General features: G+C 69.9%; 105 protein-coding genes and 13 pseudogenes. 56 read left to right on the plus strand and 62 right to left on the minus strand.

Annotated features, from left to right (window positions below):
* Window positions 1-80: 80 nt before the first annotated feature.
* Together ACIBBH_RS16640 and ACIBBH_RS16645 are read right to left on the minus strand one after the other, a co-directional pair.
* The gene (locus ACIBBH_RS16640) at window positions 81-890 is read right to left on the minus strand and encodes a hypothetical protein (RefSeq protein WP_399405136.1); all 810 of its coding nucleotides are present in this window, start codon (window positions 888-890) and stop codon (window positions 81-83) included.
* 429 nt (window positions 891-1,319) lie between these two features.
* The gene (locus ACIBBH_RS16645; RefSeq protein ID WP_399405138.1) at window positions 1,320-1,823 is read right to left on the minus strand and encodes a lamin tail domain-containing protein; all 504 of its coding nucleotides are present in this window, start codon (window positions 1,821-1,823) and stop codon (window positions 1,320-1,322) included.
* 398 nt (window positions 1,824-2,221) lie between these two features.
* Here ACIBBH_RS16645 and ACIBBH_RS16650 point away from each other — a divergent pair.
* Together ACIBBH_RS16650 and ACIBBH_RS16655 are read left to right on the plus strand one after the other, a co-directional pair.
* Window positions 2,222-2,506, plus strand: a pseudogene (locus ACIBBH_RS16650) (deaminase); the annotation flags it as partial.
* Between the two features lie 11 nt (window positions 2,507-2,517).
* Window positions 2,518-2,702: pseudogene (locus tag ACIBBH_RS16655) on the plus strand (IS701 family transposase); the annotation flags it as partial.
* Between the two features lie 291 nt (window positions 2,703-2,993).
* Here ACIBBH_RS16655 and ACIBBH_RS16660 read toward each other — a convergent pair.
* Entirely contained in the window at window positions 2,994-3,389 is a 396-nt protein-coding gene (locus tag ACIBBH_RS16660) for a cupin domain-containing protein (RefSeq protein ID WP_399405140.1), read from the minus strand.
* Window positions 3,386-4,834 carry an MFS transporter gene (locus tag ACIBBH_RS16665; protein WP_399405142.1) on the minus strand — a complete coding sequence of 483 codons (1,449 nt, stop codon included), beginning with the start codon at window positions 4,832-4,834 and terminating at the stop codon, window positions 3,386-3,388. The genes ACIBBH_RS16660 and ACIBBH_RS16665 overlap by 4 nt, the downstream gene beginning before the upstream one ends.
* Window positions 4,835-4,892: 58 nt before the next feature.
* Between ACIBBH_RS16665 and ACIBBH_RS16670 the strand changes: the two genes are divergently transcribed.
* A complete protein-coding gene (locus ACIBBH_RS16670; protein ID WP_399405144.1) occupies window positions 4,893-5,585 on the plus strand; it encodes a TetR/AcrR family transcriptional regulator in 693 nt (230 codons plus the stop codon).
* A 729-nt stretch (window positions 5,586-6,314) separates the two neighbouring features.
* Complete coding sequence (locus ACIBBH_RS16675; protein ID WP_399405146.1) at window positions 6,315-6,542, plus strand: DUF5133 domain-containing protein; 228 nt, start codon at window positions 6,315-6,317, stop codon at window positions 6,540-6,542.
* 279 nt (window positions 6,543-6,821) lie between these two features.
* On the opposite strand, the pseudogene ACIBBH_RS16680 reads toward ACIBBH_RS16675, so the two are convergent.
* The 7 genes and pseudogenes from ACIBBH_RS16680 to ACIBBH_RS16710 form a co-directional block, all read right to left on the minus strand.
* Window positions 6,822-6,949, minus strand: a pseudogene (locus ACIBBH_RS16680) (IS5/IS1182 family transposase); the annotation flags it as partial.
* Window positions 6,950-6,961: 12 nt separating this feature from the next.
* Window positions 6,962-7,079, minus strand: a pseudogene (locus ACIBBH_RS16685) (transposase); the annotation flags it as partial.
* 265 nt (window positions 7,080-7,344) lie between these two features.
* The gene (wrbA, locus tag ACIBBH_RS16690) at window positions 7,345-7,950 is read right to left on the minus strand and encodes an NAD(P)H:quinone oxidoreductase (RefSeq protein WP_399405148.1); all 606 of its coding nucleotides are present in this window, start codon (window positions 7,948-7,950) and stop codon (window positions 7,345-7,347) included.
* 156 nt (window positions 7,951-8,106) lie between these two features.
* On the minus strand, window positions 8,107-8,574 hold the full coding sequence (locus ACIBBH_RS16695) for an ATP-binding protein (RefSeq protein ID WP_399405150.1): 468 nt from the start codon (window positions 8,572-8,574) through the stop codon (window positions 8,107-8,109).
* A complete protein-coding gene (locus tag ACIBBH_RS16700; protein WP_399405152.1) occupies window positions 8,543-8,770 on the minus strand; it encodes a hypothetical protein in 228 nt (75 codons plus the stop codon). Before ACIBBH_RS16700 ends, ACIBBH_RS16695 begins: the two co-directional genes overlap by 32 nt.
* Before the next feature lie 144 nt (window positions 8,771-8,914).
* A complete protein-coding gene (locus ACIBBH_RS16705) occupies window positions 8,915-9,235 on the minus strand; it encodes a hypothetical protein (protein ID WP_399405538.1) in 321 nt (106 codons plus the stop codon).
* A 742-nt stretch (window positions 9,236-9,977) separates the two neighbouring features.
* Window positions 9,978-11,111 carry an FAD-dependent oxidoreductase gene (locus tag ACIBBH_RS16710; protein ID WP_399405154.1) on the minus strand — a complete coding sequence of 378 codons (1,134 nt, stop codon included), beginning with the start codon at window positions 11,109-11,111 and terminating at the stop codon, window positions 9,978-9,980.
* Window positions 11,112-11,251: 140 nt separating this feature from the next.
* On the opposite strand from ACIBBH_RS16710, the gene ACIBBH_RS16715 reads away from it, so the two are divergent.
* Entirely contained in the window at window positions 11,252-11,935 is a 684-nt protein-coding gene (locus ACIBBH_RS16715; protein ID WP_399405156.1) for a TetR/AcrR family transcriptional regulator, read from the plus strand.
* A 137-nt stretch (window positions 11,936-12,072) separates the two neighbouring features.
* Here the strand turns inward: ACIBBH_RS16715 and ACIBBH_RS16720 are convergent, their stop codons facing one another.
* Window positions 12,073-12,315: a hypothetical protein gene (locus ACIBBH_RS16720; RefSeq protein WP_399405158.1), complete on the minus strand. Its 243-nt coding sequence runs from the start codon at window positions 12,313-12,315 to the stop codon at window positions 12,073-12,075.
* Between the two features lie 67 nt (window positions 12,316-12,382).
* Window positions 12,383-12,790: pseudogene (locus ACIBBH_RS16725) on the minus strand (GNAT family N-acetyltransferase); the annotation flags it as partial.
* A 348-nt stretch (window positions 12,791-13,138) separates the two neighbouring features.
* Here ACIBBH_RS16725 and ACIBBH_RS16730 point away from each other — a divergent pair.
* Window positions 13,139-14,320, plus strand: a complete 1,182-nt coding sequence (locus ACIBBH_RS16730; RefSeq protein ID WP_399405160.1) for a serine hydrolase domain-containing protein — start codon at window positions 13,139-13,141, stop codon at window positions 14,318-14,320.
* A gap of 312 nt (window positions 14,321-14,632) precedes the next feature.
* Here the strand turns inward: ACIBBH_RS16730 and ACIBBH_RS16735 are convergent, their stop codons facing one another.
* On the minus strand, window positions 14,633-15,226 hold the full coding sequence (locus tag ACIBBH_RS16735; protein WP_399405162.1) for a TetR/AcrR family transcriptional regulator: 594 nt from the start codon (window positions 15,224-15,226) through the stop codon (window positions 14,633-14,635).
* A 58-nt stretch (window positions 15,227-15,284) separates the two neighbouring features.
* On the opposite strand from ACIBBH_RS16735, the gene ACIBBH_RS16740 reads away from it, so the two are divergent.
* The 4 genes from ACIBBH_RS16740 to ACIBBH_RS16755 are packed head-to-tail and all read left to right on the plus strand — an operon-like array spanning window position 15,285 to window position 18,929.
* On the plus strand, window positions 15,285-16,235 hold the full coding sequence (locus ACIBBH_RS16740; protein ID WP_399405163.1) for a patatin-like phospholipase family protein: 951 nt from the start codon (window positions 15,285-15,287) through the stop codon (window positions 16,233-16,235).
* Window positions 16,232-17,713: a flavin-containing monooxygenase gene (locus ACIBBH_RS16745; RefSeq protein ID WP_399405165.1), complete on the plus strand. Its 1,482-nt coding sequence runs from the start codon at window positions 16,232-16,234 to the stop codon at window positions 17,711-17,713. The genes ACIBBH_RS16740 and ACIBBH_RS16745 overlap by 4 nt, the downstream gene beginning before the upstream one ends.
* A complete protein-coding gene (locus ACIBBH_RS16750) occupies window positions 17,710-18,051 on the plus strand; it encodes a hypothetical protein (RefSeq protein ID WP_399405167.1) in 342 nt (113 codons plus the stop codon). Before ACIBBH_RS16745 ends, ACIBBH_RS16750 begins: the two co-directional genes overlap by 4 nt.
* Before the next feature lie 32 nt (window positions 18,052-18,083).
* Complete coding sequence (locus tag ACIBBH_RS16755) at window positions 18,084-18,929, plus strand: hypothetical protein (protein ID WP_399405168.1); 846 nt, start codon at window positions 18,084-18,086, stop codon at window positions 18,927-18,929.
* 441 nt (window positions 18,930-19,370) lie between these two features.
* Here ACIBBH_RS16755 and ACIBBH_RS16760 read toward each other — a convergent pair whose 3' ends face one another.
* Complete coding sequence (locus ACIBBH_RS16760) at window positions 19,371-20,654, minus strand: phosphatase PAP2 family protein (protein WP_399405540.1); 1,284 nt, start codon at window positions 20,652-20,654, stop codon at window positions 19,371-19,373.
* Window positions 20,655-21,003: 349 nt separating this feature from the next.
* Between ACIBBH_RS16760 and ACIBBH_RS16765 the strand changes: the two are divergent.
* A pseudogene (locus tag ACIBBH_RS16765) lies at window positions 21,004-21,120 on the plus strand (transposase); the annotation flags it as partial.
* A 62-nt stretch (window positions 21,121-21,182) separates the two neighbouring features.
* On the opposite strand, the gene ACIBBH_RS16770 reads toward ACIBBH_RS16765, so the two are convergent.
* From ACIBBH_RS16770 to ACIBBH_RS16780, 3 genes are all read right to left on the minus strand, one after another.
* The gene (locus ACIBBH_RS16770) at window positions 21,183-21,575 is read right to left on the minus strand and encodes a hypothetical protein (RefSeq protein ID WP_399405170.1); all 393 of its coding nucleotides are present in this window, start codon (window positions 21,573-21,575) and stop codon (window positions 21,183-21,185) included.
* Complete coding sequence (locus tag ACIBBH_RS16775; RefSeq protein ID WP_399405172.1) at window positions 21,575-24,070, minus strand: DUF4132 domain-containing protein; 2,496 nt, start codon at window positions 24,068-24,070, stop codon at window positions 21,575-21,577. The genes ACIBBH_RS16770 and ACIBBH_RS16775 overlap by 1 nt, the downstream gene beginning before the upstream one ends.
* Window positions 24,071-24,892: 822 nt before the next feature.
* Window positions 24,893-25,783: a glycoside hydrolase family 19 protein gene (locus ACIBBH_RS16780; RefSeq protein WP_399405174.1), complete on the minus strand. Its 891-nt coding sequence runs from the start codon at window positions 25,781-25,783 to the stop codon at window positions 24,893-24,895.
* 317 nt (window positions 25,784-26,100) lie between these two features.
* On the opposite strand from ACIBBH_RS16780, the pseudogene ACIBBH_RS16785 reads away from it, so the two are divergent.
* From ACIBBH_RS16785 to ACIBBH_RS16820, 8 genes and pseudogenes are all read left to right on the plus strand, one after another.
* Window positions 26,101-27,099 (plus strand): annotated as a pseudogene (locus tag ACIBBH_RS16785) (transposase); the annotation flags it as partial.
* A gap of 16 nt (window positions 27,100-27,115) precedes the next feature.
* A complete protein-coding gene (locus ACIBBH_RS16790) occupies window positions 27,116-27,913 on the plus strand; it encodes a hypothetical protein (protein WP_399405176.1) in 798 nt (265 codons plus the stop codon).
* 207 nt (window positions 27,914-28,120) lie between these two features.
* Window positions 28,121-28,855, plus strand: a complete 735-nt coding sequence (locus ACIBBH_RS16795; RefSeq protein WP_399405178.1) for a hypothetical protein — start codon at window positions 28,121-28,123, stop codon at window positions 28,853-28,855.
* Between the two features lie 53 nt (window positions 28,856-28,908).
* Entirely contained in the window at window positions 28,909-29,232 is a 324-nt protein-coding gene (locus ACIBBH_RS16800) for a GntR family transcriptional regulator (protein WP_399405180.1), read from the plus strand.
* Between the two features lie 951 nt (window positions 29,233-30,183).
* Window positions 30,184-31,056, plus strand: coding sequence for a calcium-binding protein (locus ACIBBH_RS16805; RefSeq protein WP_399405182.1), 873 nt, complete (start codon window positions 30,184-30,186; stop codon window positions 31,054-31,056).
* Between the two features lie 65 nt (window positions 31,057-31,121).
* On the plus strand, window positions 31,122-31,901 hold the full coding sequence (locus tag ACIBBH_RS16810) for a calcium-binding protein (protein WP_399405184.1): 780 nt from the start codon (window positions 31,122-31,124) through the stop codon (window positions 31,899-31,901).
* A 2,489-nt stretch (window positions 31,902-34,390) separates the two neighbouring features.
* On the plus strand, window positions 34,391-35,503 hold the full coding sequence (locus ACIBBH_RS16815) for a catalase family protein (RefSeq protein ID WP_399405186.1): 1,113 nt from the start codon (window positions 34,391-34,393) through the stop codon (window positions 35,501-35,503).
* 428 nt (window positions 35,504-35,931) lie between these two features.
* A pseudogene (locus ACIBBH_RS16820) lies at window positions 35,932-36,260 on the plus strand (IS630 family transposase); the annotation flags it as partial.
* Here the strand turns inward: ACIBBH_RS16820 and ACIBBH_RS16825 are convergent.
* Window positions 36,261-36,584, minus strand: a complete 324-nt coding sequence (locus ACIBBH_RS16825; protein ID WP_399405188.1) for a hypothetical protein — start codon at window positions 36,582-36,584, stop codon at window positions 36,261-36,263. It abuts the pseudogene before it with no gap.
* A gap of 201 nt (window positions 36,585-36,785) precedes the next feature.
* Between ACIBBH_RS16825 and ACIBBH_RS16830 the strand changes: the two genes are divergently transcribed.
* Entirely contained in the window at window positions 36,786-36,941 is a 156-nt protein-coding gene (locus tag ACIBBH_RS16830; protein ID WP_399405189.1) for a hypothetical protein, read from the plus strand.
* A 444-nt stretch (window positions 36,942-37,385) separates the two neighbouring features.
* Window positions 37,386-37,838, plus strand: coding sequence for a hypothetical protein (locus ACIBBH_RS16835; protein WP_399405191.1), 453 nt, complete (start codon window positions 37,386-37,388; stop codon window positions 37,836-37,838).
* 350 nt (window positions 37,839-38,188) lie between these two features.
* Here the strand turns inward: ACIBBH_RS16835 and ACIBBH_RS16840 are convergent, their stop codons facing one another.
* Window positions 38,189-39,010 carry a hypothetical protein gene (locus ACIBBH_RS16840; protein WP_399405192.1) on the minus strand — a complete coding sequence of 274 codons (822 nt, stop codon included), beginning with the start codon at window positions 39,008-39,010 and terminating at the stop codon, window positions 38,189-38,191.
* A 47-nt stretch (window positions 39,011-39,057) separates the two neighbouring features.
* The gene (locus ACIBBH_RS16845) at window positions 39,058-39,897 is read right to left on the minus strand and encodes an alpha/beta fold hydrolase (RefSeq protein WP_399405194.1); all 840 of its coding nucleotides are present in this window, start codon (window positions 39,895-39,897) and stop codon (window positions 39,058-39,060) included.
* Window positions 39,898-40,407: 510 nt separating this feature from the next.
* On the opposite strand from ACIBBH_RS16845, the gene ACIBBH_RS16850 reads away from it, so the two are divergent.
* The 5 genes from ACIBBH_RS16850 to ACIBBH_RS16870 all read left to right on the plus strand — a co-directional run bounded on the left by ACIBBH_RS16850 (window position 40,408) and on the right by ACIBBH_RS16870 (window position 45,457).
* Entirely contained in the window at window positions 40,408-41,607 is a 1,200-nt protein-coding gene (locus ACIBBH_RS16850) for an acetyl-CoA C-acyltransferase (protein ID WP_399405196.1), read from the plus strand.
* Window positions 41,608-41,844: 237 nt separating this feature from the next.
* On the plus strand, window positions 41,845-42,525 hold the full coding sequence (locus ACIBBH_RS16855) for an HAD family hydrolase (protein ID WP_399405198.1): 681 nt from the start codon (window positions 41,845-41,847) through the stop codon (window positions 42,523-42,525).
* A gap of 237 nt (window positions 42,526-42,762) precedes the next feature.
* The gene (locus tag ACIBBH_RS16860; protein ID WP_399405200.1) at window positions 42,763-44,289 is read left to right on the plus strand and encodes a class I adenylate-forming enzyme family protein; all 1,527 of its coding nucleotides are present in this window, start codon (window positions 42,763-42,765) and stop codon (window positions 44,287-44,289) included.
* Between the two features lie 48 nt (window positions 44,290-44,337).
* Complete coding sequence (locus tag ACIBBH_RS16865; protein WP_399405541.1) at window positions 44,338-45,264, plus strand: TetR/AcrR family transcriptional regulator; 927 nt, start codon at window positions 44,338-44,340, stop codon at window positions 45,262-45,264.
* A gap of 46 nt (window positions 45,265-45,310) precedes the next feature.
* Entirely contained in the window at window positions 45,311-45,457 is a 147-nt protein-coding gene (locus tag ACIBBH_RS16870) for a hypothetical protein (RefSeq protein ID WP_399405202.1), read from the plus strand.
* Between the two features lie 164 nt (window positions 45,458-45,621).
* Here ACIBBH_RS16870 and ACIBBH_RS16875 read toward each other — a convergent pair whose 3' ends face one another.
* The gene (locus tag ACIBBH_RS16875; RefSeq protein ID WP_399405204.1) at window positions 45,622-46,257 is read right to left on the minus strand and encodes a helix-turn-helix transcriptional regulator; all 636 of its coding nucleotides are present in this window, start codon (window positions 46,255-46,257) and stop codon (window positions 45,622-45,624) included.
* 208 nt (window positions 46,258-46,465) lie between these two features.
* Between ACIBBH_RS16875 and ACIBBH_RS16880 the strand changes: the two genes are divergently transcribed.
* The 7 genes from ACIBBH_RS16880 (at window position 46,466) to ACIBBH_RS16910 (ending at window position 51,391) form a co-directional block, all read left to right on the plus strand.
* Window positions 46,466-47,011, plus strand: coding sequence for a DUF2231 domain-containing protein (locus tag ACIBBH_RS16880; protein WP_399405206.1), 546 nt, complete (start codon window positions 46,466-46,468; stop codon window positions 47,009-47,011).
* Between the two features lie 79 nt (window positions 47,012-47,090).
* Window positions 47,091-47,522, plus strand: coding sequence for a hypothetical protein (locus ACIBBH_RS16885; RefSeq protein WP_399405208.1), 432 nt, complete (start codon window positions 47,091-47,093; stop codon window positions 47,520-47,522).
* A gap of 1 nt (window position 47,523) precedes the next feature.
* On the plus strand, window positions 47,524-48,174 hold the full coding sequence (folE, locus tag ACIBBH_RS16890; protein ID WP_399405210.1) for a GTP cyclohydrolase I FolE: 651 nt from the start codon (window positions 47,524-47,526) through the stop codon (window positions 48,172-48,174).
* A 66-nt stretch (window positions 48,175-48,240) separates the two neighbouring features.
* Complete coding sequence (locus ACIBBH_RS16895) at window positions 48,241-48,597, plus strand: ArsC/Spx/MgsR family protein (RefSeq protein WP_399405212.1); 357 nt, start codon at window positions 48,241-48,243, stop codon at window positions 48,595-48,597.
* 508 nt (window positions 48,598-49,105) lie between these two features.
* On the plus strand, window positions 49,106-49,390 hold the full coding sequence (locus ACIBBH_RS16900; protein ID WP_399405214.1) for a hypothetical protein: 285 nt from the start codon (window positions 49,106-49,108) through the stop codon (window positions 49,388-49,390).
* A gap of 22 nt (window positions 49,391-49,412) precedes the next feature.
* Window positions 49,413-49,661, plus strand: coding sequence for a choice-of-anchor Q domain-containing protein (locus ACIBBH_RS16905; protein WP_399405216.1), 249 nt, complete (start codon window positions 49,413-49,415; stop codon window positions 49,659-49,661).
* 89 nt (window positions 49,662-49,750) lie between these two features.
* On the plus strand, window positions 49,751-51,391 hold the full coding sequence (locus tag ACIBBH_RS16910) for a carboxylesterase/lipase family protein (protein WP_399405218.1): 1,641 nt from the start codon (window positions 49,751-49,753) through the stop codon (window positions 51,389-51,391).
* Window positions 51,392-51,455: 64 nt separating this feature from the next.
* Here ACIBBH_RS16910 and ACIBBH_RS16915 read toward each other — a convergent pair whose 3' ends face one another.
* The 3 genes and pseudogenes from ACIBBH_RS16915 to ACIBBH_RS16925 all read right to left on the minus strand — a co-directional run.
* Window positions 51,456-52,109, minus strand: a complete 654-nt coding sequence (locus tag ACIBBH_RS16915) for a TetR/AcrR family transcriptional regulator (RefSeq protein WP_399405220.1) — start codon at window positions 52,107-52,109, stop codon at window positions 51,456-51,458.
* Window positions 52,110-52,206: 97 nt separating this feature from the next.
* Window positions 52,207-52,479: a hypothetical protein gene (locus tag ACIBBH_RS16920; protein WP_399405559.1), complete on the minus strand. Its 273-nt coding sequence runs from the start codon at window positions 52,477-52,479 to the stop codon at window positions 52,207-52,209.
* 173 nt (window positions 52,480-52,652) lie between these two features.
* Window positions 52,653-52,820 (minus strand): annotated as a pseudogene (locus ACIBBH_RS16925) (WHG domain-containing protein); the annotation flags it as partial.
* A gap of 303 nt (window positions 52,821-53,123) precedes the next feature.
* On the opposite strand from ACIBBH_RS16925, the gene ACIBBH_RS16930 reads away from it, so the two are divergent.
* The 4 genes from ACIBBH_RS16930 (at window position 53,124) to ACIBBH_RS16945 (ending at window position 57,744) form a co-directional block, all read left to right on the plus strand.
* Complete coding sequence (locus ACIBBH_RS16930) at window positions 53,124-53,777, plus strand: TetR/AcrR family transcriptional regulator (RefSeq protein WP_399405222.1); 654 nt, start codon at window positions 53,124-53,126, stop codon at window positions 53,775-53,777.
* A gap of 359 nt (window positions 53,778-54,136) precedes the next feature.
* The gene (locus tag ACIBBH_RS16935; protein WP_399405224.1) at window positions 54,137-54,547 is read left to right on the plus strand and encodes a DUF485 domain-containing protein; all 411 of its coding nucleotides are present in this window, start codon (window positions 54,137-54,139) and stop codon (window positions 54,545-54,547) included.
* On the plus strand, window positions 54,544-56,136 hold the full coding sequence (locus ACIBBH_RS16940) for a cation acetate symporter (protein WP_399405226.1): 1,593 nt from the start codon (window positions 54,544-54,546) through the stop codon (window positions 56,134-56,136). The genes ACIBBH_RS16935 and ACIBBH_RS16940 overlap by 4 nt, the downstream gene beginning before the upstream one ends.
* Window positions 56,137-56,874: 738 nt before the next feature.
* Window positions 56,875-57,744: a class II glutamine amidotransferase gene (locus ACIBBH_RS16945; protein WP_399405228.1), complete on the plus strand. Its 870-nt coding sequence runs from the start codon at window positions 56,875-56,877 to the stop codon at window positions 57,742-57,744.
* A gap of 168 nt (window positions 57,745-57,912) precedes the next feature.
* Here ACIBBH_RS16945 and ACIBBH_RS16950 read toward each other — a convergent pair.
* The 5 genes and pseudogenes from ACIBBH_RS16950 to ACIBBH_RS16970 all read right to left on the minus strand — a co-directional run.
* Window positions 57,913-58,055: pseudogene (locus ACIBBH_RS16950) on the minus strand (DDE endonuclease); the annotation flags it as partial.
* Between the two features lie 324 nt (window positions 58,056-58,379).
* Window positions 58,380-60,542 carry an FG-GAP repeat domain-containing protein gene (locus tag ACIBBH_RS16955; protein WP_399405230.1) on the minus strand — a complete coding sequence of 721 codons (2,163 nt, stop codon included), beginning with the start codon at window positions 60,540-60,542 and terminating at the stop codon, window positions 58,380-58,382.
* Between the two features lie 120 nt (window positions 60,543-60,662).
* Window positions 60,663-60,797: a hypothetical protein gene (locus tag ACIBBH_RS16960; RefSeq protein ID WP_399405232.1), complete on the minus strand. Its 135-nt coding sequence runs from the start codon at window positions 60,795-60,797 to the stop codon at window positions 60,663-60,665.
* Window positions 60,798-61,258: 461 nt separating this feature from the next.
* Window positions 61,259-63,592: a CHAT domain-containing protein gene (locus tag ACIBBH_RS16965; RefSeq protein ID WP_399405234.1), complete on the minus strand. Its 2,334-nt coding sequence runs from the start codon at window positions 63,590-63,592 to the stop codon at window positions 61,259-61,261.
* An 11-nt stretch (window positions 63,593-63,603) separates the two neighbouring features.
* Window positions 63,604-63,972, minus strand: a complete 369-nt coding sequence (locus tag ACIBBH_RS16970) for a hypothetical protein (protein ID WP_399405236.1) — start codon at window positions 63,970-63,972, stop codon at window positions 63,604-63,606.
* 109 nt (window positions 63,973-64,081) lie between these two features.
* Here ACIBBH_RS16970 and ACIBBH_RS16975 point away from each other — a divergent pair, with 109 nt between their 5' ends.
* Window positions 64,082-65,101: a WD40 repeat domain-containing protein gene (locus ACIBBH_RS16975; RefSeq protein ID WP_399405238.1), complete on the plus strand. Its 1,020-nt coding sequence runs from the start codon at window positions 64,082-64,084 to the stop codon at window positions 65,099-65,101.
* Between the two features lie 491 nt (window positions 65,102-65,592).
* Here the strand turns inward: ACIBBH_RS16975 and ACIBBH_RS16980 are convergent, their stop codons facing one another.
* Entirely contained in the window at window positions 65,593-66,777 is a 1,185-nt protein-coding gene (locus ACIBBH_RS16980) for an MFS transporter (protein ID WP_399405240.1), read from the minus strand.
* 100 nt (window positions 66,778-66,877) lie between these two features.
* Here ACIBBH_RS16980 and ACIBBH_RS16985 point away from each other — a divergent pair, with 100 nt between their 5' ends.
* Entirely contained in the window at window positions 66,878-67,963 is a 1,086-nt protein-coding gene (locus tag ACIBBH_RS16985) for a DUF5937 family protein (protein ID WP_399405242.1), read from the plus strand.
* Between the two features lie 420 nt (window positions 67,964-68,383).
* Here ACIBBH_RS16985 and ACIBBH_RS16990 read toward each other — a convergent pair whose 3' ends face one another.
* Complete coding sequence (locus tag ACIBBH_RS16990; protein ID WP_399405244.1) at window positions 68,384-68,815, minus strand: type II toxin-antitoxin system Phd/YefM family antitoxin; 432 nt, start codon at window positions 68,813-68,815, stop codon at window positions 68,384-68,386.
* Between the two features lie 168 nt (window positions 68,816-68,983).
* On the opposite strand from ACIBBH_RS16990, the gene ACIBBH_RS16995 reads away from it, so the two are divergent.
* The 3 genes from ACIBBH_RS16995 to ACIBBH_RS17005 are packed head-to-tail and all read left to right on the plus strand — an operon-like array spanning window position 68,984 to window position 70,074.
* Entirely contained in the window at window positions 68,984-69,448 is a 465-nt protein-coding gene (locus ACIBBH_RS16995; protein WP_399405246.1) for a hypothetical protein, read from the plus strand.
* Between the two features lie 35 nt (window positions 69,449-69,483).
* Complete coding sequence (locus ACIBBH_RS17000; RefSeq protein WP_399405248.1) at window positions 69,484-69,684, plus strand: hypothetical protein; 201 nt, start codon at window positions 69,484-69,486, stop codon at window positions 69,682-69,684.
* Between the two features lie 12 nt (window positions 69,685-69,696).
* On the plus strand, window positions 69,697-70,074 hold the full coding sequence (locus ACIBBH_RS17005) for a hypothetical protein (RefSeq protein WP_399405250.1): 378 nt from the start codon (window positions 69,697-69,699) through the stop codon (window positions 70,072-70,074).
* Between the two features lie 45 nt (window positions 70,075-70,119).
* Here ACIBBH_RS17005 and fabV read toward each other — a convergent pair whose 3' ends face one another.
* Complete coding sequence (gene fabV, locus ACIBBH_RS17010; protein WP_399405252.1) at window positions 70,120-71,334, minus strand: enoyl-[acyl-carrier-protein] reductase FabV; 1,215 nt, start codon at window positions 71,332-71,334, stop codon at window positions 70,120-70,122.
* 424 nt (window positions 71,335-71,758) lie between these two features.
* Here fabV and ACIBBH_RS17015 point away from each other — a divergent pair, with 424 nt between their 5' ends.
* Window positions 71,759-72,562 (plus strand): SMI1/KNR4 family protein, encoded by an 804-nt coding sequence (locus ACIBBH_RS17015; RefSeq protein ID WP_399405254.1) that lies wholly within the window; start codon window positions 71,759-71,761, stop codon window positions 72,560-72,562.
* A 321-nt stretch (window positions 72,563-72,883) separates the two neighbouring features.
* Here ACIBBH_RS17015 and ACIBBH_RS17020 read toward each other — a convergent pair whose 3' ends face one another.
* Window positions 72,884-73,120, minus strand: coding sequence for a hypothetical protein (locus ACIBBH_RS17020; protein WP_399405256.1), 237 nt, complete (start codon window positions 73,118-73,120; stop codon window positions 72,884-72,886).
* A gap of 238 nt (window positions 73,121-73,358) precedes the next feature.
* On the opposite strand from ACIBBH_RS17020, the gene ACIBBH_RS17025 reads away from it, so the two are divergent.
* Complete coding sequence (locus ACIBBH_RS17025; protein ID WP_399405258.1) at window positions 73,359-73,907, plus strand: GNAT family N-acetyltransferase; 549 nt, start codon at window positions 73,359-73,361, stop codon at window positions 73,905-73,907.
* A 456-nt stretch (window positions 73,908-74,363) separates the two neighbouring features.
* Here the strand turns inward: ACIBBH_RS17025 and ACIBBH_RS17030 are convergent, their stop codons facing one another.
* Genes ACIBBH_RS17030 through ACIBBH_RS17055 form a run of 6 tightly spaced genes read right to left on the minus strand, consistent with a single transcriptional unit; the run spans window position 74,364 to window position 80,445 of the window.
* Window positions 74,364-75,275 (minus strand): NAD-dependent epimerase/dehydratase family protein, encoded by a 912-nt coding sequence (locus ACIBBH_RS17030; protein WP_399405260.1) that lies wholly within the window; start codon window positions 75,273-75,275, stop codon window positions 74,364-74,366.
* Window positions 75,272-76,435, minus strand: a complete 1,164-nt coding sequence (locus ACIBBH_RS17035; RefSeq protein WP_399405262.1) for a cytochrome P450 — start codon at window positions 76,433-76,435, stop codon at window positions 75,272-75,274. Before ACIBBH_RS17035 ends, ACIBBH_RS17030 begins: the two co-directional genes overlap by 4 nt.
* Complete coding sequence (locus ACIBBH_RS17040) at window positions 76,432-77,205, minus strand: glycosyltransferase (RefSeq protein ID WP_399405264.1); 774 nt, start codon at window positions 77,203-77,205, stop codon at window positions 76,432-76,434. The genes ACIBBH_RS17035 and ACIBBH_RS17040 overlap by 4 nt, the downstream gene beginning before the upstream one ends.
* Window positions 77,202-78,680 (minus strand): AMP-binding protein, encoded by a 1,479-nt coding sequence (locus ACIBBH_RS17045; RefSeq protein WP_399405266.1) that lies wholly within the window; start codon window positions 78,678-78,680, stop codon window positions 77,202-77,204. The genes ACIBBH_RS17040 and ACIBBH_RS17045 overlap by 4 nt, the downstream gene beginning before the upstream one ends.
* Window positions 78,680-79,420: a glycosyltransferase family 2 protein gene (locus ACIBBH_RS17050; protein WP_399405268.1), complete on the minus strand. Its 741-nt coding sequence runs from the start codon at window positions 79,418-79,420 to the stop codon at window positions 78,680-78,682. Before ACIBBH_RS17050 ends, ACIBBH_RS17045 begins: the two co-directional genes overlap by 1 nt.
* Window positions 79,417-80,445: a 3-oxoacyl-ACP synthase III family protein gene (locus tag ACIBBH_RS17055; protein ID WP_399405270.1), complete on the minus strand. Its 1,029-nt coding sequence runs from the start codon at window positions 80,443-80,445 to the stop codon at window positions 79,417-79,419. Before ACIBBH_RS17055 ends, ACIBBH_RS17050 begins: the two co-directional genes overlap by 4 nt.
* A gap of 345 nt (window positions 80,446-80,790) precedes the next feature.
* Between ACIBBH_RS17055 and ACIBBH_RS17060 the strand changes: the two genes are divergently transcribed.
* Window positions 80,791-81,660: an SMI1/KNR4 family protein gene (locus tag ACIBBH_RS17060; RefSeq protein ID WP_399405272.1), complete on the plus strand. Its 870-nt coding sequence runs from the start codon at window positions 80,791-80,793 to the stop codon at window positions 81,658-81,660.
* Between the two features lie 119 nt (window positions 81,661-81,779).
* Here the strand turns inward: ACIBBH_RS17060 and ACIBBH_RS17065 are convergent, their stop codons facing one another.
* Entirely contained in the window at window positions 81,780-82,088 is a 309-nt protein-coding gene (locus ACIBBH_RS17065; protein WP_399405274.1) for a CbrC family protein, read from the minus strand.
* Window positions 82,089-82,445: 357 nt separating this feature from the next.
* Between ACIBBH_RS17065 and ACIBBH_RS17070 the strand changes: the two genes are divergently transcribed.
* From ACIBBH_RS17070 to ACIBBH_RS17080, 3 genes are all read left to right on the plus strand, one after another.
* Window positions 82,446-83,120 (plus strand): SMI1/KNR4 family protein, encoded by a 675-nt coding sequence (locus tag ACIBBH_RS17070; RefSeq protein ID WP_399405276.1) that lies wholly within the window; start codon window positions 82,446-82,448, stop codon window positions 83,118-83,120.
* Between the two features lie 681 nt (window positions 83,121-83,801).
* Window positions 83,802-84,425 carry an iron transporter gene (locus tag ACIBBH_RS17075; RefSeq protein ID WP_399405278.1) on the plus strand — a complete coding sequence of 208 codons (624 nt, stop codon included), beginning with the start codon at window positions 83,802-83,804 and terminating at the stop codon, window positions 84,423-84,425.
* 26 nt (window positions 84,426-84,451) lie between these two features.
* Window positions 84,452-85,054, plus strand: coding sequence for a hypothetical protein (locus tag ACIBBH_RS17080; RefSeq protein WP_399405280.1), 603 nt, complete (start codon window positions 84,452-84,454; stop codon window positions 85,052-85,054).
* A gap of 328 nt (window positions 85,055-85,382) precedes the next feature.
* On the opposite strand, the gene ACIBBH_RS17085 is transcribed toward ACIBBH_RS17080, so the two are convergent.
* The 7 genes from ACIBBH_RS17085 to ACIBBH_RS17115 form a co-directional block, all read right to left on the minus strand.
* Complete coding sequence (locus tag ACIBBH_RS17085; protein WP_399405282.1) at window positions 85,383-86,027, minus strand: hypothetical protein; 645 nt, start codon at window positions 86,025-86,027, stop codon at window positions 85,383-85,385.
* Window positions 86,027-86,827, minus strand: a complete 801-nt coding sequence (locus ACIBBH_RS17090; RefSeq protein ID WP_399405284.1) for a hypothetical protein — start codon at window positions 86,825-86,827, stop codon at window positions 86,027-86,029. Before ACIBBH_RS17090 ends, ACIBBH_RS17085 begins: the two co-directional genes overlap by 1 nt.
* A gap of 1 nt (window position 86,828) precedes the next feature.
* Window positions 86,829-89,831, minus strand: a complete 3,003-nt coding sequence (locus ACIBBH_RS17095) for a CHAT domain-containing protein (RefSeq protein ID WP_399405286.1) — start codon at window positions 89,829-89,831, stop codon at window positions 86,829-86,831.
* Between the two features lie 170 nt (window positions 89,832-90,001).
* Window positions 90,002-90,556, minus strand: a complete 555-nt coding sequence (locus ACIBBH_RS17100) for a hypothetical protein (RefSeq protein WP_399405288.1) — start codon at window positions 90,554-90,556, stop codon at window positions 90,002-90,004.
* Window positions 90,553-90,816, minus strand: coding sequence for a hypothetical protein (locus ACIBBH_RS17105; protein WP_399405290.1), 264 nt, complete (start codon window positions 90,814-90,816; stop codon window positions 90,553-90,555). The genes ACIBBH_RS17100 and ACIBBH_RS17105 overlap by 4 nt, the downstream gene beginning before the upstream one ends.
* A 61-nt stretch (window positions 90,817-90,877) precedes the next feature.
* Window positions 90,878-91,417, minus strand: coding sequence for a hypothetical protein (locus tag ACIBBH_RS17110; RefSeq protein WP_399405291.1), 540 nt, complete (start codon window positions 91,415-91,417; stop codon window positions 90,878-90,880).
* Between the two features lie 725 nt (window positions 91,418-92,142).
* Entirely contained in the window at window positions 92,143-93,078 is a 936-nt protein-coding gene (locus ACIBBH_RS17115) for a LysR family transcriptional regulator (RefSeq protein WP_399405293.1), read from the minus strand.
* A 134-nt stretch (window positions 93,079-93,212) separates the two neighbouring features.
* Here ACIBBH_RS17115 and ACIBBH_RS17120 point away from each other — a divergent pair, with 134 nt between their 5' ends.
* Window positions 93,213-94,481 carry an MFS transporter gene (locus tag ACIBBH_RS17120; RefSeq protein WP_399405295.1) on the plus strand — a complete coding sequence of 423 codons (1,269 nt, stop codon included), beginning with the start codon at window positions 93,213-93,215 and terminating at the stop codon, window positions 94,479-94,481.
* Window positions 94,482-94,780: 299 nt separating this feature from the next.
* On the opposite strand, the gene ACIBBH_RS17125 is transcribed toward ACIBBH_RS17120, so the two are convergent.
* Window positions 94,781-95,179 (minus strand): VOC family protein, encoded by a 399-nt coding sequence (locus ACIBBH_RS17125; RefSeq protein WP_399405297.1) that lies wholly within the window; start codon window positions 95,177-95,179, stop codon window positions 94,781-94,783.
* 50 nt (window positions 95,180-95,229) lie between these two features.
* Complete coding sequence (locus ACIBBH_RS17130) at window positions 95,230-95,358, minus strand: hypothetical protein (RefSeq protein ID WP_399405299.1); 129 nt, start codon at window positions 95,356-95,358, stop codon at window positions 95,230-95,232.
* A 695-nt stretch (window positions 95,359-96,053) separates the two neighbouring features.
* Between ACIBBH_RS17130 and ACIBBH_RS17135 the strand changes: the two are divergent.
* The 4 genes and pseudogenes from ACIBBH_RS17135 to ACIBBH_RS17150 form a co-directional block, all read left to right on the plus strand.
* Window positions 96,054-96,286 (plus strand): annotated as a pseudogene (locus ACIBBH_RS17135) (IS5/IS1182 family transposase); the annotation flags it as partial.
* Between the two features lie 1,281 nt (window positions 96,287-97,567).
* Window positions 97,568-97,831, plus strand: coding sequence for a hypothetical protein (locus tag ACIBBH_RS17140; protein ID WP_399405301.1), 264 nt, complete (start codon window positions 97,568-97,570; stop codon window positions 97,829-97,831).
* A gap of 297 nt (window positions 97,832-98,128) precedes the next feature.
* A complete protein-coding gene (locus ACIBBH_RS17145) occupies window positions 98,129-98,323 on the plus strand; it encodes an antitoxin (RefSeq protein ID WP_399405303.1) in 195 nt (64 codons plus the stop codon).
* Window positions 98,324-99,109: 786 nt separating this feature from the next.
* A complete protein-coding gene (locus ACIBBH_RS17150; protein WP_399405305.1) occupies window positions 99,110-99,625 on the plus strand; it encodes a hypothetical protein in 516 nt (171 codons plus the stop codon).
* Between the two features lie 687 nt (window positions 99,626-100,312).
* Here ACIBBH_RS17150 and ACIBBH_RS17155 read toward each other — a convergent pair.
* Window positions 100,313-100,483: a hydrophobic protein gene (locus tag ACIBBH_RS17155; protein WP_399405307.1), complete on the minus strand. Its 171-nt coding sequence runs from the start codon at window positions 100,481-100,483 to the stop codon at window positions 100,313-100,315.
* Between the two features lie 659 nt (window positions 100,484-101,142).
* Between ACIBBH_RS17155 and ACIBBH_RS17160 the strand changes: the two genes are divergently transcribed.
* Window positions 101,143-101,505 carry a hypothetical protein gene (locus tag ACIBBH_RS17160; RefSeq protein ID WP_399405309.1) on the plus strand — a complete coding sequence of 121 codons (363 nt, stop codon included), beginning with the start codon at window positions 101,143-101,145 and terminating at the stop codon, window positions 101,503-101,505.
* 68 nt (window positions 101,506-101,573) lie between these two features.
* On the opposite strand, the gene ACIBBH_RS17165 is transcribed toward ACIBBH_RS17160, so the two are convergent.
* The 6 genes and pseudogenes from ACIBBH_RS17165 to ACIBBH_RS17190 form a co-directional block, all read right to left on the minus strand.
* Window positions 101,574-101,717, minus strand: a complete 144-nt coding sequence (locus ACIBBH_RS17165) for an ATP-dependent DNA ligase (protein WP_399405311.1) — start codon at window positions 101,715-101,717, stop codon at window positions 101,574-101,576.
* Between the two features lie 135 nt (window positions 101,718-101,852).
* Window positions 101,853-102,215, minus strand: a pseudogene (locus tag ACIBBH_RS17170) (ArsR/SmtB family transcription factor).
* A gap of 63 nt (window positions 102,216-102,278) precedes the next feature.
* Window positions 102,279-103,253 (minus strand): NAD(P)-dependent alcohol dehydrogenase, encoded by a 975-nt coding sequence (locus tag ACIBBH_RS17175; RefSeq protein WP_399405313.1) that lies wholly within the window; start codon window positions 103,251-103,253, stop codon window positions 102,279-102,281.
* Window positions 103,250-103,510 carry a helix-turn-helix transcriptional regulator gene (locus ACIBBH_RS17180; RefSeq protein WP_399405315.1) on the minus strand — a complete coding sequence of 87 codons (261 nt, stop codon included), beginning with the start codon at window positions 103,508-103,510 and terminating at the stop codon, window positions 103,250-103,252. Before ACIBBH_RS17180 ends, ACIBBH_RS17175 begins: the two co-directional genes overlap by 4 nt.
* Window positions 103,504-103,932: a hypothetical protein gene (locus ACIBBH_RS17185; protein WP_399405317.1), complete on the minus strand. Its 429-nt coding sequence runs from the start codon at window positions 103,930-103,932 to the stop codon at window positions 103,504-103,506. Before ACIBBH_RS17185 ends, ACIBBH_RS17180 begins: the two co-directional genes overlap by 7 nt.
* 465 nt (window positions 103,933-104,397) lie before the next feature.
* Window positions 104,398-105,216 carry a dienelactone hydrolase family protein gene (locus tag ACIBBH_RS17190; RefSeq protein ID WP_399405319.1) on the minus strand — a complete coding sequence of 273 codons (819 nt, stop codon included), beginning with the start codon at window positions 105,214-105,216 and terminating at the stop codon, window positions 104,398-104,400.
* Window positions 105,217-105,311: 95 nt separating this feature from the next.
* Between ACIBBH_RS17190 and ACIBBH_RS17195 the strand changes: the two genes are divergently transcribed.
* Window positions 105,312-106,394 carry a GlxA family transcriptional regulator gene (locus ACIBBH_RS17195; protein WP_399405321.1) on the plus strand — a complete coding sequence of 361 codons (1,083 nt, stop codon included), beginning with the start codon at window positions 105,312-105,314 and terminating at the stop codon, window positions 106,392-106,394.
* 74 nt (window positions 106,395-106,468) lie between these two features.
* Here the strand turns inward: ACIBBH_RS17195 and ACIBBH_RS17200 are convergent, their stop codons facing one another.
* Complete coding sequence (locus ACIBBH_RS17200; protein ID WP_399405323.1) at window positions 106,469-107,860, minus strand: amidohydrolase family protein; 1,392 nt, start codon at window positions 107,858-107,860, stop codon at window positions 106,469-106,471.
* Between the two features lie 168 nt (window positions 107,861-108,028).
* Window positions 108,029-108,544 (minus strand): Atu4866 domain-containing protein, encoded by a 516-nt coding sequence (locus ACIBBH_RS17205; protein ID WP_399405325.1) that lies wholly within the window; start codon window positions 108,542-108,544, stop codon window positions 108,029-108,031.
* A gap of 98 nt (window positions 108,545-108,642) precedes the next feature.
* Here ACIBBH_RS17205 and ACIBBH_RS17210 point away from each other — a divergent pair, with 98 nt between their 5' ends.
* Window positions 108,643-108,927, plus strand: coding sequence for an Atu4866 domain-containing protein (locus ACIBBH_RS17210; protein ID WP_399405326.1), 285 nt, complete (start codon window positions 108,643-108,645; stop codon window positions 108,925-108,927).
* A gap of 231 nt (window positions 108,928-109,158) precedes the next feature.
* Here ACIBBH_RS17210 and ACIBBH_RS17215 read toward each other — a convergent pair whose 3' ends face one another.
* The 3 genes and pseudogenes from ACIBBH_RS17215 to ACIBBH_RS17225 form a co-directional block, all read right to left on the minus strand.
* A complete protein-coding gene (locus ACIBBH_RS17215) occupies window positions 109,159-110,034 on the minus strand; it encodes a helix-turn-helix transcriptional regulator (protein WP_399405328.1) in 876 nt (291 codons plus the stop codon).
* A gap of 239 nt (window positions 110,035-110,273) precedes the next feature.
* Complete coding sequence (locus tag ACIBBH_RS17220; protein ID WP_399405330.1) at window positions 110,274-111,149, minus strand: helix-turn-helix transcriptional regulator; 876 nt, start codon at window positions 111,147-111,149, stop codon at window positions 110,274-110,276.
* A 99-nt stretch (window positions 111,150-111,248) separates the two neighbouring features.
* Window positions 111,249-111,799: pseudogene (locus tag ACIBBH_RS17225) on the minus strand (alcohol dehydrogenase catalytic domain-containing protein); the annotation flags it as partial.
* Window positions 111,800-111,977 lie beyond the last annotated feature (178 nt).

A 111,977-nucleotide genomic window follows, 5' to 3' on the forward strand; every position in this document is an offset into this window, starting at 1 on the left:
CCGAAACAGCGTCCACAACTCGTCCGGCACCAACCGCTCCACCAGATCCGTCATGCACGGCTCAACGAGCGATCACACCATCAGAAACGACGTCTTAGCCGTTGGGCCTCTTTGGGCTCCCGTTCGATGCGAGTGTCGGAAGGGTCGGCCGTTGCCAGTGCGGTCCGAAGCACTTCCACCGCTACGTCTTCGGGGAGCACGCCGAGATGCAGTAACTGGGCACCGAGTTGGGACAGAGTGTCACGGGACGTCACCAGCACTCGGTGGAGGGGATGTCCCGGCAGCAGGGGCCGTACCTGCGAGGCATGGGAGGCGTTGTCCGCGACGATCAACAAGGCTCCCTGCTCGTCGCCCAGTTCGGCCAGTACGGAGCGGTAAAGGCCTGCCCGTGCGTCAGCACTTGTGGGAACGTGGTCGGGTGCGACTCCCAGAGCCGTGAGCAACTGCTCCAGCGCCTGTTCTGATGCGACCGGGACATCGTCATATCCGTGGAGATCGAGAAAGATCACTCCGGCTGGAAACAGACCGGCCTGCCGCGCCGCGTGAGCAGCTCGCAGGGCGAGAGCCGTCTTCCCGACTCCGCCGAGCCCCGCAACGGCCGATATGAGCACGGGGCCCTGGAACGAGGCAGCCGGGTCGAGTACGTCAAGCAGGGTGCGTAACTCGCCGTGACGACCGACGAAACCCCGCACCTGGGCGGGGAGGGACTGCAACGCGCGGGACGCGGCCGGAGCGTGATAGTGGTGCTCAATCTTCTTGCCCACCACCTCTCCGCGAAAGTGACCTGAACGAAAGTCGAGCAGATCCGTCCCGATGGTGGTGACGCCTTCACGTTTTACGCGGTCGCCGGCCTCGTCGCCGTCCGAAGTCGCATTCCCACTGTCCCGCATGATTCCATCATGGAGCCGAAAGCTTCCCCGGCCCACACTCTGCGCCGAAGTAAGCGCCCCCATGGAGTTCTGGCCCGGAGTTGGGGTCTGTACGGTCAACGGTGGTCTTCGAGCGGGAAGTAACACCTGATGACAGACGTGACCGTCCCGGCCGAGGCGGTGGAGGAAGTACACCCCGCGGAGCTGGAGCCGGATGCCCCGGGCGCCCGGTTGACCGGTCAGCTGGTGGATCGGGCCCTGGCCGACAGTGGCCACCGGGATCGGCCCGGTGGCCATCGACGTCCCTCACGACCGTGAGGGCGGCGTCGAGTCGCAGACCGTCAAGAAGCGGCAGCGCCGGCGGCTTGGCGTGGACGAGAGGGTACAGACACCAGGCGCACGGGAGCAGCTGTCATTGGTGTGGCCCGGGGCGCTCGCGGCGGCTGGTGGTCAGCCGTGGTAGGTGATGTAGCCGTTGCCGTCCGCGTCGTCGTGGGACGCGGTGTAGGAGTGCGTGTCGGCGTGGGCTCCGGAGGGCTTGTACAGGTAGATGGTGTCCTTGTCGTTGTTCCAGATGAAGTTGCAGTTCTGGCGGTAGACGACGTTGTTGGCGTCGGAGTCGGTGCCGCGGCCGCCGCGCAGCTTCACGTAGTCCCCGGGCTGCAGGTAGTGGTTGGCGGGGAAGGTGAAGCGGTTGCCGACGGCGTCCTTGACGACGTAGCCCTTGAGGTTGACGGTCGTGCTGCGCGAGTAGTTCTTGATCGTCAGGTACTCGTCCTTGGTGTTGCCGCCCGTGCACCGGTTGGAGTCCGTGCCAGGGGCGTTGTACTGCACGCCCTTGATCTTCAGGGCGGAGGTGTACTCGGTGGCGTGCGCCGGCGCGGCGGCGAGCACGGCGGTTATGGCGGCGGTGGCGGCGGTGGCGGCGGCTGCCAGGGTGGAGCGCGTGCGCATGAGGAATTCCCCCCTCGGTGGTGCGGATAGAGCGCTTGGAGCCTACACAGACAGCGGCCGTAAGGTGACGGCAGTGTGCGGGAAAGGTGAAGATTGGAGGTAGTGGGTCCCGATGGCACTCGGACCCGTAAGCAGCGTCAGTTGGTTTTCGCGGATATGTCCTGAATTGCCGGCAGGGTGTGGTCGGTGCTCGAGTGCGGCGCGGTGGGCGACCGGAGGCCTCGCGCGCGGTACGACGCCCCCGGCCCGGAAGACCGCTCCCTGCGCTCCCTGAACTGGAATGGACGGCGATCACCAACAACACCGCCACGACGTCGGTCCGGCCGGTCACGGACGCAGCGATGAGTTTCCCGGGTCGGAGAGTCTCACCACCGTTGTCGACAACCCAGGAGGAACCCGTGGCTCAGCTCCTCAGAGTCCAGACTTTCAACGTCTCGAGTGACGGAATCGGCGCCGGTGAGGACCAAAGCCTCGAGAGTCCGTTCGGCCACGCCCATCCCGAGAGGCTGTTCGCCTGGGCCGGTGCCACGGCAAGCTGGCCCATGCGCACCGACCCCGGGGGGAGCCGGGGCCTCGACGACTACTTCACGCGGGACCACGCACGCAACATCGGCGCCGAGATCACGGGCCGCAACAAGTTCGGGTCCCAGCGCGGGCCCTGGCACGACCATGAGTGGCGGGGCTGATGGGGCCACGAGCCCCCGGTTCCGCACCCCGTGCCGAACCGGGGGCCTGGCAGAAGCTCTCCGCCGGTGCCGGAGCCAAGGGGCACCGCCTCTACGACTGGGCCCCGGCCGATATCACCGACGACCAGCCGGCCACCGCCACCTGCTCGTCCGCCGCAACCGGCGCACCGGTGAAGTCGCCTTCCACCGCTGCTCCTACTCGTGATGCCGCAGGAGCGCCCCGGCCTGTACGGCCCCGGATCCCAGCCCGGACACCAGGCATCAGGGAGCAAGTAACCGGTCAATAGGTTCCGGGATTCGCTGCTCTGCCGTTTCCCGGCGCCGAGGCGCCCTTTGGGTTGTCCGGGTGAATGCCCTGAGAGGCGACGAGGGGCGGGTGTGCGACAGGAGCGGTCGCCGGAGAAGCTCTTGGTGAACTGGACGCTGGTGGAAGGCGACTGGAAGCTCGTGGCCCACAAGACCGGGGCGACGAGCCACATTCCGGTCAGCGAGTGCCGGTGCGCTTTTCGAGGCGGGTGCCGTGGCGAAAGGTGATCGACATCAGGTCGCTGGGAGCGTCCAGCTCCAGTCGGTGCCAGCGACCGCGGGGGACGATCACGGCGGTGCCCGCCTGCAACCGCACCATGTCCTCTCCGCCGCCGGGCCTGGTGGGACGGAAGTAGAGGCGGACGCCGCCGGTCAGACAGCACACCGCCTCCTCGGCCTCCGGGTGCATCTCCCAGTGGTCGGCGTGAACGTCGGCGTCGTTCTCCACGTGGAACGTCGCGATCTGCCAGGCACCGGAGTCGCTGCTCGTCATCCGCCGTTCGGCGACTCGGACGTCGCCGTCCGGGTGGATGTGCAGCGCCGAGGCGAACAGGTCGATGGGGGTCGTCGTCATGTTGGCGTTCCTTCCAGTCGGTTCTCTGCGGGGGCGGCGGGTCGCGGGTCAGGTGTTTCCGCCCGTGGGCGGGGCAGCACGCCGATCGCCACGGCCGCCGCGAGCACGAAGAGAGCGGCGGCGACGGCCAGGCCCAGGGCGTAGCCGTCGTTGAGCGCTGCGGGGTCGGTGGCCGTGCCGGTGCGGTGTGCGGCCATGGTGGCCAGGACGGACAGGCCGATGCAGCCGCCGAGTTGGCGGGAGCTGTTCATGAGGCCGGAGGCCATGCCGGCCTCGCGGGGGGCGACGCCGGTGGTCGCGGCGGCGACGATCGGGGCTATGACCAGTCCGACGCCGACACCGGTGATGATGCAGGGGCCGAGTACGTCGGTGAGGAAGCCGCCGTGGGGACTGATGAAGGCGAACCAGGCCAGGCCCGCGGCGGCCAGCAGGGCGCCGGGCACGAGGGACGCACGGGGGGTGCGTGCCGCAGTGACACGCGTCGCGACGAGGGCGCCCACGACCAGGCTCGCGGAGAAGGGCAGGAACGCGGCGCCGGTCGCTGCGGCCCCCATGCCCAGAACCTGCTGCATGTACAGGGACACGAAGTAGAACGCCGCGAACTGCCCGGCCGTGGAAAAGAACACCAGCACGTTGGCGCCGGCGACCCAGCGGCTGCGCAGCAGGCCGAGGCGCAACAGCGGTGCGGGAGCCCTGGATTCGGCGAAGACGAAGGCGGCCAGGAGTGTGGCCGCGGAGACGAGCATCGCCAACGGGGCCGGTGATCCCCACCCTTGGGCGTCGGTGCGGACGACACCGAGCACCAGCAACCCGACTCCACCGGTCGCCAGGACGGCACCGAGCACGTCCAGCCTCTCGCGCCGGGCGGGGTGCGCCTCGGCAGGCACGCCTGCGACAACCAGCGCGAGAGCCACCGCCACGATGGGCAGATTGATCAGCATCACCCAGCGCCAACCCGCGTACTCGGTCAGCAGCCCGCCCGCCAGCACGCCCAGCGCTCCACCCGTGGCGTTCACCCCGCTCCACACCCCGAGCGCGCGCACGCGCTGCGGCCCCTCGGTGAACGTGGTGGTGAGCATCGCCAGCGCGGCCGGCGCGGCCGCGGCGGCCCCCAGGCCCTGACCGGCGCGGGCGGCGATCAGTTGCCAGGGCGCCTGGGCCAGCCCGCCCGCCAGCGAGCACAGCCCGAATACGGCCAGGCCCAGCACGAACAGCCGACGCCGGCCGTACAGGTCGCATGCGCGGCCTCCCAGCAGCAGCAATCCGCCGAGCGTGAGCGCGTATGCGTGCACGACCCACGACAGTCCGAGCGGCGTGAACCCCAGCGCGGTTCGGATCGCGGGCAGTGCGACGTTGACCACCGACAAGTCCAGGGCGACGGCGAACTGTGCGACGGCCACCGCCCCCAGCACCACTCCGGGGCGCCTTCGTAAGTTTCTATACATGTAAGAAAAGTAGCCGCAGAGGATCGCCGTTGTCGAGGCCTGGGGGATGATGGGGGGCATGCCGCAACCGTCTCCACCGCGTAAAAATCTCGGCCGACCTCCCCGTATCTCCCGTGAGCAGGTCATCGGGACGGCCCGCCGGATCGTGACCGCGGAAGGCGTGGACCGGCTGACCATGCGGAGGCTGGCCACAGAGATCGGCAGTACGCCGATGGCGCTCTACCACCACGTCCGCAACAAGGAAGAACTGCTCGTCCTGCTGCTGGACGACTACGCCGCGCGGACGCTGCACCGACCGGAACTGCCCGTCCAGCCTCGGGAGCGGATCGTCGTCGCCGCCGCCGCGATCCACGAGGCGCTCGCCGCCTGCCCCTGGATCGTGGAGGTGCTGACCGCCGACGACCTGATGTCCGCATCAGCCCTGTGGTTCGTCGAGCAGATCGTCGATGGCCTGGTGGAATGCGGCCTGCCTCCCGAGCGGGCCGTACACGGGTACCGCGCGATCTGGTACTACACCGCCGGAGAGATCGTGGTGCGGACGACAGCGGCCCGGCGGCGCGCAGACGATGACCGTGCGACCTACCGGGAGCGAGTCTTCGCCGATCTCGACGCGAGCGAGCTACCCCGCTTGGCACAGGTCGCGGACCACTGGGCGCCGCTGACCGCCGAGGACACCTACCTGGATGGGCTCCGAGCCCTGGTGGACGGCCTCGTCAGTGTCGGCAACCCGCCTCGAACATCAACGTCGTAGAGCGGTACTTCCGTTTGGCTGTTGGTATGTGCCGACCTGGGTTTTCTCCCGCACCACCCCGCGCCCCCTGCCCGCCGGCACTGCGGGCGGGGGTACGTCGGCGAGGGCGAGTGTCTGGTCGGGATGACCAGGCCGCTGCCCAGGCCGGCGAGCAGGAGGGGGGCCGAGGACGTACAGCCGGACGTCGCCGCCCGGGAGGTGGCTGACCACGGCGGCGGCGGCCCCGAGTCCGAGCGCCACGGCGACGATCCCGGCAACCACCATGGGCCGGCCGAAGCGGGGCAGGGCCCGCCCGCCCAGGGTGGAGGTGAGCGCGGAGCCGAGAGCGAACGGCAGGCCGGTAGCGCCGCCCTCCAGGGCCGAGTAACCCGTGGCCCTGCTGCAGACAGAGCGTCAGGACCAGCAGCGGACCGGTGTAGCCGGCGAAGTACACGGATCCGACGGCGCTTCCGGTGCCGAAGGAGCGGGCGCGCAGCAGGGCGAGGCCGACCAGCGGATCGCGTCCCGCGCGCGCAGGTGGGGTATTTCCACGTGATGGCCTCCCACGCTCAAAGAGACACGCGCTGGGCGTGCCGGCTCCGGAGGTGACGGGCGCTACGGCCGTAGTGACTGAACCCGTCGCTGACACTTCGCCCCGGCTGCCTGCCCGAACGCACAGGTATGGCGGCCCGGACGCCGGGTAATGGGGCCGATGTACAACCCCCGTGACTGGAAAGCGGGAAGACCTAGATGCTCATGGCACACCCCGCCGTCCTGCGGAACCTGATTGAGCAGTACGACGCACTGCGCATCCTGCACGCCGAAGACGGCAGCCCGGAGGTCCGTCAGCGCATGGACGACATCGCATACACGCTGTGTGTGGCTACCGGCACCCGCGACATCGACGCCGCCCTCATCGCCGCCCGACACCAACTGCCCGGCGCCCGCCCGCACGACGACTCCCTCATCCCAACCTGAGCCCGAGGCGGCGGTCCTGTCGTAACGAGTGGCGACGCCACGGAAGCCCGGGAGCACTGAGCCGAAGGTGAAGGTCACGAAGGGACGGGCGGGATGGACGGTGCGGAGGGGCCGGGGACCGGGGCCCGCTCGCTTCGTTCTGCGCGTCGCCCGGGGTCGCCGCGCCACGCCGCAGTCAGCGCGGCGACGACAGGCGGGGAATGTCGGCGGGGGAGAGGCCAGGCCGGACGCGGTGCCGGCGTGCGGGACGGCGCCACCGGCCGGAGGCGCCGCGGGCGACGTCGACGCCGGACCTGTCAGTCTCCCCCTTTGGGGGCGCGCATGTTCACCGCGTCGATCGCGCACGGCGACCAGTCCGGTTCCCCGCGCGAGCCGAGCTCGTCCAGGACCGGGCGGTGCGGTTGAGCCGGCCGAAGACGGGGGAGTTGCTGCCAGTTGCAGCCGTCGTGGCCACGAAGATGATCGCCGACAGGACTTCCCGGTCACCGTGCGGCGCCGCCCGGCACCTTGAGGCCGCGACGGCGCCTCCGGTACCACCGACTGGAAGAGCGTCTGGAGGAAGAGACCGGCTGCGACCGCTCAGGGACCACAGAACAGAAGGAAGCGCCCGGCACTCGCCAGATGCACACCGGCGAAGCGGAGCGGCCGGCCGCCTGGCCGGTCAGCTGCTCAAAGACTGGCCGGTCAGCTGCTCAAAGAAAGGGTGGCCGCTTCCAGTCGTCAACGCGCTGTCGTGCGATCACCGAGTCGATCTTCATCGGCATGCTGGAGCACCTCACCAGGGGGAGTCTGTCCGTGCTGGTCAGGCATCGCGGCCGGCCTTGAGGAAGGCCGCGGTGTCGACGACGCGGCGGGCCTGAAAGCGGGCTGCCTGCAGGGCCACCTCACCGGGCGGGCCGTCGGCGGCCACGTAGGAGGTGCCGTAGGGGTTGCCCGACTGGAACTGGACGGGGTCGGTGTAGCCGGGGGGCACGATGATGCCGCCCCAGTGGTAGAACGTGTTCGCCAGCGCCAGCAGGGTGGATTCCTGCCCGCCGTGGGCGGTGTTGGAGGCGGTGAAGGCCGAGTACACCTTGTCCGCGAGCTTGCCCTGGAACCACAGGGGGCCGGTGGTGTCGATGAATGCCCTGAGCTGGCTGGCGGGGTTGCCGAAACGGGTGGGGGTGCCGAAGAGCACCGCGTCGGCCCACTCCAGGTCGTCGTGGCCGGCCTCGGCGATGCCGGCGGTGTCCTGCAGGTGCCGGGCCCACTCCGGCCTGGCGCTGACCGCCTCCGGCGGGGCCGTTTCGGCGACCTTGCGCAGTCGGACGTCGGCGCCGGCCTTCTCGGCTCCCTCGACGGCGGCTTGCGCCAGGGCATGTATGGTCCCGGTGGAGCTGTAGTAGATGATCGCGACGTTCACGGACATGATCGGTTCCTTCCTGTGCGGGTCTGATCAGTACGACGAGAGAGCGCCGCGAGATGTGAGGCGAGGTGCCGTCCTCACAGTTCGATGCGCCGGCTCGTCGCAAGTCGTAAGGGGGTGACGCAGAGCGTCCTGGGGAGCGCTCGCAGCCCTGCGAACTCAGCCGGCTCGCGGGCCGATGACCGACGCGTTCGCGCAGGTGGTTGACGCGTGGCTGCGGACGGACTCGTCGGCGACGCGCTGGTCTACATGCCCTGTGCCGCCTCGAAGCTGGCCTGCACGGTGCGGCCGCCGCGCACCCGGGCGTGCGCGGTGAGCCTGGTGCCGTGGGCGGTGGCGGCCTCGCATGATGGAAAGACCCAGTACCTGGTGACCGTCGTCGGCCGTGCGGTGCAGGTGCTGGAAAGGTTCGAAGAGTTCGTCGACCTTTTCCGGCGGGACGACCGGGCCCGTGTTGGCGATGCGCGGCAGGACCGTGCCGTGGCTGCGCCCGGTGCTGATCTCCACGTTGCCCCGGGGCACGTTGTAGTGCAAGGCGTTGTCGCACAGGTTGGCCACCAGCCGGTCGACCGACGCCGGGTCGATTTCCACATCCTCACGGCCGCGAACCTCCAGCGTTCGCGCCACACCGACGCCAGTCGAACGGCTCGCCGCGGTCGCGTACGTGGGCGCGGCCGGCCAGGGTCAGCAGCGACTCCGGCAGCCGGGTGCGCTGGTCGTTGATGGCCAGCAGCCGTTCGAAGTTGGCGCGGAACCACGTCACGTCCGCAGCCGGGTCGATGAGTAGCTCCTCGAGCAGCGCGTGCTCGACCTGGTCGAACATTGCTCGTCAACGGACACGGCCCACGCTGTGGCCCGCGGCCACCGCACGATCTTCAGGAGTCCACACCACCCGGTGATCACGCGATGGCCGTACCCATGCCAGCCCTGCTCCCGCGTCGCTTCGGGTGCGACGCGACGCTGTTCCCTATGCGGTGCCGGGACCGTCGAGGAAGCGAAGCAGCACGGCGGCCTCCGCGCGGAGCTGCGCGGCCCGGTCAGCGTGCGCGGGCGCGGTCAACTGCGCTGCAACCTCCAGTCGCTCGGCGGCCTCGGCGCGCACGACATCCACCACACTGCGCTCGCTCAGCTCACGCCGCGCTGCTTCGGTGGCGCCGACACCAACGGGCGACTGCTCAAGGGCCAAGCCGCGGAGCTCAGCTTCGTCCACGGGCACCGCCTCGGCGTTGTCCAGCGCAGCAAGTGTTGCGCGCAGGGCGCTCACCGCGGCCCTGTCACGGGCGCGCATCGCTTCCCGCAGTGCTTGACGCATACGAAGACGTAAAGACATGCCGGTGACCTTATGGCGGCGTCCCTGAACCGACAACGCGATATACGTGCAGCACTGATGGCGATTCCTGAAAATGGCTCTGCCCGAAGGTGATGCTGGGACCAGCGGGTCGAGCGTGTAGAAGACGGCGTTGAACGGCGGTGCCTTTCCCGCTTTATGGCACTCTCGGCTTATCGCAGATCCAGGCTGCCTGTGATGCGGGCACCGGTGAGGCGGAGTGCCGGGCGGTCACCCTGGGCGGGCTGGGCGCCGGCGCCCGGCAACAGCGCCTCGATGACGTCCGCCCGTACCGCGTATCCAGCCGATGACGTGCCGTCGCGGACATCGACGGCAGTGCCCCCGCGAGAAGGAGTTCCACAACTGACGCTCAGCGGCACGGAGTTCATCGCCGGCGACCGGCTCGCGCGGGGCGGCGTCCTCAATGGCGGCGAGGTCCTCGGTGGACAGTGCGACGTCGGGAGCCGGGTGTGGCCGCTGCCAGGGTGGGTTTTCCTGGGCAGCGACCGTCATCCTGGCGTCGGGCCCCGGGACGGTGTCGAGTCACCCGCTCTCGCAGGCACGCGGGACGGCGGTGATGGCGTCGGCGTGCGGGTGTCCGGCCCGGTCGAACCGGCCCGGTCGAACCGGTCCGAGTGGCAGGGGCAAGGGCAGGGACGCCGGCGGCTTCCGGTTGACGGGCCGGTGCCCGAGCGGCTGTGGTTCACCCGGCCTGCTCGTGGTCGGTGAAGAAGTCCACGAGGCTGTGCGGTGCGTTGTCGCCGAGGCAGAGCTCGTGGACGCGGACGGCTTCGGTGGCGGCCGCGGCGCTGCGGGGGAACAGCGCCTGCTCGTATTCGGTGAGCGCGGCCTCGACGTCATCGGGGTGCGCGGCGATGGCCTTGCCGAGTTCGGCGCCGTCGTACATGGCCAGGTTGGCGCCTTCGCCGGACGGGATCATGAGGTGGGCGGCGTCGCCGAGCAGGGTCACTCCCGGCACCCGATCCCACCGGTGCCCGATCGGCAGCGCGTTGAGGGTGCGCAGGACCGGTGCGGTCTCACCGTCGGTGATCAGCGCGGTGAGCTCCGGTGCCCAGCCGTCGAACTCCTGCACGATCCGCGCGGTGGCCGCGGCTGCATCGGTGAAATCGATACCGGCGAACCAGTCCTGCGGCTTGGAGAGCGTCACGTAGGTGTGGAGGGTGCCGCCGCTCTCCCGGTGAGCCTGGATCCCCTTCCCCGGCGCGAGCGCGAACAGCGCCCCGCCGCCGACCGCTTTCGCGCTGGCCGGGTGCCGGGTGTCGCTGTCGAAGAGATAGGTCTCGATCAACGATGTGCCGACGTACTCGGGTATGGCGTCGGAAAGCAGCGGCCGGACCCGTGACCACGCGCCGTCCGCGCCGATCAGCAGGCTCGTGACGACGGTGGTGCCGTCGGCGAAGGTCACCTCGTGGCGGCTGTCACCGAGGGCGCGGACACGGCTGACCTTGTGGCCCCACCGGACGGTGCCGACGGGTAGTGAGTCGAGCAGGATCTGTCGCAACTCACCGCGCTGCACCTCTGGGCGTCCACCCGTGCCGTCGTCGGGTTCGTCAAGCAGGACGGTCCCGTCCCGGTCGAGGACCCGCGTCGCCTCGCGGCCCTCCAGGATGAGGCCGCGGAACTCGTCGATCAGGCCTGCCGCCTGGAGAGCCGGTTGGCCGTTGTGGTCGTGGATGTCGAGCATCCCGCCCTGCGTGCGCGCCGTCGGTGAGGGCTCCGCCTCGTAGATGGTCGCCGGGATGCCGTGGACGTGCAGGACCCGGGCCAGTGTGAGTCCGCCGAGGCCGGCGCCGATGATCGTGACGTCAGTGGTCATGGTGATTCCTTGCGTGTCGCCCGCCCACCGGATGGACACCCGGCAGGTCCCTCTGGAACGTTGTTCCAACGACAGCCTGGAACGGCGTTCCAGAGATGTCAAGCCGGAACGGGGTTCCAGGCGTGTGCCAGGATGTACGCATGGCCACCAGGACGCGTCGTCCAGAGAGACGAGGGGAACCGCTCTCCCGGGAGCGCATCGTCGAGGCCGCGATCGACCTTCTCGACACGGCGGGCGAAGGCGGACTCACATTCCGCGCACTGGCCGAGCGCCTCGCCACCGGGCCCGGTGCGATCTACTGGCATGTCACGGGCAAGGACGAACTCCTCAATGCCGCCACCGACGCCGTCGTCGCCGGCACCATGACCGCCGACACCGCCGGTACAACGCCGCAGGAGGCGATCCGTGCCCTCGCGCTCGGCGTGTTCGACGCGATCGACGCCCACCCGTGGATCGGCGCGCAACTCGCCCGCGCCCCGGCGCAGAAACCGCTGCTGCGGGTCTTCGAACACATCGGACGCCAGGTCCAAGCGCTCGGAGTACCCCACACCGCCCAGTTCACCGCCGCATCCGCGCTGCTGAACTACATCCTCGGAGTGGGCGGACAGAACGCAGCCAACGCCCGCGGACACCAGCCGGCGACAAGCCGGACCGAGTTCCTCAACACCGTTTCCGCCGCATGGGCAAACCTCGATCCGGACGAGTACGCGTTCACCCGAAACGTCGCAGACCAACTACGCGACCACGACGACCGAGCAGAGTTCCTCGCCGGCATCGACCTCATCCTCACCGGCATCACCGCTCACCAGTGGCCGACCGGCTGACCCCGACCGTCACAGCCGGTCCCCTGGCTGTCGCTGAGGTATGCGAACACGGCCACGCGGTCAGTGGTCAGCCTGACCCGGACCGATCGCCACCGAGTTGGGGTCCGGTCGGCTCAGAGCCCGATGGAGCCGTCGGCTCAGTCCGGCAGTCCCCACGGCTTCGCATCGCCGACGGCCGGCACGTCACGCGGATCCCGGTCCGGGCCGGTGCCGCGCGGGAGAACGACGGCCGATTCCACCCGGCCGAGCGGGATCCGAAGACGACCGCGCGCTGATTCCCGGTATCGCAGCCGCCGTCCACGCTCGTCCCGTACGTCGATGGCGCCGTCGATGCCGTGCTGCAGCACGAGCGGGGCGCCGGCCTGGCTGTGGACGCGCACCCATCGGGTCCGGCCGCCTGACCGGTTCGCGTCGAACCTTGGCTCCCATGCGTAGCCCGCCGGGCCCTCATTCCGGCGGCGGTGTGGTGATCCGCTTCTCGAACCAGTGGTGGGCGTACGGCTCGTCGTTGAAGGCGGGGATCTCCTGGAAGCCAGAGGAGTGGTACAGGCCGATCGCGGGGGTGAGCACCTTATTGGTGTCCAGGCGCAGTACATCGCGGCCATGCTGGGCGGCCCGCGTCTCCAACTCCGCCAGGAAACGGCGGCCGAGGCCGAGCCTGCGAGCGTGTGGCGCGACCCACATGCGTTTGATCTCCGCCGGGGCGCCGGGCGGCAGCTTCAGACCGGCGCAGCCGACGGGCTCGCCCTGCAGCCGCGCGACCATGAACAGGCCATGCGGCGGCCGGAGTTCGCCGGCGTCGGGCAGCAGGCTCCGCGCGGGGTCGAAGCCGGCCGCGAAACGCTCGTGCAGTTCAGGATGGCAGCTCGTCCACGAGGCCAGCCGGGCGCTGGACAGGCCGGCAGAAGGGGCTTCGTCCGGCTGGAGCCCTTCCGTTCCTGGGCAGCGGCCTCTATGGCCGGCGGGCCCCTCGACCAAAGCCGGAGCTCGGCGGAGTAGTCGGCCCGGACGTCACCCAGGCAGTCGGGCTCGGCGACAGTGCCGTCCAGCTCGCCCCGGCGGTGCCGGCTGGGCCGAGAACCGTCACACCGCGCCCGGCAGGTCGACGCCAGACGGGTGACCGCCCGCGCTGGGGGATATCCCCATTCCGATCCTGGGGTACGCCGGATCGCGCCCCGTTGGGGGCGAAACTAGCGTTCAGCCATGACTTCGACCCTGCGAAAGCACCTCGCCATGGCACTCGGTGCCGCTACGCTGCTCGCCGCCGAGGTGGCCACCGCCGTCGCCCAGCCCGCCGGTCCCTCCCCTGTGGAGCAGTTGCGCCAGGACACCGAGGCGATCCACGCCCTCGGTATCAGCGGTGTGCAGGCCCGCGTGATCGCGCCTGACGGTCGGCAGTCGGTCGCCACCAGCGGCACCGCAGACCTGAACACCGGCCGCCCGGTCCCTCCCGACGGCTACTTCCGCATGGCCAGCACGTCCAAGACGCTGGTCGCCACCGTGGTCCTCCAACTGGAGGCCGAGGGCAGGCTGTCCCTGGACGACACGGTCGACCACTGGCTGCCAGGAGCGGTGCAGGGCAAAGGCAACGACGGCAGCCGGATCACCGTCCGCCAACTGCTCGAACACACCAGTGGTATCCACGACGACCTGCCCGGATACACCACGCCGGAGGAGTACTACCAGCAGCGCCACGACGTCTACGGCCCCGAGCAGCTCGTTGCCCGCGCCATGGTCCACGCGCCGGACTTCCCGCCAGGCGAGGGCTGGGAGTACTCCAACACCGGCTACGTCCTGCTCGGCATGATCATCCAGACGGCCACCGGTCACCCCGCCCACCAGGAGATCGAAGACCGTATCCTGCGCCCGCTCGGCCTCGACCACACCCGGTGGGCCGGCACCTCGCCCACCCTGCCCCGGCCGCACGCCGAGGCCTACCAGCTCTTCGGCCCGGGTTCCGTGGTGGACGTCACCGACCAGATACCGGTGGACTACGAGAACCTTTCGTTCGTCACGACCACGCGGGACGAGAACGGCTTCCTCCGCGCGCTGCTCGCGGGCCGCCTGCTACCGAAGCGGCGGCTGGCCGAGATGAAGCAGACCGTCCCCGTGAGCGCGGAGGTCCAACAGCTGTGGCCCGGCGGCCGATACGGGCTCGGCCTGGTCGAACGCCCCCTGACCTGCGGAGGAACCTACTGGAGCCACGAGGGCGGGGACGGCGGCTACATCACCCTCAACGGCGTCACCGACGACGGCAGGCGAAGTGCCGTGGTCTCCATGTCCGAGGCACGCGGCGACACCCCGGAGCACATACTGGACCAGGAGAACGCGGCCAGCGCCCTGATCGACCACGCACTGTGCGCCGGCGGCCCCAGCACCCCCTGAGCGGAGGCGCCGTCGCGGTGGCCGGAGGGCGGTTGAGTGACCGTCACGAGCAATCAGTCGGCGACGGGCATCGACGACCAGTCCTACTTCGTCAAGACGCGCTCCACCCCGGCCCACTGGCTGTACAGCGAGCCCCACTGTGCGGCGCGCCAAAGGCCGTCCGCAGGGGGTCCGGGTCGGCGACGGCTCCGTGAGCGGTGCAACGCCCCAGCGCTCCCTCGGCAACACGGCTTTCGCGCCGATCGCCCCGCTCGCCTACGAGCCGACCCTTGCAGCCGGGTGCCCGCACCGTCAGCGCAAGCATGGGCACCCTCAGGGGCGCCCGCTTATGACGCTGCGCAGCAGGTCGACGATGGGCTGCACCGGGACGGTCGGGTCGAAGGCGCGCTGGACGCCGAGCCCGATGCCGAGGCTGAGCAGGGTCAGGGCGGCGGTGTCGGCGGGCAGGGTAAGGGTGATGCCGAGTTCGTCCGCCTGTGCCCGGATCAGGTCCGCGAGCGTGTCGGTGACGGTGCGCCGACGCTGGGCGAGCAGCTCGCACACCTGCTTGTCGCGGCGGTTGGCGGTGGCGAACTCGACTTCCAGCGAGGTCCACGAGCTGTCGCCGATGGTCTCGTCGGCCCAGCGGGCGAATCCCGCGATCCGGTCCTCGAAGCGGGGGGCTCCGCCCATCGCGGCGGCCAGCTGTGTCACCTGTTCCGCGGTGATGCGGTCGAGCACGGCCAGGCACAGCTCGTTCTTGGTGGCGAAGTTGGAGTACACCGCCCCCTTCGAGTAGCCCGCCGCCTCGGCGACACGCTCCATTGACGTCGCCGTGAAGCCGTCGCCCAGGAAGAGCGCGTACGCGGTGTCGAGGACGTGTTCGCGGGTGCGGGCCTGGCTCTCGGCCCGGGTCAGTCTTGCCACCCCGCGAGGATACCGCTAGCTTTCGGATTCCCTTGGAATTCAAATACTGGGAGAATCCATGGCCGGGTGTCAACGACGTGGGCTGGTCGTCGGGTGCGGCGGCACCCTCGGCTTCGCATGGGCGGTTGCGGCGCTGGCCGCGGTCGAGGAGCAGCTCGAATGGGATGCCCGCACGGCAGAGGTGCTGGTGGGGACGTCGGCCGGGGCGGAGGTCGTGTCCGCGCTCGGGTCCGGCCGGTCGGTCTCCGACCTGCTCGCGGCACTGCAGGGCCGGTCCGACGCGGACCCGCTGCTTCTGCGGCACGTCGGAGCGCACCCGGGCGCCCTGCCACCGGTCCCGTGGCCAGGACTGCCGGGCGCCGGGCTGACGGCGGCGGCAGCCCGGGGCCGTGTCCCGCTCGGGTCGGGGCTGCTCGGCCTCCTGCCGCGCGGCCGTGGGGATGCGGGGTGGCTGCGGGCCTTCGGCACCGCACTGGCGGACGGCCACACGTGGCTCGCCTCGTCACGTACGTGGTTGGCGGCGACCGAGACGCGCTCCGGCAGACGGGTCGCGTTCGGTTCGCCCGACGCCCCGGTCGCCGACATCGGCAGCGCGATAGCCGCGTCGTGGGCGATCCCGGGCTGGTTCCCTCCCGTACGGATCGACGGGCGCGCCTACCTCGACGGCGGGGTGCTGTCGCCGACGTCGGCCGACCTCGTTGCCCCGCTCGGCCTGGACGAGGTGGTGATCGTCGCCCCGATGGCGACGTCCGGGGGCGTGCCCGCCACCGGGCTGAGCCGCCTCGAACGCGTCGCCAGGCGCTGGATGACCCGGACCCTCGACGCGGAGGAACACCTGCTTCGGGCAGCGGGGACCCGCGTCGTCCGGATCGAGCCCGGCGCCGAGGAACTGGCCGTCATGGGCTTCAACTTCATGGACGTCGCCCGCCGCCCGGCCACCCTCGACGTCTCCCTGCGTACCGCGCCCGACCGTGTCAAGCGAGCCATCGACAGGAGCACCACGGCATGAGCGCCCATTTCGAGGTCGTCGTCATCGGTGCGGGCATCTCCGGGGTCGGCGCGGGGGTCCGGTTGCGCGAAGCCGGGATCCGGGACTTCCTGATCATCGAGGCCGCCGACGACTTCGGCGGCACGTGGCGGGCCAACACCTATCCGGGCTGCCAGTGCGATGTGCCGTCCCGGCTCTACAGCTATTCGTTCGCGCCGAACCCGGACTGGACGAGGGTGTACGCGCATCAGCCGGAGATCCTCGCCTACGTGAAAGGGGTCGCCGACCGGCACCGGCTGCGCGAGCACACCCGGTTCGGCGTGCGCATGACCGAGGCGCGCTGGCAGCCCGACGCGGCACGGTGGCGGATCAGCACCAATGCCGGCGAGTTCACCGCCCGGTTCCTGATCGCCGGTGCCGGGCCGTGGAACGAGCCTCTCATCCCCGATATCCCGGGCCTTGCGGAGTTTCCCGGCGAGGTGTTCCACTCCGCGCGCTGGGACCACGACTACGACCTGCGCGGCAAGCGGGTCGCGGTACTCGGCACCGGGGCATCGGCCGTGCAGTTCGTCCCGGCCATCGCCCCGCAGGTCGACCGTCTCCACGTGTTCCAGCGCACTGCCCAGTGGGTGCTGCCCAAGCCGGACCATCGCATACCGAAGGCCGAGCGGTGGGTGATGCGGCACGTGCCCGGCGCCCGGGCCGCGGTGGCCGCGGTGGAGTACCGGGCCATGGAGATGCTGGGCCGCGGATTCCGCCGGCCCCAACTGCTGCGCGGCGTACAGGCCGTGGCATGCGCACACCTGCGCGCCACCGTCCGGAACCGTGAACTGCGCCGCAAGCTGACCCCCGACTACACCATCGGCTGCAAGCGCATCCTGTTCTCCAACCACTACTACCCGGCCCTGACCCGCCCGAATGTGGACGTGCACGCCTGCGCCGTCCGCACGGTCGACGGCACCACCGTGCTCGGCGCCGACGGCAGCAGCGCCGAAGTGGACGCGATCATCCTGGGCACGGGCTTTCACATCCTCGACATGCCCCTGTCGAACCTCATCCACGACGGCGCCGGACGTTCCCTCGCCGACCACTGGCAGGGCTCCCCCGAGGCGTACCTCGGCACCGTCACCGCCCGGTTCCCCAACGCGTTTCTGCTTCTCGGTCCCGGGCTGGGCACCGGACACAGCTCCGCGTTCACCATCCTCGAAGCCCAGCTCGATCTCGCCTTCGGCGCGATCCGCTCAGCACGCGCCGAGGGGTGGGCGTCGGTCGAGGTACGCCGAGACGTGCAGACCGCCTACAACACCGAACTGCAGGCCGCCCTCGCGGGCACCGTCTACAACACCGGCGGATGCCGGAGCTACTACCTCGACGCCAATGGCCGCAACAGCTTCAGCTGGCCCTGGTCCACCAGTCGGCTCCGCACACAGGTGGCACGCTTCGACGCCCGCGACTTCACCGTCGTCCACCCCACCGACCGGCAGGAGCTCATCCCATGAGATTCCCCGCCATCGACATGCGGGGCGCCGACATCGCCGTCACCGGCGCCGCACGCGGCTCGGACTCGCGCCACCGCGAAGGCGTACGTCCCCCAGGGGCCCACGTCACGCTCGGAGACCTCGACGGCGACCTGGCCCGGCAGGCCGCCTACAGCAGAGACGATCTCGTGATCTCGACCCCGCCGGACCAAGAACGCGAACCCTCCAACTGGGGACGAAGCGTGTGGTGCGGTGCGCATCCCAGCCGGCCGGTCACGTTGAGCGGCTTTCAGGGCACGATACCCTCTCGCATGCGGCGCGCTGTCGCAGCAGGACGCACCGACCGCATAGGGATGTGAGACAGGGTTGCGACCAGAAAGGTTCTGGCCCCATGGCTGAGCGTGCTGTCGCGCGCCGGATCGGCGCTGCCGTCATGTCCCTGGCCGCGCTCGGAACGGCGGCGGGGCCGGTGTGGGCACAGCCCCGGGCGGCGTCGGAGGATCGGACCGTCATCCGTGCCGAGGTTGCCACGGCGCCCGTCAAGGGCAGCGCCCGGAGGGAGACCGGCGGACCGCTGCTCACCGGTCACCGGAGCCGGCCGTCGCGACCGCCCGGGACCACCACCCGCGTGTTGCCCACCACCGCGGTCCACGGCGTCGACCTGGCGCACCCTGGCACGGCACTTCCTGTCGGTGTGTCCCAGTCGTCGCCGTCGGCCGACTACGCCCCCGTCACCGAAACGGTCAAGGGCAGGGTGGGGGACACCGTCGTGGTCCGGCTCGGTGTGACGCACCTGGGCCCCGGTTCCCCCGACGGCGGGGCCCCCGGATCCTTCGCGGTGGTGCCGCCACCCGGGACCACGGTCACGTCCATTCCCTGGGAAGGGGACGACGACGATCGGAGATACTCCTGCCAGCCGCCGCAGGACAAGGACAACTACTTCTTCCTGTGCGACCTTTCGGAGCTGGGTGCTCCATGGCCCGGGTCCCCGATCACCATCGGTTTCCACGTCCGCATCGACAAGCGGATCCCCGGCGCCAAGGGCTCCATCACCGTGTACAGTCCGAACGACCCTGTGCCCGGCAACGACCGTGACGCGATCCCTGTCGAGGCCGCACCCGCGCCGCTCTGGCGGTGGCAGCTCTGGCACTGGCACCATTGGGCGCTGGCGGCGGGGGCGTTGGCCCTTTTGGCCGCGGCGGGCGGATGGTTCGTCAGGAGGCGGAGGGCTCCGTGAGCGCGGCGGTGTCCGGGCGCGAGCGCGAGGTCGACCAGCGTCCGCACCGGTCCTTCCGGGCACAGCAGCGCGTCGCACAACTCCAGCAGCGCGTCGCCCCGCACAGCCAGGCACCCGTACAGCTCCGTTCGCGAGCGTGGTACTTCCGCGAACGCATCCCCCTGGGAACCTTGACGCACCACACCCACGACTACGACCTTCGCGCTGTTCCCATGTCTCTGTGGCGGAGCACAGGACCAGACGAAGGCCGCCGCCCTCACGTCAGCTGAACTGCGAAAACATACCGGGTGGGTGCAGGAAGAGCTCACCAGCACGATGACGGACGCAGCGGGTGCCCGAGCGACCGTGACCGCCGCCTACGAAGAGGCAGCCCTCAGTGTGGAGGTCTGCGACACGGGCGGCACTCCGAGCGCAGGCGCGGGCAGAGGCTGCGGACTTGACTCAGATGAGTGCGGGTTGTGGTCCGGGCTGCTGCGCTGGCGCGGCCTTCGGATCCCACAGCTTGGTGGTCCGCACGTAGTAGTGGACCACTGAGGCCGGCGCCAGAATGAGAAGTGGTCCAAACACCCACGGATGCGTGGCCATCTCCATCGGCAGATAGCGATATGACACCAGGAGCGCGGCGAAGACCGCTGTCCCGTAGGTGACCAGCTGGAATCCTGACCGGTCCCAGCCACGTTGGAGCGAGCGCAGCGCTGCCTCGACGGTGAGCGCGAAGATCACGCCGGCAACCAGATCCACGCCGTAGTGGTAGCCGAATCCCAGTGTTGCGCCGAGCGTAGCAACCAGCCAGAACGCGCCTGCGAATCGCAGAAGCCGCGGCCCTCTGCGGGAGTGAATGAAAATCGCGGTGGCCCACGCTGTGTGCAGGCTGGGCATGCAGTTGCGTGGGGTGATCTCGTCGAATGCCATCGGGTGCGGGGTATTGATCGGCGGCGGCGAGTCCGGCCACATGTTGGCCACGGCCCAGTGCCCGCCGTCGGCGCCGTAGGCGAAGATCGGTCCGACCACCGGGAAGATCATGTAGATGCCCGGCCCGAGGAGGCCGATGACGAGAAAGGTGCGCACCAGATGATGGCCTGGGAAGCGGCGCTCGACGGCCACGTTACGCAGCTGGTACAGCGCGACGACGACCGCGGCCACCGCAAGCTGAATGTAGACGTAGTCGAGAACATGGGCGCCGATCGGGCCGGTGGCCGTGACAAACCGGCCTACCAGCCATGACGGGTTGCCCAGCGCATGATCGGCGGTTGCCACGTACTGGTCCAGCACCGCGGGGCGGGTTCTCGATGTGATGAGTAGCCAGGTATCGCCGGCCTTGCGGCCGGCCACCAGCAGCAGGCCCAGCCCGACGCCTTTCAGTAGCAGGACGCGTTCCGCACCTGTGCGGCGCGTGACAGCGATGACCGCAAAGCCCAAAATCACCCACAACGCGCCGTTGCCGAAGGGGTGGCCTTCGGTGATCTCGGCGTCGACCGCCCACCGCACCAGCAAGAAGGCGACGTCGATGCCGATCGCGGCACCAGCCGCGATGAACCGTTGGCGCCAGGTGAGAACCACCATCATCAACGCCATACTGGCGTACAGCAGGAAACCCGATTTTGGAGGGAACACAACCTCTCGCGCCTGGTTGGTGATCGGCCCTGGCAGGCCGTAGCGCCGCGCTGCGATCTCCAGCGTGATGAGGAATCCGAGGGCCGCCGCACCCGCCGCGGCCCACAGCATCGTCTGCGGTTGGCGCCACGCGGCGGACTTAATTATGCAGTTTTTTTGCGGAAACGCACGCGATGCTCTAGGTATCAATTGTTTGGCCGATTTGTTAGATGTTAGTAAATGGGTAACTCTTCGTACCGGATAGCATGGTTTTCCGGTGAGGATGGCGATCAGGGCACTCGTCGTGAGTTCGATCATGCTATCGGAGCGGTGCGGGTTGGGCGGGTCCCGGTGGTGCGAAGGTCAGTCAATCCTGCGCTCGATGGTCCAGCGTCTCGGGAATGACCACGAAACTCCCGACGTGGCGGTGGCTCGTTGTGCCGGTCTTGGGGCGGGGAGAGCCGGCGTCCGGGGCCGTCTACGCATTGCCCGCGAAGGCATCGAGTCCAGCGGACCATTGGGCCGCCGTCGCTGGGTCATCGAACGCTCCATCTCCTGGCTCACCGACTACCGCCGACGCAGCCACCGCTACGAACGGAATCCCCGCAAAGGCGCTGCAGCACCCACGCCTGGCCTCGTCGGCCGAGACGTGCCGGTCTCTCAGCCGCCGACGAGGGCGACCAGCTTGATGAAGACCAGGTCGGAATCGGCGGTGAGCTCCACGACTTCGTCGAGGTCCTCGACCTGGCGATCGCCGGCCAGTACGAAGAACCCGTTGGCCAGGAAGGCGCGCTCGGCGATCTCGGCCTGGCGCTCCCAGTCGATGCGGCGGGGCTCGCGGAGTCGATAGCCGTTCAGTTCGGTCTCGGCGTCGTCGGGGCGGATGAGGCCGTTGAAGCGGTTGCTCGGGCGGGCGTTGTGCCGGGCGACCTCCTCGCGGACCCGGAGCCTGATCAGCTCCCGTACGGTCATCCGGTCGGGCAGCCCGGTGACCTCCCACTCGGTGACCGGCTTGCCCGTCGCGGTCTCGTCCCGGAATGTCACGGTGGCCATCAGGCACCTCGCTTGATCTGTGTGAGGATGGACTCGTCGGTGATCTTGGTGTCGGCTGCGAGCAGGAATGCCTTGCTGAGGATCAGGGAGAGCCGGTCGTCCTCGAACGGCAGGAACGCCGTGCCGTCGCCCTTGCCGCGCGACGGGACGATGCACAGGTAGGCGTCGTCGGGCTCCATCAGGATGTTGGCCGAGCCCAGATGGATCTTGTACGTGCCCAGGTCCCCGCGGACCAGCAGGAAGCGGCCGTCGAGCGTGCACCGGCCGGCGATCTTCAGGCGCGGCAGGATCCGCTCCAGTGCCTCGCGGCGGACCTCGGCGCTCGCCGTCAGCGCACCGAACGTTGCCGTCCGCCAGTACCCGGCATAGCGGTCCTCGCCCCGGTCGGTCCAGTCGGGATCGGCGGCGATCGACGTCACGCCCACGAACAGATCGACGTCCCGCATCGCCTCGCTGAACACCAGCGGGGGCACCTCCGCCAGCGGAACCTCCCGCCACCGCCGGCCGTCCCGCCGCTCGAAGCGGACCTGGTCCGTCGCGGCGTGCTCGGGCGCGTAGCCGCCGTCGTCGTCCGCGGCGGGCTCGTGGTGGAAGCAGGCCCGCCACTCGCCGTCGCCGAACTCGGCTCGCGCCTTCCCGTCGTAGCCGCCGTCGTACCGGCCGAGGAAGTTGGCCTGCCAGCCGCGTTCCTTGAACAGCGCGTAGAGCTGCCGGTAATGGACGATGTGGGCGGCGAACCGGTTGGAGTAGACGGCGGTCTCCTCCTCCGCCGGGGTGAGCACGTAGATCTCCCGGAAGGCCTGTTTGAACGGCTGCCGCAGCCGCTCGGCGACGAGCCGCTCCCGCCACGTGCTGATGTCGTCCGTCGACGCCCGGATCGGATGCCACAACCGGACGCGCTCGGCCCGGCCGGGCGGCTCGGCCATCGGCGCCACCGCACGCCACTCGCCGTCCGCTTCCTGGAACTCCCAGATCAGGCCGCGGACGAGAACCCCGGTGACCGGATGGTCGCGGTAGTAGCGGCACCACTCGTCGTACGGCCACTCACGCCCGGCCGACATCAGCGCCTCGATGCGGGCCCGCTCACCCGACAGTGTCCCCCGCACCTTCTTGGCCAGGGTCTTCAGCTCCTGGAGCTCGTCCGGGAAGCCGTCCTTCACTGCCGCCGGAGCCGTGCGGGACGTCCCCCCGTCGGGGCGTGTGAAGGTGAGCCGCACGGTCGCCGCTCCCTCGATCGCCACCCGTACCCGGTATCCGCCCAACTCCCGTTCCAGCCTGCCGTCGGGCGCCAGTCCGTGGTCCGGCACGCTGCGCTCGATGAGCTGCCCCGCCGTGATGCCCTGCTTCCCGGCTGCCGTCACCAGCGCGGTGCCGAGCTGCTTGCGCAGAGCCCGGTGCTTGACCTGGGTTTGCAACCGCCACAGGGCTTCCAGAGAGGCCGGATCGCCGGTCTCGGCCAGCGCGTTGATCGCTGCGCCCGCGAGCTTGAGGTCCGCGATCACGCCGGTTCCGAGGCCGCCGGAGCGCAGGGCGAGCGCGGCGAGGTGCTGCACCACGGTCGGGTCGCCGGTCAACGCGGCCGCCCAGACGATGCCGCGCGCCAGGTCACCGTCGTTCTGGTGGACGACGTAGTGGTAGTGGTAACCGTCGTGGAGCCAGCCGGTGTGCGCACCGCTTCCCCTGCTGCACAGCGGATCGCCCCCGGCCAGTGCCCGCAGGACGTCGGCCACGAGGTCCCGCGCCGACGCCGCGTCCGCGAGTTCGAGGCACCTCCGTCGCCACCTCTGCGAGGGACGCGGCCCCGACAGGCTCACCAAGTGCCGCACAAAGCCGGCCAGTTCCGGTGTCGGGGAGGTCTTCGCGCGGTCGCACAGCGGGGCGGCCCAGGGAGCGTCGGCGGGGATCAGTCCCTCGGGGATGTACGCCTCGTCCGCGCTCGCGAGCAGCGCGCGGAGGCGCTGGGCGAGCGAGGCGCGCAGGCGCGCCTCGACAGTGATGGCCATGAGGTTGGCGTGTGCGTGCCGCAGCCAGGGCATGACCGCACGGCGGCCGTCGGCGCCGAGCTGTTCGGCGGCGTTCAGCACCAGCCCCAGTGAACGGGCGAACCAGGAGCCCATGTCGTACTCGGTGGCCCGGCGCAGCATCACCGCCACCTCGTCCGGCGTCCAGCCGCGCACCCGCGAGATCAGGGGCCCGATCTCGGTGTGGTACTGCCACAAGCGCGTATCGTCGAAGCAGGCTGCCAGCATGAGGCACAGGACCGCGGCCCTGCCCTCCTCGTCCACGCAGGCCGCGAGCCGCCCGTCGATCTCGGCCCGGGTCGCCGCGCCCTCCGCCCTGAATCGCCGGTGCACGTTCCCCATGGACCGACGGAGCTCGGTCCGCTGACGTTCCAGGAGGTCGACGAGCCAGCGGACGCGGTGGAGCGCGGCGGACCTCACGTCGTCGAGCGAGTCGTTCCTACGGGATTCGGCCACCAAGGCGTCGTACAACATGGCGGGATGATGACAGAGGGGACTGACAACACGATCAACGCAAAGGAGCCCCGCGCCTGTTCATGTGATCACCGGGTCCAACTACCGGCGGCCCGCAGGTGGCCCACGCACGGCGTCCGGGGCGCGAGCCGCGTCCCGTCCCGGGGTGCCCAACGCCCACACCCCGGACCGGTTCATCGGACACCCGCGCAGCTTCGATACGGCAACCAACAGCATCAACACCGACCGGGGCTCCCCGTCCGGCACCCGGCAGCAGCTGGACCTGCCACGCGGATCCTTAGCGGTGAGCCATTTCAGGATGGCAACTGATCGCAGGTGACGGTGACCGGGTACCCAACGCGCGAGGCTCCTGCGCCGTTACGGGAGGTGTTCGAAGTCTCAACCCGTTGGCGCAGGAGCCTCCTTGGTTTCCTGTCCTGCCGCACTCATGTGACGACCGGACGGTGTGCCCGCCGACGCCTACGACCGCAGCGCTTCCATCCGTGCCAGCACCAGGCCCATACCGAGGCGGTGGCCATCTCCTGGCCGTCAGCGGTCGTTGACCGAGCCAACCCCGATCGGCGAGGGCCTGCAGGATGCGCTGGTGGTCCATCGACAGCACCGGCCATGCCAGCCCCGCTCCTGCTTCGAGTGTGAACCACCGGGCGGTGCTGCTTCATGAGGCGGCCCTGCCGGGCGAGGGTCCTCGTGTCGCTGTTTGAGGAGCTGTTGTTGCCGGTGCAGTTGTCTGCGTCCGTGATGTGCTTCAGGCCGGAACAGTGACCGAGGTCTGGCCCACGCCTGGTGAGCCGCGCACTCACCTTATGGACTCGTGCACGGCGATCAGCAGTAGAGATTGCCGCCGGGTGACGTCCCCAGGATCTGCGCGAACCGCTGGTAGGCGTCCACGCGGCTCTGTACCTGCGCTGGGTTCTTGCCGTCGCACTCGAGGGAGCCGTTGATGCTGCGGATCGTCTGGCCGAAGCCGGCGCCGTTGACCATGGCGTTGTGCGGCGTCATGGTGCCGGGCCCGGTCTGGGTGTTCCAGTACCAGAGGGCTGTCTTCCAGGCCACGGCGGCGTCGTTCTGCACCAGCCACGGGTTGTTGAGGAGGTCGATGCCGAGCGCGTCGCCCGCGGCCTTGTAGTTGAAGTTCCAACTGAGCTGGATGGGGCCGCGCCCGTAGTAGGCCGCCTGGCCGGCCGGGCAGCCGTACGGCTGGCTCCAGTCGCAGTAGTGCGGGTAGTTGGCGGTGTTCTGCTCGACCACGTACACGAGACCGCCGGTCTCGTGGCTGACGTTGGCGAGGAAGGCCGCGGCCTCCTGCTTCCTGACCGTGTCGCTGCCGGTGTTCGCGAAGGCGGGGTAGGCGCTGAGAGCGGCGGTGAGGCCGCTGTAGGTGTAGAAGGAATTCCGGCTCGGGAACATCTGGTTGAACTGGGCCTCGCTCACCACGAAGGTGCCGACGGAGGTGCCGGAGCCGCTGTCGCAGGCGTAGGGCTCCCAGTACCAGGTGCTGATGGTCGGGTCGTAGCCGGGGTTGTCGTGTTCGGCGATGTAGGCCTTGCCATCGGTGTAACGCACGATGTCGCCGGTTGTGTACGGCCTTCCGGCGACCCAGCTCGGGTAGGTCGAACAGGCGGCTGCGGACGCGTCCGCAGCCGGCAGCAGGACAGGCACGGTGCTTCCGAGGAGGAGTGCGGTGACCACGGCGGAGATGCGGCGTCTCGACACAGGATCAACTCCTTTGCGCAGCACGGCCGCACCCGGGCAAGGGCAGCGCGAAGCCGGGCCTTGTGCGCACGTGCCGGTCGGACCGGCCACGGCGTGGGCGCGGCCGTGGTGGGGGGTGTGGAGGCACACTCAACCGCGTTGGTCTGTACCAGTCAAGGGTGTAGACCAGTCAACTCGCTCCGCCCGGGAGAGCTGTGCATGTCCAGGCAGGTCTGCGGTGTTTGCGCTGCTGCCCGTCAATGCCCTGCCCGTGGGCTAACCTGCGCGTTTCACTTGCCACGGTGTCCGGATCTTGAGCGGGAACGCGAAAGCGCCTTCTGAGCCGGGACGATGAGGCTTGTCTAAGGTCTGCGTCGTTCCAGCAGGAAGGCACTTTCTGCTTGCACACTACCGGGGCGCGCCCCAAGCTCGTCGTCTCGTCCGACGGACGCGGGGTGGTCAGCCATGCGGGTCCCGTCTGCTGGCCGATCTCGCCGATGCCACCAAGCCTGACCGTCGCGTTCACCAACGCGCTGCGCCGACTGCGGACACGCGGGACGGGACACAGTCCGGGCAGGATCGCGGTGGAGCTGGCGGTGATGCTCGCAGACGGCGGCGAGGCCATCGCGGACCTGGCTCTCCTGCGCGATCAGGCCGAGGTGTTCGGTCCGGTGGCTTCCACTCCGACCGCCTGGCGGCTGCTGGCCGGCATCGATCCTGCCGCCCTCGCGGCACTGCGGGCGGCTCGTGCCACCGCCCGCGAAGTCGCCTGCATGCAAGCCGCCGACACCGGCCCTGGGATACCCGCGGCCCACGCGGGCGGACGCGATCTTGCGGGCCTGGTCCTGAAACATCGACGCCACCCCGATCACCTGCCACCCCGAGAAGGAGCATGCGGCTGCCACCTGTAAACGCGGCTTCGGCCACCACCCGCTGCTGTGCATCCTGGACAACACCGGAGAAGCCCTGGCCGGAGTACTGCGGCCGGGCACGCCGGGGCCAACACCGCCGTTGATCACATCGCCGTCCTCGAGCAGGCCCTGGTCCAGATCCCCGACGCCCACCGCCACGGCACCCCCACCCCCATCCTCATCCGCACCGACAGCGCCGGAGGCGCCAAGGCATTCCTGCACCACATACGCGCCCTGCGCTCCCGCGGCATCCACACCTTCTTCTCGGTCGGCTATCCCGTCACCGAACCGGTCCGCCGCGCGATCCGCGCCCTGCCCGAGCACGTCTGGCATCCCGCGCTGGAGCAGGACGGCTCCCTGCGCACCGGCGCGGAGGTCGCCGAGCTGACGGGCCTGGTGGACCTGGACGGCTACCCCGACGGCACGTCCCGGCGAGGTCATCATGGACGCCGAGGAGGCCGCGCCCCGCCTGCTCGTCCAGGCGAGGACCCACCTGGCTGGCGGCAACGCAGGCATCGAGCTGCTCGCTCACATCCACGGCCGTCCGATCTACGCCATGGTCGACCAGGCCGGGACCCCAGACGCATCGCTCATGCTTGGGCTCACTGCCGCGAACGAAGAGGGGAACGCCCGAGCTGTCACCATCCGGGAAGAGGACCTCGCGAGGGTCGCCCCGGAAACATTGCTGACAGCGGTCACCGCATGGGCGAACGCGACCGACTCCGGAGGGCGCCCCGTCTTGGACTACGCCCCCACAGCAAAGTCTCGGGAGCCGCTGCCCAGGTCGTCAGCAACAGGGCGTCGACCCCCGGCCGAGGAGGCGCAGGCTCCCCAGGCCGGTGCGGCCGCTCCCGCCCCGGCGATCGCAGCCCCCACCCGCGATCGCGAGATGGGTCAAGCGACTGCTGCTCAGAACAACCAGGCAGCCGAGGGGCTGTCGGGAAAGCCCGGTGCTGCGGTGGAGGCGGCAGGCGAGGCCGTCCCGGAGGCGCCGGCAGCGGCCCAGGGACCGTCGACGACCTCTTCGCCTTCGGCGTCCACCATCGTCGGCCTGTTCGCCATCGGTCACGGTGTCCCCGCCGACGTCGCCCTGCCGGCGATGCTGCTCGCTCCGGTCCTCGCCGAGCATCTGCCCGGCCGACTCGACGCCCGGGCCCGCTTACATGTCCGCAGCGTCGAAGGCGACGGTGCCGTCCGCTGCATGCAGCGCCTCGCCGCCGCGCTTGTATCAAATAGTTGACACATCGACCGCCGGAGTGACAGATTGCGCCATGCCATTGGTACAACTGCTGGAGGTCTGGTGCTCCTACTCTTTTTCGTGGTGGCCCCGTTCGCCGTCGGGCTGCTGGCGCTCCTGCTTCCCGGGCGCCGTAGAGACAGAGAGAGCCAACTCACCGGCGCACTCCGGCGCCACCAGCAATGCGTCGGGAGATGGCAGCAGAGGGGCGTGGTGCTGGGGCTGGCTGCCGCTGCCGGGCTCCATTTCCCCTTCAACCCCGATCGATGGAGCTATTGGCTGGCGGGCCCGGTCTTCGGCGCGTGCATCCTTGCCAGCGTCCTGGTCGGTGAACTTCGCGTCCCACGCCCGGACGGGGCGATGCGCACAGCGCTGCTGATGCCTCGCCGTGTGGGGGACTACCTACCGCGCCGATACGGGCCCCTGCTCGGCGCGCTCGTCCTGGCCCTGACAGCGCTGCTCACCGTCGCCGCCATCGTGACCTCCTCCCACACGACCAAGACGGGCGGATCTCTCCGCTTCTGCTCGAACATCCTCCTCTCCATGCCCATGTGGCCGAACCTGCCCACAGCCGTGGTCATGTTCGTCTCCGTCGTAGGCGGAGCGGGCGCATGCCTGCTCGTCGTCCGGGAGATCGCAACCCGGCCCGTGCTTTCCGCCGAACCGGCTCAAGACGCGGTGGACAACGCCCTGCGCACGGCCTCGGCCGAGGCAGTGACCTTGGCATGGGGTTGCCTGGTGGCGTCATCACTGCTCAGTTCCGCCGTAGTCACCGCCTACCTCCTCGACAATCTCTCCGCCTTGACAATGTCCTCGTGCACCAGCCCGTGGCTGATGCCCTCCAAGGTTGCCGCGTATACGCTGGTCGCCGGCTCGTCGACCGTGCTCGCCTATCTCTTCGTCAGGCTCAGGCGTCTGCCCCTACCGCGGAGGGCTGTCGCGTGAAACCGCTGACCGTCCGTGTGGACACAGCCAGCGCTGTCCCCCCTTATGAGCAGGTGCGTGTCCAACTGGCCGACCTCATCCTCGGCGGCTACCTGACCGAGAATGACCGGCTGCCGACCGTACGGCAGCTCGCAGCGGATCTCGGGCTGGCCATCGGCACGGTCGCCCGCGCGTACCGGGAACTGGAGACCGCCAACCTGGTCCGCACTCGGCGTGGGGCAGGCACCCGCGTCACCTCAGACCATGCCAATGCCCCAGATTCACAACTCGCCCAGGCCGCCCACACATACGTCACCACCAGCCGCCGTCTAGGGGCAAGCGACGACCAACTACTCGCCGCCGTCCGCATCGCGCTCACCGGCACCCCACCGGGGTGATCACAGGGATTGCTGGCAGCCGGGATGGCGGGGTGGGCCGCGAACTGGTAGGAGGAACCGCGGGGCCACCACTGGGCGAACCGGGTACGACGTGTGGTCCATGTCGCGTCACACCCGACAGGGTGTTCGGGATACCCGCCAGGTGGGAAGGCGCGGCCCGTCCTGCTGTCCCCGCTGCCCGCCTGAGGCGGGGTTACGGCGGAGATTCGCATCCAGGTGGCCTGCGGTGTGCGGTATCCGCGCTGTCATCCCGGAACGGGCTGACAGCATGGTTCGTCTCCGTGGCGCGGCTCGGCTCGATGGACGGCCACCGGCCTTCAACGCACGTCAGTGCAGCCCCAATGCCTCATCCAGCGCTGCTTGGAGAAGAATCGAGTAGCCTCCGAAGATCACCATCCGCTTCGACGAGACGGCCGCCTGATGTCCCGCAGGGCTCCGCCAGGCCCCCCGGCTCAACAGGCGTTCCACATCAACTGCGCTGGGTTCACCCGGGCCAGGCAGTAATTCAATGTGGTACGGATGAACCGTGAATTACACGCTCTCAACTGACAAAGCCCCGCTGCTTGTCATGCTCGAGGTGATCGATCCAGCCCGATGAGGACGGCGATCCACGCGCGGAGAAAAGAATTCGGCATTGGCGGTAATTCGTCTTCAGTGCGGCTTCCCGTCCCGGCATGCTCGGGGTGCCCAGACCGCCCAGTGACACCGGCCGAGGTGAGGCGGAGATGGGGGTTGAGGGGAGGGCCATGGTCGAGGACCGGTGAAGGCCGGCAAGGGCATTCAGATGCCGGGCCCGGAGGGACTATCCCGCACGTTCATCGCTTTCGCCCATGGCATGACCGCTCCCACCCCGTGGCGACCGACCCTTCGAGCCCGACTCGGTCCTCCGACCATGCGATGCGGTCGGCAAGAACTGCTGCTCGCGGTCGGTCCGGTGATGGAAGGAAGAGGGTGCCGGCCCCTGGCCGCACACAGGCCGTCACCCCGGAGAGCAATACGCCCGGTCGTGAGATCCAATCCATTGGTTCCCATTTGAGGGGGCAGGTCATGAGAAGAAGTGTCCATCGCACCGTCGCGCTTCTGGCCACGGTGTGTGGTTTCGTTCTGTACTTCACGGACGCATCCGCCGCGGCTCCCGCCGCTCGGCCGGCAGGGATTCTCGCCACGACGCTGGTGAACAAGACCGGCACCACCATCACCGTCACTGCCGGGGTGGGGCGGGGCAACAGCATCACCGTGGGGCAGACCGGCAACAGCATCACGGTCAGGGACACCGGAGACACCGTCGCAGCGTCCGGCGGCTGCACCGCAATCAGTACGACGGAAGTCGCCTGCACGGCCGCCGACACCACTGAACTCGTGGTCAACGCCGGTGACCAGAACGACAACGTCACCTCCTCGCTGGGGAACCTCGGTGTCACGCTGATCGGTGGCGCGGGCGACGACAATCTCTACGGCGGGTCCGCCAACGACACCCTCGAAGGCGACGAGGGTTCCGACTTCCTCTCCGGCGGCGCAGGCAACGACACCCTGACCGGGGGAGCCGACGCGGACAGGATCTTCGGCGGCGCCGGCAATGACTCCATCGAAGGACGCAGCGGCTCGGACGTCATCAACGGCAGTTCGGGCAACGACGTGATCGACGGTGGCACCGGCAACGAGCAGATCGTTGCCGGTGCCGGCAACGACTACGCCGACGGCGGCAGTGGTCGGGACACGATCGACGCCGTGGACAACGTCAGCGGCAACGACTACGTCGAAGGCGGTGCCGATGTGGACGACTGCCGCGCCGACCTCGGCGACGCCGTCAGCGGGTGCCCCTGATGAGCGTGCATGAGCGACACCCCGGGAGCAGCTACACGACGAGACGACAGCAAGGGCGGGGACCGATGGCAGCACGGCGTATCAGCACCATGGTGGTGGCGGTCGGCGCACTCCTCTGCGCCCCGGTGGTCGGTGCCTCCCCTGCGGTCGGTATGGTGCCCGCCGCCGGAACACTCGCCGACACGACGGTCGTCGAGCAGGTGGGCAGCACCCTTGTCGTCACGGCCGAAGATGGTGTGGCGAACGACATCACCATCCGACGGCAGGGCAACGTTGTCGTGGTCACCGACGCGGGGGACACCGTATCCGCTGCCGCTCCTTGTCAGCTGACCTCGACGCACACGGCGGAGTGCCCGCTGCCCGTCGCGGTGATCCAGGTCAATGCCAAGGACGCCGACGACGACGTCACCATCTCTCCGAACCTGGATGCTGCCGGGACGGTGGTCGGCGGTGCGGGTGACGACCACCTCAACGGCGGCCCCCGGGCAGACCGGCTCATCGGTGACGACCCCGCATCCAGCGCCCTGCGTGCCACCCCGGGCAACGACACCATCAACGGCGGGCCCGGCAACGACACCATTTCCGGACTGGCCGGCAACGACACCATCAACGGCAATGCCGGCAACGACACCCTCAATGGCGACGACGGCAACGACACACTCAACGGAGACCAGGGCAACGACACCCTCACCGGAGGCAGCGGGAACGACACGCACAACGGTGGCGAAGGCAACGACACCCTCAACGCCGTGGACAACGTGGTCTTCAACGACAACCTCGACGGCGGCCTCAGCTTCGACACCTGCAACCGCGACACGGGGGACACGGCAGTCAACTGCCCCTGAGGAACAGCACTTCCCCCGTCACCGATGGAGGGCCGGAAGGTGCCGGGCCGTGCGGCCGCGCCGTCCGACCCCCCTGGCCCGGATGCCCACGCCTGGGGGCGCGCTGCGTGACCAGGGCGGTGGACGGGCTGGCCGGACTGAGGTCGGCGTGGACGACCCGTGGGGGCAAGGCCGGCCCGGCCACCCACCGCGGCACGCCACCCCGTGAGACCGAACACCAGGATCACCAGTGCGGCCGTCACCAGGCCGGTATCCGGCAGGTCCCGCCACGCAAACCGGCGCGCACGGGCAACTCGTGGCGGCTGCGGCGCGGTTGCTGCTGCCCGTGGGACTCTGCTCCGCCTGACCACCCTGCGCCAAGACATCGCAGGAGTGAAGAGAATCACTTCGCGCAGGGATGTGGAGCCGCGGGAAGTGAGCAGCACGCGGCTTGGACCGAGCCGCGACCGTCGGCTCGTACGTCGAGGCTGCCGCGCCCTCCGGTCATCAACGACCCTTCCAGCAGAGTTACATACCCCACATTTCAGCCAGCGGTCGAGCGCTCATTCGATCCGCCCCGTTGACCCCAGTAACCGGTGACCCACCTGCAGATCGGTAAGTGAGGTTCGCACATGTTAAAGATCGGTCCGAGACAGACCAAGCGGCGTCTCCTCACCGCTGACTGCTGCCCGGCTTGGGTGCACCTTCCCTCCCATCAATTCAAGGACTGAGAACGGTCGCTTCATGGACTACTGCATCCCGTGCAGCCGCACGCTCAACGGCGCCGTAACCTGCCCGGAGTGTGGGGCGTACGACCCCGGTATGGCACAGCTGAGTGATCGGAGAGACGGTGCTCCGGCCGTCGACACGGCGATGCCGAAGATCCGTTTCAGCGAGGCACCGAGCTCCTCCGGGTCCCCTCTCCCCGAGTCACCAACTCCCTCGCAAGACCTGCCGGCAGACCGGTACGACCGTCCGTCGCGGCTGAAGAAGTATGCCGTCCAGTCCCTTGCCGCAGCCGCCTTCACCATCTTCGGAGGCCTGGCCACCGCCTCGGTGCTTCCCGAGTCGACAGCCCCACGAGCGGACTCCATCCCGGAGCAGTCATCCCCCGAGGAGCCCGGGGTCCGCGTCACCGATTCGTCGGCTTCACCGGAGCGTGTGACCACGCACCCAGCCCGAAAGGGCGTCCGGGACCGAAACAGTGACGGGATACGGCGTCCTCCGCCGGCGGCGACTCGCAGCAAGTCACCGGTCTCTCGGCCTCCCGTCACCACCAGTGCGCCGCCACCGGTGAAGGCGAAGCCGACCCCTCGCACCTCCAGCAGCCGCCGCCCCAGCTCGCCCTCGCAGACGGCAACGTCTTCCGCGAGGCCCACCGCCAGTCCTTCCGCCAGCATCAGCGCCTCTCCTACCAGTAGTGGCTCACCGAGCGGCAAAGGGGAAGCCGGTGACTGAGACACTGGCCGGGCTCCCCAGCTCAGAAACCGAGCCGGCCTGCGGAACGGGGCAGTGGACGGGGCGCTGGCCGCGCGGGCGCGCTCGGTGACCGCAGTGGATGCGTCGCCGTAGGTGCCGGGCATCGGCGACCGCCGCGCCGCTTCGTCACCGTGTTCTTCGCCTTCTGGCTCTTCCATGTTCCGAGGTCCCGGCTGCTTCCGTGATCCGGCGGAACTGACCGGCAAACTCGTGGCGTTGGGGTGGACGGCCGACATCCAACCGGGGGAGGAGTTCATCCTCGGCATCGCAGAGCCACTTCCCGTTCCCGTCAACGACCAGGAACTCGGCGAAGCTCCCGGTTGCAGCACCAGGTCGTGTCTCAGGGGCGGCCCAGGGTTCCGATTCAGAGTTTGGATGGGCAACGGCAGCTGATGGCCAGCAGAGTTGACCTTGCCACCAAGACCCATCAACGCTGCTCTGCAGGAACCTCGATGCGTATCCGCATCGCCGTCAGTGCCCTCGTTCTGGCCACCGCGGGCACCGCCGGCGCGGCGGTGCCCGCGACCGCCGCCGTTGCTGCTTCCAGCGCCTCAGCTCCTCTTCTCGCTCCTCTGCGCGGTCAGTCGTCGAGGATCATGCCGGTGACGTGGCCAGGACTCGTGGCCTGCAGCTCAGCGTGCGGCCGCGTTCCGGGCAGTGCGCCGGCGCTCCTCGTCACCGCCGCAAACCCTGACCAAGGCCGGCCTCAGGCCGCCGGCGTGGGCAGGGAAGGCCCGACGGCCGGCGGCATCTTCTTCGGACCCGGGCGACGCATACCCACCCAAGGACGAACCTCCGACTCAGGACGCCAGGTTCCCTGTGAGGTGGGTCAGACAGCGACTGGACTGCTTGTGGGAGCCGTCGGTTTCCGCCCCGTCGTCCCCCTGGCCCGCGTCCCGCCCCCCGGCACCAACGAGTAGCCGGCACCGATGATCGGCGCCGGGAACGTGCTATTGCCCACAGTTAAGTTGTGCACAATCAAGTTGGGTACTAGCGTCTGTGGGTAGCACCCACGAGAAGGAGGCGGCATCATGAATCCTGTCCGCTACGAGGACTACCGTCCCACCGAACGCCCGTCCTATCAGGAGGAGTTGGAAGCAGTCGTTGCCCAGGTGGCGCGTCGTACTCGCGCCTCGGTCGAGCGCGAGACCGTCGGCCGCGCTGTCCGCACTGCTCACGGAAAGACCTACGGCCTCCTCAGGGCCACCGTCACGGTTGGTGACAACCCCGGCTTCTACGGGCAGGGAATCTTCGCCCGGCCGACCGCGTACGACGCCGTCGTCCGCTACTCGAACGGCTTGGGCCACCTCCGCCCCGACCACCAGCTGGGCGCGGCGTGCGGAATGGGCATCAAGCTGTTCGGAGTCGCCGGCCCCACGCTGCTGGACGATGAACGTGACAGCGGCACCTTCGACCTCAACCTGATCAACAACGATGTCTTCTTCGCGAACACGGCCTACGACTACATGGTGATCGAGGACTTGTTCGCCGAATTGCCCGAGGCCCTGGTGGACCCAGGCCGCCGCAAGACCTGGATGGCGGAGTTCCTGACCCGCCGGCAGACGCTCACCGATCCCGAGAACTGGCTGTGGGACGAACTGCTCGCCATGCTGTCGTTCACCAGTGTCCCGCGCAGGAACCTGCTGTCGTACAGCTACAACAGCATGGGCGCCTTCCGGTACGGCGACCACATCGCCAAGATCCGTACGGTGCCGACCGCCGCGTCCCTGGCCTCCCTCACGCACCAGATCGTGGACGTGCGCGCGGACAATGAGGCATTCCGCCGCACCCTGGTGGCCGAGGCCGCGGAGCGAGACCACTCCTTCGAGCTCCAGGTCCAGCTCAACACCGATCTGGCCCGCATGCCGGTGGACAACACGTCCGTCAAGTGGCCCGAGGACCTGTCCCCCTGGGTGACGGTCGCCCGGGTGGATCTCCCGCGCCAGGATATCGGCGGCAACGACAACCTGGAGGCCGCCGACGCCACGTCGATCACGCCGTGGCGATCACGCGAGGAACACCGGCCCATCGGGGAGATCCAGCGGGTGCGGCAGGAGGTGTACCGGCGCTCGTCCATCGAAAGGCACCGCATCAACGGACAGGAGCGGCGCGAACCGGTCGGCAGCGCTGAGCTGCTGGACTGAGCCGCCTCGGCCGCCCCCCGCCGCCGCGCGGATCCCGTGGGGCCCGCACCGCCGTCCACCGGCCCGCTGGGCAGCCAGGGGCGCGCGACAGCCAGGTGGTGGCCGGCGGATGGCCGGCAGGTGTGTGGTTCCACCACTCCTTGGCAGGTCGAAGAGCCGCTGACGCGATGGCAGCCTGCGGACGCCGGGCGGTAACCAGAACGTCGCGGAGGGCGGCGCGGCTGGGCAGTTCCTTTTGGATCAGCTGGTCGTCGGGGTGGGCCGTCGACGACACCGAAGAGCGGGTGTTCACCGCGCTTGGCCCAGGCCGACGCCGATGAGGACCTGCACTGGGCAATGCGGTCGACTCCACGATCGTGCGCGCTCAGCACGCGGCCGGGGTCCGCAAAAATGAGGCCCCGGCCGGCGTCGGCCGGGGCACGCCCTCGGTGACCACGAACAACCTCGCCGCCCACACCGGCGCGGACATCCGCCGCTGGGCGAAGAGGAACAAGGTCGAGATGTGCTTGACCCCGACCTACGCATCCTGGGCCAACCCGATCGAGGCGCACTTCGGTCCGCTGTGGCAGTTCACCATCGCCAACTGTCCCACCGCAGCCATCCCGCAGAGACCGAGGCCCTGCACCGCTACGTGCGCTGGCGCCACGCCGGCACCCGCCACCCCGATGTACTCACCACCCAACGCAAGGAAGGCGCCCGCATCCGCAGGGAGAAGGGCATCCGTTGGGGCGGCCAGCGGGTGACCGTCACAGCCTGACTACCGCGACGCCCGCAAGGCCGCCCCCACGGAGGCGACATCCAGGTCGATGACGAGTTCCTCGTCTTCCCAACGGCCGCGTTGCGAGATCGCGAGGCCTATCAGCGCCAGTTCCGCAGCCTGGTCCCGAAGCGCGTACTGCTCATGGGTCTCGTCCCCGAGCCCGCCCAGCTCGTCACGGTCCCAGGCGGCCACCGCCGCCTCGGCCACGGCTCTGGGCAGTCGCACGGTGACCCGCCCAACCTGGGCATCGACATGCGCCCCGATCGCTGCCAGCACCTTTGAGTCTTCCCGATAGCGCACGTACTGCTGTTGATCCGCCATAGAGTGAGGCTACTCAAAGCCGCTGGACCTGCTCGCCTGATCAACGTGGGGCGGGCGGCTTCCTGGGTGGTGAGCAGGGCGAATCGTGACGGGCTGGTCGCAGTGGGGACAGTTCCGGACGGCTGTCGGTGCCGGGGGTCGAGGGGATGGGACCCGGGCACGCGTCAAAGGGGCTATGAGTTCATGGGGAGTTGCCCGGCGTTGGAGCATGTGCCGGAGCAGATGGTGGAGTTCGTCCGGCGGCAGGTGGAGCTGCCGGAGGGCACCCTGCCGCTGTACCGGGCGGACAGGCACGCCAAGCACCACCGGGGCCCGGACGGTGACAGCGGCGGCTTCTTCGACGGACCCGCGGGCTGACCGAGCCCGGCTGCGAGCGTGCTGAAACGGTGGCGCGTCGTCAGACTCAGGGTGGGGTGGTGTCCTGGCGTCGGCTGGTGCGGGCGATTCGTAGTCGGCGCCACACGAGTTCACGTCCGCGCCGTCGAACCGGCGGCCCGGTCCGCTCTCACCGGCAGATCGTCGCTGCCGGGGGCGGGCCGCAACGCCATCACCTCGGACGGCGGGACCGGCAAGAGCGACGGCACGCCCAGGCACTGCACCGCGACGTTCGCCACATACGGCTGCGGGCGATGCACCAATTGTTGTCAGGCGCGCTGCGCATGCGGCGACGCGAGTGGTACCTCCGCAACATTTGCGGGAGTACATCAGGCCCAATAGGCTTGATATGGAGTGCCCGGCTGGGGGCGCCGGTGTTTTCTGCAGCTCCCTCTCGATACGCCCAATCCGGCCGAGGAGATTTCCATGTCAACCGACCGAACCATTAATGTACGGTTCTACAACGAGTGGGGCGCGGATCTTCAAAACGTCGTCCTGAAGTTCAGCGCCTCCAAGAGCGGCGTCGAATCCGACACGTACAAAATCGACTTGCTCAAGAACGGGGACAGCGCCGGACCGTTCCTCCGGCACTACCAGACCGGGATCGGCTCGGAGGAATTCGACTACTGGTACGTCGAGTTCGTCGCCACGGGACAGCCGAGCGGGAAATTCTGGTGCAAGAACAACTTCTCGTGCGTGCTGGACTCCGACGTCGACAACAGTCGGGAGGCCCACTTCTGGGTCGGCGGAACCGAGAAGGAGGCGTACACAGGATTCCCGGAGTCCGGTGGCGGTTGGGAAGGCGGATACAACGGAGTTCCGTCGAGCGACCCCAAGAGCAATTACACTTGCTACGTCAGTCTGGACGGCCCCGCCTGATCATCTGGCGAGGATCTCGGACTCGGCGACGAAGCGGCAAGTACGCACCGCACGAATCGGGTGTGACCGAGATACGCCCCAAGGGCCAACGGGGTGGCCCTCCTTGGCGCGCACCGGCAAGGGCGAGGCGGCCATCCAGTACCACACCGGCCGCTTGCTCGCTCAGCCGCATCGGTGACGTACTCACTCAGTGCTCGGTGCGGCCGACGGTGCCGCAGTACTGGCGCTGCACGCCGGCTGAGGTGGTGCCCTTCTTGAGGAACCACCTCAGCCGGCGTTGTCGGCGCCGGGGCGGCCACGGCCCACGAGCAATGGCGCTCCAGTTCGAGCAGTTCAGGCGCCAGGCCCTGTCAGCCGAGCTTCATGAGACCGGCTTCCACGACGGCGCGGCCGAAGGGACTCGCGAGTTCGGCGAGGCGTTCGCAGTCGGCGTCACCCAGGACGGCGTAGGCGGGAAGGGCCAGGCGGTCGGTGCTGTCCTCGATGTGCTGGCGCAGGCGTACGCCTTCCGCGCTGAGGGAGTCGCCGTCGAGGAGACCCCGCGTGCGCAGGCGCTCCTCGGTGGCGGCCCACTCCTCCTCGGGCCATGCGCGGCTTGCCTTGAGGAAGTCGACGGGAACCTCACGGGTGGCGGCGTGCATAACCAGGGCCTCCAAGCCCCCGAGGCCCTCGCTCAGCAAGCACGCGACATGGCCGTCTCCACGGAACTCCCGGAGCAGCGTCTGGGCATGCCACAGCTGCAGTACCGGTTCCTCCGGCCAGGGCAGCGCGGCGTGCGCGGCGAACAGCGCGCGGCCCTGCGCCCGTTCGCAGGCCGCCTCGGCGGCTCGGCGGGTCAGCGCGATGACCTCGTCCAGAGCGGGCAGCTCGTGGATCCCGGCCCGTCGCAGGGCCTCGCTCGCGGCGGCGTGCCGCGCGTCCAGCACCTGCTGCGGCGTCGCCGCGTCCCAGACCCCGTCGACCGCCTTCCGCACGAAACCGGGGTTGAAGTTGTAGAAGGTCGAGATGACCAGCTCAGCGGATGCTCGGCCGAAGGCGGCGCTCCGGGAGGCGAAGTACCCGGCCCGTCCGCTCAGTCCGAGGTCCGCGTACCGTCGCCTTGCCTCGGGGGCGAAGTAGATCATGGCGTGTACGGGCTCGAGTCGGCGCCAGGCCGCTCGCGCTGTCTTCATGGATTCACCTTTTTCGGAGAGCCGACAAGCGGGGTATTCGTCGTGGTTCAGTACGCGCCGTGCGCTTGCAGGTGTGCGAGCAGCAGGCGGTTCAGCGTCTCGGGCGCCTCCTCGGGGACCCAGTGGCTGACGCCCTGGACGGTTTCGAATCGGTACGGCCCGCTGACCCACTGCCCGGTCTCCTGCGCTGCCGCCGGGCCGAACGCGCTGTCCTCCGTGCTCCAGACGTACAGCGTGGGCACGTCGATGACACCGATCGCGCCGTCGGGGCGGCCGGCCCGGTACCAGTTCAGCGCCGCGGTGAGAGCACCCGGCTGGCTCAGGTGCCGCACGTAGGCCTCGGCACTGGCCTGGGGGACCTTTGCGGAGTAAAAGGCGCGAAGTTCCTCGGCATCGTTGGCGAGCATGCGCTCTTCCGTCGCGGGCGTTTCACGCCAGTCGATCATGTAGTGCGAGCGTTCGCGCTGGTCCCGGTCGGTGCGCAGGGTGGTGGCCAGAGCGCCGGGGTGCGGGGTCGAGACAACCGTCAGGGTACGTATGCGGCCGGGGTGCGCATCGGCGGTCCACCACGCCACCGCACCGCCCCAGTCATGGCCGACCAGGTCGAATGCCGTCCAGCCGAGTTCCTCTGTGATGGCGACCACGTCGTCGACGAGGACGCTGATGCGGTAGTCCTCGGGCCGCTCGGGGCGGACCCTGGGGGAGTACCCTCGCTGGTCGGGTGCCACCACTCGGTAGCCGTGCGCGGCCAACGCCGTGATCTGCTGTTGCCACACCAGCGCCGTCTGCGGGAAGCCGTGCAACAGCAGCACCGGGTGGCCCTCGGGCGGACCCGCCACGATGGCGTCGAACGCGCCCGCAGCGGTGGAGATGCTCAGCTCGGTCACGATCCACCTCTTCATACCGACTGGTCGGTCAGCTTTCAGTCGTGGCAGCGGATTGTCAAGGTCGAGAGCGCGCGCGTTCTCGCAAACGGCGGCCCCGCACCGCTCTATTGGCCGGTTACCGCGCACGGCGCGGCGGGCTCCGGCCTCGCGGGGGCCCAGCCTGCGGCCGCGCACCCCAGCGAGGGTCCCAGGGGTATCTGACGGCCTCAGGGGTGTGGCGCGACCGGGCGCGCTGGGTGCCGGGTCGTGCGCCTCACGGTTTCCTGAGCACTCCCCTGGTTGAACATGACGCCGGATTCAACTATAACCAACCGGGAGGCCGGCTCCGTCGCCCCGGCGGCCATGGCGCATGCCACCGGTAAACGGAGGAGACGGTCAGGACTGCTCACAACGCCCGAGTCGGCGTTCGGCACCGCCTACCGGCATCGATCCCGGCTCACGGAGCTCGGGATTCCCATCCCGAAGCTCCCGGACGAGACGATCCGGACCAACAGGAACCAGTGAGGCGACATGAGGGAAGCAGTCATCGTTTCGACGGCACGGACGCCGATCGGAAAGGCGTACCGTGGCGCGTTCAACGACACCCAGGCGCAGGAACTTGCCGCCCATGCCCTCTCTCACGCAGTGCAGCGCGCCGGGCTCGAGGGAGGCGAGGTCGAGGATGTGATCTTCGGCTGCGCCGTGCAGCAGGGGTCCTCCGGCGGCAACGTCGCCCGCCAGGCCGCTCTCCGCGCCGGGCTTCCGGACACCGTCTCAGGGATGACCATCGACCGGCAGTGCTCGTCGGGCCTGATGGCGATCGCGACGGCCGCCAAGCAGATCGTCGGCGACGGCATGCAGGTCGCTGTCGGCGGCGGTGTCGAGTCGATCTCCTTGGTGCAGAACGACCACATGAACACCCACCGCATGACGGATCCCTGGCTGGTCCAGCACAAGCCGAGTATCTACATGCCGATGCTGCACACGGCGGAGATCGTCGCCGAACGCTACGGCGTGAGCCGGGAACGCCAGGACGAGTTCGCCCTGCTGTCACAGCAGCGCACCGCGGCGGCCCAGGAGGCCGGCCGGTTCGACCAGGAGATCGTCGCGCTCGACAGCGTCAAGAAGGTCCTGGACAAGCAGTCCGGGGAGGTGCGGGACGAGGCCGTGACCCTGACCCGGGACGAGGGCAACCGCGCGTCGACCACACTCGAGGGCCTGGCCGGATTGTCGCCGGTGCTGCCGGACGGTCAGGTGACCGCGCTTTCCAGCGTGACGGCGGGCAACTCCTCGCAGTTGTCGGACGGAGCTTCGGCGTCGGTGCTGATGGAGTCCAGGGAAGCCGAGCGCCGCGGACTGGAGCCGCTCGGCGTCTACCGGGGTATGGCCGTTGCCGGTTGTGGGCCGGACGAGATGGGGATCGGCCCGGTGTTCGCCATTCCGAAACTGCTGAAGCAGCACAACCTCACCATCGACGACATCGGTCTGTGGGAACTCAACGAGGCGTTCGCCTCCCAGGCGCTGTACTGCCGCGACGAACTGAACATCGACCCGGAGCGGTTCAACGTCAATGGCGGCGCAATCTCGGTCGGCCATCCGTACGGCATGACCGGCGCCCGCCTCGTGGGGCATGCCCTGATCGAGGGCAAGCGCCGAGGTGTCCGCTATGTGGTGATCTCGATGTGCGTCGGCGGCGGAATGGGCGCCGCCGGACTGTTCGAGGTCGCCTGAGGTCCTCGAGGTCGCCTGAGATCCGCGTTCCTGCTGGACGCCGGCAGCAAGGTCCGGCCGGGGGCGCGGCACTCGCGGCACAGGCTCGTCCTCCCACCCATCCGCAGTCCTGCCCCATCCATGAGACCGAGGCCGTCGGCGTCGCGGAACCGATGGAGAGGGGGCACGTCCCATGAGAGCCGACGGACCTGGCAGCCGTCGCGTCGGCCGGTGGCAAGCCGGCCGCGAGAGAGAGGTATGGACACCGTGCCGAACGTGGTGGAAGAAGCCCGAACCGCGGTCCTCGTGGACTTCGGAGGGGTCATCACCTCCAGTGTGTTGCGGGCATTCACCGACTTCGGTGCCTCGCTCGGCGGCAACCCGCGCCTTCCCCTGGACCTCCTCAGCCGCGACCAGCCATCACGCACCCTTCTGGCCGATCACGAGTGCGGCCGTATCGATGCCGAGGCCTTCGAGCGAGGATTCGCCGAGCGTCTCCGCGCCCACGGCGCCGACGTGGCGGCCGAGGGGCTCACGGCCCGGATGCAAGCGGGGATGTCGATCGACCAGGACGTGCTCACTCTGCTCGACGAGCTTCGCGCCGCCGGGTATCCCGTGGCGTTGGTATCCAACTCGTTCGGGACGGGAACCTACGACGGCGTCGACCTCGCCGCAGTGGCCGACGTGGTCGTCATCTCCGCCGAGGTCGGGATCCGCAAGCCCTCCCGGCGGATTTACGCGATCGCATGCGAACGCCTCGGCATCGACCCCAAGGAAGCGGTCATGATCGACGATCTGCAGCAGAACCTCGACGGAGCGGCGCGGATCGGAATCGGGGGCGTACTGCACACCAGCGCCGACGACACCCGCCGCCAACTCGCCGAAAGCTTCGGCATCACCGCCGGACCGATCCACCGATCGACCGATCGGGCGCACTGAGATTGGTCATGACCCCGATCGACACCGCCCCCGGCTGACCGGCTGTGCGTGCGCCCGTCCTGTGCGGTGCGGGTGCGTTCCTGCCTCGCATCGCCGTCGTCCACGGCGAGTTGCCTGCGGACGACACTCACATCCGGCCACGCCGTCCGTGGACTTGCTGTCGAGGCCGGGGTAAATCCCCTGATCGGCGGGTGAGACCCGCACCGTCACCTGCTCACATCCCCGGAAGGCACCGCCATGACCAGTGTTTTCGATCCTGTCAGCCGCCACGCGTCCGCCACCCCCGACAACATCGCGTTGCGTGGCGGTGCGGATGAGTGGACCTACCGGCAACTGCGCGACGCGAGTGCACGGTACGCGGGTGCCCTGGCCGCCGCGGGCCTCTGTCCCGGGGACCGGGTGCTGCTCGCGGCGCCGTCGGTGCCCGAGTTCGTGATGGCTTACCTCGGGATTCAGGCCGCGGGCTGTGTCGTGGTGCCGGTCAACACGATGGCCACCCGGGCTGAGGTCGAGTACGTCCTCGGCGACGCCGGGTGCTCGCTGGCGATCGCATGGCACGCCCTCGGCCCCGCCGTCGCGGAGGCGGCCGCGACACTCAAGGTGCCCTTCTGGACACTGTCCCCCGGCGCGACGATCACCGATGCCGCCCCCGCCCCCGTCGTCGACCGGGACCGCGACGAGACCGCGGCCATCCTGTACACCTCGGGTACGACAGGGCGGCCGAAGGGTGCCCAACTCACGGTCGGCAACCTGTTGTCCGCCGGGGAGATCGGCGCCGAGTGCAGCCGCGCGTCGAGCGCCGACCGCACCGGCACCGGACTCCCGCTGTTTCACGTGTTCGGGCAGGCGGCGGTCATGATGGCGACGTTGACCGTGGGCGGTTCGATGTCGCTGCTGGCCCGATTCGACCCGGCGTCGATGCTGGAGATGCTGCGCCGCGACCGGCTCACCATCATGGCCGGCGTACCGACCATGTGGAACGCGATGCTGCACGCGGCGGGCGATGCGAACCCGGCGGACTTCGCCCAACTCCGCGTCGCCGTCTCCGGCGGCGCGTCGCTGCCCGGAGAGATCGCCCGGGCCTTCGAGGCCCGCTTCGGCTGCACCATCCTCGAAGGCTACGGGCTCACCGAGACCACCGCGTTCGGCACCTTCAACGACCTCGACCGCGGGGGCAAGACCGGGTACACCGGCCGGGCCGTCCCGGGGGTGCAGGTCCAGGTGCGTGACATCGAGGGCAACGCGTGTCCGCCGGGTACCGTCGGAGAGGTCCACATCAAGGGCCCCACGGTGATGCGCGGCTACTGGAACCGCCCCACGGACACCGCCGCGGCGATCTCGCCCGACGGCTGGTTCCGGACCGGCGACCTCGGCGAAACCGACACCGACGGCGACCTGCGCATCGTCGACCGGATCAAGGACCTGATCATCCGCGGCGGCTACAACGTCTATCCCGGTGAGGTGGAAGAAGTCCTCTACGAGCACCCGGACATCATCGAGGCGGCCGTCATCGGCGTTCCCGACGACCACTACGGCGAGGAGGTCGCCGCCCTCGTCACCGCCCGGCCCGGTTCGGAGCTCAGCGCCGCCGAGGTGTCGAGCTGGGCACGAGAGCGGCTGTCCGCATACAAGATCCCGCGCATCGTCCGGTTCGTCGACGCGCTGCCCAAGGGCCCGTCCGGCAAGATCCTCAAGCGGTCCATCGACCGTACCGCTCTGACCCGCGACCCCGCGCTCGGCGACGCGGCCGCCAGCCGGCACTGACCTCCCATCCTCCAAGGTCCGCTTGGCCTGCCCGTGGTCGCAGTGTCGATGTTCATCGTGTCCGACGAGAAGAAGGTCAAGCCCCGGCTGGTCTGCGGCATTAAGCCGTGGCGCGACAGCGCACCTGCCGGGCGCATCTCAGTGCGGCCCGCGTTGGTGACCGGCTGGTGCGGCACCTTCGCGGAACGCCGGGAACTCACCCCGGAATTTCGCGAGCCCTGCGAGCACCGCGCACCTGGCGCATTTATGACTCTGGCGTCGGATTCAAGTACAGTTCCTGGGGTGGATATCACCGCCCCCGAGGAGAACGACAGCGAGAAGGCACCGCCGATGGCGCCTCTCTCGCCACTTCGCGAGCCGCCGACGACGAAGCGCGGAGCGAGGACACGCGCTGCTTTGGTTGAGGCCGCGCGGAAGGTGTTCGAGCGGGACGGCTACCTGGACACCCGCCTGACCGACATCACCAAAGAGGCTCGATGCGCGGCGGGATCCTTCTACACCTACTTCGCCAACAAGGAAGAGGTGCTTGCCGCCGTCCTCCTGGAGGCGCAGGAGGACATGATGCACCCCGGCATGGGCAGGGTGCAGGGCACCGATGATCCGTATGCGGTCCTCGAGGCGAGCAATCGCGCGTATCTCGAGGCATACAGACGGAACGCGAAGCTGATGGGACTGCTCGAGCAGGTCGCACAGGTGGAGCCGGAGTTCCGTGAGTTCCGAAGCCGGCGCGCGGATGCGTTCATCCGCCGCAATGCCCGCGGCATCGCCGACCTGCAGGAGCGGGGTGTCGCGGACCGTGAGGTGGATCCGATGATGGCCTCCCGTGCGCTGTCGGGCATGGTCAGCGTCATGGCCTACAACTCCTTCGTGCTCGGCGAACGGCAGGAAGAAGGTACGCCCGTGGACTTCGAGGAACTCGTGTCCACGGTCACCCGGCTCTGGGCGAACGCCCTGCGGTTCCCCGGCCACCGCTGATCCGGCGTCCCGGCCGCAACCCGGCCGGGGCGGAGTCTGCCGCACCATGGCCGCGCGGACCGACCGGTGGACCACCTGGACCATCGCGTCCGCCTCGGCCGCCATGCCGGTCGGTGCGGCCGCACCACGGACCGGCAAGAGGCTCGGTCCCCGAAACCGAAGCGAGGTCTACGCCTTCGTCGGACGCGAGTGACGGCCACTCGGCCAAAGTCGGCCATCATGTCCCTCGCCGCCGAGGCCGACCTGCGGCGCAACAAGCTCACCCCGGGGATGGCGCGCGGGCCCCTGTCCGCAGCGGTGGCCGGTGGCGAAGCCGGGCGGATGCGGTGCCCTGCTCGTTGCCCGGCACAGGAACGCCTACGTGTCGGCGGGGTCGAGCTGGACGCAGCATTCTCCTGGGCGGGGTGCGAGAACGGCCTGGACGCCGGTGATCTCCATGCCCTGGAGGTACCCGGTGACAAACGCGTGGTTCATGCCGCACACCAGGTCGGGAGCCTTGGCTGCCAGGGGATGGAAGGGGCAGTTGGCGAGCCGTAGCCGGGTGGGGGTTTCCCGGACGGGTTCGAATCCCTGCCGGCCGAGCATGCGCTCGCAGACAGTGAGGCCGCGCTCGGCGCCGAGCCGGCCCGGACGCGTCTCCTCGCGCTGGGCACGGCCCAGCTCCCGGCCCCGCTCCCTCGCCGTACGCACGGCTGCGTCAGCGGCGGTCTCACCGGCCCCCTCGGTCAGCACGGCCTCCAGGAGCAGGTCGGCCAACAGCTCATGGCGTCGGTCGGGGATGCTGACCCGGATCTCGGCATCGGTGGGCTCGTAGACCTTGGGCTGACGCCCCACTTTCCGGATCGCGCCGGGGGTGCCGTACCGCGCCCGCAGCAGGCCGGCGTCGACGAGTTTGTCGAGGTGGAAGGCGGCGAGCTTGCGTGAGATACCGACGCTCGCCGCCGCCTCGTCCCGGGTCACGGGCCGCCGGGCACGCCGGATGAAGGCGAACATCTGCCGCCGCGATTCCTCACCGAGGACGCTGACGGAATCTATTGCCGCATCCCCAGGGGACGGCGACGGGGTCAAGTTGGAAGCCACCCCTTCAAGGTAACCCCCATAAGCATGGGTGCAGGGGCTTCTTCTCTGTCCTGAGCTGCCGCACTTGACCGCCGACAAGAATAAGACCAAGATTTGTTGGTGAAACTGGAGGTGGTTCGGCATGGCTGATCCCTTGCACCGGCAGGCGAAACGGCCGGTGAGCGCCGCGCTGGCAGGCCCGTACGGGCACCCGTTCCATCCGATCCTGGTCACCGTGCCGATCGGGGCCTGGGTGGGCAGCCTGGTCTTCGACATCGCCTCGCACCTCGTGGACGACCCGGGCTTCCTGGCCCGGGGGGCGATATGGCTGATCGCGCTGGGGGTGATCGGCGCGCTGGCCGCGGCGATGGTCGGCTTCCTGGACCTGTTCGCGATCCCGTCCGGGACCCGGGCGTTCCGTGTCGGCCTGATTCACATGACACTGAACCTGCTGGTGACGGCCGCCTATGCCGGGAACTTCCTGTGGCGGCACTCCGGCCAGGGGCCCTCCGGCAGCGTCGGAGCCGGGATGCTCGCCCTGAACGCCGTGAGTCTGGCGGTCCTGGGTGTCTCAGGATTCCTCGGCGGAAAACTCGCCTACCACTACGGCGTCCGCGTGGCGGACGAGACCACGCAGGCAGAAGGCTTCGTCCCTGTCTCCGGCCGCCCGCCGCGGCGAACCGGCTGACGGCTTCCCCAGCGGGCTGCACGCCCGACAGCCGTGCCCGGCCTTGCTCACCGCTCAACTCGCACACCTGGAGTTCTTCATGGATATCGCCGCACTGATCGCTTGGGTAGTCACAGCTCTCGGTGGTTTCTACATGCTCGGCACGTGGCTCTCGCACGGGGGCGCCCGCGGCGGCAGCAGCCGCCTGCCCGTCCCGGTGATCTTCGGGCACTTCGCGCTTGCCGCGATCGGCCTGGTCGTCTGGATCATCTACGTGATTGCCGACAAGGACGCGCTCGCCTGGACCGCCTTCGGCCTGCTCCTGCCCGTCGCCCTGCTCGGCTTCACGATGCTGGTCCGCTGGATCCCCGTCTACCAGGGGCGGACCGGTGCCCCGGCCACCGCGGAGGCGGAGCAGTCCGAGCCCGCCGAGCGGCACTTCCCCGTCCCGGTCGTCGCCGGGCACGGCCTGTTCGCCGTCGTCACGGTCGTCCTGGTCCTGCTCACCGCCCTCGGGATCGGTGGCAGCTGACATGCCCCAATACCCCAACACCGCATTCCACCTCGCCTCGGAAGATGATCCCGGGATACCGGCGGCGGCCGCGCTGCGCGTCGTCCACGAAACGGACGGCGTCGACCTCGCGGCCGCCGAACGCGCCGCAGGCCAGTTCCTGCAGGCCCTCGGGATCAGCATCCGATCCGAGAGCCTGCGCGACACTCCCGGGCGGATGGCCCGCGCCTACGCCGAGCTGTTCAGCCCGCGCCCGTTCGACCTGACCACCTTCCCCAACGACGAGGATTACGACGAGCTCGTGCTGGCCCGCAGCATCCCGCTGCGCTCGGTGTGCGAACACCATCTGTTGCCGTTCGTCGGCACCGCGCACGTCGGCTACCTGCCCGGTCGGCGCATCCTGGGCCTGTCCAAACTGGCCCGCGTCGTCGAACACTTCGCCTGCCGCCCCCAGGTACAGGAACGCCTCACCAAACAGGTCGCCGACTGGCTGCAGACGCACCTCGAACCCAAGGGTGTCGGAGTCGTCATCGAAGCCGAACACACCTGCATGACCCTGCGCGGCGTCCAGGCCACCGGCTCCAGCACCCTCACCTCCACCCTCCTCGGCACACTCCGCAGCGACGCCCGTTCACGCAGCGAATTCCTGGCCCTGGCCGGCCTGCCGACCTGAACCGGCCGGACCGCCAGGGCAAACGGCCTGCCCGCAGACCAGGAAAGACGGGAAAGAAACACGTTCATGGAAATCTGGATCAACCCGGCGTGCTCCAAATGCCAGTCGGCACTGTCGTTGCTGGACGCGAAGGACGCCCACTACACCGTCCGGCACTACCTGCAGGAGCCGCCGAGCCCGGCGGAACTCGAGGAAGTGCTGCAGCGACTGGGCCTGGAGCCGTGGGACATCGCCCGCACCGGCGAACCGGTCGCGGCCGAGCTGGGCCTGAGGTCCTGGCCCCGCGAGCCGGCCCACCGAGCGCGGTGGATGGAGACGCTCGCAGCACACCCGATCTTGATCCAACGACCGATCATCACCGCAGACGACGGAACGGCGGTGGTGGCCCGGTCCCCGGAATCGGTCCGGTCTGTGCTGCCGTAGTCGCTGGTCGGCGCGTGACCCGGCCCCGGCGGCTGCGCCCGGCCGGCGGGCGATGCCCTGCGTCGGCCGGGGGCGCGCCAAGTGCGCCGTCTCCGCCGCCGCCGGCCACCAGCCCGGCGAGCCCGTCCAGATGCTGGGTGTACAGGCGGCGGTGCCGGCGAGGGTCTCGTGCAGCGTGCAGCGGCCCGATACAGAGGCGGCGTGCTTCACGTCTCGCGCAAGCGGGGAACGACCCTGGGCGCCAGGTTTCCTGTCAGACCTCTGGACAGCTATCGGCTCTGAATGGAACGCTCGATACATCGGGTTGGTGCCGACCGTGTCAGCCCGTATGCGGGCACGTGCGATCCCCCGCCATTCGGAGGCGTCCGCCGCGCACGCGCCTTCCACTCCCTCAGCTCACCCCGTAGCCCAGCACAGCCTCGGACCGACCCCAGCGGTCGTGGAACACCGGCAGCCCGCGCTGACCGGAGCACGAGCAAGCGCCCCTACGTGGACAGGAGTTCCCCTGATGAGGGACGGAACCGCCTCCCCACTCGCCGTCACCCGCCTCGCCCTGGCGGCAGACCCGACCGCCCCCGCGCCCGCCTCGGCCGCGGGCGCCGCTCCGACCCAGTTCACCGTCGACACCATGCCCGACGTGGGTGACGCCGATCCCGCGGACGGTGTGTGCCGCACCGCGGCGCCGGTGCTTGATCTGGTGGACAGCACAGTCAGCGGGAACACCGCGGGGGAGGCCGGGGGATCCCGCTCAACTCGATCGTGGCCGCAAAAGCCGGCGACGCAGGTCAGGTGACTTCGGGAAGGCCTTCGCCGTCATGGAGTCCCTCGGCCACGACATCGACGGCGGCGGCAACTGTCAACTGACCGCCGCGGACGACCTGCCCAGCCGTACCGCGCTGCTCGGACCTCTCACCGACAACGGCGGCCCCACCGACCCACATGCGCCGCTGCCGGGCAGCCCCGCCCTGGACGCGGCCGCCCACTGCCCGGCCACCGAGCAGCGCGGCGTACCCCGCCCTCAGGGCGCGGCCGGTGACAGCTGCGCCTACGACAGCGCGCAGTGACACCGGTCACCGGGCATGTGCCGGGCAAACGAGGCGCGTCCGACAGGTGGTGGCTCCCGCCAGGACACCGACCGGAAGGGAAGCAGACGATGAGATTACCCAGCGCGCTCCGCACCGCGACCCGTGCCATGACCGCCCTTGTGGCGTTGCTGCTGCCGGTCACGGCGCCCGCAGAAGCCCCCGCCGCCACCGGGCACCACGCCCTGGTCGTCCGGACCGCGGCCGGTCCGGTGCGTGGCGCGGCCGGCCCCGAGGGCAGCCGGATCTTCCAGGGAATCCCCTTCGCCGCCCCTCCAACGGGGGCACTGCGGTGGCGCCCGCCCCGGCCGCATGCACCGTGGTCCGGGATCCGGGACGCCACCGCGCCGGGCCATCCCTGCCCCCAGCCGCCGTTGACGTTGCTCCCGGACGGCGGCCCCGTCCTGCCCGGTGAGTCCAACCGGACCGGCAGCACTTCGGAGGACTGCCTGTTCCTCAACGTGTGGATCCCGGCCCGTACGAGTCACAGCAACCTGCCGGTCCTCGTCTGGCTGCACGGCGGCGGCAACGCCTACGGCGCCGGAAGCGACTACGACGGAGCCGCCCTCGCCGCGCGCGGAGTGGTTGTGGTCACGGTCAACTACCGCCTGGGCGCCCTGGGCTTCCTCGCCCACCCCGCCCTGTCCGCGGAAAGCTCCGACCACGCCTCGGGTGACTACGGCCTGATGGACCAGCAGGCCGCCCTGCGCTGGGTGCGGCGCAACATCGGGGCGTTCGGCGGGGATCGTCACAGGGTCACCCTCGGTGGTCAGTCCGCCGGATCCGCCGACACCTGCCTCAACATCGCCTCGCCGACCGCGAAGGGCCTCTTCCACCGGGCCGTCCAGCAAAGCGGCAGCTGTGTGTCGGATGCCGCACTCACTCCGCTGACCCTGGCCACGGCCGAGCAGCGGGGCACCGGCTTCGCGGCCTCGATCGGCTGCACCGACCCGTCGGCCGCGGCGGCCTGCCTGCGTGCCGCTCCCGTCACCGAGTTGATCGCCGACGGCTCCGGGGCCTCGTCCTTGTGGGGGGCGAACACCGGCCCGCGCGTCCTTCCGCTCTCCCCGCGCGCGGCGTGGGCGGCGGGACGGGCGAACGCCGTCCCCGTGCTCAGCGGCAGCACCCACGACGAGTACCGGTACTTCACCGCCCTCCGCGTCGACCTGCTCGGAGGCGGACCGCTCACGCCCACGACCTATGCCGCCTTGATCAAGGCGCAATACCCTGACGAGGCGTCAGCCGTCCTCGACACCTACCCGGCCTCGGCCCATCCCTCGCCCAACCTTGCGTACTCCGCGGTCGGCACCGACCGGTCGTTCGCCTGCCCGGCGAGAGGCGACAGCCGTCTGTACAGCCGTCGGGTGCCCGTCTACGCCTATGAGTTCAACGACCCGGAGGCGCCGCCGTTCATCCCCGCGCCGCACACCCCGCAGGGCGCCTTCCACGCCTCTGAACTGGCCTACCTGTTCCCGATGGACTCGCTGCGCCCGCTGACGGGCGCCCAACGGAGGCTGTCCGCGATGATGACGGGCTACTGGGCCAGGTTCGCGGCCACCGGAAACCCCAACGGACCCGGCGCCCCCGTGTGGCCGAGATACACCATCGACCATGACGGCGTTCAGGTGCTCGCCCCGGACCGGACGGCCCCCACGACCGACTTCGCGGCCGACCACCGCTGTGCGTTCTGGCAGCGGCACGGGGCCTCCTGAGGGGCGTCGCCCGCCGTACGGTGGCGGCGCTGCCAGGTCGGTAACGCGCCTTGCCCAGCGGGGGCTATCCGCTCGACTGCCGTCCGTGGGCCGGCTCCGAAGCGGACGCTCCCAGGGGAACGCCGTGGTGGGCCGCCAGAGCGAGCAACGCGACACGCAGCGCATCGGTGTCGAGGGTACTGGCCGGATCGAACCAGCGGGCGACGGCGGTTCCGCTCGCCGCTCTGAGGGCGAATCGGGCCAGTTGACCCGACACCTCCGGGCGGTCGTGGAGTCGGAAGACAGAGGTGAGGGAGTCGCGCGCCCAGGCCAGCAGGGCATCGCGGTAGCGGTGCAGTTCGGCCAGGGCCGCCGCGCTGGCGGTGCGCTGCAGCATGCCCAGGGCGATGAGCAGTTTCACGTCGCGGGGGTGGCGTTGGAAGGCGTCTCCGACGGCTTGGAGGAAGTTGTCCAGCCGCTGACCGATGTCCGCGCCCGGCACAGTGACAGGCGGCAGCGCCGAGAGCAAGGACATCCTGGCGCGTTCGAGCACCGCGACATAGACCCCGTCCTTGCTGCCGAAGTGCCAGTAGATGGAACTGGCGGGCAGGCTGCAGGCGGCGGAGACCATCGAAATGGACGTGGCGGCATAGCCGTGCACCGACATGAGTTCGGTCGCGGTGTCGAGAATCGCGTCCCGCGACCGCACGCCGCGGTCCGGATCCGGTGCTTGCCTCATGGGGCGACTCTAAAGGGGCGCCGCTTCTGCTACCGCTGTTCCGGGGAACACCCAGGTGCGGCACGAGCTCGCCGCGGCGACACGCACGCCGCCCGGATCAACGGCGCACCGGCAACCCGCCACCGATCAGGCCGCTGTCACCCGTGTGCAGAGCCTTGCGGCCACGTCGTTGGGGAAGCCGCGGACGTGCTGTTCCACCAAGATCACCGGCGCGCTCCACGCCGCCCGCCGCGATGGCCTCGCAGATCGCGTGGTGGTAGGAGCCGACGGCGGGGTTGATGCGCGGCAGCGTGCCCTTCTTGGTCATGCGGCGGCCGAGAGATCCGACACCGGGGCGGATGCGGCGGGGGAGCGGCAGGCGGTGTGCCATTGCCTCCACGCGAGGGTCTCACCGCCGCCGCCGACGACGTCGTCCGCGGCACGATCGCCCGTACGACCCGCTGCGTGCGCGCGACTTCTTCGACGTACGGCTGTTCCGGGCGCTGGACGCAGTACGCCTGGCCCGGAAATGTGGTGATCGTCGACGGCAGCAGCATTCTCAACCGCGCCGAGCAGCCGCTGACCCGCGGTGGCCGGCGGATCGTCCGGGCCGGACGGGTCCACGCCGATCGTCGCGGCGTACCGGCCGGGATGCGCCATGACGAAGGCGCGGAAGCCGCGCGCCGCGGCCGCCAGGGCGTCGCGGCCCGCGTACCCCTGGAGTAGCCCGCCGCCATCAGCGGCGGGATCACAGCGCGGCCGGACGAGTCTGACGGAGACCGGCCGCTCCAGGACGCCGCCGAGGCCGCCTGGGCGATTCGGACAGCCACCGCACAGCCGGGCGAGACCACCTCGCACGCACGGGCAGCGACGGGAAGGACGTCCCACGCCGGAAAGGTACGGAATCTCGCTGAAGGGCGTGATCGTACGACCTCCTCCTTCCGTACGATGTTCGGTTATCGGAGTGCGTGTACCGTAAGCGCTGAGTCACGGCGCTACGAAGGACGGAGCGCGCAGCGATGCGGGGGTGCAGCGGTGGCCCGACCGACCAAGCCGATCCTCAGCCGGGGCGGCATCTGCGCCGCGGCGTTGACCATCGTGGACCGTGACGGGCTCGCCGAGTTGTCGATGCGAAAACTCGCCCGGGAACTCGGCGTACAGGTGTCCTCCCTCTATGAGCACGTCAAGACCAAGGACGACGTCCTCCACGAGGTCACCAACACGATCATGCAGGGCGTGGACGTCTCCGGCTTCGAGACCGGCGACTGGCGGCACGGCCTGGCGTCCTGGGCCCGCTCTTACCGTGCGGCCCTCGCCGCCCACCCCCACATCGTTCCGTTCCTGGCCCACGGCCCGGCCCGCCGCGAAGCGTCGCTGCGTCGCGCGGACACCGTGCACGGCGGCCTCGTGGGCGCCGGCTGGCCCCCGCGCTACGCCACGATGATCGGAGCCTCCACCAAGTACCTGGTCGTCGGGTCGGCGATGAGCTCCTTCGCGCGAGGGTTCGACGACGACGTTCAGGTCTACGTCGAGCGGTACGCGCACCTGACCGACGCCCACCGCCTGAGTGAGCACGCGGATACCATCGACCGGGACAGCTTCGAACTGGCCCTGGAGATGTTCCTCGACGGCCTCAGCGCCCTGCACGCGCGCGTGGCCGGGCCCAAGGCGTCCGTGGCGAGCTCCTGATCCGCGCCGCCCGCCGACCTCCCGGTGGGCTCCCGATCCGCACAGCCGCGGACTCCTGATCCGCACAACGGCCGATACCTGATCGACACAGCCCAACCACTGATCACTCGTGGCGGACGCCTGATCCCCCACGGCCCCGCTCCCGATCGCCCGCGGCGCCGGACAGCAGTGGCCCTCCGGGCCAAGGTCACAGCGTGGTGACACCTCGGCTTCTGCTGGACCCCTACTTCCCACCCATGCCTTGTCCGGCCTCCTGGCCCACTCTAAGCTCCCGAACCGAACGGCGTTCGGTTGTGGTGTCGGGCAATCCCGGCTCAAGCACTGCCTCGCGTCACCGCTCGTAGTAAGGAGTTGATGCCGTGTACGGGCCCCATGAGCCGCGCTATGGGTTCCACGAGCCACGCCGGCGACCGTCGTCGGACGTCGGTGAGGTGCCTGAGGAGTTCCGCGAGACTCCTGAGGAGTGGGGCAGCCCGCCGGAGGTGATGGCGTCCCTTGCCCAGCTGCGTGCGGAGCGCCGTTCAAGGATCTTCCCCGTCGCCGCCGCCGTCATCATCCTGTATCTGGTCAATGCCCTGCTGGCGAGCACGGCGGCCGATGTGATGGCGATCAGGCTCGTCGGGCATCTGAACGTCGGCCTGGGGCTGGCGCTGTTGCAGTGCGGCACCACACTCGCGGTCTGCCGGTGGTACGCGCGCTACGCGCGCACGTGCCTGGATCCGCTGGTGGAGAGGTCGCGCGCAGCACTCGGATTCCGGGAGGAGCAGTGACCGCCTCCTCCGTGCTCGCGCAGACGAGCCACACCGGGGTTGTCATCACCGTCTTCGCGGTCTTCGTCGTCGGCGTCGTACTCATCTCCCTGTTGGACGCATCGGAATCGGACACCCCCCGTCGCTTCTTCGTCAGCGGTCGCCGACTGTCGTCCGCCCGCAACGGCATCGCCCTGTTCGGCGACTTCATCTCCGCCGCGACGCTGCTGGGAACCCCCGGTCTCATCGCCCTGGCCGGGTTCGACGGCATCCCCTACCTGCTGGGTCCCATCGTCGTCTGGGCCGTGATCCTCCTGCTGATCGCCGAGCCGTTCCACAACGCCGGGCACTACACGGTCGGAGACGTGCTGGCGCAGCATCTGCGGCCGCGCCCCGTCCACCTGGCCATGGGCCTGGCCACGCTGGTGATATCGCTGTTCTACCTGACGGCTCAGCTGGTGGGTGCCGGTGCCCTCGCCGCACCTCTGCTCGGCATCTCCGGAGTCGCCGCCCAGAACTTCCTGATGCTGTTCCTCGGCATCCTGATGATCATCTACGTGGTCATCAGCGGAATGTACGGTGCGACGCTCGTGCAGTGCTTCAAGGCCGCTTTCCTGCTGGTGGCCAGCGTGTACCTGGCGCTTCTGGTACTGGGGAAGTTCGGCTGGAACCCCAGTCACCTGCTGGGGGCCGCGGCCGAACGCAGTGGCGTCGGCGAGGCATTCCTCGCGCCCGGGGCACGGTCCCGGGGCGGTGGCGCCGACAAGCTGGACGCGCTGAGCCTCCAACTGGGAGCGGTGCTCGGGGCAGCCGGCCTTCCCCACCTCCTCTTGCGCCTGCGCGCGGTGCCCAGCGCGCGCAGTGCCCGGCGTTCCGTCCAATGGACAGCCGCGTTGACGTGCGTCTTCTGCGTGACCGCCGGCGTACTCGGGTTCGGCTCGGCGGCCGTGCTGGGCCCCCAGACGATCATGAGCAGCAATTCCTCCGGGAACACGGCCACCCTGCTTCTGGGGGGCTCGCTCGGCGGCTCCGCGCTGCTCACCGTGATGTCGTGCGTGGCGTTCGCCACCATCCTGGCCGTTGTGGCGGGCATCGCCCTCGCCGCGGCGACCTCACTGGCGCACGACATCTATGGTGCGGTGATCAGGAAGGGGCGCGCCACCGAGTCCCAGGAAGTCCTGGTGGCCCGGGTGTCGGTGGTCCTGATCGGCACGGGGGCGACGACCATTGCCCTCTTCGCTTCACGCATCAACGTCTCGTTCGCGGCCGGACTGGCGTTCGCCGTCGCGGCCTCGGCGGTCCTCCCAGCACTGCTGTTCGGCCTGTACTGGCGGGGCTTCACCACCACCGGAGCCCTGTGGAGCATCTACGGCGGCCTGATCTGCGCGGTGTCCCTGGCCGTGCTCTCTCCCGCCGTCTCCGGAACTCCTGCGGCATTGTTCCCCGACATGGACTTCGCCGTCTTCCCGCTGAAGTACCCGAGCATCGTCTCGGTCCCCCTTGCCTTCCTGCTCGGATGGCTGGGTTCAGTGATGGGAAGGGAGAGGCCCCAGCCGGCCGCCCGATCCGCCTTCGAGCTCCGCATGCTCGTGGGCAGCGACTCCTCGTGAAGCAGCACGGTGGTGATCACCAGCATCGAACGCCGACTGACTCCTCCTGTGCGGCGCCGCTGGAGCCTGTGTGATGTCGTGATCGCCCTTGCCGATCCGGATCCGTGGGGAAGGCGGATCCGGTAGGCAGACGATCGTGATGCGCAGGCGACTTTCTGACGAGCAGCGGGAAGTTGATCGGGCCGTACCTGCCGATAGGCGAGTACGGCCCGTACCCCTGGCGGCTGCGGGATCGGTTCGCGGGGGTGTTCTGGCGGTGCAGGACAGGCGCGCAGTGGCGTGGGATGGCACGCGTCGTGGAAGGCGTTTCCGGGCGCGTGGTCATGGAGACGGATCTGCGACTAGCTCCGTCGTCTGCGGGTACTCGTTCGCCGTCCGGGTCGGGGAGGGCATCGACAGCTTCACCGTCTTCGACGTCTCCGCACGCGAACGCGGCTGGCTGGCTGGTACTCGCACGCGCCTCCCCAAGAACCGACCGCACCGGCCTGGCGGTCTTGCTGGTCGTACGCAATGGTTTCAGCCACGACCTCGTCGACCTGCTCATGGACGATCTGCGCAGGGTCCTGTCCCGTCTGGAGAAGCAGGACCAGCCCCAGCGCAACGCCGACGACGCCGGCAGCTTCGCCCACGGCGCCGAGACGAAGAACGCCCAGCACTCCGGCCCCCCTGAGACCGCCCGGCCGAGGCCGCACCCCGCCCGCTCCGTGCGGCCGGAGCCTACGAACGAGGAGATGGCAGATGTGCCGTTTGTTCGGCATGAGCAGCGGTGCGCAGCGCACGCGCGCCACCTTCTGGCTGTTGGACGCGCCGGACAGCCTCAGCGACCAGAGCCGCCATGATCCTGACGGCACCGGTCTGGGATTCTTCGACGCCGACGGCACCCCCGAGGTCCACAAGGCCCCCATCGCCGCCTACAAGGACCGGTCCTTCGCCGAGGAAGCCAAGCGGGTGGAATCCTCCACCTTCCTCGCACACATCCGCTTCGCCTCCACCGGCAACCTGACGGTCCGCAACACCCACCCCTTCGAACAAAACGGACGCCTCTTCGCCCACAACGGCGTCATCGAGGGCCTGGACCGGCTCGACGTGGAACTGGGACAGGACCGCTCCCTGGTCCAGGGAGACACCGACTCCGAACGCTTCTTCGCCCTGATCACCCGGGAAACGAGGAACCACGGCGGTGATGTTTCCGCCGGTATTGAGCACGCGGCCGGCTGGATCGCCGAACATCTGCCCGTCTACGCTCTCAACCTGATCGTCACCACGCCGCAGGAACTGTGGGCGCTGCGCTACCCCGACACCCACCAGCTGTACGTGCTCCAGCGCTCCGGCGGCGGCCAGCACGGCAACCGGCATCTCGACCACAGCGGCACGGCCGGTCGCATGCGCATTCACTCGCAGCAACTGGCCGACACCTCGGCCGTCGTGATCGCAAGTGAACGCATGGACGATAACCCGGACTGGCGTCTCATGGCGTCCGGTGAACTCCTCCACCTCGGACCCGACCTGACCACCACCGGCCGCACTGTCCTGCACAGCAAGCCCATGCACCTGCTCAGCTTGAACGATCTACGCCCGGATGCCGCCGCCTCGCAAAAGGCCGCCTGATCAGCGATCCCGACTGGAGCACCGCGCAGCCGCTGCGGCCTCCAACGATCCGACGCCAGGAGACCGGCATCCCGCCTTGCCAAGGCGCGCTGTCATGCTTGACACCCGCGCACAACGGGTGCGGTAGTCCAGCGCAGGCCGGTTACTGAAGATCAAAGCGTGATGTCGTCATGGCGGGTCACGGAGGAGGCCGGTGGCGACGAGGCAGCTGTTGAGGACGTCGTGGCGGTACTGGAGTCGGCCAAACCGCGCCGGACAGCGGTGATCAGGTCGTCGGGGTCGGCGAAGGCCCGGTTGGCCAACGTGGTGCGGCAGCAAGGACCACTGCTGTCAGGGCGGAGCCGACTCAAGGCGCTGACCTTCTCCTCCGTACGATCCCTGACCCGGCTCGGAGCCGATGACATCTCCACGAGCACCTTACGGGCGGCTCGGCAGTCCCCAGGGCCCAGGCGCCACCGCCTGGTCGGCCACCGTCCGCCCCCCCGCTGCCGGGCCGGCATACGTGGGACGGGTCCGCCCGGTCCACCTGCCCTTCCGGGTCGAGGTGGTCCGGGCGGACCCGCCGGAACCGGAACCGGACGCGAAGCCGGCCCCCGGGACCTCCGTGGTCCCGAGTGGCCGCCGGACCCGCGCCGTTAGGAGATGCGGATGTCCGACCAGTTCGTGGCCTTGCCGACCTGCGAACGGTTGTCGAAGCCGCCCTGGCCGTTGCCCCGGTTCAGCCAGGCGCGGCCGTCCTTGTCGAGCGAGATCAGGTCGGTCCGGCCGTCCCCGGACAGGTCGAGCCCGCCGACCACGTCCTTGTAGGAGGTGCCCCAGTCCTTGAAGACCAGCGACCGGGGCGTGAAGGTGCCGGCGCCGGTCCCGCTGAACCGCCACAGCTCGTTCGACGCGTCGAGGGCCAGCAGGTCGTTCTTGCCGTCGCCGTCGAGGTCACCGGCGGCGGTCAGCCTCTTGTAGCCGCCGAAGCCGGACCCGGCGAGCGTGCGCGCCTTGAAGCCGCCCGTGCCGTTGTTCGCGTACACGTACAGCTTCCCGGTCGAGGCGGACCGGGTCAGCAGGTCGGCCCGGCCGTCGCCCGTCACGTCGCCGGGCGAGACGACCGCGTCGTACCCGCTCCAGTCCGAGGAGACCTTGACGTGGAGCGACTGCTGGTCGGGCAGCCCGCCGCAGATCGTCGGGTAGACGCGGGCCTCGCCCTTCGGGTAGCGCACGAACACGTCGTTGCAGCCGTCGCCGTCGAGGTCACCGAACGGCAGCACCAGCGTGCCCGTCGGCCAGCTGCTCGCCCGCTGCCCCGCGGACAGCTTCGTCATGTCGCCCGCGTATACCTTCAGCCCGGTGCTGTCCCGGCCGAACAGGTCGGCCTTGCCGTCGTCCGTGTAGTCACGCCACCTGGGCAGCGCGCGGCTGGTGGTGGTGCCCTGGTAGACGCCGTCCAGGACGATGCTGTTCGTCTCGGTCCGCTTGTACTCGTCCCACAGCACGACGGGCCGGCCGAGCGCGTCGGCGGCCACCTGGGGCGCCCCGGTGAACTGGGCACTCGTCGCGCTCAGCCGCCGCGGGGCGGACCAGGTGCCGCCCTTGAAGACGGCGGCCATCGTGTACTCCTCGTACGAGTAGCCCTCCCGCCACGTCACCGTGACCGTGCCGCCCGAGGTGGCGGCCGCGCCGACCGCGCGCACCCTCTTGTGCGTGGAGAAGCCCTGCGTGTACGGCTGCCAGACGCCGGTGGACGCCGAGCGCACCGCGTACCAGGGGCCGGTCGAGTAGCCGGGCTCGCCGGCGACGAAGAGGTCGCCGTTGGGCAGGTGGACGGGCGCCGTCATCCCGGACGTGCTCCCATAGTTGGCGGCGGACCGCGGGGTGCTCCACTGCGTGGTGCCGGCGGGCCGGCGCGTGTGCATGAGGTGCGCGTTGTCGTCGTAGAACACGTCGAAGCCGCCCTGCGGATCGGCGAACACCTTCGGGCGCGCCAGGTCCAGGCCCGGGACCGGGAAGCCCTGGACCGCGGTCCAGGCAGTCGCACCGGGGGCCTTCTCCAGGGCGACAACGGCCTTGCTTGCCTGCCACTGCCACACCAGCAGGGCGGTGCCGTCCTTGGCGACCGCCAGGTCCATGCCGGAGATGTCCCGGCTGCCGGACGGCGGCTGCTCGTTGATGTCGGCCGGAGCGGTCCACGCGGCCTGCGGGCCGGTCTTCTCGGCGGCCTTCACGACGCCGGAGACCGACCACACAGCGACCAGTCGGCCGTCGGGGGCCGCTGCCAGGTGGTGGTAGCCCTTCTCGGGGACCGAGGCGACGTACTCGGGCTCGGAGAAGGCGGTCGCGCCGGGCGTGAGGGTGGCCACCTTCAGCCAGTAGTTGTCGTGGTCGTCGGCGCGCTTGGCCCGCCAGACCAGGCGCACCGAGCCGTCGCCGAGCGAGACCAGCTCGGTGTTGTATCCGCCGGTGTCCGGCCAGGTCTGCGGGGCGAGCCAGCGGGTGCTGCCGGCGGGCCGGATCCGGGTGGAACGGGAGAGCCCGTCGCCGGTGAGTGAGACGAGGGCGCCGTCCCCGGCCGACACCAGGGCGTTCAGCCCGCCCGAGGCGGAGGCGGGGTCGGGGTTCGGGGCGTGCAGGGTGCGGGTGCCCCACGGGCCCGGCGCACGTGTCTCGACGGCGGCCGAGGCAGTGCCGGCGGTGGTGCCGGTGGCCGCGGCCGAGGCGGTGGTGTGGGCGGCGGCCGGGGTCGCGGCCGCCAGGGCGAGGACAGGAGTCAGCGCGATGCCGAGCACCGCGCGGGACTGCGAAGTCATGGGAATGCCCCCCCGGGCAGGGCGGATCCGATGGCACGGATTCGCCGGACTGTTCGAGCAAGTCAGGCGAAGCGTATATCAACCAAGATCGTCCCGCGTGGGAGGTTTACCTCCCCCTGCTCAAAGGAGCGTCGGGCGGCGTATGAGCAGCAGCTGCGCGAGACGGTCCGCGAGCAGCTGGCGTACGACCAGGGCCGCCGGGAGCGGGCCGACTTCGAGCGGGAGCGGCGCCGGGAGGCCTGTCCTGCCGCCCACCGCCAGTCGCGGTGACGGCGGAGAATTTGGGGTCGGCGCAGTTGTTGTTCTGCCGTCCTTCCTGCGGCATGGTCTGGCTGATACACGTCGACGACACCGGGGCCGCCTTCGACGCGGGCTCCGGCGTCCTTGGTGACGGTGTGCTTGTTGCGGGACGTGTCCTGACCGCCTGCCGCCGGGGCCTGCCGCGCGGTTTCCGGGTGGCTGTGTGCGCTGCTCCGGCCCTTCACGGTCAAGAACGCCCCACAGGGGAAAGTTATGGTTCGCCGGGGAAAGGCAGTCGGTCGCACCCGCCGGGGGAGCTGATCGGGCGGGCCGGTGGTGACGCGGACGTTGGCACGGTGGGCGGCGGTCAGTAGTCGGGGCCCGCGCCAGACGGGCTTCATTCGTGTCCTACGAGCAGCCCTCGGCACAGCAGGCTGACCCCGGGATTGGACCGTGGCCACACCCGACGGCCTGGCCTACTGCGTAGCAGTCGTCACGCCGAGGCCGCGGAGCGTCAGCTTGAACGGATCGGCCAGGAACGCAGCGCTCCCGGTCGCGTTCAACGATGCCATCAGAGTCTCGGCTTCTGTTCGCATGCGGCGCCGGGCCCTCCCGAATGCGTCAGTCAGTGACCGTCCCGTGGTGAGTTCCCGGTAGAGCGCGGATGAGAATGCCTCTGCAAGGCGGTCTTCGACGGACCACAGGTTCGCGATGATCGCCTTGCTGCCGGCAGCGAGGAATGCGCCGACGAAAGTCGGGTCGCCGGCCAGGCTCCGCGGCCCCGGGGCGGCGGCGTCGCAGGCGTTGAGCACCACTAGTTGCACTCGGGACAGGTCGAGCCGGGCGATCTGTTCGGCGGTCACGCGCCGGCCATCGGGGTCGATGGCGTTCTTCCGCGCATCCGACCAGGCCTGCTCGCCGTGTGTGATGAAGTGGAGCACGTCGCAGGTTGCTGCGGCCTTCGCGATGCGGTCCGCCGCGAAGTCCGTGTGTCTCTCCACGGACGCCGCTCCGAGCGTGGCTTCGATTCCGGCCAGTTCATGCCGTGCGCGGTCCAGGCTCTCGGAGTCGACGAAGACCGCCACCCGAGTGTCGGGGCCGATGACGACAGCCGGTATGCGCACGGCGTCGAAACCCGTCGACCGCGGGTCCAGGCAGACGTTGGCCGACCCCGTGCCCCGGTCCCACGCCAACTCCCAGGGGATCTGGGTCAAGGGTCCGACGGTACAGATCATCTCGTCGGGCCGGGCGTGCAGTAAGGAGTGTCCGGCGAGTCCTTCGTAGACGTTTTCCAGCCGGCGGGACGCCAGGTCCACCAGCTGTGCGAACTCGCGCTCCGTCCCGCCGAAACCGATGGGGTTGACCTCGGTCCGGGTGACGATGTTGAACATGCGGATGACCGGGAACAGGCCCGCCGTGGCGTAGCTTTCCAGGTTCTGGACCAGCGCGTCACTGATGTTGTCGGGGCCGACGATGGCACCCCAGGCTCTCGGGGACTGCCATAGGGCGGAGTTCAGCTCTTTGGAGTGGGCGACTGAGGTGAACGCGGCGTCGGTGTTGACATGCCAGATGTGTCCTTCGCCGGTCATGGAGACGCCTCTGACCGGATGCGTCGATCCCGGCGCGCCGGTGTCGGTGTCCCGCCATTCATAGGGGTGTGCAAAGAACGTCGGCAGCATTGCGCTCGCCCACTGTTGGGGCTGGTTGTGCCGGACGTCGTCCAGGAGAGAGAGCAGTGGCAAATCGCCCAGCACGCTGATCATCGCGTTCGCGGCCCGCCATCGTGACGCTGCGGGTATGGGCGCCCCCAAGGAGGCCAGGGTGTCCCGGACGCTGGCCCAGCAGCGTCGCGCCGACTCCTTCAGGCTGGGTTGGCCGTCGCCGTGGGGCAGGGCGGCGGAGTTGATGATGTCCTCGAGCAGCGCGACACGGGGGTTGCCGCAGTCCCGCAGGGCGATCTGCGCGTCGACGATCATGCTGACCGGTGTCTGCGGGCTGTCCCAGGGGATGTAACCGGCTAGGAAGGCGACGCGCGCCGACAGCGCCCATGACTCCTCGACCAGGCCCGCACGGCCGCAGGCCAGGCCGACTTTCCCGAGCGTGTCCAACGCTTTGCGGCATGCGTCGTGGTCTTCGCGTAGCCGAGCGCTGTGGAAATCGATGATCAAGCGGTGGTAGATCAGGTGGGCTCTTGCCCGAAGGTGCGATCCTTCGCTGATCGTTTCGTTGGCAAGCAGCCGGATCCCTTGGCCGAGCCATGTGGCGTAGCTGGCCTGGTCGTAGCCGCCGATGAACGCGCGCGCGGTCACGCTGAGCACGCGGGTGATGGTGCTGCCCGCGTGGCCGGGGCGGCGCCTCGGCCGGAACGCGGTGACGAACTCTCCGAGTGCGTGCAGGGAATTTTCCCACGAGTGAACCGACCCCCCGTCGCTGTGACTTGGGCCGGTCATGAGCGACCGGGCATGCGCCACCAGTTTGGCCGGCAGATCGGATTCGTCGAGCGGAGCGCGCAGACCCTGCATCAGGGCTGCGCCGAGCGACTCGTACTCGACGACTCCGGGCAGCAGGTCCCGATCGCTCATGGCGTGCAGGAGGTCCAGGCATGCGGCTTCGCATCCGATCCCGGCTGCGGACCGGAGCCGGAGCGGGAGCACCGCCGCGATGTCGTCGATCACCCGGTCCAGTCCGGCCCGGGTGGCCGGGTCCAGCGTCGCCGGCGTCGGTAGTCTGCGGAGCCGGCGCAGACAGCCGGAGACGTCGCCGGTCTGACACTGTTTCCAGGCGGTCGCGATGTCGTCCAGCGCGGACACCGGTGCGAGCCTCAGGGCAGGATGATGCGGTTGGGTCTGCTGCTGACCTGCTCCATCAGCTTATCGAGCTGCTCGGGCCTGATGTCGGCGGGCACGTCGATCTTCACGTTGTCGAATTCCAGGACGATGTGCCGGCCGTCTTTGGCGGCGCCACGCTGCAGGAGCGCGGACACCAAGGTGACCAGCGCCGAGCTGGCGGCGGCTATGGTCGCGACCAGCACGGAGGCGTCGGCGGCGCGGAACTGGAGCGCGGGCTTTTCGAGGACCAGGGAGCCGCCGGCGTCCTCCCAACCGTCGCACTGGAGCGCCTCGGCGACCTCGGCCGACCGTGACGACGCCGAGGTGATGACCACGCGCCACTCCTGCGGTTCGCTCTCCACGTCAGTACCTCCCCCTGCCGACAGCGAGCGATCAGGGAATCATGACATAGGTCGGCGCGCTGACACACCGCGCGATGACCAACTCGACGATCGGCGGCACAATGTTCGGATGACAACGGAATCGTGGACCGCCCCGGTGGACCTGGAGTCACAGGAGTACAGGCGTGTTCCCGCCGACCCGACCGGCGCCCCTTCCCAACCCCTGCGCCTCCAGCCGTCTTTCAGCCTCGTCGGCCACACCGACCGGGTCGACTCGGTGGCGTTCGCCCCGGACAGCCGGATGCTCGCCAGCGGCAGCCGGGACGGCACCGTCCGCTTATGGGACGTCGGGACCCGCTCCCACATCGCCACGCTCACCGGCCACACAGGTGTCTGTGCGGCACTGAGCTCGCTCGCCTTCTCCCCCGACGGGAAGACCCTGGCCCGCGGGTGCGACCACGGGTCTGTCCTCATGTGGGACACCGGGGAACGGGATCTCATCGCCAGGTGGTCGTCGTCCCCCGCCCTGACACCGTGTTCGGTCGCGTTCAGCCCCTTCGCGCCGATGCTCGCCTGCAACCTCACCAACCGCGCGGTGGATCTGTTCGACGTGGCCGGGCAGCGGCGGCTCGGTGCCATCGACCTCGACTTGCGACATCCCTACATCAGCTGCCTGGCGTTGGCCGCGGACGGGAAGACGCTGGCCGTCGGCGGGTTCGACTCCGTCCAGGTCGTGCGGCTCGCGCCCGGGCTCCCGTCGGTGATCCTCGCCGACACCGGGTTCGTCAGCTCGCTGGCTTTCCGACCGGACAGCCGAATGCTCGCTGTCGGCGGGGAGGACGTCGAGGGCCGTTCTCTCGCTGGAGACGGCGGCTTCGGCACCGCCCACTTGTTCGAGATACCGGGCAACCGCCTCATCGTCTCGCTTCCTACCGACCGCGACACCCCCCAGGCGACGTCTGTGGCATTCCACCCTGACGGCAGGACCATCGCCTGCGGATACTCCGACGGCCTCATGCGCTTGTGGCACTACTCGGCCTTGAGCTACGAGGCCACGCTCACGACATACGGAGCCTGCCGTGTTGCGTTCTCCGACGACGGCGGGGTCCTCGCAGTGGCGAGTGGGAACGCCGTTTCGATCTGGATGTGACCGGTGCCCTTTCAGCAGCGCGGCGCCGGCCGGCGCGGCGCCGCATCGAGGTCGGAGTGCGGTTCGGCTTGCTACTGCTGGATCATGGAGAGGGCCCGCTCGAGGACCGGCCCACGGCCGTCCGCGCATCCCGGGCACGTCATCACAGGCCGGCCAAAGCCGAAGCCGACCACCCATCCGTCGCCTTCGGCAGCCTTGCGCGCCATCTGGGAGACCTCGCCCGCTGAGCGTTCATCACCGTCATTGCCGGTCTCGACCGCCAGGCAGACGGCAGCACGACAGTCGTCGGTGTCACATACGCCAGCTACTCCTGCGGGCATCCGGTCTCCTCCCCAACGTGCCACGCCCAAGTCACCCGGGATCAGGCGCACGGGTCCTTGGGACACCTGCACAGACATCACTGCGCGGATGTGGCCCCTCATGGTGGACCCCGTCCGCTTGGCACGTCCTCGGTCCTCGTGCCCGGTCAAACGTTCCGGGGCGGATCGGGCTCAGTGGGCGACGGCGGAGGCGGAGAGAAGCGTCGCAGTGGCGAGGCTGCCCCACAGGGCGGCGGAACCGAGGGGGGCGAGAGCGGTGATGACTGCTGGAGAGACGGCGAGGCCGAAGCCGGTGGAGAGCTGGAAACGGGCGAGGGTGCGGCCCAGGACGTGGGCCGGGGCGAGGGCGGTGACCAGCGCTGTGGCGCTACCGGCGTAAATGATCTCGCCGAGGGTGCAGAGCACGGACACCGCGGCGATGGCGGGGGCGGCCCAGGTGCGGTCCAGCGAGGCGGCGACGAGGAAGCCGAGATACGACACGGTGAGGACCACGCCGGCGAGGGCGAGCACGGTCCGCCGGGAGTAGCGGGACAGCAGGACGGTGATCGGCACCTGGAGAGTGACCACCAGTACCGTGTTGGCCACGAAGATGCCCGCCGACCATACCGGGGACGCGTGCAGCTGGGTCACCAGGACCAGCGGGAGCGCGATTTCGGGGACGTTGAGGCAGAAGACGTAGATCACGTTGGCGGCGAGCAGGGCGCGCATGCCGGTCGCGGGCTCGTCGTCCTTTTCCCGCGTCGAGTCCGCGGCCGGATCCGCGTGAACACGGACCGACCAGGCCAGGGCCGCCGCGGCGATGTAGCTGAGGCCCGTGACGGCCGCCAGCGCCTGCAACGCCGGGGTGCCGCCAGCCAGGCAGGCGGTGGCGATGAGCGCGCCGACTCCCAGGCCGGCGTTGCGCAGGGCGCGGCCCGCCGCAAGCGCCGCGTCCCGTTCCCGGCCGTGGGAGACCGTGGCCACAAGGGCGGCGTGGGCAGCCGGCCAGGCCTGGTTGCCGATGCCGAGGAAGAGCGCCGCCGTGGCGAACAGCCAGACGTTTCCTGTGGGGGCGGCCAGCAGGAGCGCCGTGCCCGCCACCCGCACCAGCATCGACGCCGCGACGGCCGCGCTGCGCGCGCCCCGGTCCAGCCAGCGGCCGAGCGCGGGCATGCACACCAGACCTGCGACGACACCCACCGTCATGGCGGTGCCGGTGAGCGGTGCCGACAGGCGCAGCACGGTCACTCCGTACAGCAGCAGGAAGGGTCGTAGCAGGCCGGTGCCGAGCGCGTCCACGGCCAGGGCGACGGCGTAGCGAGGGCCTCCGGAGGCACGGACGAGGGCGCGGGGCCGGATCTTGGTGGTGGCTGGCATGGAGCCCACCGTGCGTTCGGCCGCCCGGCGGGGGCACGTCGGTTGACGGACACCGTCAACCGACGCCTTCACTGACCATCCGGCCAGCGATGATGAACGGATGACGCTGCGCATCGACATCACCGGCCTGCCGCCCGACCGGCTGCGGTTCGCCGCCTCCCCGCTGGCCGAGCTGACCGCGATGCTGCATGTGCTGGCCGTCCCCGGGCATCACCCGCAGCTCGCCGGCTGGGCCGCTGACGTCCGGGCCGGGCTGCGACCGGAGCTGGCCGAGCGATTGCAGGAGGCGGAGTTCCTCTGGCGTTCCTCGCGCGCCGACTTCCTGGTCCCCGCCCGCCCTCGGCAGACCCTCGCCCAGGAGTTGGACGACGTCGACCGGATCGACGACGAGACCTACGTGACCGCCGCGCTCGTCACCACGTGTGGCAGCAGCCGGGTCCACTTCGCCGCGCCCTCCCCGCTCACCGACGCGACTGCGCGCGAGCGGGCTCTGAACCTGGCCCAGGCCCGCGGCGCGCTCCAGGAGGCCTTCGCGGAACGGCTGCTCGCGGACCCGGCCGCCGTGCGGGCGCGGGTGCGCCACACCCTCGAACAGTGCGCCGAGGCCTTCTTCGACACCGCGTGGACCAGTGTCGCCGCGCGGCTCGCCGCGGACCTGCGCCTGAAGACCGACCTGCTGGCGCGCCAGGGCATCGGCGCGGCACTCGCGTCGGTCTCCGGCGCCATCGCGCTGGCACCGGACGGCGACTGCATCGTCGTGGACAAGCTGCAGGACACAGCGACCGCCGCCCACGGCACCGGGGTCACCTTCATCCCCAGCGTCTACGGCCGTCCGCACCTGGTGGCGGTCCACGCGCTCGGGTGGCAGCCGGTGGTGCAGTACCCCGTGGCCGAACCGAACCCGCAGGACCCGGTGTCGCTGGAGACGGTCGGGCTACGTCTGGAGGCGCTCGCCCATCCGGTACGGCTGCGCCTGCTGCGCACCCTGGCTCGCGGCCCGCACACCACCGGCGAGCTGGCCCACGCCTGGGAGCTGACACCCCCGGAGGTCTCCCGCCACCTCGCCGTCCTGCGTCGAGCCGACCTGCTGACAGCCCAACGGCACGGCCGCTACGTCCACTACGCCCTCAACCTGCCCGCGATGACGACACTGGGCACGGACCTGCTGTCGGCCGTGCTGCGCTGAGCAGATACGCAGGCCGGTCCGCGTGCGGGTCCGGTAGCCGGCCACGGCCGCGAGCGCCTCTGCGCGGTCGTACGGGCCTGGCACAGCTGCCCCCCGACACCGCACAAACAGCGCAGGCAGCACTGCCTCTCACCACAGACATGCTCGCAGGCGACGGCTGGCAAGCCCTGCTGTCCTGGCACGGATCGCCCCGGCCGCCGTGCTGCGGGTAGGGGACATCGTGTTCGCTCACCGCCGGCTCTATGAGGGCCAAGAACACGAAGCCGGCGCGGTCATGACCGCAGGCCACCGAAGTCCTGATCGTCCTCACCGAGGCACTCGGCGCGATCACCGCCACCCTCGCCCCCGCCGATCGCCCAACCGGCCGCAATTCCCCCGCGTTACCGCTCGTCGGCGAGTGCCGGCCGATCGGTTCGCCGTTCAGTGCTCGTCGTCGACCGGCGCCTGACGGGCGAGGAACTCGGCGAATGCCGCCGACTGCTTCGGCCCCATGTACCCCTGACGCCCGTACATCGCCTGTTCCTCCAGCCTCGCCACCGTTTCGGCGTCACGCAGCTCGGCCACGACCACCCGGCCCCGCGTGAGCGTCATCCCGCCGTGCGGATGGCTGTAGCCGATGTAGGGCCCGTACGCCGTCGGCCCCGGCGGGTACTCGCGTGCCGGCTCGTCCTGCGGCCGCGCGCCCTTGTTGTGACGTGCGGCCCAGTACTCCAGTGCTGCCAGTTCGGCCGCCGCCAGCAGCACTCCCGCCGGCTCGCCGTCCGCGGTGAGCCGGACGCGCTCGCCGGTCTCCTCGGCCTGGGCGATCAGACGCCCGAACTCGGGCGCTCCTTCTATCAGTTCAACGTCCATACACGGCCACGCTACCCGTATCCCGGAGCGGGGACCGCGCCTTGAGCCCCTGGCAACGCCTCCGAGTACCTGGCCAGCATCGCCGGCATCCTCTTCGACCCCGACGGGGCCCTGCAGTTCGGCTGCCTGCTCCACCTTGCCAGCCCCGGACGGACGGTTCGGGCCGCCGTGATCACGGCGCTCCTCCTGGGCGCGAACCCCCCGCAACCGGGCGCCGTCGCGTGCCTGAGGCTCGCCGGGGCGCGGATATCCGGGCGCCTCAACCTGGCCGGCGCGCAGATCGCTCACGCCCTCTGGCTCGAGGACTGCTGGTTCGAGGAGTCGGTGGACCTTCTCGGAGCGTCGACTCAGACGCTCGTCATCACGGGCAGCCAGGTGCCGGGCATCGAAGCCGATTCGGCGCGCATCGAGGGAATCCTCGACCTGCGGGGCTCCGTCGTGGAAAGCCTCGCTTCCTCGCCTTTCAACCATGTGAGCACCGCCCTGTCGCTGAGCGACGCCCGGGTGACCGGCGGCCTGCTCCTCAACGGGGCCGAGATCAGCGCGCCCGGGGGTGGGCCGTGGCCGCCGGCGGCCTGGTCATGGAAGGCGGTGTGTTCTGTAACGACGGGTTCGTCGCGCGAGGTCGAGTAAGGCTGCTGGGTGCGCAGTTTCCGGGCGGATTGTTCATGCGGAGCGCACACCTGGTGGGCCCCGGCCGGCGCGGGGTGACGCTCGCCCTGGACAACGCCGTGGCCTCGACGCTCGACTTGTCCGACGGGTTCATCGCGAACGGGACCGTACGGCTGCGGGGTGCCCGGATCACGGACAACCTGACCTTTGAAGGAGCCGTCCTGAACGGGCCGTCCGGCGGCGACGGCCCGTCTTAGGTCGCCCTGCTCATGCAGGCCGTCGACTTCGACTTCACCCTCGCCCGGCCACCGTCCGGCACTGTTGACCTGCGAGGCGCGCAGGTGTCCTACCTCCACGACAGCGAGCACAGCCGGCCGGACGTGGTGGAGCTGGACGGCTTCGTCTACGGCTCCATCAAGATGGACGAAGCAGGCGAGCGTCGGGAGGCGGTGGGGCGGCGGAACTCCGTCGTCCACCGCGTGGCGTGGATACGACGCAGTCCGGGCTACAGCCCCCAGCCCTATGAGCAGTTGGCGAGCTGGTACCGGAAGGCCGGCCACGACGACGACGCCCGCCGCGTACTCCTGGCCAAACAGCGCCATCGGCGTCAAATCCTTCGAGGCGAAGGCGCCCCGTTCCAGGAGTGAGGCCGCTCCGCGGGGCGTTTCGCATGGCGGTTCTTGGCGCCGGGGTCAGGGCGTATGGCCGGGCCAGGGGATGTCGGTGGCGACCGCGGCGGTGTAGTCGATGCCCGGCACGGAGAATCCGTACAGGCGTTGGACTTCGGCGCGGAACCAGGCGAGGTCGGCGAGGTCGGCGATGGTGTCGGTGGTGGCGGCCTCCCAGCGTTCGGCGACGGCCGCCTGGATGTCGTCGGTGAGTTCCCAGTTGTCCAGGCGGATCCGGCCTTCGTCGTCCAGAGCGAGCGGGGCGGCACCGGTGAGCTGGTCCCACAGGGCAGCGAGCTGGTGTACCGGCGGGACCAGGTCCTCTCCGAGGACGCCGCGCAGCAAGCCGGTGTACAGGGCGATGCCGGGGATGGCGGTCGAGGACTGGGTGACGGCGGCGCCGTTGACGGAGGTCACGGCCCGCCCGCCCACGGTTTTGTCGAGCCGCTCGCTCAGGGCGCGGGCGGTGGCCTCCAAGTGGGCCTTGGCCGCGCCGATGGTGCCCTGCCGGTAGATCGCCGCTGTCAGCGGCGAGCCGATGTACGACAGCGCGGCGGTAGCGAAGCCGTCGCCGAGCAGGCCCCGACTGGCCAGGGAGTCGATCCAGCGTTCCCAGTCCGCACCGCCCATCACGGCCACAGTCTGCTCGACATCGTCGCCCTCGGCCGGCCCGGTCTCGACCTCGCGGACCTCGGGAACGCCTTGGTCGTCGAAAAAGAGAGTCTTGGTGCGGTTCGCCTGGCCGATCGGCTTCAGGACGGAGGTGTACGTGGTGCCGGTGTCGGGGTCGGTGCGCCGGGGCGCGGCCACCGAGTGGATCAGGTAGTCCAGCCTGCCGCCGAAACGCTGCTCGATGAGGTCGGCGACCTGGTTCTTCATCGTGTCGGAGAACGCGTCGCCGTTGAGGAAGACCAGATCCCGACCGGCGGTGCGGGCGATGTCGGCGGTGGCGGCGGTGCGGTACCAGCCGGCTGTAGCGGTACGCCGTTCGGTGGGGGCCTTCTCGAAGGAGACCATGATGCCGCGGATGCCAGCGCGCTTGAGCCCGGCGAGAGTGGCCGCCAGGCCGTATCCGGCCGAGGAGCCGATGATCAGGGCCACCGGCCCGGCACCCTCCGGCAGGCCGGCAGGGGCGGGGCATGCCTGCCACATGTCGGCCACCAGCTGCTCGCAGCCCGCCGGATGGGAGTCGAGGAAGAGGAAGCCCCGGTTGCGGGGGGTGAGAACACGCTCGCTCACGATTGCAGTCCTTGGTTCGGCTGGGAGAAAGACGCGGCGACCAGCCGGGCCACCACGTCCTGCAAGTCTGCGACAGGACGGACACGGGCAGTGGCCCCGTAAGGGACAACGACCACGAGCCGGTCTTGGAGTGTTTCCACCACTTCCAGCAGAGCAACTCATTCACGGACCGCAGCACTTGGCCTGTACGCCCCTGATCCGCCACCGGGCGGGACGAAGCCGGGCACGCCCTCAGCGCCGACTGTCGCCCGGGGCGAGCAGGCTGTTGAGCTCGGCGATGGCCCTTCCTCGCCTTCACCGCCATCGCGGCGACCCTCATATGCCGCGGACTCGCTGAACGAAGGGGGGCCGACACCTCCCGAATCGAGGTCAGATGCGTCCGCGGGCACGTCCAATGTCAGTGCCGTGCGCTTCACTGTCCGCCATGGAGATCACGCAAACGGACGTCACCGACCTGCTGGCCCGACTCGGCCCGGGGGACAGCTATATGTACCTGCCCAGCGACCTGGACCCGCAGGACCTGACCGACCTGCTCGGCAGCAGGTTCGGTGCCCCGCGCACCCTCGTCCTCGACGGCTTCACCGATCCGACGGTCGACGAGTCCAGGGGCGCGGCTCTCCTCGTTCCCTTCGAGAACCGGGCCGTGACGATACGGGCGTGGGCGTACGGGGATCAGTGGGTCGGCACGGGTACGGCGCGGGACGCCGAGGGGGCCGAGCGGCCGGTGCTGGTGGTCGCTCACAGGGAGGTGCCAGAACCCTTGGCGGTCGCTCCGGACGAGGAAGAGGATGTCGACTGGATGGAGCGGCTCATACGGATCACCGGCTGGACACAGCCCGCCCAGCGGCCGGACGTGGACTGGGCGGAGGTGGAGTCACGCCTGGGCACCGCGCTGCCCAGCGACTACAAGCGCATGGTCGAGACGTTCGGCCAGGGCGCCTTCGACGGTTTCCTGGGCCTGAACCAGGAGCCGTGGACGGGTCTCAGGGAGGACGGGCTGCTCATCTGGGCGGGCACGGAGCACGAGGACCTGTACTGCTGGAGGGCCGACGGCGACGACCCCGACCGTTGGCCCGTCGTGGTCCGGTCCTTCGACGGCGAGGACGTCCCATTCGGCTGCCAGGCCGCCGAGTTCGTCTGCCGCATCCTCATCGACCCGCACCATCCGTTCACGATGGCCCGCTACTTCGACACCCACTGGTTCATGAACTACCGGAAGAGCAACTGACCGAACCCCGCCGCCAACGGCATCCGCAGCCCGGTTGGCGGCGCCATCGGGGGATTCACGAGGTCGGCGCGGATTCTCCGGTCAGTTCGCGGGACACTTTGCCGGCCATCGCCCAGTGGATCATTTTCCGGGATCTCTGCGGCAGGGGTTGGCTGTCCCCGCGCCGGCCGGCGGTGCTGGACCAGCCGGCCGAAGACCCACTCGGATCACCCACCGCTTCGGCAGCAGCTCGAACACCTTCGCCCACGGCCGCTGCACGACTGCCGGCCGCCGGTGGCACGGCACTTCGGGTCTTTTACTGGGGCGAGGCAGTGGGGTGTGTCAGCGCGAAGACGAGCCCCGCGAGGGCCAGGCGCCAGCTGACAGCAGCAGTGACCACTCGGTGTTTGCGGCTGCGGCGGCGCCCATACCGGACCGGAAGAGCCGCTCCGCGCCGAAACGGTCGGCGGCCGCGCCCGCCGACAGCAGCAGCGCCGCGAACGCCACGGTGTAGCCGGTGATCGCCCACTGCAGTCCGGCCATCGAGGTGCCGAGGGAGGCTCCGGTCCGGCCGCACACGCCGTGTACAGAGCCACGCCTATCGGGTGACGCGTGCTGTGCGGCGCGGAGTGTCCGGGATGTTCGGTGAGGTGCGGCGGACAGTTCGATGGCACGGGTCCTTCGGGTGGCGTTCCTGACCGGCGTGGCTTGCGGGACCCGGCCCCGTTGGTGTTGGTGAGGGTGGGGCCCTGGGCCGGTGGGTTGACCGGTTCGCGAGTCTTGATCGCTGCCGAGCCTGCTGGTTAGGTTGGCCGGCATGACTGAGCTCGGACTCGTCGCCTGGCCACCTGCCCCGATCAGGACCGAGCGGCTCGTGCTCCGCGAACCCGAGGCCCGGGACCGTGCGGCGTTCATCGAGCTGTTCGCCTCGCCAGAGGTGGGCACCTACATCGGTGGCCCTCGACCGCGTGATGAGCTCGAGCGCGCGGTGCCTGAAGTGCCCGGGCGGCGCTCTGGCCTCTTCGTGGTCGATCTCGACGGAGCGATGATCGGCATGATCACGCTCGATCGGCGCGACGCGGAGCGTCCGGGTCACGTCCGTTCGGATGCCGGGGAGGCTGAGCTCGGCTACATGTTCCTGCCGGAGGCGTGGGGATGCGGGTACGCCGCCGAGGCGTGCGCAGCGGCACTCGACTGGTTCGCCGACGCGCTTCCCGGCGAACCGGTGGTGCTCTGCACCCAGACCGCCAACGACCGCGCGAGGCGCCTGGCGGCGAAGCTGGGGTTCACCGAGGCGGAGCGGTTCGAGGAGTACGGCGCCGAGCAGTGGTTCGGCGTGTGGTCCTCGGTCACGCCGTCCGGTTGAGCTCAACCTCGACCGCAAGGGCTCCACACTGCTGTTCCAGATCGCCTCCTGCTCCACGAGGTCGAGCGGCACGCCATCGACTTTGCTGTAGCGGGCAATGACGGACGACCCGCTCGGCTGCGAAGGGCTAACGCGGAGGAGGCGCTGGAGGACGGCCGGAGGCATCTGAACGCAGTGGCTCGGACGGTGGGCGGGCTGCGGTGGGCCGCCCCGGCAGGACGAGCGTTTCCTCGCGCGGTCAGTGCCGAAGGAGTGTGAGGAAGTCTGCGAGGGCGGTGGCGACGGCGCCGGGGGATTCCGCGGGGAGCAGGTGGCCGACGGCGGCCGCCCCAATTGGGGGCGGCCGCTGTGATGCGTGTGGGGGCAACTCCACGAAGGAACGGTCTTGGCGGGCAGAACCGCCGTACCCACCACATGCAACGCCGCTCACACGGGCGGCTGCCGTGTCGCGGCCGTTCACCTAGCCGGCAAGGCAGCCGTGTAGTCCGTGAGGACGCGACCGCCTGTCCACCCCTGGGACTCGGCCTTGGACACGTCCAGGACGACGGAATGCGCCAGCTGGTCGACGGAGTAGCGGGTGAGCAGCGGCTCCGTGTGCGGGCGCAGCCGCGCCAGCGTTTGGGCGGCCCCCGCCGCGGTACGGGCCACCGGCGGCGGGATGTGGCCGATGCGCGCCCGTACGCCGTGGGCACGCAAAACCGTCCGGATCGCCTCGTCCCGTTCGTACGGCGTCGGGTCGGCGATGTTGTACGCGCCAGGCGGCCAGTCGGCGGCCATGAGGCAGGCGTTGGTGAGGTTCTCGACGGCCGTCAGGCTGAGCGGGACGCTGGGCCCCGGCAGCATGAGCAGTCCGCGGCGGACGCGGGACAGCAGCCGGGGTACCAGGTGCGGGTCCCCGGTGCCGTATACCGCCCGCGGTCGCAGCACCACGGCACCCGCGGCGAGCGCCAGCGCCTCTCCGGCGGCCTTGGTGCGGCCGTATGCGTTCAGGTGCCCGCGCACCGGATGGTCCTCGGTGATCCGGTACCGGGCGCTCCCGGGCGCGTAGACGCTGGCGCTGCTCACCCACACCACCGGTCGGCCGGTGGCCGCCTGAAGGAGGCGGGCCGTGCCGTCGACGTTGACGGCACGCATCGCGGCCTCGGCGGGGGAGCGGGGCACCGGGTCGCCGACCGCCGCCGCGCAGTGCACGACGAGGTCGGCGCCGGACAGGTCCGGGACTTCGCGTGCGGCGTCCCAGGGGATGTGCCGGCCGACCGGCCCGGGACGCCGTCCGACGCACAGAACGTCGGCGCCGCGGGCGGCGGCCGTGGTTGCGACGTGGGAGCCGCAGAAGCCGCTCGCCCCCGTGACGGCGATCGTGGTCATCGGTCCTCCGGGTGTGCGTGGTCGTCAGCCGCCCGAACGGTGAGGGACCGCCAGCCGGGCAGGGCCGCGCTCCGGTCGACGCGGGTGCGCAGGACGGTGGGGCGGTAGGGGGCCAGCGCGGCGAGGGTGTCGTCGAGTTGTGCGCGGGCCAGGCGTGCGCCGGGACAGGCGTGAGTGCCGGCGCCGAAGACGAGCTGGGCCACGGCGGGCGGAGCCGGGTGATGGGCGTCTGGCGGGTCGCTGTGGGCCTGCGCGGCGTGCCGTGCCACCAGGATCAGGCGGTCCCCGGCCCCTACCGGGCAGCCGCCGAGGTCGGCGTCGGCGGCTGCGACGCGGGGCAGCAGCGGGGATGGGGCGATCACCCGCAGCAGTTCGCCGACCAGGGTGGGCCGCAGCCGGTCGTCGGCCGCCTGGTCCCAGAGCCGTGCGTCGGCACACCAGGCGGCGGCGCGTGGGAGGGCCGCGACGGTGGTGTTGACGGCGGCGACCGCGAGCACGGCCCGCAGGGCCGACCCCGTGTTCTTGTCGGACGTGGCCGGGGCGAGCAGCGCCTCCAGCCGCGCCGTCGCCGCGGCCGCCGCCCGTGCGGTGCCCGGCGGCCGGGGGCCGGGCAGGTGGTCGCGTACGGCGGTGGCCGCCGCCTCGGCGGCCGCTTCGGCGATGCCTACCGGGTCCGCGGTGGTGTGCAGGAGCGCGCAGACGGTGGCCCCGGCCAGTTCTCGGGCCAGTGGTACGAGGTCGACGGCGCGTCCCGCGCCGAGCGGAGCGAGGCGGCGGGTCAGGACATCCCGCCACACTGGGCGCAGCCGCTCCACTGCGGCCGCGCCGAGATCGTCGGCGACCGCGCGCCGGGTGGCGCGGTGACCGATGCCCTCCTGGTCGAACAGCGTCCCGCCCGCGGACAGTTCCCGGGCGGCGCCGCCGGTGGTGCCGGCCGCGGTGCGGTCCAGCGGGATGCGGGTGAGGGCCTGCCGGTACGTCTCCGTGCCGTGCACCAGCACCGCGCCGCCGATGCGGGTCACCGCCCGGCGGCGGGTGGCGGCGAGGAGGGCGAACAGCACGGGGTGGGATCGGGTGTACACGCGCCGGTCGCGGCGGCGGGCCGCGCGGACAGCGGATGTGCTGCTGGGCAAGGCGGATGCGGCGGGGGTGGTGGTCACCGGACGTGCACTTCCTGTGGGTCGGCGGGGCGGTAGCGGCGGTCCCAGCACCACAGCAGGGTCCGGCGGGCGCCCCATGCCCTCAGGCGTCGCAGGCTGGCGTGCACCACCATCCGTTCGGCCCGCGCGATCCGGTCGCTGTGCTCGCGCGCCCGGTTGAGGAGTACGACGTCCTCCGGCGGTCCTTCCAGCGGGGTGCGGGGCGTGCCTCCGCAGCGCAGGTACAGCGTGGCCGTGATGGCGAGGTTGTGGCCGTGGCACAGCACGTAGGGCGCTCGGTAGCGCGGGTGACGGTGCTCGGTGCGGTATCGCCCGTACAGTGCGGTCGCCCTGACGACCGCCGGGAGCAGGTACCGCTCGGCGAGTGAGGGGTCCTCGTCCCGGCGCGGAAGGCTTCGGCCGCAGGCCATCTCCGTGCCGCGGGAGAACTCCCTTCGCGCCGCAGCGATCCAGTCGGCGGCGGGCAGGCAGTCGGCGTCCGTGCGCACGAGCAGTTCGGCGCCGTGTTCGACGGCGTACTGGAATCCCGTGTCGGCGGCGGCACCGGTGCCCCGCTCCTCCTCGTGGACGAGGTGCACGGGGAAGGGCGCGGTGGCGGCGAAGCGGCGCACGATGGCGGCGGTCGCGTCGGTGGAGGCGTTGTCGACGACGACCAGGGCGAAGCCGGTGTCGGTCTGGGAGGCGAGCGCGGTGAGGGTGGCTCCTATCCCGGCCTCCTCGTTGTAGGCGGGCACCACGGCCCACAGCGGCGCGTTGCCCGGCCGGGTCATCCCCGGCTCCGCTCAGCGAGGCGCCGGGCGGCGAGGCGGGCGGCGGCAGCGCGGTCGGGCTTCAAGGAGCGGCCGGACAGCGGGATGCCGGCCAGCAGCACCGCGTCCGGCCGGGCGGAACCCATGCGCTCGAGCGGCTCGGCCAGGGCTGCCCGCAGCGTGTCACGGTCGGCCCCCGGGCCCGGCTGTACGACGGCGACCAGGCGCTCGTCGCCGTCACCGGCCGGTACGCCCACGAGCAGGGCCAGTTCGACGCCGGGTACGTGCAGCGCCGGTTCGTACAACCCCGGGTAGATGTTCTCCGCGTGCCGCAGAACCATGTCCTTGCGGCGGCCTTCCAGCACGATCCGGCCACCGTGGAGGCGTGCCTGGTCGCCGGTGGCGACCCAGGGGTCCGGTTCCTCGCCCAGGTAGCGGTTCCGGGCGGCGGGGCCGGACAGCAGCAGCTCACCGGACGCGTCCGTCTTGGCCACCACCCCCGGAAGAGGGGTGCCGGCCAGGTCTCCCTCGCCCGTGAAGGCGGCCTTGTCGGCCTGCTCGACCGCTGCGGCGGGGAACAGCTCGGTCAGCGCATAGACGCCCCACGCCTCGTCGGCGCCCGCCCGCTTGACCCGGGTGAGCAGGTCGGCGCTCGCCGGGGCCGATCCCGTCCACACGCGCCCCGTGAACCGGCCGCCCTCCGCCAGCACTCGCCGCAGTTGCGGCGGTGTCAGATACGTGGCCTGCGGGGCGAGGCGCCGCAGCTGCCGTGGCAGCACGCGTGCGGAGCGGGCGGGCAGCGCGACCGGCGCTCCGCTCGCGAGGGACGGTACGAGGACGAAGAACGTGCCGCCGAGAACGGGCCGCCCGGCCTCGGGCCGGACCAGCTCTGCCACCGTGGCCATGCCGGCGGTGAGCGAGGAGCGGGTGTGCACCACCGCGCGGGGCCGCGACGTGGTGCCCGAGGTGAACACGATGACCGCGTCGCCGTCCTCGTCCACCGGACGCGGCGGTCGCACGGCCCGCACGTCGGCGTCCAGAGTGGGGGCACAGCCGGGCAGTCGGGGCCCGACCGTGACCACCGGACCCAACTCCGCGAGGTCCGGCAGAGCCAACTGGGCGCGGCGGGCGAGCGGCCGGGCCCACCCGGCGACGGCCTGGGCCATGGCGTCGGCGAGAACGACGTCGGGGCCGGCCAGGGCAAGCCGGGCGCGCAGCACGTCCGGTCCGGCGCCGGGATCGAGCACCGCGATCCGTGCGCCGAGCCGGTGCACGGCGAGCATCACGGCCAGCGCCCGGGGCCCGGGCCGGACGGCGACCCCGACGGTGCCGCCTCGTCCGAGACCGCGTGCGTGCAGCGTGGCGGCGTAGCGCTCGGCCAGGTCGGCCAGGTCCCCGTAGGTGGCCTTGGTGCGTACGGCCCCGGTACGGGTGGTGCCGAGGACGGCGGGCCGGTCGGGGTGGCGCCGCAGGGCGTGGGCGAGGGTATCGAGCATCAGCGGGGGTCCTCTCCGTGACGGCCCGGGCCTTTGTCGAGGTACCAGCGGGCGGTGCCGAGGATGCCGTAGGCGCGCAGTCGGCGGGTGGAGTTCTCCACCACCATGTCGCGGGCGTGGACGATCGCGCTGGTGTGGCGGCGCACCCGGTTCAGGAAGAGCCGGTCGGTGGGGGAAGGGCGGCGCGGCATCCCGCCGACGGCCTCGTACAGCGCCGCGGTGATGGCCATGTTGTTGCCGGCGTGCATCCGGTACGGGGCGAGGTAGCCGTGGCGGGGGTGGTGGGCGGGGCGTACCCGGCCGAAGAACGCGGCGACGCGGACCAGCCCACGGAAGGCCGCCCGTCCGAGCGGTCCGTGCTCGTCCCGACGCGCGTCGATGCGTCCGCACACCAGGCCCGCGCCGCACTGCAGGGCGGCCCGGGCGCCGGCCGTCCAGCCGGGGCGCGGCAGGCAGTCGGCGTCGGTACGGGCCAGCAGCGCCGCGCCGTTGTCGATGGCGTACCGGAAGCCGGTGTCCACCGCGCAGCCCACACCCTTCTCCGATTCGCTGAGGACGTGGACGGGGAAGGGCGCCCAGCGGGCGAAGTCGTACACGATCGCCGCGGTGCCGTCGGTCGAGGCGTTGTCCACCACGACGAGGGTGAAGTCACGGTCGTGCTGAGCCGCGAGCGCGTCCAGCGTGGCGCCGATGCGCGCGGCCTCCTGGTGCGCCGGCACCACCACCCACAGCGAGTTCACGCCTTCTCCCAGACCATCGTCATGATGCTCACGCCACCGCCCAAGCCCACGAACAGAACCCGGTCACCGGGACGCAGCCGCTCGTGGACAAGGTCGAGCTGCACGCCCAGGGTGGCGCTGGCCATGTTGCCGAGTTCCGGGACGGTGACGACGAGCCGCTCCCGGGGGACGCCGGTCAGTTCCACGAACCGCTCCAGGTACGGCACGGTGACCTGGTGCACCAGGATGTGCCGGAAGTCGCTCCATGCCAGCCCGGTGCGCTGCCGCATCCGGTCGAGCACCGACGTGCCGACCTTCTCGAACACCTCGCGCAGCTCGCTGCCGTCACCGTGGAAGTACGTGTGCTCGTCCCCGCGGGGGTGCCGTGAGCCGCCGCCGAAGATGCCCCCGACCGACCAGTGCTCGGAGTGGGTTTCGGTGTCCACGTCGAGGATGCCGCCCCGGTCCACCGCCTCCAGGACGACCGCGGCTCCCGCGTCGCCGAAGGTGTAGCCCGCGAACCCGTCCCGGAGCTGGCCGGGGTCGGAAGGGGTGTGCCGCACCGCCCGGCTCGGGGTCTCCCCGGTGACGACCAGAGCACGGCGGGCGCGGCCGGCGAGGATCAACGCCCGCGCCGAGTCGATGCCGTTGACGAAGCTGTTGCACGCGTTCGTGACGTCCAGCGCGTGCGCCCGGGACCCGAGCTCTGCCTGCACGATGTGCGCGGTCGCCGGTTCGACCACGTCGCGCGTGGCGGAGGCGAACACCAGCAGGTCCACGTCATACGGGGCGAGCCCGGCCCGGGCCAGCGCCGTGCGTGCCGCCCGCACCGCGAGCGTCGAGGCGTACTCGCTCTCCATCACCGCGCGGCGCGAGGTGATCCCGGTGACCCGTTCGATGATCTGCGTCGGCAGCCGAAGCCCGGAGGCTGCGGCGATCTGCTCCTGCAGTTGCTGAGAGGTCACTTCGGACTCCGGCAGGCAGGAGGCCACCGCGGTGATGCCGACTCGGAGTACTGGGGCGCGAGCAGCGTGGTCTATGTGCATGGGGTGGACGCTATGAGCGGATCCGGACGGCTTGCCTGAGCACTCGTACTCAACTGGCATGGGTGAACGGCCGTTGCGGAGGGCAGCGGCCTATGCCCGTCACCTGGCGGGTGGGCCTCGGTGCTCATGTGGCTGGACTGCGCCCATCGCCCTGGTTTGGGCAGCTGCTCGGGGTACGGGCCAGACCTGCCCACCGGCAGTAACGGGGGGACGATGAACTCCCACTGCTCCTCTGTGAGTTGATCACGCGTCACGCTTACGTACTACCGCACCCAGACCCCGGCCGGGCCAAGAACGCGACTCTGACCGCAACCGCGGACAGTCCCCTGATGCTTGACTTACGGGATGGACGACGAACAGCTCCTGACCGCCGTGGCCGAGATCCTGTGGCCGGATCTCCGTGAGCTGGCCTGCCGCGAACACGGTCATGCGGCAGGCCATGTCTGCCTTTCCGTCTCGCACCGTGCCGACCTGAGCAGCATGCTTGAGACCCTTTCCGACCGGTACGGGGAGCCGTTCGCCGGCGCCGATCGACTGCCGCCGCTGCCCTTGTCGGGGCAGGTCGACTGGCGGTATGCCTGGCCGTTCAGTAACCGGTGGGTTGCCTTCGGCCAGACCGGCCGGGGTGGGGACGCCCGGCCCGCCCTCATGGTCGCCCTACGCAGCACACCGGGCTCAAAGGAGTTGCCCGCGGAGGCATCCTGGCTGGAAAGGCTCGTCGCCGTGACCGGTTGGGCGCCGGGGAGGGAATTCAAGGTCGACTGGGCGGCAGTCGAGTCCCGCCTGGCCACGCCCCTACCGAGCGACTACAAGGCGCTCGTCGAGACGTTCGGCCACGGCATGTTCGACGGCTTCCACGACGTGTTCATGCCGGACCGGCTGATCAAGACCACCGCGTTGGCGGCGAGCCTGGGACAGGCGCGCTGGGAGCCGCATCCGCCGTTCCCGGCCCCGGACAGGCTGGTGACCTGGATGGGCAACGAGCACGAGCAGTTGTTTCACTGGATCACCGAGGGCCCCGACCCCGACCGGTGGCCCGTCTACGTCACCGGAGACGAACCGGAGGCAGGCAAACGGTTTGACTGCACGGCCACGGAGTACCTGTTCCGTCATCTCACCGACCCGCAGCACCTGATCCCGATGCCGGTGGACTTCCGCGCTCACTGGTTCATGGACTGCTCAGCGAACGTGGAGTTGGACGCAACGATGCAATAGCGCGCAGCACCATGTACTCGGTTGAGGGCCGGTCCCCGCTGTCGGCACCATCAAGGGTGCCCAAAACGTGACGGGTGCGGCTCCTTTGAAGGAAACGCGCCTGCTGAGCTGGGCCGTGGCTATGAAGCGTCGGCGTAGGCGAGGTGGGTGCCGCAGGTGGTGCAGCGGGAGAGCATGGCGCTTGCGCCCTGCCAGAGGTGGGTCAGGAAGTCCTCGAGCCGGGATGCGTCATGCCAACCGCCCGGCTGAAGGCCGAGTCGAAGCTGGTCGAGTGCCTCGGGGCGGGCAGCCAGTTCGGTGTATCCGACCTCGCCGATGAAGGCGGCCGCGTCGTTGCAGTGGACAAGCCAGTGCGGATCCTGCCAGGGGTGGAAGCCGGGGGTGCGGCGGCTGACCTGCTCCAGTGACCTGCCGCTCGGCCCCCGCATACGCTGACGCCACCAGCTCACCCGCGGTCGGCTGCCCGGCCTCAACGGCCACCACCGCCTTCTCCGGGGTCATCTCCGCGAGGGCCTCGGCAACCGTCTCCCGCGTGATCCGCAGGCGCTCCAGCCCATCACGGGCCAGCTCATGCTTCCCCGACGGCTCAGCAAGCTGGGCTTCCAGCTCTTCCACCCGAGCCCGAGCGGCTGCCTCGCGGGCTTCCAACTCCTCGAACAGCGAGCCCATCTGCCACCCCTCACCCACCACCACGGTAGTGACGAGCAGCATCGAGCACAGCCCAGATGGAGGTCGGATGTCGGTGGCAGGCGCTAACCTCCGTGCTCGCCGTCGATAGGAGAGCCATGAACACGCAGATGGACTGGTCGAGAGTCCGGGAACGCGTCATCGCAGTTGAGGAGGCTGAGCGTCGTGCCCGTGGCCAGGGGCCGTCTCAAGACCCGACGTTCGAACCTGTCCTGACGCCCGACGAGATCGCCGAGGTCGAAGCACAGTACGGTGTCGCGCTCCCCGACGGGTACCGCACGTTTCTGGCGGAGGTCGGAGCTGGCGGCCCCGGGCCGGCACTCAAGCTCATGTCGTTGCGCCGAATCGACGGGACATGGGGATGGGTCTGGGACAACGACGAGTCCCATCCCTGGCTGCTGGATCCCAGCGGGCCGTTCGTCGAGACGGAAGACTGGGCCGACCAGCAGATAGCGACCCTTCGCGCCGCCGGGTACGAACCCACCACCCATGACGAAGACGACGACTACCGGGACGACTACCGCAAGGTATTCGGCGACGCCGGCGACGGCATCTGGCACCTGGAGCGCGGGCGGGGCGCGATCCCCATCAGCGACAACGGATGCGGGATGACCGGCTGGCTCATCGTCGTCGGCCCGCATCGCGGGGAACTTCGTGACCGGGACTGCGCGGTCAACCCGCCCTTCGAATACGTTGATGCAAGGGGAAACCGCCACACCTTCCGCACCTGGTACCTCGAGTGGCTCGAGCAACGCGAGAGGGAAACTCGATGATCAAGGGGGTTGATCATCTCGGAGCGCCCCATGCGTTGCCGACGATGACCACGCACATTGCGAACCAGCGCCGACACCATGCTTTCGACGGGTCGCTTGGCTGGGTGACAGCAACCCTTCCCTTCAAGGGAACTGCACCCAGACGTGACAGAAGTTGCGGCCAGCGTGCGACTGCTCAAGGGGAACTGACCGCGACTTCTGGAGCACCGCTCCCGACGGGACTCAAAAGCCCGTCTTGATCACTACTGCAGACAGTCCCTGGCGGGCCTACGGGGCCGGTGGCCTCGGCGGCGGGTAGTGGCTGCGACGGGTGCGGTGTCGATGGCGGCGGCGCCACTGTGACCAGTGCCCGATGTGACCGGCTTCGTGCCGGACGGCGGAGGCGCCATTCGCAGGTACCAAGGCGGCGAGCGCGAAGCCTGTGAGCAGCTCGGGCTTGGCTGCGTACGAGAAACCAGGACGCTTGTCGATGCGTTCTGAGAGCGATCGACAGTCGGATGTTGAGTCTCACACCGCCACGTGCCCAGGCAAAGTCACGGGTGACGTCCCTCAACTTCCCTGCGATGAAAGGAAATTCACGTTGGCGTGCCCGATATTGCCGCAGGTGTCCGTATTGCGATACGACTTGACGGACACGCGGCAACTTCTTAGGTTCGCCTTACCTTACCGCCGACCGAAAGATTGATTTCGGCCATGACTAAGTCTTCGCTGTCCTCACTCTTCCTTGCCGCCCCGCTCGCTCTCGCCCTGACGGCCTGCGGTGGCACCGATGCCGACAAGGCGGACACGGCGCCCGCCAATGCGCAGGTGAAGGAGACGGCCCCGGCCGGTGTGGCGCACCAGCACACCGTGCTCGAAGCGGAGATCGCGGCGCGGGGCGGGCAGACCAAGGCCGGGGAATACCGCATCGGCTACATCGTGGAGGCTGCCGAGCCGTGGTTCCAGGCCGAGCCAGGCGCCCACGGGAAGCTGGTTAACCGTGAGCCGGCCAAGAACGAGACGCACCACATCGAGATCATTCCGATGGAGGCCAAAACCGGCCGCATCGTGCCGAACGTTCCCATCAAGCTCGAGGTCCTCGACGTCACGGGCAAGGTCGTTCAGGCCCAGAACCTGAACTTCTACCACGCCGGGTTCTTCCACTACGCGAACAACTTCTCCATCCCCAGGACCGGTAAGTACACCCTGCGCGCCACGCTGCAGCCACCGACCTTCCTGCGGCACGGTGCCAGTGGCGCGAAGCCTGCGCTGAGCGAGACGGTCACCGCCACGTTCGCCAACGTCGAACTGAAGCCAGAGAGCTGACCGTGACGGTGATCTCCGACAGACCCATGGCCGCTGCGATCTCCCCGCACGCCGGGAAGCCGGAGCGGTCGGCGGCCGCTGGCGGCCAAGACCCGGAGCATGCCGAGGCCGCGCGCACGCCACTTTGGGTACTCGCCGCCGCGGGGCTTTTGAGCTGCGCCGCCCTGGCCGCCGTCTGCTGGATGTCCGGTCACGTCCACGCCGATCCGACGCTGCAGACCGTCGTCCGCTTTCTGCATGTCGCGGCCCTCGTCGTCGGACTGGGCGCCGTACTCGCCGTGGACTGGTTCGCCGTCCTGTGGCTGCTGGGACGCCGCCGCCTGGCCGACATCCTGAACACTGCCTCCACGCTCCAGGTCCCGATCTGGCTCGGACTGGCCGGACTGGTGGCCACCGGCTTGTTCCTCCACCCGGACCTGACCTCCACGCTGACCCTGATCAAAGTCGGACTCGTCCTGGCCATCACCCTCAACGGTCTTTACGCCCACCGACTCGGCCAGCACCTCGACCAGTACCGGGACCAGCGGGTGCCCCGCAGCCTCCTTGTCCAATCGGGTGTCGCCGCTACCGTCAGCCAGTTCGGCTGGTGGGGAGCCAGCCTGATCGGCTTCATCAACAGCCAGTCCTGAGCCCGCCCTGCGAGGAGACCGTGTGTTCGCCAACTACCTCATCGGCCTGCGCGAGGGCCTTGAGGCCGGCCTCGATGGTGCAGTTCGCCGTCAAGGTCTGTGTACCAGTACGCCTTCTCAAGGGCGCCCGCTGCTGGGACCGCTGGGCGCGGCGTCCGGTGGTCGACGTGGAAGGCATAGCCGCATGACGTGGTCCTTGCCCGAACCAATGCTCACCGTGGCCGTGACAGCCCCGACCCGCCCGCATCAAGGCCGGTCAGCCGCCCCGGGGCGTGTGCGGGCTCGTGGTCCCGCAAGCGGGCTGCCAGCAGGTCACTCGACCGGGTGGTCAGCCGGCGAGGCGGATCCGGCTCAGCTGGGAGGGAAGGCGGGCCGTGTAGGGGATGACCTTCATGGTGCGTCTGCGTACCGACGCGGCCAGAGCGAGGCTCAGTTCGGCCCCGGACGTGGCAGACGCGACCACCAGCATGGCGAGCCACTCAATGCCGTCGATGTTTGCGGTGGACGTCCGGCGAAAACGCCATTCCGGCTCGCGGCTGCCCTCGCCGTACGCGCGCACATATGGCTCGGCGACCGGGCCGTCGGCGGATGGCGCAACGTCCACAGTGAGCGCGGGGGTGAGGGACAGTTCGAAGGAGAAGGACACCGCTCGCCGCTTGGCCGGATGTCCCTGTGCGGCAGGCTGGAGCCCGTACGCAAGAGGATGGTCGTCGGAGCCGTCGACACTGGCGAGGCCGGCGGTGACCGAGGCACGCACAATGGGCTCGTCGGTGGCGTCGAAGCTGCACGGTATTGCCACTGCCAGGACGATCACGCCGTCCTCGCTGCCGAGGTCCCGAACGATCGGAACCCCGAGGGCACAACGGGCACCGCTGTCAGGGGGCAGTGGGTCGCGGCGCTCCACCTCCACCAGATCGACGTCGATCAGCCTCGGGTCGTCCGGCAGCTCCAGATCGACTCGCGTTTTCCCCATCACGTCTCCCTTCCCGTGGCCAGTCCGTTGATCGTGCAGAGCCGCCGCCGGTGTTCGGCGGCGGTCTCGGTGTAGCCGAGCCGCTCGTGCAGCTCCGCGGCCTGGAGCAGCCGCGTGCGGTACACGGAGAGCACCTCGGCGGACGTGCTCTCGCCCAACGGCAGGAGCAGCCCCAGGTCGGTCCACTGAGGATCGTCCACCTGGCAGGCACGGACGAGCGCCCGCTCGCACGCCGCCATGGCCGGGTCCTGCTCCTGCGTACGGGTGTAGCTCTCCGCGAGGGCGCGGGCGGCGCGGATCGCGTTGTGGTCGTCACCGGCGGCGAGGGCACGGCGCTCGACCTCCGCGAGGCGCCGACGGGCGTCGTCGCCATCGTCGGCCAGGCTCTTGTGCAGGGTCACCAAATTGGCGCAGGCGAGCCTGAGCAGTTCTCGCGCGCCGGCCGCCGCGGCGTACTCCATCGCCTGCCCGAAGAGCGGTTCGGCGCGCCGGAGGTCTCCGGCGGACGCGTGGGCCACCGCCATGTCGAGGGTCGCCTTCGCCGCGCCCAGCTCGTCGCCGATCTCCTCGAGGATCGCGACGGCCTCGGTGGTGTAGAGGACGGCTTCCTCGAAACGTGATTCGTACGCGTACAGAAGTCCCAGGTGGGCGAGATGCCCTCCGGTGGTGTGCGGGTCGCCGCTGCGGCGTACGACTTCGCTCTCCACCAGCTCGTAGAAGACGATCTTCTCGTGGTTGGTCATGTTCTCCACGCGGTCCGCCGCCAGCCGGTCCTGGAACGACGCCTGGGCATCGGTCATGTCATCTCCCCACCGCGACGAACGCCGCCCAGTACCGCGGGTCGCCGAACGGGTGCTCGTCATCGTCGAACAGGTTGAGACGTGCGCGAGTACCCGGCGCCATGGGCAGTTTCTCCCGCAGCACCGGCGGAGTCGCTTCGGCCAGCCAGCGCTGCGCCTCGGCCAGAGCCTGGTCGATCCGTGCCTCGGACTCGCCCCGGAGCAGTTCATGGAACCGGATCATGAGTGCCTGGGTGGCGATGTCGTCGACGCGCCACAGCGACCCCACCACGCACGCCGCCCCCGCCTGTGCCATCGCCGCGGGCAGGCCCAGCGCCTCGTCCGGGTTCTCTGTGCCGACCACGGCGCTCTCGCACGCCGACATCACCACGAGCCGGGTCCCCCGCAGTGTGCGGGCCCGGTCGTCGAGGAGCGCACGAAGGGTCAGCGGGCCGTCGGCCAGCTTCAGTCCCGAGCTCAGCGGCCCGCTGTCGTCGTAGAAGCCGTGGCAGGCCAGATGGACGATGTCGAAGCGGTCCTCGCGAAGGTGCCGAAGGACCTCTTCGATCCGGGCGGCCTCGCCCACCAGCAGGATCGGACGGGGGGCCAGGCGGGCGACCGCCCGCGCCTCCTCGGCGGCTGCCTCCATGTCCCCGAGCGGGTCTCCCACCGTTAGCACCGACACGCGGCGGGCGGAGGGATCATGGACGCGCATCGTCTGCGCTGACAGCGCGTACGAGACGTGCACACGCCCGAGTGCCCCCTGATGCACCGGCAGGAGGCCCAACCGCCCACATGCGATCAGATCCAGGCGAACGATCCGTTCAGGTATCGCAGCCGCGAGTTTCGTCATGAGGCCGCGAACGCGGACTACGCCCGCCATCGCCGCGTCGGCAGGATCGGCGTGCGCTTGGACGGCCTCCGCCACGTCTGCGGAGGTGACGTCGTCGAAGACGGCGACGGCAGCGGGTTCGCCTCCGGTGCCGGTGGTCACCAACAGGGCCGCTGATCCGCGGTGTGTGGCGATGACATACGACATCGCGGTGTCCGTACCGGTCCGGGCGGCGATCTCGCCGAAGTCCGCCCGCTTCAGGAACTGGGCCTTGCCCGGCAGGCCCTGGATGCGGCTGATCGCCTTTCGCAGCGCCTCGCGCGCTTGGGTGAGTTCGGTGCTGAGCTGGAGGGCACGTGCTTGGACATCGTCCCCGTCCCCCTCTGCCAAGAAGTCACGGTTCAGGCTGCTCACCGCGGCGAAGCGTTCGGCGGCGTCCGCGAACGCCCGATAGGCCGCAGGGTGCACGGCCTTGACATCCTCGAGGTCGGCGTTGGTCTGCTCGAGCGTCTGTCCGATGATCCTGGCCCGGGCCGACTCCGCCATGACGACCGCCTCGGGGAGCCGTCCCGCCCGGGCCAGCGCGTGACAGGCCTCGTGCCGCAGCGTCGCAGACGAAGCCAGCAATCGCCGCTGGGAGGTGTCGAGCAGCATCGTGTTGAACAGCTCGTCGGCGGCTGCCACCGCGCTCCGGTACGCGTCGGCCGCGGCCGGCCAGTCGCCCGACGCGGCGTGCAGTGCGCCGAGCTTGCGTGCCACCTCCCGGTGCATGTGCGCGTTGTCACGGCTGAGCTCGGCCGCCGTCGTCAGCTCGGCGATCTGCTGGGCTCTGGCCCCCTGCTCGCCGAGCGCGTGCCGGGCACCCCAGACATGGGAGAGGCGATCGTAGAGCATGGCCGCTTCGAGCGGGCCGGCCTTGGCGCGTTCGAGCGCCTCCAGCGCCTCGTGCAGTGCGGCCGTCCCCTCGGCCAGCGATGTCAGGGAGCCGGTGTCCATCCTCGCCGCGGCCAGGGAGGCGTGCACGCGCGCCCACTCGGCGGGATGGAGCTCCGGGCTGCGGAACTCCTGCGCCTTCTCCAGCGCGGCGATGTGGTCGGCGGAGCGGCCGAGCATCGCGTACGCGGTGCTCATACCAAGGTGGACGGAGGACAACTGGCCGTGGCTGGCCCGCTCGTATCCCCGCTGTGCCTCCTCGAGATGGATCAGGGCTTCCTGTGGATCGCGGCGCTGCTTGAGGATGAGCATGCCCAGCTTGTAGTGGGTGTCGCCGTATCCTCGTGGGTTGTCGTCGATGCCCTCGGCCTCGGCGACCCGCAGGTACCACTGCCGCGCCTTGGCGAAGTTCACCATGTCGTCGCCGGTGGCGCGGGCGGCATGGGCCTGCCCCAGGTTGCTGGCGATGTCGCACCACTCCCGGTGGCCCGGGGGCGCGACCTCGACGGCCGCTTCGAGCAGGGCCACCGCGCGTTCGAGACAGCTGGTGCGCTCGCCGGAACGCGTCGCTATCAGGCCGGTGGCCAGGTTCGAGGCGCAGACCGCCCAGGCGAGCCGGTCGCCGGAGCGCTCGAACAGCTCGACGGCGCTTTCGCCATGGCTGCGCGCGAGGTGTTCGTTGAGATCCGGACGGCCGCACCTACGTCGGGCGTAGGCGCGGGCGAGGTCGCTGTGGATCGAGGCGAGCGTCCCCGGTGGCGTATCCGGTCCGCAGTCCTTGACGATCGCCTGGCTGAGGACGCCGATCGCACGCTCGATGTCCCATGGGGTCGGCTGGGTACGGTTCAGCAGAGCGCCGGCGAGAAGGAGCCGGATCAGGCTGCGTGCCTCCGGGGGCGTCTCCCTGGTGACCAGGGTCAGCGCCTGGTCGGCGAGCCGCTCGGCCACCGCGGTCGCCTCATCGTCGCCGCGGGTGTCGCCCAGCGCACCGATTCGCGCCATCAGTTCGGCCACGGCGGGCGGCTCGACACGTGTCCCGTGGCCCTTCGTCCGGAAGCTGCCGGAGGCCTCGCCGCCCGCGACACCGAGCATGATCGGCGCCATCGAGAGGGGAAAGTGGGGGACTCCGGAATCCGTCTGTCCGAGGAACTGCCGCAGCCGGCGCTCCTCCGCTCTGTCCACGGCCGCGGTGGTGTGGGGAGGCGCGAAGTACACGAGATACGGGGGAAGAGGACGCACGGCGAGAAATCCGACGGGCACCGTGGTTACCTTCCGGCACCTCTCGCAAGCGGCGTCGTGCGACTCGCCACGGCCTGGCTCAGCGAGCGCGGACTCGTCGGCCGACGCGTCGAGGATGACGGGCAATCGGGCGTGCTGCCCGGTGTCGCAGGCGGGGCACGTCCAGAAAACGGCCTCCCGGCGGGTGACGGTCATGACAGGTACGACTCCAGCTCGGCGACGAGTCCGGCGGTACGGTGGGCCTCCCGCGCGGCGCCGGAGCCGGCCTGCTGGAAGAGCTCCAGTGCCGCTCTCGCGTGCGTCAGCGCCTGCGCATAACGCCGGCCCCGGTGCACCAACGTCTCGGCCAGGTCGTGGTGCGACTGCCCACAGCGGAATCCGTCGCCGACGGCGGCATGCAGCCGGATGGCCTCTCCCAGGTGGTGTTCGGCGCGTTCGGCCTCGTCCAAGTGCTTGTAGATCCCCCCGAGTTGGTGATGGAGGACGGCCAGGTTCCCGGCTTCCTCCTTCGGCATGAGGCGAAGCGCGGCCAGGTAGTGGTCCCGCGCTCGCTGGAGCAGTTCCACCGCCTGCGGGGGCAGCGAGAAGGTGAACCGGCCGACTGCGCCGGTGTCCAAGCGGTCGGCGGCCTGAAGCCGCCGCAGACACTCGCTGACCAGTTCCTCGAAGAGCCGCAGGCAGGCGGCTCCCTGGTTGCTGAGATTGCGTGCCTCGTCACGCTCGTTGACATCCGAGGCTTTCTTCATTTCCACAGGCGTACCTCGATCCGGCCCGGGTCGTCGGGCGTATGAGTGTCGGTGCAGTCGAAGTGGGCATCGAAACGGGTCAGAACCGCGTCCTCGGTCGTGGCCGTCCGGCGGTGCCCGTCCGGTCGCATCAGCACCAGTTCGACACGGGCATGCCAGCCGAGTTGCAGGGCATCCACGGAGGCGACGAAACGAGAGACCGTCTGATCGGCTCCTGCGAGCACGCCGATGACGTCCAGCCACCGGGGCAGGTCACCCACGCGGGAGGCCACCCTGAAGGGGTGAATACCCAGCACGGCAGCGACCGCGCCCGCCGAGGCCTCATCCCGGACCGGCCGCAGATGACACTCGTGGCCGCGCCACTCCGGCTCGGTCAGCCAGTCCGAGATCCCGGTGGTACGGGGCGACGACATCCGTGAGGAACGACTCCGGGCTGTGCATGCGCAGCAGGACCCGAGGTCGGTCGCTTTGCAAGATCCTGCTCCGCACGGCGGTCACCGGCACATGCGGGCCCGTGGGTATCTGGTCGTCCGAGCGCCCCGAGACGCTCTGGAGCAGCGTGCTCTTCCCCACCCTGGCCTTGCCGCTCACGCCGATGTTGATCGTGGGTCGCGCGAAGCGGCAGCGCGCCGCGCGCAGGTCCTCCAGCATCGCCGCCACCTCGCTCCGCAACCCGGCGAGGACGGCGGCCTCTTCCGCCGCGGCTCCTTCGGCCCGGCCTGTCGGAGCCTCGAGCGACTTCGCGATTCTGGCGAGGCCGGCCTCGGCCTCGGACCACGCGCCGATCTCGGTGTCGACCTCGGCGAGCCGACCGTGCCGCGTGGCCACGAGCGCTTCGATGCGATCGGAAATCTCCCCCACTGACTGCCCCCCTTGTTGACCCCCGTGCCATGTGGCGCGCGGACGGGCGGCGCATCCCGCCGTCATGGCCGCCTGCGCTCCGAGCCACGTATCGCTGGATGCGACCGGCGCGCGTCAATCCCCCCAGCGGCTGAGACGTCCCCCCTCAAGCAGTGTGGCTGACCTGCGCCGAAGCGCCGGTTTCGGCCACTTGTGTCGCCTCATTCTGCAATGGCCGGAGGGCCGAAGGCCCTTGGTCGCACGATCGTCCACAGGCGGCTGGGAGCACGTTGGGAAAATTGCGCTCCCTCCGAGCGCCCCCGAGCGCCGCCGGTCGGCGGGTGTGAGACCAGCCAGTGGTGACTTTGGTGGGACGGCGGCCGGCCCCGCTTCGCGGCTTCGTCCCGCAGCGCGGCCAGACCGGACCGCCCTGGCTGGGGGACAGGTCGCTAGCGCGGACCGGCTGGTGAAACGGCAGGCCAGTGGGTTTCCGGGCGGCGGAGCCGGTCGTGGAACTCCTTCTTGGATCAAGTCCTCAAACGCGTGGGGAAGTTCAGTGAGGGCCGGAACCGGGGTGAGCGTTCCTCATCTGGGTTTCCAGAGCTCAATCGGCAGTTCACAGCCTTGATCCCCGTCAAGGCGTACGAGGCACACGGAGAGGGAGAGCCGGAGTGTGCCGATGGCCACGCCTGCCCCCGAGTCACCGTCCGTCGGTCCGGCGACGATGACCGATGACGCGGCGGCGTTCAGCGCGGAATCACCCAGCTCGGCGCCCAGGTCCCGGCGGCGCCGTGGCCGGCCGCTGTTGCGGCGAGGTGGGCGCGGAGGGTGGCCAGCGCCGGGTGGGGGTTGTCGCGGTGCCAGAGGAGCGAGTGCGGGTAGACGGGCGTCGGGTCGGTCACCGGAATGCGGCGCAGGCCGTGGCCGGCGGGCCAGACGAGGCGGGTGTGCTCGCCCATGAAGGTGGCCAGGGCCGGGGTGTCGGCGATGGTGTCGAGGAGCGCGTCGGAGCCGAAGTTGGGGCCGGTCGCCTCGATGGTGAGCCGGAACTCGGCGACGAGGTCGTCGTAGTAGGCGGCCCACTCGGTACCGGGGACGATGCCGGGCATCCAGATCCGGTGCCCGGCGAGCTGAGCGACGGTCACCGACCGGGCGCCCGCCAGCGCGTGGGCGGGGCCGGTGAGGAGCTGGAGCGGCTCGTCGAGCACCCGGACTGACTCGATGTCCTCGGGAAGGGGCCGGCCGGGCACGGCGACGGCGCGGAAGGACGCGTCGATCGCACTGGACCGAATGGCGGCGACGGCCGTCTCGATGTCGAACAGCCACACCACGTCGAGGTCGATCTCGGGGTGCGCGCGGTGGAAGCCGCGCATCAGGCCCGACGCCGCGCTGCGCGAGGCGATCACATCGACGCGCAGCGGACGGCGGCCGGTACGCACGGACGTGACCGCGCGCTCGGCGACGCGCAGCAGCTCGCGCGCGTGGGGCAGGAACGCCTGCCCGTCGATGGTGAGCTCGGCGCCGCGCGCGGTGCGGGTGAACAGCCGCACGCCGAGGCTGCGCTCCAGCGCGGCGATGCGCTTGGAGACAGCCTGCTGGGTGACCGCCAGCTCGGCGGCGGCCTCCTGGAACTGCCCCGCGTCGGCGGCGGCGACGAAGGTCCGGACGGTGTCGAGGTCCATGCCGGCACCCTATGGGTACAACCGTTGGTTGTGGCCGGGCGGCCCTGCGGTTGTTTGATCCCGGCGTGTGGTGCTCGCTTTGATGTTTCCGATCGCGGATCGGTTGTGCGGGTGAGGGGCGAGGGACGGCGGGCATGAGAAGCGGGCACCGGCTGGGACATCTGCGCGGACATCGGCTGGGGCGGCGGTTCGGGTGGCTCTGGGGAGCGTACGGGACCAGCGCGCTCGGCACGTGGCTCGCCTTCGGCGCGTTCCCGCTGATCGCCATCCGGGTGCTGCACGCCGGACCGGCCGAGGTCGCCGCGCTCTCCTCCGTGGGGGTTGCGGTGGGCGCGGCCGTGGCGGTGCCGCTCGGCCCGTGGGTGGAGTTCCGCCGCAAGCGGACGGTGCTGATCGCGATGGACCTGGTGCGGTTCGCGGCGCTGCTGACGATCCCCGCCGCGTTCGCGCTCGACGCGCTCACGTTCCTTCAGCTCCTGCTGGTCTCGGTCGTCGTCGCGGCGGCCGACATCACCTTCCGCGCCGCCTCCGGTGCGTACCTGAAGACGCTGCTGCCGGCCGAGGACCTGCTCGTCGCCAACGCCCGGTTCGAGTCCACGGCCTGGACGACCACGATCATCGGACCGCCGCTGGGCGGCGCCGCGATCGGGCTCCTCGGTCCGGTGGCGACGGTGGTGGCCGACGCGGTCAGCTACCTGCTCTCGGCCCTGGGTATCCGCGCGACGGCCGGCCACGAGCCGCTGCCCGAGCGCCGGGAGGCCGCGCGCATGCGGGCCGGGGAGCTGCTCGACGGTTGGCGGTACATCCTCGCCGACGCGACGCTGCGTCCGCTCTTCTTCAACACCGCGTTGTTCAACGGCCTGGTGATGGCCGCCCAGCCGCTGCTGGCCGTCCTGATGCTCGGCCGACTCGGGTTCACACCGTGGCAGTACGGCCTCGCCTTCGCCGCGCCCTCGATCGGCGGGCTGCTCGGTTCGCGGCTGGCCCGGCCGCTCGTCACCCGGTTCGGGCAGCACCAGGTCCTGGTCGTGGTCGGGGCGCTGCGCGCGCTCTGGCCCGTCGGCCTGGCCTTCCTCGGGCCGGGCACCGGAGGGCTGCTGCTGGTGATGGGCGTCGAGCTCGGGCTCATCTTCTGCTGCGGGGTCTTCAACCCCGTCTACGCCACCTACCGCCTCGAGCGCACCGCGACCGACCGGGTCGCCCGTACGCTGTCCGCCTGGGCGGTGACGACCAAGGCCTCGACCGCGCTCCTGACGGCCGTCTGGGGCGTGCTGGGCGGCCTGCTCGGCCCGCGTACGGCCATCGGCCTGGCCGGCGTGCTCCTGCTGGCGACCCCGCTGCTGCTTCCCCGCCGCGCGGCAGCGCATCTCTCCGACCCGGAGCCGGTACCGAGCCGCACCTGACGGGCCGCCACGGCCGTCACCGCGAGGGGGCTGCGCCACCCTTGTTCGGAGCGGCGGTTCACACCTCCGCATACAGCTCGGAGATGACCGCGAAGGCCTCCGCCGCGGCCGGTGGAAGCCGCGGCGCGGCATGACCGCCGATGGAGGGTCGCCGCGGGCGGGCACACCACGCCGCCGTCCCCGTCCGTCCGGTCCGCCTGACCGACTCCCAACGGGACGACGCCCCGGCCGTCCGACCCGGCCCGTCCGCTCGCTGACCGACGCCCTTTTCCGGACCGGACGGGCCCCGGCGGCCGCAGCTACTCGGTGCCGGGCCGCTCCGTCCGTACGAACAGGCAGAGAGGGTGGCCCGCCGGGTCGGACAGGACGCGCACATCCGGCTGGGGTTGGAAGTCCGCCACCGTCGCGCCCAGGGCAACGGCGTGCTCGGCGGCCGACGTCAGGTCGTTCACCTCGATGTCCAGATGCATCATCATCTGCTGCCCGGACGGGACGGCAGGCCAGTGCGGTCGAGTGAAGAGCGGCTCGTTCTGGAACGACAGCCCGGCACAGCCGTCGGCCGGCCCGATCTCGACCCACCCCGGCTCCTCCTTCCTCACCGGCCACCCGAGCAAGCCCTGATAAAACCGCGCCAGCTCAAGGGCGTTCGGTGCGTCGAGAGTGGTCGCGCACAGCGTGAAACGTGGTTCGGACGTCATGCACCGCTGCTGCCCACTCTTGCGGCCGTGAGGCCCGTCGATTCCCTACGTCAGTCGCGGTCTGCCGAGGGCCGTGTACCGACCGTCCTATTCGAGGCGGCGGTGATGCAGCCGATGGCGATCCATCGGCCGAAGGAGAGCAGCTCACCGAGCAGCAGCCCGGCGAGTCCCGCCGCCACGGGCTCCAGGCTCTGCACCACTCCCACGACGCGTGACGGGCAGCCGCCGCAGCGCTGTGAGTTCCCAGGGAGTAGGGCAGCGCGGCGGACAGCACGGCCACGACCAGTCCCGTGAGCAGGGCAACCGGATGGGCCGTCCTGGCACCGCTGTCCGTCAGTCCGAAGGACAGTGTCAGGAGCGCCGCCAGAGACTGCCGAGGCCCGCGGTTCACCCCCGGCCATACGGGACCCGGTCCGCTGACTGAGGATGTGACAGGTGCCCATCGACGCGGTGGACAGCATGGCGAAGACCAGGCCGGTCAAGGAGGGTGGCGGGGCCGTTCCCGGGGAGAGGAACAGGATGATTCCCACCGCCGCCAGGGCGCACCAGGCCACGTCGACGACGCGGCGGGATCCCACCGGCGCCGACCTCGGGCTGGGGCGTGCCCATGGCGCCTTGCCTCCTACTCACCCGGGTTCGTCCTCCGAGCGGCTGGGGCCGGTCCGACGGCAGGCCGCTCCTGCCGCGGTCGGCCCCCGTGCGGCTAACCGCCGAGGCCGCTTTCGCTCCCGGTGGGTTGAGGGGATCGTGGTGGTCCAGGACGTACGGGGTCCGGGCCCGATGCGGTGGACCTCCTTGGTCTCCTCGTAAGGCGGGGAGAACTTGGTGGGCCGGCCGAAAACGACTGGCGATGGCGGCCCTTCGGAAGACCGCTCCCGGCACCAGGGGATTCGCCCCGCTGCCGAGGCGCTGGACCGTGGAGCGGACATACGGGAGGGGCTGATGTTCCACCGCCGCCTCACGCGCGACTGCGAAACCCTGCCCGCCCGCTCCGAAGCCGTGATCCACCTTGCCATGACCGACCTGATGGCCCGCCGCCTCACCGGCGAAGCCATCATCTCCCGGCGCGACCCAACGCCCCGGAAGCAAACACCAATTCCGGGATAAAAACTCCGGGAGAAGACAACATCTAAGAGGTCGTTTTCATCGATGAAGTCTGTTTGATCCCAACACGCCCCAGCGTCAAGAGGTCCCCCTGAGGCGCTGGTGCACCCACATGACCGGTGAGGTTCGACGGGAGCCCGAATTGACACTCTCATCCCCTGAAGCCCGTTTCGATCCAAAGGGTGTTCGTATCGGCGATTCCTCTCGCCGCGTCGCTTAGCAACCCGATACCCAAGAGGCGTGAGCATCTCCTTGTGGCCACTGAAGCGATGCAAATCAGGTGAAAACGACCTCTAAGAGAGCTTCATCACCGCGAGGTTTTCAACGCGACCGGGGTGCGGCAGAGCGAGTTCGGGGGAGCAGGCTGTGTGGAGGCCGGGTGCGACGTGGTACGAGCATGTGGCATACGCACACACGTCAAGTGGCCTGTCCTGACCGCGCTGTGCGCAGCCGCTGTCCTGGGCCTGGCGGGGCGGCGACCGGTACGGAGTACAACTTCGTGGGCTGGGCGATGGCCGTGGTGTTCCGCGGTGCACGTCGTCACCGGGACCCTCGCCGCGGAGCGCCAGGCGCTGCACGACCGCGGCCTCGAAGTGACGGCTCCTGTGCAAGAGGAGCACGTGCACCGGTTCTCCGGCAGCGGAGGGGGCGAGGCCGCCCCGCGTACACCTACGACCTGGCCGTTCCAACAGGAATCTCCCGCACCGTCCTCTGGACGCCGGGACCAGTCGGCTGACGGTCGGGGAGCGTGTGCTGGTAACGATCGATCCGAGGCCCGAGCGCCCTCGCGCCTGGGCCACCCTCCCGGCGTCGCCAGATCCCGGCAGGAGCACGTCGTCGAGCGGATTGGGCGGGCCGGGGCGTTCCGGCCGCACTGTGCCGATGTCCTCCTCGTCGAGGGTGACACCACTTGCGCCTGTTGGGTGAAGCATTCCAGTCGGCTGGGCGCGGCACAAACGCGTATGGATCACATATGCATAAAATCGAAAACGCTCGGACGGGGCCGCCGTAACTTGAATTGTCAGGCGCCCAGGAACGCAAGCATCGCGGCTCACCGAGTCTGAACTGCTGAAGTCCGGTCGGTTTCATGCGTGAGCGTATCGGGGAGCAGCAAGGCATCAATCCCCCTGAGGGAACCGGTCGGGCCCGGGTGTTTACGTCCGTGAATCAGATGATGTCGACTGCACCACTCTCAAGGGCGGCGGCAACCGCCCGTGGTGCTTCTGGTTGGAGCCGCAACCCGGCGGCCTCGGTCGCCGGCCTCTACCCTCAGGGAGGCCCCCCATGTCGAAGTCCTCTTCCGCTGCCTGCGTCGAAACCGACGTCACCGGCCCGCGGCGGCTGGGCGGCTCTGAGGCAGTGGTGATCGTGATCATCATCTGCCTGAGCTCCGTTCTGGCAACGGTCGCCGGGATGAGGGTACCCGACGTACTGCAACTGCTGGCGGGGGCCGGCGCAGTCGCCGCCCTGGTGGTCGGGCTGGTGACCGGAGCACCGCTGCGGGGCCTGCGCCGGACGCTGGGTGCACTGCTCACTCCGCCGGTCTGAGAAACCCGGTCGCACGAAGCAGCAGGCCAAGACCTCTGCCGCGACAATCCGTTGTGGAAGCATCCAGCGTCTGCGGGGTTAATGGGGTTTTCGGCCTCGGGTGACGGTGATGTCGCTGGTGGGTGTGTCCCGACGGGGCGGTCCGACCGCGAAGCAGCGGGCTCAGCGGGAGCAAGTGCGCGGTGTCCACCGAGCCGCTTTGGCGGTTGCGCCGCCTGTGAGAGATCGGGGGTGATGGACTGGGCCTGGAGGGTACCTGAGCCGGGTACGACGCACGGGCTATCGCGGGAGGCACCCATGGGCAAGCTGGGAGATATGGCGAACAAGGCCAAGGAGATGGCGAAGGGCCACCCGGACCAGACCGACAAGGGTGTTGCGGGCGCCGAGCGGGTGGTCGATGAGCGTACGGGCAACAAGTACGACGCCCAGACCGACAAGGCCGCCGACGCGGTGCGCCGTTCCTACGGAAGCAGCGGCACGACGGAGCGCTGACCCTCACGCCAGAGCCACTGGCCCCCGGCGCCACGCGCCGGGGGCCAGTGGTGCCGAGAGCAGGTTCTCTCATGCCGGGCGAGGGCATGGCAGAGGGTGGGCTGGAGCACGCCTGTGTTCGAGTGCCGCCGACGGGGTTCCTCTTCGTCCCGGGCCACCCAGACGTGCTGGCCTGCTGGTTCGGCGTGGACCGCGCCACCATTGCCCGGGCCATCGGGCGAGGTGCGGCCCCTGCTCGCGAGCGGGGGTGCATCGTCGGCCCGACGTGTGACTGCGAACCCTGGCCGAGGTCGTTGACCATATTCTCATGGGTAACGGGGCAGTGACGCTCTTGCCGTCCGGGGCGCAGAAAGAATCATGAGTGTCGTGGAACTGAACCCCCGGGCCGGCGAGCGAGGCCTGGATACCAGCCGTCCGGCTTCTCAGGACCGTTGTTCGTTGCCGCTGGCCGACGGCCGTGGCCGACGGCGCGGCCGTCCGCTGTGGTTGGAAACCGGAGGCGGTGCCGGGACGGCCCGCCGCGCGCAAGGGCGTGGCTGAGTGTTCCGCGTTTCCCTACGTTCCTGGTTGGTCCTCGCCGTGCCCGTCGTGGGCCTGTTGGTACTGACGTATTCCTCTGCAACGTCCGAGTGGCGCGCATCCGCGGAACGGCAGGCTCCTGCCGAGCCGTTGCAGGACAGTCCGCTCCCCGGTGGTGGCACGGCCCAACTCTCGAAGTGCGGGGTGGACGATTGGCCGCGGCCGGTACCACGGGGGAAAGACGAGCGGAGCAAGGACCCGCAGCTGGTGCTCACCAGCTGGGACGCCTATGATCCGGGGCCGAAATTGCCGGGCAAACCCCGTTTCACCGCCCACGCGGCCATCCGAACAGGCGACCGACCCCTGGTGCTCGACGCACCGCTGGCCAAAGGCCGGGTCACGCTCGATCTCTACGGCCCGCACGGTGAGGGCGGCCGCGCCTCCGCCCGCGGGCTCACCGCGACCGTCGTGGACAGCGGTTACATGGGCAAGCCTGTCAAGATCCCGGCGTCCGGCAGCTTCCGCGTCGATCCTGGCAAGGAGTTGCTCCTGGATGTGGATCTGCCTGCCGGGGCCGTGTGTCCTGGCCACAACCTGCTCGACATCATCAAGTGTTCGCCCGAGGACACCAACGACTCCGCGGACTGCCCGGTGCTGACTCTCACCCTCGCCGACCCTGCGATCCGTGCGTACCGCGCCGAGACGACAGGTGGCAGCGCCGCCGGCTCCTTGAGTGACCGGCTTGTCGCGGTTTCCCTGGAACCGGACACCTCCCAGGTATGAGCAGCCCAAAAGGGTGGCTGCTCCTGGATTGTCATCAGCCCCTGACCATGACCGTGGGAGTTCACCCAAGGCGTGTGATCTCGACCAGCCGGGTCACAACTGGTGGCAAACAGACGCTCCTGGCGACAAGTAGTGCGCCGATCGGTGACAGCCACCGCGTCTCGTTGATGAGAGATCAGCAGGCCGGGTGACATATCAGTGACACGTATCGAGCTTCGGCGCACCAGCTCTGATCCGGAAGTACCCGGCAGATGGATCTTGCTCGGCAGGCCGCCGGGTCCGGCCGCAAGGCCAGGCCGCCACGAGATATCGGTACGGACCTTGTAGACCCTCCCGTTGATGACTGCTTGTCCATGGATACGGCGGCCGGGCCAAAGCAGGGGCTGTTCCATTCACCAGCGGCCTCAGTCGGTGTACGCCCCGCAACCAAGCGGCGACAAGCGGAGCTGCAGGAGACGCTCGGATCGTGTCGCCGGGCCGTGCGTGGTGCGAGGTGTCAGGGCGTGGCTGGGGTCCGGTGGTTGGAGGCGCAGGTTCCGCTGCTTCACCGGGCCCCAGCTATGTGGCCTGGTGCCCGGGAAGATGGCGGTTACACCTTTTGCCCGAGGGGATGTCCTGATGCGGGACACGCCTGTGGGCCCCGGGTGTTCCCGGAGCCCACAGGCTGGCTGACGGCCGCTTGCTGGGTTACCAGCGATACCAGCGGCCCTTGCGGCCGCCCGTGTCCGCGGTGCGCACCACGAAGCCCAGCAGCCATACGGCCAGCACGATCACGGCGACCCACCACAGCGCCTTCAGCGCGAAACCCGCGCCGAAGAGGATCAGAGCCAGCAGCAGAACGAGAAGCAGGGGAACCATAGTTATCGACCTCCGTTACTCCTCGTGCCCGGCGAACGGAAGAACACACGGCCGGTTTACCTGGTTTCTTCACCGCACCTACGGGCACTGGATCCGGTTCCTCCACCGGCATTCACCTCACCGCCGGCGCCGGCCCCTGGGTGACCACCGGCGTCAACCGGCCGCTGGCGGTGAACTCGCCCCCACTCAGCGCACCGCCGACCACGCACTCGCCCGGGCCCAAGCACCCGTCGAACGCGCGATGGTACAGCCGAAGAACCGGCGGACCTTCCACAGGTCCCCCGTCAGCCCGAACCGGATGATGTCAATCACCAGGCCATCCTCACCCGGGAGAGGCAACGCGGAAATCGTAGTGGGCGGACGAGCGCCTCAGTTGGCGCGTTCGTTCGGCGGAGGCCAGCCGGTGCCAGCGTCGACGCTCCGTGACGAGGGTGGCGGCGGCCAGCAGGGTCACGGGGCCATCCGCCCACGCAGGCCAGGCCAGCCACGGGGGAGTCACGGATGAAAGATCCATTCGATAACCTGATCAAGAGCACCCGGGTGAAGCCGGAAGGTGCCGGCTGAGGACCAAGCGGCCGGCGAGCGGGCGACGGAGGCGGGGCCCGCATGAAGCCGCTCTCTCGTAGGGTGGCTTGCCGAGCCTGACAGGGAGATCCATCATGACCAGCAGTTCTCGGCAGACAGCTGTGTCGGCAGTCGAGTCACGCAATACGCCCGCCCGGGTCAGCATCTGGTCGGCGGCCATGGGCGTCGGTCTGATCGTGGCCATCTTCGCGACACCGATGCTCTGGCTGATGTACGGCAGCTACTACACCTTCGCGATGTTCGTGTCCGGGGTTGTTGCTGTCCCGGCCGGGCATCTTGGCCGTCGCCGTGGCAAGCGCCTGGGCGGCCGCGACCGCGGTCTGGCCCTGCTCGGCATCGTGACCGGCTGGCTGCTGATCTTCTGTAGCTTGCTGCTTGTGTTGGTCTACGCGGGGGCGGTGGTTGGACTCGGATTCCTGGTCGACTCCGCAAGCTGAGCCACGGCTGCGGCGAGCTGTGCGGATCGCGCCCGTGAACTGTGCGCTTGGAATCCGGAAACACGTTGTCAGTGCGGCGGCGGCGTCGGGCGGGGGACGTCGGTGGTGGAGAGGCCCGGGCGGGCACGGTGCAGGCGTGCCGGGTGGTGCCACTGGCCGGAAGCATCGCGGGCGACGCCGACGCCGACTTCCACCACCAGCTCGGGTACCACCAGCGTGACGTTCAGCGTCTCGCTGCTGCCCCACCCGGTTCTCGCGGATCGCGGCGGCGAGGTCGAGCGCGGTGCCCACCACCTGGTCAGGCCGCGCAGCCGAACACCGTCGGAGGCATCGGCGCGCGCGTCACGTCAGCTCTCCGGCGTCCAGGCCGCCATCAGGTCGAGCAGGCCGGGGAAGCGGGTTCGAGGTCGTCGACGCGGACGTGGCTGCGGCGTTCCAGGCCGTACTGGTGCTGACGGATGATTCCGGCCTCGCGCAGCGCCTTGAAGTGGTGCGTCAGCGAGGACTTGGGGCGGTCGAGGCCGAACCAGCCGCAGGGGTGGTCGAACTTCTCCGGCTCCAGCAGGAGTTTGCGCACGATGCACAGGAGCAGCGGATCACTCAGCCCCCAGCACCCTCTCCAGGCGCAGCTCCTCCACCGCCGGTTCGGGCAGGCCGGCAGGTTCCGGCAGCACCCTGATGGCCGGCACCGCACGCAGCGTCGAAGGCATACGCGACTCTCCCGCTGAGCAGGCCGGCCGACAGTCACACATCACGACTTCTGCCTGGGCCGGTCAGACCCTGACGGCTATTTTCCCGCGTGCGTGGCCACTCCTCAGGTAGCCGACGGCCTCAGGAACGTCGGCCAGCGGGTAGGTCCGGTCGATGACCGGGGTCATCGCGCCCGCCTCGATGAGCTCCGCGAGGAGCCGCAGGTCGTCGTGGCTCTGCGTGGAGAAAAGGCCGCGGAGGCGCTGGCCGGTGAACGGAGACAGCAGCAGCGCCCGCAGCAGCCGGCCCGTGCCGCCGAACCACCTCCCGCCGTCCTCACCGCCGACGATGACCAGCGTCCCGCGGGGGCTGAGCGCGCGGCGGAGCCGGGTCAGCGGGCGGTTGCCGGCGATGTCGAGGATGAGGTCGTAGCGATGAGTGCCGTCGGTGGGGTCCTCGCGCGTGTAGTCGATCACCTTGTCGGCACCGAGGGAACGGACCAGATCCGCCCTGACGCCGCTGCAGACGCCGGTGACGTGGGCGGCCCCGAGGGCCTTGGCCAGTTGCACCGCGAAGGTGCCCACGCCGCCCCCGGCACCGATGACGAGGACACTCTGCCCGGACCGCAGTCGCCCGACATCGCGCAGTGCCTGGAGGGCGGCGCACCCGGAAACCGGGACGACGGCCGCCTGCTCGAAGCCGGCGTTGCCGGGCTTGCGGGCGAGACTGTCCTGCTTGGCGCAGGCGTACTCGGCGAACGACCCGTTGCAGGTGCCGTACACCTCGTCGTCCGGCTGGAAGCGGGTGACGTCCGGGCCGACGGCCTTCACACGTCCTGCGACATCCATGCCCCGGACGCACGTCCTGGGCGTCCGCAGCCCGAAGCCCATGGCGCGAATCAGGTACGGCCGGCCCGTGGTGAGGTGCCAGACGCCCGGGTCGACGGAGGCCGACTGGACCTGTATGAGCACCTCGCCGCTACCGGGCTCCGGCTGTGCGATCTCTTCGAGACGCAGGACCTCGGGCGGTCCGTAGGCCTCGTGGACGATGGCCTTCACTTGGTCTCTCCCTCAACTTCGCCAGTTTCATCGGCTTCGTCGGTTCCGGGGTACTGGAACACTTCGTCGAGCGGGACAGCGAACACACGGGCGATCTGGAAGGCCATCTCCAGGGTGGGCGAGTAGCGGCCCTGCTCGATGGCGATGACGGTCTGGCGGGTCACGCCGATGCGGCGGGCGAGTTCGGCCTGGGTCATCTCGCCGTGGGCGAAGCGCAGCGCCCGGATCGCATTGGTGACCCTCGTCGGCCTCACCACGGGTGGAAGCCCAGCCGGTAGGCGACGATCTTCGCCGTGGACGCCAGAATCGCCGACAGGGCGAACGCCAGGTAGATCGCGTTTGCGATCCAGAAATGATCGGCGCGGACCATCGCGAGGACGAGTCCGGCCACGCCGCCGATCACGACGAACGACTGCCCGATGTACGCGCCGAAGCGGTGGATCTCCCGGTCGCGCTGGTCCTTGGTGTCGGCGCCCTCGGGAGACAGGATCGCCACGATGATGTTCAGCGCGATCTGCGTGACGATCGCCGTGCCCACCGTCCACAGCAGCGCGGACGCATAAGGCGTGTGGACCAGGGGCTCGCTTCCCACCTGCCCGAGGACGACGGCCAGGTACGCCGCGTACGACGCGATCGTGACCAGGACCATGATCCAGGCACGTTTCTCTTCAAATGCCACGGCCGCTCCCGATGTAAAGAAATCTTGACATGGAGTGTCAAGCAGTCACGACATGATGTCAAGTTTTCTGTACACCCCCGTTCGGGGTGGCGCGGGCGTCGTGCTCCTGGTGGGTGCGGCCCGGCGGAGGCCGGGTGGTGAGGCCCGGGGACCGCTGGTCAACGTACTGCGATGATCATGTGCCCGGCAGCGCCCGTGCCGCGGGTGAACCGGACCGGCGGGCGCGCTCAGCCGCGGACCGTCAGCCGTGCGGCGCCGGTGCGGGAGAAGACCACGTCGGCCGTCTCGGCAGGGACATCGGTGCAGCGCACGGGTGACTACGGCCGGCGCACGGCCTGCGGGCTGGGATTGCGGACGACCACGCCTCGCCGTGTTGAGGAGTGGGGTTTGCAGGCGTCTTGTCCGGTCAGCCCGGGCCAGGGGCCCGGCGGGGGAGAAGGAAGCCTCATGGAAGAGACTCGCGCGTCACCCTCTGAGCCGCTCCGTGAGGAAGGCGATGATCTCATCACGGGCACGCGCCGTCGGGTGACCCTGCTCGTCCACGAGATGTGCCGTGACGACGCTGTGGGCGCACCCGACGACGTCGCGGAAGAAGGGCGGAGGGTTCGTGTTCGCCACGCCGGCGGGAAGCACGCGGCCGTCGAAGGCGTCGCCGAGTAGCGCCTGGTAGGCGGCGAACCGCCGGCCCGTGCACCACCTGTCGTTGTCGAAGCGGTAGCCGAGTACCTTCAATCCGTCCCGCTCGATGCGTTCGGACAGGGCAACTGCGTCATCGTCTCCGATCTCCAGACCGCCGGGGTCGTCGAGCGGCAGCGAGGGATGATTGACGACCGGGGCGATGACGGCCGGTTCGAGTGCCATGGTCAGCGCGAAGTTGCCGGTGAAGCACAGTCCGACCGCGCCGATGCCCGGCCCACCGCACTCCCTGTGCGCGATACGCGAGAGGCCGCGCAGCCACGCCACGACCGGGCTGGTGCCGCCCCCGGCGAACGCGCGGAACTCGGCGCTGACGCATGCGCGCCGGGCGACGGCCTCGCCTGCCTCGGTGGTTGGGTAGGCGCCGTCGACGCCGAAGAGAGAGGGCAGGTACACGGAGAAGCCTGCATCGCGTACCCAGCGTGCCAACCGGGCGACGTCGGGGCTGATGCCCGGCATCTCGGGCATCAGGATGACGCCGGGTCCTGTCCCGGCGACGTACACGGTCTTGCTGACGTCATCGACGCTGACGACTCTCCGGGAGAAGTCGTCCAAGGGGTCGTCGCGCCGCGTTCGCATCGTTGTCATGATCGAGAGTGTGGTGGGACACTGCCCCCACGAGAAGCGGCGATATCGCCACGTGGTGCGGCGATATCGCCACCCCGCGTGGAGCCGGAGGAACCGTGAAACCGCTGCGCCTGGGTGTGCTGGCGTATCCCGGCTGCTTCGCCTCAGAGGTGTTCGGGATCCCCGACCTGCTGGCCATGGCCGATCACATCGCGGCGGCGCAAGGGTCGGATCGACCGCCGTACGAGGTGTCCGTCGTCTCGCCCCGGCGGCGGGTGGTCGCGTCCGGCGGCTCGGCCATCGAGGTCTCGGCGTTGCGTCCCGTCGACGTCCTGATCGTGCCGGGTTTCGAGCTTTCGCCCAGGCTCGATCTCGACGCGACGCTCGCGAACCTGAACCCCGAAGTGGCGTCGATTCGGTCGCAGGCCGCCACCGGCATCGCCGTCGTGTCGATCTGTGTCGGCGCCTTCCTGGTCGCTGAGGCCGGCCTGCTCGACGGGCGCGAGGCGACGACGTCCTGGCTGTTCGCGGATCAGTTCGCCCGTCGATACACCAACGTGAAGGTGCGCCCCGAGCACCTGGTGGTAACCGATCGCGGTGTGACGACGACCGCCGCCTTCAGCGCCATGTACGATTTCGCCCTCCAGTTGATCCGTGAGCACGACGGCCCCCGCGTCGCCCGCAGCACCGCACGCATCGCGCTCGTCGACGACGCCCGATCCACCCAGGCTCCCTACGTCGACCTGGAGCTGATGCCCGCCGTCGGCCGTGAGTTCTCACTTGGTGTGAAGCGGTGGCTCGACCAGAATCTCAGCGCTCGCTACGACCTGTCCGTCCTCGCCGAAGCGTTTCACGTGAGCACGCGAACCATGCTCCGTCGCTTCGGTGAGGAGGCCGGTCAGACCCCGCTCGCGTACGTGCAATCCGCTCGCGTCCGTCGGGCTCGTCATCTCTTGGAGACGACAGACAGGACCGTCGTGCGCATCGCCGCCGACCTCGGGTACACGGACCCGAGCACCTTCAGCGCCATCTTCGCCCGGCACACGGGCCAGCGGCCGCGGGACTACCGAGCCACGTTCCGTCGGCCTGTTCGCGAAGCGGGCCGCAACGCCGCGCAGGGCCCTGATCTCCCAGAGCCCGGGCGCACCTCGTTCAGGTCCTCCAGCTCCCAGTCCTCCGGTGCGGCCAACCCCTCCTGATTACCGCGAGCACGGTGGTTGCGTGAGCAGCTCCAGCTGCACGTGCTTGAGGCGGGCCGCGGGAGGGGGGATGCTCACGCAGCCGGGGTGTTCAGCACGTACGCGCGCGAGGCGTGCACCTCGCCGCGCAGGGCGGCCAGGTTGACGTCGAGGACCTGTCCGTCCCACTTGCGGGGCTCGCCGTTGATGAAGACAGCGCTGATGTTGCGGGCGTCGGAGCCCAGCACGATCGTGCCGATCGGGTCGTTGAGCGGCATGTTGTTGAGGTCCTCGGCCTGGATGACCAGGAGGTCGGCCTTCTTGCCCGGGGTGAGTGAGCCGGTGACACCGGCCAGGCCGTTGGTGTGGGCGCCCTGGAGGGTGGCGAAGTCGAGGACGTCGTGGGTGGTGATGCGGGAGGGCTGCTGGTCGGTGCCGTAGGTGGCGTTGACCGCGCGCATCCGCTGGATGGCGTGCAGGGCCCGCATCTGCGTGAACATGTCGCTGGCCAGGGCGACTTCGACGTCGATGCTCAGTCCGGGGCGGATGCCGACGGACAGGGCCTCGTCGACGGCGGGGACCCCGGTCTCCAGGCCGATCTGGGCGTCGGAGGTGGGGGCGAGTGCCACGGTGGTGCCGGTCTCCCTCATCGCCTTCCATGCCTCCGAGGTCAGTCCGGTGGAGTGGATGAGGGTCACGTCGGGGCTGAGGATGCCGTCCTCGGCCCAGCGCAGGATCGCCTGGGAGGAGGACGTGCCGAAGACGGCGTCCACGCTCACTCCGATGCCCAAATCCCTTGCCAGGCGCGCCAGTCCAGGACCGTAGGCGAGCGCCGGTCCGGCGATCTCGTCGGTGGCCAGGGTCGCCAGCCGCAGCGTCAGCAGCTGGTCGTCGCTGCTGAAGTACCGGTCCTTGACGCGGGTCAGATCGCCGGGCCACTGCCGGTCCCACTCGCCGAAGTGCGGGCCCATGGAGGCGTGCACGCCTCGGATGCCGGTGTCGCGCAGAGCCTCGATGGCGGCGTCGGTGTGCTCGCGGGTGCGGGAGTTGTGGGAGAAGTCGAGCATGGTCGTGATGCCGCTGTCGATCGCGGTCAGGGCGGCCAGCCTGGTGCCGATGTACATGTCCTGGGGCCGGTAGACCGTGGCGTAGCCGGCCAGGGTGCTCATGACGTAGCCGCCGAGGTCGTCGACGTCCGGCATGATCCGGCGCAGCTGGGCCTCCCAGGCGTGCCGGTGGGTGTCGACGAAGCCGGGGGTGAGGATCGTGCCGGTGGCGTCGACTACCACGGCGTCGCCCGCGTTGAGGTCGGGCCCGACGGCGGTGATCGTGTCGCCCTCGACGAGGAGGCCGCCGCGGTCGATGACGCCGAGGGCGGGGTCCATGGTGACGGTGGTCGCGCCGGTGAACAGGACGCGCCGCCGGTCGGCGGGCCGGCGCCGGAGCTCTTCGAGGACGGCGGCGCCGGCGGTGTCGTTGACGTTCATCAGGGTCTTCTTTCCGTACGCCGGAGAGGGCGGGGAGGGTGGGGCCGCCGGGGCGACCGAAGCTGCTCGGACACCAGCCTCGGTCGCGCCCGCTACGGCAACCAGGTCGCCGTTTCCCCAGGTGTCGCGCACCCAGGATGGGGGACCGCCGGTGCGCCGAGCGGAGGGTCAGCCCAGCTTCATGATGTGGCCCGCGCGATGCAGTTCGTCGCCCTGGAACTCTCCGTAGGCCCAGAAGCCGAGGTCGTCCAGGTAGTCGATGTGGTCGCCGTCGATCCAGTACCGGCCCTGGTAGGCGTGCGGACGGCCGCCCCGGGTCTCGTCGTAGCGGCCGTCGGCGGTGAGCTCCTGGTGCAGGAAGTCCTTCAGGTCGATCCAGACGCCGACCCGCGGGCTGCCGGTGAGGTCCGGAGAGGCCGGGATGCCCGCCTCGGGGGCGGTGGCCCGGCCCGGGGCGTCGGTGCCGGCCCACAGGACGGGCCGGCCGGCCGCGACCAGTGCGCGGACCTGCTCCGGCCGGGCCACGAGCGTGGCCACCGCGCTCGGCACATCGGCGGCGTGTTCGTCGGGCACCACCAGGAAGTCGGGGGTGTTGCCCGGGGTCAGCGTCGCGACGTACTCCGAGCGGTGGCCGCGACCACCGGCCAGCGCGACGGTGTCCACGACGGCGGGGGCGATGGTCATGCCGGTGCAGTCGACGCTGGGTGCGTGGCACCCAGGAAGCCCTCACCTGGGGAGAGGGCGGCCTGGTTGCCATCGGCCGCCGGGCCGACCGTAGAGCCATGACCAGCAACGACACGCCCCGCGACCCGCACCCGTACGTCGGGATGTGGGTGACCGCGGACGGATTCATCCGCCAGGAACTGCTGCCGAACGGCCGCTACGACGAGGCCCGCGGCAACCGCCAGAGCGCCTACACCGGCCGCTACACCGTCACCGGCAACCACCTCGACTACGTCGACGACACCGGCTTCACCGCCACCGGCGACATTCGCGACGGCGTCCTCTACCACGAGCACCTGGTGCTCTACCGCGAGGGCGACGAGCGCGCCCGGCGGGGAGCCTGACCCTGACCAAGATCCACGCGCAGGTGACCGCCTCCGCCACCCGGACCAGGTGTGGGACCGCATCAGCGACTTCCACGCGACGGGCTTCCTTCGCGGGCCAGGCCCGAGCCCTTCGACGTTCCCTCCCCACGAGCAGGGGGGAGGGAACGGTGTCCTCAGCTCGCGTAGACAGTGGGGGCGAGAGTCTCCTTGGGAGCAGAGGGCCAGGCCGCACGTACGAGAGCCAGGAAGTCAGATGTCGCTGAGGGCCCGGCCCGATTCTTCCTGCTCCGTCCGTGCGGACTCCCCGCGCTCGGCCCGCGAACGGAGCTCCGCGAAGGCAGCCGCGGTGGCGCTGGCGGGCTCGGCCTGGTAGACGACGAGCTGCTGGTGCGGAGCACCGTTGACCGTGAAGGACGAGAACTGGATCTCCAGGGCGCCGACCTCAGGGTGTGCGAGGTTCTTCGCCTGCTGGGTCTTGCCCTTCACCTCGTGCCGTGCCCACAGTTCGGCGAACTCCGGGCTCTTCGCACAGAGCGTGTCGACGACTTCGCTGATCCGCGGGGATTCCGGGTCATGTCCGTAGGCCGCGCGGATTTCGGCGACGCAGGAATGCGCGGCCTTCTCCCAGTCCTGGTAGAAGCCGTGCCCGGCCGGGTCCAGGAAGACCATGCGGGCCAGGTTGTCGAACCGCTGGAATCCGCTGTGCAGGGCCGCGGCGAGCGCGTTGTGCGCCAGGACGTCCAGCGCCGGTCCCAGGACGAAGGCGGGGGTGTCGGGCCAGCTGTCGAGCAGCTGGAGGAGCTGCGGGCTGATCCGGTCGTGACCAGCGCGAACGCTGCGGCGTTCCTGCGGTGCTCGGGTGAGTCTGCGCAGGTGGTCGCGTGCCTCGTCGTCGAGGTGCAGGGCGGCGGCGACCGCGTCGATCACCTGGGGCGACGGGCTGGTCTCCCGGCCCTGTTCCAGGCGCATGTAGTAATCGGAGCTCATACCCGCGAGCATGGCGACCTCCTCGCGACGCAGCCCCGGCACCCGCCGGCGGCCATGCTCGGGCAGGCCTACGTCCCGAGGCTTGAGTGCTTCGCGCCGTGCTCTGAGGAACTCTCCCAAAGGAGTGCTGTCGCTCATGAACCCAACCTAGTCCAGGAGAGTGGCGATCGCCGGTGGACGACGGGACGCGGCGGTACGACCGCGCCCCTGCTCCAGGCTTGTGCGGTACGCGTGCAGAGGTTGACCCCGGCTCGACGATCATCCGGGTCATGGCGTCAATCTCCTTCGTGCACCCGGGTGGGCCGCCGCGATCCCAGCCTGGTACACCCAGGAAACGCCGGGCCGGTCATTGTCCTCACAGGAGCGCAAGCCCGTACTCAGCCGGTGCCGATCGCGGTGTCCTGCGCGGGCACGGGGCCGGCGCTCAGCGAGCCGAGAAGAGCCAGTGCGTCGGCGGAAGTGGTGCCCGGTTGGGCTTGGTAGACGATGAGTTGCTGGGTGGGGGCGCTGTTGATGGTGAAGGCCTCGTAGTGCAGCTCCAGGTCGCCGACCTGGGCGTGATGGAAGAGCTTGGCCTCGCGGGTCTTGCCGCGCACGTCCTGGCGGGCCCACAGGACGCGGAAGTCAGCGCTCTTCATGGACAGTTCGCCTACGAGTTCCCGCAGCCGCGGGTCCTCGGGGTCGATGCCCGCCGCCCGCCGCAAGGTGGCCACGCCCGACTCGGCGGCCCGGTCCCAGTCGCGATGGAAGTCGTGCGCGAACGGGTCCAGGAACGTCATGCGCAGCAGGTTGTCCGAGTGGGTGAAGCCCGCGTACAAGGCGTCTGCGAGCCGGTTGCGGGCCAGGACATCCAGGGCGTGGCCCAGGACGAAGGCGGGTGTCTCGCTCCAGGTTTCGAGGAGTCGCCGCAGGTGCGGGGCCACATGTTCGACGCGGGGCGCGCGCCGCGTACGGCGGGCGGCCGGGGTGGCCACGCGGTACAGGTGGGCCACCGCTTCGTCGTCCAGTTGCAGAGCCCGCGCGACGGCTTCGAGTATCTGCGGGGACGGGTGCCGTTCCCGGCCCTGTTCCAGGCGCATGTAGTAGTCGGTGCTCACCCCGGCGAGCGTGGCGACCTCTTCGCGGCGCAGACCGGGCACCCTGCGGCGACCGGAGGTAGGAAGTCCCGTGTCTTCGGGGCGCAGTCGGGCACGCCGTGCGCGGAGGAAACCTCCCAGCGCGTTCTCGGCGGCGGTGTCCTTGTCTGTGTCCATGTCTCGAGGCTAGGACTCCGCAGCGCCTTGTTGCGGGGGCGAGGGTGGGCGCGCTTCACCCAGGAAACGCGCACCCCGGACCGGACGGCATGCGCCGTCAGCGGCAAGGACGGCCATCAGGCCGACCGCGCCGTCGCCGACGACCGCCACCGTCTTACCCGGGCCGGCTTCGGCTGCGACGGCCCCGTACCAGCCGGTGCCGAGCACGTCGGACGCGGCCAGCAGCGACGGGATCAGCTCCGGGTCCGGCTGCCCCGGCGTGGTCACCAGGGTGCCGTCCGCGTGAGGGATGCGGGCCTTCTCGTCCTGGGTGCCGATCGCCTGCGCCACGAATTCCCGCTGCACGCAGCCGGACTGGTAACCGGAGCGGCAGATGTCGCAGGTGTTGTCGGAGATGACGAACGACCCGACCACGAAGTCGCCGACCTTGACCTTCTTCACCTCCGAGCCGACTTCCTCGGCCACGCCACGTACTCGTGCCCCATGGCCGTGTGATCGGCAGGCTCGACCCCGCGGTAGGGCCACAGGTCCGACCCGCAGATGCAGGTCGCGGTCAGCCGGACGATCGCGTCGGTGGCCTCGATGATCTTTGGATCCTCACGCTCCTCCACCCGGACGTCGCCGGCCGTGTACATCACTACTCCACGCATGTGTGGGTCTCCTTGTCTGGTGTGCTGACGCCTGCCTGAGCCGATTCATGTTCAGGAAGACACGGAACGCCCTCGGCTGCCCTGGTTCTCGGACCTCCCGCCGCCGAGCCCACCGTGAGGGCGTAACGAGAGTCGCGACTGCGGGTGTGCATCCCAGGCAACCGGCTTCCTCACTCGC

This window comes from Streptomyces sp. NPDC051636 (genome assembly GCF_044453765.1).
In the GTDB taxonomy this organism is placed as follows: Bacteria; Actinomycetota; Actinomycetes; order Streptomycetales; family Streptomycetaceae; genus Streptomyces.

Coding starts and splice junctions, on each gene's coding strand:
- ACIBBH_RS16640 (WP_399405136.1), bottom strand. CDS start 890: ATGCGGGACAGTGGGAATGCGACTTCGGACGGCGACGAGGCCGGCGAC.
- ACIBBH_RS16645 (WP_399405138.1), bottom strand. CDS start 1,823: ATGCGCACGCGCTCCACCCTGGCAGCCGCCGCCACCGCCGCCACCGCC.
- ACIBBH_RS16660 (WP_399405140.1), bottom strand. CDS start 3,389: ATGACGACGACCCCCATCGACCTGTTCGCCTCGGCGCTGCACATCCAC.
- ACIBBH_RS16665 (WP_399405142.1), bottom strand. CDS start 4,834: ATGTATAGAAACTTACGAAGGCGCCCCGGAGTGGTGCTGGGGGCGGTG.
- ACIBBH_RS16670 (WP_399405144.1), top strand. CDS start 4,893: ATGCCGCAACCGTCTCCACCGCGTAAAAATCTCGGCCGACCTCCCCGT.
- ACIBBH_RS16675 (WP_399405146.1), top strand. CDS start 6,315: ATGCTCATGGCACACCCCGCCGTCCTGCGGAACCTGATTGAGCAGTAC.
- wrbA (WP_399405148.1), bottom strand. CDS start 7,950: ATGTCCGTGAACGTCGCGATCATCTACTACAGCTCCACCGGGACCATA.
- ACIBBH_RS16700 (WP_399405152.1), bottom strand. CDS start 8,770: ATGTTCGACCAGGTCGAGCACGCGCTGCTCGAGGAGCTACTCATCGAC.
- ACIBBH_RS16705 (WP_399405538.1), bottom strand. CDS start 9,235: ATGCGCGCCCGTGACAGGGCCGCGGTGAGCGCCCTGCGCGCAACACTT.
- ACIBBH_RS16710 (WP_399405154.1), bottom strand. CDS start 11,111: ATGACCACTGACGTCACGATCATCGGCGCCGGCCTCGGCGGACTCACA.
- ACIBBH_RS16715 (WP_399405156.1), top strand. CDS start 11,252: ATGGCCACCAGGACGCGTCGTCCAGAGAGACGAGGGGAACCGCTCTCC.
- ACIBBH_RS16730 (WP_399405160.1), top strand. CDS start 13,139: ATGACTTCGACCCTGCGAAAGCACCTCGCCATGGCACTCGGTGCCGCT.
- ACIBBH_RS16740 (WP_399405163.1), top strand. CDS start 15,285: ATGGCCGGGTGTCAACGACGTGGGCTGGTCGTCGGGTGCGGCGGCACC.
- ACIBBH_RS16745 (WP_399405165.1), top strand. CDS start 16,232: ATGAGCGCCCATTTCGAGGTCGTCGTCATCGGTGCGGGCATCTCCGGG.
- ACIBBH_RS16750 (WP_399405167.1), top strand. CDS start 17,710: ATGAGATTCCCCGCCATCGACATGCGGGGCGCCGACATCGCCGTCACC.
- ACIBBH_RS16755 (WP_399405168.1), top strand. CDS start 18,084: ATGGCTGAGCGTGCTGTCGCGCGCCGGATCGGCGCTGCCGTCATGTCC.
- ACIBBH_RS16760 (WP_399405540.1), bottom strand. CDS start 20,654: ATGCTGTGGGCCGCGGCGGGTGCGGCGGCCCTCGGATTCCTCATCACG.
- ACIBBH_RS16770 (WP_399405170.1), bottom strand. CDS start 21,575: ATGGCCACCGTGACATTCCGGGACGAGACCGCGACGGGCAAGCCGGTC.
- ACIBBH_RS16775 (WP_399405172.1), bottom strand. CDS start 24,070: ATGTTGTACGACGCCTTGGTGGCCGAATCCCGTAGGAACGACTCGCTC.
- ACIBBH_RS16790 (WP_399405176.1), top strand. CDS start 27,116: ATGGACGCCGAGGAGGCCGCGCCCCGCCTGCTCGTCCAGGCGAGGACC.
- ACIBBH_RS16810 (WP_399405184.1), top strand. CDS start 31,122: ATGGCAGCACGGCGTATCAGCACCATGGTGGTGGCGGTCGGCGCACTC.
- ACIBBH_RS16815 (WP_399405186.1), top strand. CDS start 34,391: ATGAATCCTGTCCGCTACGAGGACTACCGTCCCACCGAACGCCCGTCC.
- ACIBBH_RS16825 (WP_399405188.1), bottom strand. CDS start 36,584: ATGGCGGATCAACAGCAGTACGTGCGCTATCGGGAAGACTCAAAGGTG.
- ACIBBH_RS16835 (WP_399405191.1), top strand. CDS start 37,386: ATGTCAACCGACCGAACCATTAATGTACGGTTCTACAACGAGTGGGGC.
- ACIBBH_RS16840 (WP_399405192.1), bottom strand. CDS start 39,010: ATGAAGACAGCGCGAGCGGCCTGGCGCCGACTCGAGCCCGTACACGCC.
- ACIBBH_RS16850 (WP_399405196.1), top strand. CDS start 40,408: ATGAGGGAAGCAGTCATCGTTTCGACGGCACGGACGCCGATCGGAAAG.
- ACIBBH_RS16855 (WP_399405198.1), top strand. CDS start 41,845: ATGGACACCGTGCCGAACGTGGTGGAAGAAGCCCGAACCGCGGTCCTC.
- ACIBBH_RS16860 (WP_399405200.1), top strand. CDS start 42,763: ATGACCAGTGTTTTCGATCCTGTCAGCCGCCACGCGTCCGCCACCCCC.
- ACIBBH_RS16865 (WP_399405541.1), top strand. CDS start 44,338: ATGTTCATCGTGTCCGACGAGAAGAAGGTCAAGCCCCGGCTGGTCTGC.
- ACIBBH_RS16870 (WP_399405202.1), top strand. CDS start 45,311: ATGGCCGCGCGGACCGACCGGTGGACCACCTGGACCATCGCGTCCGCC.
- ACIBBH_RS16875 (WP_399405204.1), bottom strand. CDS start 46,257: ATGTTCGCCTTCATCCGGCGTGCCCGGCGGCCCGTGACCCGGGACGAG.
- ACIBBH_RS16880 (WP_399405206.1), top strand. CDS start 46,466: ATGGCTGATCCCTTGCACCGGCAGGCGAAACGGCCGGTGAGCGCCGCG.
- ACIBBH_RS16885 (WP_399405208.1), top strand. CDS start 47,091: ATGGATATCGCCGCACTGATCGCTTGGGTAGTCACAGCTCTCGGTGGT.
- folE (WP_399405210.1), top strand. CDS start 47,524: ATGCCCCAATACCCCAACACCGCATTCCACCTCGCCTCGGAAGATGAT.
- ACIBBH_RS16895 (WP_399405212.1), top strand. CDS start 48,241: ATGGAAATCTGGATCAACCCGGCGTGCTCCAAATGCCAGTCGGCACTG.
- ACIBBH_RS16900 (WP_399405214.1), top strand. CDS start 49,106: ATGAGGGACGGAACCGCCTCCCCACTCGCCGTCACCCGCCTCGCCCTG.
- ACIBBH_RS16905 (WP_399405216.1), top strand. CDS start 49,413: ATGGAGTCCCTCGGCCACGACATCGACGGCGGCGGCAACTGTCAACTG.
- ACIBBH_RS16910 (WP_399405218.1), top strand. CDS start 49,751: ATGAGATTACCCAGCGCGCTCCGCACCGCGACCCGTGCCATGACCGCC.
- ACIBBH_RS16915 (WP_399405220.1), bottom strand. CDS start 52,109: ATGAGGCAAGCACCGGATCCGGACCGCGGCGTGCGGTCGCGGGACGCG.
- ACIBBH_RS16920 (WP_399405559.1), bottom strand. CDS start 52,479: ATGGCACACCGCCTGCCGCTCCCCCGCCGCATCCGCCCCGGTGTCGGA.
- ACIBBH_RS16945 (WP_399405228.1), top strand. CDS start 56,875: ATGTGCCGTTTGTTCGGCATGAGCAGCGGTGCGCAGCGCACGCGCGCC.
- ACIBBH_RS16955 (WP_399405230.1), bottom strand. CDS start 60,542: ATGACTTCGCAGTCCCGCGCGGTGCTCGGCATCGCGCTGACTCCTGTC.
- ACIBBH_RS16975 (WP_399405238.1), top strand. CDS start 64,082: ATGACAACGGAATCGTGGACCGCCCCGGTGGACCTGGAGTCACAGGAG.
- ACIBBH_RS16980 (WP_399405240.1), bottom strand. CDS start 66,777: ATGCCAGCCACCACCAAGATCCGGCCCCGCGCCCTCGTCCGTGCCTCC.
- ACIBBH_RS16985 (WP_399405242.1), top strand. CDS start 66,878: ATGACGCTGCGCATCGACATCACCGGCCTGCCGCCCGACCGGCTGCGG.
- ACIBBH_RS16990 (WP_399405244.1), bottom strand. CDS start 68,815: ATGGACGTTGAACTGATAGAAGGAGCGCCCGAGTTCGGGCGTCTGATC.
- ACIBBH_RS17000 (WP_399405248.1), top strand. CDS start 69,484: ATGCGGAGCGCACACCTGGTGGGCCCCGGCCGGCGCGGGGTGACGCTC.
- ACIBBH_RS17005 (WP_399405250.1), top strand. CDS start 69,697: ATGCAGGCCGTCGACTTCGACTTCACCCTCGCCCGGCCACCGTCCGGC.
- ACIBBH_RS17015 (WP_399405254.1), top strand. CDS start 71,759: ATGGAGATCACGCAAACGGACGTCACCGACCTGCTGGCCCGACTCGGC.
- ACIBBH_RS17025 (WP_399405258.1), top strand. CDS start 73,359: ATGACTGAGCTCGGACTCGTCGCCTGGCCACCTGCCCCGATCAGGACC.
- ACIBBH_RS17030 (WP_399405260.1), bottom strand. CDS start 75,275: ATGACCACGATCGCCGTCACGGGGGCGAGCGGCTTCTGCGGCTCCCAC.
- ACIBBH_RS17040 (WP_399405264.1), bottom strand. CDS start 77,205: ATGACCCGGCCGGGCAACGCGCCGCTGTGGGCCGTGGTGCCCGCCTAC.
- ACIBBH_RS17045 (WP_399405266.1), bottom strand. CDS start 78,680: ATGCTCGATACCCTCGCCCACGCCCTGCGGCGCCACCCCGACCGGCCC.
- ACIBBH_RS17055 (WP_399405270.1), bottom strand. CDS start 80,445: ATGCACATAGACCACGCTGCTCGCGCCCCAGTACTCCGAGTCGGCATC.
- ACIBBH_RS17060 (WP_399405272.1), top strand. CDS start 80,791: ATGGACGACGAACAGCTCCTGACCGCCGTGGCCGAGATCCTGTGGCCG.
- ACIBBH_RS17065 (WP_399405274.1), bottom strand. CDS start 82,088: ATGCGGGGGCCGAGCGGCAGGTCACTGGAGCAGGTCAGCCGCCGCACC.
- ACIBBH_RS17070 (WP_399405276.1), top strand. CDS start 82,446: ATGAACACGCAGATGGACTGGTCGAGAGTCCGGGAACGCGTCATCGCA.
- ACIBBH_RS17080 (WP_399405280.1), top strand. CDS start 84,452: ATGGCCGCTGCGATCTCCCCGCACGCCGGGAAGCCGGAGCGGTCGGCG.
- ACIBBH_RS17085 (WP_399405282.1), bottom strand. CDS start 86,027: ATGGGGAAAACGCGAGTCGATCTGGAGCTGCCGGACGACCCGAGGCTG.
- ACIBBH_RS17090 (WP_399405284.1), bottom strand. CDS start 86,827: ATGACCGATGCCCAGGCGTCGTTCCAGGACCGGCTGGCGGCGGACCGC.
- ACIBBH_RS17100 (WP_399405288.1), bottom strand. CDS start 90,556: ATGAAGAAAGCCTCGGATGTCAACGAGCGTGACGAGGCACGCAATCTC.
- ACIBBH_RS17115 (WP_399405293.1), bottom strand. CDS start 93,078: ATGGACCTCGACACCGTCCGGACCTTCGTCGCCGCCGCCGACGCGGGG.
- ACIBBH_RS17120 (WP_399405295.1), top strand. CDS start 93,213: ATGAGAAGCGGGCACCGGCTGGGACATCTGCGCGGACATCGGCTGGGG.
- ACIBBH_RS17125 (WP_399405297.1), bottom strand. CDS start 95,179: ATGACGTCCGAACCACGTTTCACGCTGTGCGCGACCACTCTCGACGCA.
- ACIBBH_RS17140 (WP_399405301.1), top strand. CDS start 97,568: ATGTCGAAGTCCTCTTCCGCTGCCTGCGTCGAAACCGACGTCACCGGC.
- ACIBBH_RS17145 (WP_399405303.1), top strand. CDS start 98,129: ATGGGCAAGCTGGGAGATATGGCGAACAAGGCCAAGGAGATGGCGAAG.
- ACIBBH_RS17155 (WP_399405307.1), bottom strand. CDS start 100,483: ATGGTTCCCCTGCTTCTCGTTCTGCTGCTGGCTCTGATCCTCTTCGGC.
- ACIBBH_RS17160 (WP_399405309.1), top strand. CDS start 101,143: ATGACCAGCAGTTCTCGGCAGACAGCTGTGTCGGCAGTCGAGTCACGC.
- ACIBBH_RS17190 (WP_399405319.1), bottom strand. CDS start 105,216: ATGACAACGATGCGAACGCGGCGCGACGACCCCTTGGACGACTTCTCC.
- ACIBBH_RS17200 (WP_399405323.1), bottom strand. CDS start 107,860: ATGAACGTCAACGACACCGCCGGCGCCGCCGTCCTCGAAGAGCTCCGG.
- ACIBBH_RS17205 (WP_399405325.1), bottom strand. CDS start 108,544: ATGACCATCGCCCCCGCCGTCGTGGACACCGTCGCGCTGGCCGGTGGT.
- ACIBBH_RS17210 (WP_399405326.1), top strand. CDS start 108,643: ATGACCAGCAACGACACGCCCCGCGACCCGCACCCGTACGTCGGGATG.
- ACIBBH_RS17215 (WP_399405328.1), bottom strand. CDS start 110,034: ATGAGCGACAGCACTCCTTTGGGAGAGTTCCTCAGAGCACGGCGCGAA.
- ACIBBH_RS17220 (WP_399405330.1), bottom strand. CDS start 111,149: ATGGACACAGACAAGGACACCGCCGCCGAGAACGCGCTGGGAGGTTTC.